Consider the following 95,068-nt stretch of genomic DNA (forward strand, 5'->3'; position numbering starts at 1 on the left):
ACCGTGAGCCCCTCAGGGCTCTATCCAGGGTGGGTCAATATTGGATGGAAACGGTGGGTCAGAATTCGGTGGAAATCAACAGAGTGCAGCACTTCATCAAAATAACGGCGGTTGAACGCACCAGTCAAGCCATCATGGAAAGCCATTTCTTGTAACGCCAGCTTCTGTTCGGCCAACTGTGCGTTGACCTTTTCCATCTCGCGCATGTTGGCCTGCTCTCGGGTGACATCGCGACCGTTCAAGAAAACCTGATCACCCGCGTGCAAGACCCGCCACTCGATCTCAAGATAGTGCCCTTGCACATGCCGGACCCTCGTCACCACGCCGCCAACTGGCATGCCTTCCGTCAACTTCTGCCTGTAATCATCAACTTTGCCCCGATCATCTGGGTGCAACACCTGACCAACAGGATGTCCCACGATCTGGTCTTGCGAGTAACCCAGCAAGGCACTCCATGCCTCGTTAACCCGCGTGTAGTGGCCTGTTTCGTCAACAATGGCAAACAAGTCTTGGTTGAGAAGGAAGAAGCGTCTGAGTGCTTCGTCCCGCTCCTCAAGCTCTTGTCTGGCCTGCGCCGCAGACTGTTTGGCGGCAAACCGTATCGACTGATTGAGCGAGAGTGAACCAGCAGCGCCAAAAGCCATGATTAAGAAGATCAGGGCAAAGTTTTGCCGCAGTTTCTCTGACGAATGAAACACTGCATCATGTTCGCGGCTGACGGCCAAGACCAAACCAGCATCCATCTTCAGTACGGGCAACCGAACGGTTCGCAGCACGGTGAATCGGAATTGCCCCGTCGCCATCGTCACGCCTTTGGCGACGGTCTCGCGGCCAGCGTTGGCGGTATGCTTCTCAAAGAGTGCACCTGGGCGGTTCAACTGCAGGCCGGACTGCCCAGCCTTGTCGGGCTCCATCATGAGTTGCACACCGTTGCCATGTGCAAACGCCACCCACATGTCGTCGGCGTAAAGAGTGGAGTTCAGAAAAGTACGCAGTGTCTGAGGCTCCAATCCAGCCACAACCACGCCCCGTAATTCACCATCCAGCCCGACCAGTGCACGCATGAGGTTGATGGCATAGCGTCCACGCAAAGTCTGGAAAGGCTCACTGACGTACAGGGTGTCAGCAGCCGGTTGCCGCTTGACCGTTTGAAAATACGGTCGCTGGGAAAAGTCACGCCCCAAGTCGGATTTGCCCTCGCCACTTGAGGCCAACACAGTGCCTTTGGAATCGAGAAACAAAAGACGGGTGAAGTCTGGGTTGCTGTCTGCGACGGCTTCCAAATAGGCAGATGCGTCTGCCCAGGTCGTTGGTGTTTTTTGCCAAGCATCCAGGCGGTTCATAAAGCCCTGCAGAGCCCTGTTGCCCGTCTCAAGCTTGCGGATGGTCTTTTGTTCGATCACCGTTGCAGCTGCCCGCAGCCTGTCAGTTTCACGTTGCTCAACGGCTTCGCGGGCGCTTGACCACATCCACCACAGCAGACCGCCGATGAACATCATGATCGCCAGATATACCAGCCATTCCGAAGCAAAACGACGTAGTAGGCGACCTTTGTCAAAGACGGTGCTATTGGGTTTTGTCACTGCCACGCTTTGTGATCCTTTGCACTCTAGTGTATCAACAAAAAATCGCAAAATGAACCATACCCTTTACAGTTGTACTTGAACAGACAACAAACTACGAGCACTCATGGATAAGTTGCTGTCTGCTTCGAAGCCAAAACCAATAGGAACCCGAAACATTTACTAAGTGAGATGTCCATTGCCCAGCCAAAAAATTGACTCGATCCTAATCTCATTGCACTTTTCAACCAATGCTCTATTTCATACATCTTGTCAATCAAGAGTTTCAGGATTCAAAAGGTGTACCTTATGCGCCAGGTTTTGCAAACCGTCTTCATGTGGATCAGAAGACTCTTGACAGATTTGTGAGCCAGGCTCACAATAGCTGATTATCTTTTGATCCTAAATGTCTCAATCCATCGCCTACTTCCGAGTCAGTACCACCGAGCAATCAATCGAATCCCAGCGCCAGGCATTGGGTGGACCGTTTGACCAGGAGTTTTCGGATGTGGGTGTGTCGGGTACGGTTCCTGCCGCCGACCGGCCTGGCTTTGCTGAACTGCTGGCCTACATCCGAAAGGGCGATGTCCTGCACGTAGCTGCGGTAGATCGGTTGGGACGTGATGCACTTGACGTTCAAGCGACCGTTCGAGCCCTGATCAACAAGGGTGTGGCTATCGAAGTCCTGGGCCTTGGAGGAATCGGTGCTGGGGCGGGTGAGTTGATCCTGGCCGTGTTGGCCCAAGTTGCCGATATGGAACGCAAGCGGATCGTAGACCGAACAACTGCAGGTCGAGAGACTGCGAAGAGGTTGTTGGCTGAGACAGGAAGTACGCAACATGGTGCCACATCACTCGGAAGACCAAAAGTTGCTGATGCGGCTGCGGTGCGTCAATGGCGTCAGGAGAACAAGGCCAGCATTGCTCAGACAGCTGAGAGGTTTGGGATCAGTACCGCGAGCGTCAAGAGGTACTGCGCCCTCTGAAAGCACAGGTCCTCTTTGTGTCGAACAGGTCACCCGCGCCATCTGTGATGCCGTGACTGGCGAGACGTATCAGCTCAACCGACTCAAGTGGATTAGACATTGCTCGCGGGCGGGTGCCGATGGCATGTACTCCCTGGAAAAACGCCCAGCACGTGTGCTTCGACGAGTGCGAGTAGGTCAGGCTGTCCATCACCGTTCAAACGGCTGTGCAGGGCATCACGAGGTACAGCGAATGCCTGCTGGACCTTTTTAGACATGTGTGTCGGCTTCGCGCGACTATGGGATTGACGTTTCGTGAAATCGCTGAAAGACTGACCATGCACGATTATAGGAAGTGATATGGCTAGATTTTTCTGGATAATTTTTTTTATCGGCGTAGCCATAACTGAGGCAAATGCACAGTTGCCAACGGTAAACGGATATGCGCACACCCCTGATAGAACGCTTCTTGGGTGGGGGAACTACTGGGACTATGAGGTTAAGCCGAATTGGGAGCCGTCAAAGTTAGTGCGACGTGAGCCAACACAAGGTGAAAGTATTGTTGTTCAACAAGCGGCGAACGTATTTCAAAGCAGTAGCGCAAAGGCAATGGCATTGGTGTCGGGGCGAGACGTAGTTTGGAGTGCATATAAGGCTCCTGCAGGGGACGGACGTTTATTGAATAGCATGAGCATCGGAAAAACAATTGCAGCTATAGCAACAGGTAGGGCTATATGCGAAGGGAAAATAACGTTAGACACATTCGTCAAGGCCTTAATCCCTGAGCTTGCAGAAACTGCTATTGGCTCTGCGAAGGTTAGACATTTGCTCACAATGAGTTCAGGGACTTGGGAAGGGAATCCGGATTCTACGATCACCGATTCTATACAGGCGTCAAAAATATTTGTGTCGGGAGAGATTTCTTGGTTGGATGTGTTAATGGATTCTCGGGTGACTCAAGCACATTCTGGGATTCTTGGAAAACGTAAGCCAGGAGAATATTTTGCGTATCGCGGAACCGACCCGTTGGTTTTGGGTGTTATGTTGACGAGGGCTACTGGGGTTGGATATGCGGAATGGGTTGAGCGGGAAATCTTAATCCCAGCTGGAATCGAGTGGCCAGCAAAAATTTCCAGAGATAGAATAAAAGGATATGGTCAATCCGATTCTGGCGTTCGCATGAGGCTCGATGATTGGATTCGATTCGCGGTGTGGGTGTTTGAGCGCTCACAGGAAGACGATTGTTTAGGTCAATTTTTGAGAGAAGGTGCAAGTCAACAGATTGAAAATCGATCAAAGAAGTTTGGAAGTTCCTTTGATGGTTATGGGTATTTAATTTGGACAAATAATCGCTATGCGCCCAAAAGTTATTGGGCGGTCGGGTATGGGGGGCAGCGCATAGGTTGGGCAAGTGGGGTGGGTAAAATTATTGTTGTTTTTTCGAATACTGAAGATTATATGTTGGACGTTTATCGAGTATTTGCCGTCTGGAGTAAGATTAGTCAACAATAATTGTAGATTGCGGTAGTCAATAGGGGCGAAGCTTAAAGACGTCGTGATGCTCTATTTCGCCGTCAGCGTTAGATAGTTCTCAGCTAGATGTCAATCAGACATCTACGCTTTTAGCAATCAGTCGATACACGCATCAACCAGATCGGATCAATTAAGTTCGAGTGCTCCACGCAGATACCCAACGCAAGTGGTCGCCGACGCTACCCTGAATTTAACCGTACTTAGATTAAATGCTCTGAGGTCGGTTGAAAAAATGCAAAAAATAGTGCAGACTTGCCACAACCCTCTCAAGAGGCGGCCAACAGAAAAGCTCTGGGGACTCTATGAATCAGCCGCTACTACGTGCAATTTTCGGCTCAATCACAGCTATCGTTTGTAACGCTGCGACGGCTGAACCACTCGACAATCTATCAAATGGTCAGACGGGACGCATTGAGTTCAATGCATCCAACCCTGAGCACCGTTGGAACCTCATTCGCGGGAAACTTGGTGAGCGACAAGTTATTTTCGGAGACCTATTTTTTCCACTTGATTCTACTTTGGAGCGATTTCCAGCAGTTGTGATGAGTCATGGGAGTGATGGTATTACAAACGGCATGCACGAGGTTTGGGCGAAACCACTACTTGCTGCTGGTTACGCAGTTTTTATGATTGATAGTTTTACACCCAGGGGAAGCGCCAAGATCGGGGGCACTAGCGGACAACTCACTTGGAACACAACCTTCAACATATCTGATGCTATCTATGCACTTCGTTTACTCACAACGCATCCAAAGATTGATGCAAAGCGGATTTATCACCTAGGTTGGTCGCGCGGAGGAAATGCTGTCACCGGAGCTATGTGGCCTAACTATCGCTATCCGATCACACAGTCGGAAGATATTAGATGGGCAGGTAGTGTGGCCGTCTATCCTGGATGCAATCTTCGATATCAAAATCCAAAATTGAAACTCACTGCACCGGTCTTGTATCTGTTGGCTGAAAAAGATGACATGACTCCTGCTCAACCTTGCGTAGAAGAAGCGGACTTGCTTGCTGCAGCAGGAAACCCCGTTCGTTATAGAGTCTACTCTGGCGCATATCATGTTTTTGATCGCCCAAATCAAAGTTGGCGGCAAAATCGCGAAGGAACATACGCAAGATGTGCTATCGATGTCGTGATGCCAGAACACGCAAAGGATTACAGTTGGGGGCCGAGTTTTCATCGTGAGAAGAAAGAGCCATTAGAAACTCCAGAAAAGTGGACGGAAGCTGTGAAGGCATGCGAAAGTTACCAATGGGTAACGTCAGAAACGCATCGTTCTGCACGTGATGAAGCCGTTAAAGAAACCCTGAGTTTTTTTGCGGCTAGTCGGGCCATGCCGTTACGCACCGATGTGCCAAATACAGCGGGAAAAATGACGGCGGAAGAAATTTTTCGACAATTGAACTGGAAGTAGTGAGCTTCACTGAGAATGGAGCGAGTTTCTGATGGTATTCAAGAAATTTGAAATGAATAATTCACTACGAAGGCAGAGGTCGAGGGAATCCGAGCCTGAGTGGTGCTGCTAAGACCCTTGTAGCCAAATGAGTCACTATCGATACTTCATCATCGAAACATACGAAAACAAGGGCGAGCCTTCAAGCAAGAAGGTTCGTGCTCGGCCACTACCAGGGCAAGGTGTATCGCCATCCCTCAATGTCGAGTGTTCTGTTGCGATGCGGGAGTCATACCCACCAGGGACGCTGTTCAAAGTCGATTGCAAGGTCACCGACCGAGAGGGCACTTCGTTTCTATATCGGCATTTCCAATGGCCGTACCAAGTGGTCACACGGAACCAAGCAGAACAATTCATCCAACACGGTTTTGCCAACCAACCCCTGCGGGATCAACGATCATGAACATCGCACGCGGGTAAATGAGTGGCAAAGTGACTGCGAGCAAGGTGCCACAGTTGGCTGCTAAGGGATCAAAGTCCAGGTGCAAGTCACAAGCAGCTCAGTGAAGCACCCTGCTACCACTCGACTCATGACGAGCAACCAGTTGCTGGTACTCAAACTCTTCGAGGGCGTCAACCACTGCGGCCATCTTCATGATGATGTCGATTGAGACCTCTGGTGGCGTCGTCGAACCGTCATGAATGGTGACCTCTACAAGGGCATCTAGAGCCGCTTCTAGAGCTTTCTCGACGTCAGGTGATGGGTCGGTCATCAGATGCTCCTGCTCGATTGAGGATGCAGGTCATCATAGGTTGGCGACACATTTAGTGGTGTTGCTAATCAAACTACTAGGGCAGCGGAATCCAAAATGTGTCTTGTAGTGTGATTGGGGTTAACCGCAAAGCAAAAAACCCAAGTGAAATCAATCACTTGGGCTCATTTTAGTCAACACTGGACCACCTACCGCACACACCGCGATGGCTGTGGTTATCAGCCGAGCTTCTTGGCTAAGGCTTCTGGGTCTGGATGGTAGTAGCGCTTTAGCATTGCAAGACTCTTATGCCCTGATACAGCGGACAACTCAATGATGTTGGGTAACTTCCCCGCCATATTGGTGATGGCCGTGTGTCTGAGATCGTGAAATCTCAGATCAGTGATTCCAGCACGCTTTACTGCTCGCTTGAAAGCAGCATCAAAGGTAAAGTACTTCACCGGAAAAACACTCTCGTTGTCCGCAGCTCTTTGTAAAGTCATCAGCAGTCGAACAGCTGCAGTTGATAGCGGAACAACACGAGCCATGCCATTTTTTGTTGTGGATAAATATGCTGTTTGACGTGTCAGATCGATTCGATCCCATGTAAGTGACAGCAGTTCACCTCTGCGCATACCCGTTTCCAAAGCCAAAGCTGCAATGGGTTTGGTCCATATGCTACGCCTCCCGGTTGGCTCTAATGCTTCAAGCAGTCGAACCTGTTCATCGGCTGAAAGAATTCGACTTCGACCAGCAGGACTTGCCGGTTTTCGGACAGCCTGAATAGGGTTCTGAATGTGTAACCCCCACTCGCGACGTGCGTGATTGATGATCGAAGACAGATAAGCTAGCTCTCGCAAAACAGTCCCTGGACGAACCTCTCCTAACCGTTGGTCGCGATATTCAGCAACACGCTCGGGAGTGAGGTTAGCTAGGCTGTATCGAGCAATGGTTCTAAGAGCCAACGCGTTTAAACGAATGGTGTCATCGCGAGCACCCTTCATCGTTGGGACAACATCGCGTATGTATCGATGAATGACCTGTTGAAGGGTCATTTTTTGGGCCCCTGTTGCGACGATAAACCGACCTTGGTCTATCTCAGCTTCTACAGACCGCGCCCACTGTTCTGCAGTCCGTTTGTCATGAAACGACTTAACCTGACTTGGGTAGCCTTCCCTGACCACCCTCGCTTGCCACTTGCCGTTTCGTTCTCGTAGAGACGCCATTTCCCGATCCTCAGTTGGACAGGATTTGGACAAAGTTTGATTTTTCAGCCCCTAAGCGTCATTTTTAGCAAGAAATTTCCTTGCTAACCGCATGCTCAGCGTTAACCCAGAAGATAAATATTCCTTCTAAATCAAGGCCGCGCGACAAAACTCCCGCTCTTGCCCCCGTGCTTCTCCAGCAATTTCACGTCGGACATGACCATGCCTCGGTCGGCCGCCTTGCACATGTCGTAGATAGTGAGCAGGGCCACCTGCAGGGCGGTGAGGGCCTCCATTTCCACGCCAGTGGGGCCCACGGTTTCGGCGGTGGCCGTGCACAACACCGCGTGCTGTTCGGCCAGCACCTCAAAGTCCACCGCCACGCGGGTGAGCGCAATCGGGTGGCACAGCGGAATGAGTTCGCTGGTGCGTTTGGCGCCCTGTATGCCGGCAATGCGGGCAATGCCCAGCACATCGCCTTTCTTGGCGGTGCCTGCAGTCACCAGCGCCAGCGTGGCCGGCAGCATGGTGATGCGGCCTTGCGCCACAGCCATGCGCCGGGTGTGTGCTTTGGCCCCCACGTCCACCATGTGGGCTTGGCCCTGGGCATCGAAGTGGGTCAGGGGTGACGAAGTCTGGCTCATGCTTTTACGAAACCTTTACGGGAACGCGGCATCATACGGCGCATGTTCAAGTCCCACGCCGGCCGGCGCCGCGCCGCCCTGATCCCTCTGGCCGCGGCACTGCTCCTGCAGCCCATCGCCCCTCTGCAAGCACAGGTGAACCGCCTGCCGCGCGACACGCCCAACCTACCCCACCTGGGCGACGGGCAAACCATGTCGCTGAGTGCCGAGCGGCGGCTGGGCGACCACATGGCGCGCGCCATCTTCCGCGACCCCGACTACCTCGACGACCCGGTGCTGGGCGACTACCTGGCTTCGCTGTGGCGCCCGCTGATCGAGGCGGCGCAACGGCGCGGCGAACTGTCACCCGAGATGGCCGAACGCTTCGCCTGGCGCCTGATGATTTCGCGCGACAACACGGTGAACGCCTTTGCCATGCCAGGCGGCAACCTGGGCGTGCACCTGGGCCTGATCGCCATGACGGCCAACGCCGACGAACTGGCCTCGGTGCTGGCGCACGAACTCACCCACGTCACACAACGCCACATCGCACGCAACATCGACAAACAATCCCAGCAAGCCCCGCTGCTTCTGGCCGGCATGCTGCTGGGCATTCTGGCGGCCAGTGCGGCCAACAACGCCGATATCGGCGGCGCGGCCATTGCCGGTGGGCAAGCGCTGGCGGTGCAAAACCAGCTCAACTTTTCGCGCGACATGGAGCGCGAAGCCGACCGCGTGGGTTTTGGTGTCATGCGCGATGCCGGTTTTGAGGGCCAGGGCTTTGTGACCATGTTTGAGCGGCTGCAGCAGTCGGCCCGGCTCAACGACGACGGCGGTTTTCCCTACCTGCACAGCCACCCGCTGACCACCGAACGCATGGCCGACATGCGCGCCCGCCTGCCCATGCACGACCACGCCGGCCACCGTGGCCAGCCCCACAGCCACAGCACCTCGCCCCACAACGCCTGGATGCACGCGCTCATGGCGGCCCGTGCGCGTGTGCTGGCCGAGGCCGGCGCCGACCGCCAGCGCGTGCGGCCCGACGAGCACCAGGCCACGGCAACAACCGGCGATGGCCCGACACGCGCTGCCCGCCACTACGCCACCGCGCTGGCCGCCCTGAAGCAGCGCAACCTGAACACCGCCATCAACGCCACCGAGGCCCTGCTCCAGCAACCTGGGCTGGACGCCAGCGCCCTGCCGGTGGCAGAAGCGCTGGCGGTGGAGGTGCTGCTGCAAGCACCGGCGGACCAGCGCATCGGCGGCCAGCCGCTGCCCGCCTGGGCCGACCGCCTGGCCACACGCGGCACCCGCACCGGTTTGCTGATGGCGGCACAGGCAGCACGCGCCGGTGGCCAACCGGCCGCCATGGCCCGCGCCAGCGAACGCCTGCTGACCTGGGTGACCGAACGCCCCACCGACGCGCTGGCCTGGCAAACCCTGGCCACGTTGTACCGCGCACAAAACCAGGCCCTGCGCGCGGTGCGCGCCGACGCCGAGGCCCAGGTGGCCATGCTCGACTACCCCGGCGCGATCGACCGCTTCAAGTCCGCTCAAAACCTGGCACGCGGCCAACCGCAGGCCGACCACTTCGAGCTGTCCATCCTGGATGCGCGCACGCGCGAGATCATGCGGCTGCAGACCGACATCGAACGCGACGCCGCCGAGCAACGCGGCGGTCGTTGACGTCGGACGTGATGCAACGCAACAAAAACCCCACGGCATCACCAGGCTTTGTGCCTGACAGCAGAGCCATGGCAGAATCGCCTCTACCCGAAAGGGGAGTAGCGAGTCTGCAGCCGCCCAACCTGGGCTGAGCCGGCAGGCGGCGTCATCCGTCAATACGTGCGTGCCCGCAAGGCGCGCTCCGGATCCGCCAGGGACACAGCCACATTGCTGCGCTGAAGCCCCCGCGAGACCTTCTGGGTGTGTCACCACACTCAACCATTGAAGGTCTTTTTATGAGCACCGTAGCACCGGTCTGGCTTTGGCTTGTTTTCGTCGCGATTGTCATCGCTTCCCTGTTCGTCGATTTTGTCGTCCTGAAAAAACAGGGCGCCCACGAGGTGGGCATGAAAGAGGCGCTGAACTGGTCGCTCCTCTGGGTGGCGCTGAGCTTCGTGTTCAACGGCCTGTTCTGGTGGGCCGTGCGCGACACCACCGGCTCGGTCGCGGTGGCCAACGAAAAGTCGCTTGAATTTCTCACCGGCTACCTGATCGAGAAGTCGCTCGCGGTGGACAACATCTTTGTCTTCCTGATGATCTTCACCTACTTCGCGGTGCCGCCGGCCTTCCAGAAGCGGGTGCTCATGATCGGCATCATCGGCGCCATCGTGTTGCGCACCATCATGATTTTGGTGGGCGGCTGGCTGTTGTCGCAGTTCCACTGGATCCTGTACGTCTTCGGTGGCTTTCTGGTGCTCACCGGCATCAAGATGTGGTGGGCCGCCGACAAGGAAGGCACGCTGGACGACAACCCCGCTCTGCGCCTCTTGCGCCGCGTGATGCCGGTGAGTAAACACTACGACGGCGAGAAGTTCTGGACGGTGGAAAACGGCAAAAAAATCGCCACCCCGCTGATGATGGTGATTGCCCTGGTGGCCCTCACCGACGTGATCTTCGCGGTCGACTCCATCCCCGCCATCTTCGCCATCACGCAAGACCCCTTCATCGTGCTGACCAGCAACGTGTTCGCCATCCTGGGTCTGCGCGCCATGTACTTCCTGCTGGCGGCCGTGGCCGGCAAGTTCCACCTGCTCAACTACGGCCTGGCCGTGATCCTGGTCTTCATCGGCAGCAAGATGATGCTGATCGACGTCTTCAAGATCCCAGTGGCTGTGTCGCTGGGTGTGGTGGTCGGCATCCTGGCCATCACCATGCTGTGGAGCGTGAAGACCGCGCCGAACGCCCGCTGAACACAGTGGCAAATAGCGGAACCCGGTGTAATATGCCACTGTCATATTACACCTACCCTCCGCCATGACCATCACAGCCAAACTCTTCATGAGCGGCCGCAGCCAAGCGGTGCGGTTGCCCGCCAAGCTGCGTCTGGCGGCGCAAGAAGTGCGCATTGAGCAGATTGGCGACGCGTTGTGGGTTCAACCCCAGGGCCATCCCGCCGCCGACATGGGTCAATGGCTGGCGCAGTTCTACGCCAACAGCGAACCTTTGCCGCCCACCTTTTTGGCAGAGCGGCACGACCCTGCCCCACAGGAGCGGGACTGGAGCTGATGGCTTGGCCGGCTGATACCCATGCGCCGCACACTGGACACCAACATTTGCAGCTACATCCTGCGCCGTCACCCTGCGGACATGATCGCCCGCTTTGCCACGCTGGACCCTCAGCAACTCTGGCTGTCGGCCATTGTGGCCGCAGAGTTGCGCTTCGGGGCAGCCAAGCTGGCCTCACCCAAATTCAGCGCCGCCGTTGAAGCCTGGTTAGCGGGCTTTGACGTCAGGCCCTGGCCTGCGCAAGCCGGGCACCACTACGCGCAATTGCGCGCCACCCTGGAACGCACAGGCCGACCCATCGGCGGCATGGACATGCTGATTGCCGCCCACGCCCTGGCCGAAGACAGCGTGGTCATCACCAACAACGCCCGAGAGTTTCACCGGGTTCCCGGCCTGGCGGTGGAGGAATGGGCGCTTTGACACCCGCCCGACGCAAAAATACCCGTTCATCGCAAGGGGCCGCCGCGCCGGGCCGCCCCAAGCAAGGCCCGCGCCCCCTTGGGGGGCAGCGACCCGCGAAGCGGCGGAGCGTGGGGGTATCATCCCTGCCCCTATGGCCGGCATCCACATCACCGACATCGAAGCAGCGATCAACTTCTGGCGCGGGCGCAAGCCCTCGCCAGACGGTGTTTCGCTGGCGCCCGAAATCCGGGCGTTGGCCGAGGTCTATGCCTTGCTGGTGTTCCACCACGAGAGCGAAGCCGATGAGGACAGCATGCCGCGCAAGGCGCATGCGGCCTGGAAAGCCTGGTACGACACCACGCCCGACACACCTTGCATCGCCATCTGCTCCACCAGCCAGGGTGACGATGTGTGCAAGGGCTGTGGCCGCAGCTTTGACGAGGTGCAGCACTGGCCGGCCATGACACCCGGCGAAAAACGCGCCACCTGGCGCCGCATCACGCTGGAAGCCAGTGCCTGGCGCTTCAACACCTACGCCGAACGCGCGGCAGAAGCCAACTCAGTCGGCGCCGACAAGTAGGGGCACACACTCCAGCGACACGCTGCGCTCGCCGTTGCCCAGGGTGAGCACGCCTTCGAGCACCGTGGCCTGCAGCTGCATGCTGCGCTCGGCCAAACCCGCTAACTCTTGCGACGACTCGGTGGGCACACGCCACACCGACAGCTTGTCGGTGCGGGTGAGTTTGGTCTGTATGCCGCGCCACCAAATGTCGGCCGACGAGGCAAAGGCGTAAACGATCACACGGTCGGCCTTGCTGCAAGCCTTGAGGACGGGCTTGTCTTCGGGCTGGCCCACCTCGATCCACACGCGGGTACGGCCGGTGAAGTCGCGCAGCCAGATGTCGGGATCGTCCGGATCGCTCAAGCCGGCGCCGAAGGCCAGCGTGCCGTCGCCGTTGCACTCCGCTTGCAAACGCCAGGCGTTGAGCGCCAGCGCCGCCAGGCGAATCATCATGCGTTCGTCGGTTTCGCTGGGGTGGCGGGCCAGGGTCAGCGCGTGGTCGGCGTAGTAGCCGTGGTCGATGTCGGCGATCTGCAGATGCGCCTTGAAGATGGTGGACTTGAGAGCCATGTGCCAAGCATACCTGTCATGGGCTGGCCTTCCAGCGGGCCAGCCAGTCGGCAGCCGGTTCGGGGCGGCCATGTAGGTAGCCCTGCAGCAACATCGGGCTGTTGCGTGACGCCAGGAAATCGGCGTGCGCCTGGGTTTCCACACCCTCCGCCACCACGCTCAGGCCCAGGTGGCCGGCCACGGCCAGCACGGTGTCCACCAGGGCCGCGTCGTCGGCGCTGTGTGGGGCGTCCTGCACAAAACTTTTGTCGATCTTGAGTTCGTGCAGGGGCAGGCGCTTGAGGTAACGCAGGGAGGAATACCCCGTGCCAAAGTCGTCCACTGAAAAATGGACCCCCAGATCGGCCAATGCGCGCATCTTGGCGGCCACCAACTCCACATCGTCCACCACCAAGCCCTCGGTGACCTCCAGCGTCAGAAGACCTGCTTGCAGGCCATGCTCTGCCAACAACTGCTGCACCCGTGGCACAAAACCGGCTTCACGGAACTGGCGTGGGCTGACGTTGACGGACAAGCGCAACGCTCGGCCCGCCCGCACGGCATCGGCCATGCACACGCAGGCCTGGCCCAGCACCCAGTCGCCCAGGGCCACAATGAGGTCGCTTTCTTCGGCCAGCGCGATGAACACCCCGGGCGGCAGCAGCCCACGCGTGGGGTGCTGCCAGCGCACCAACGCCTCGGCGGCCACCACCTCACCGGCCAGGTTGACCTGCGACTGCAGGAACAGGCGCAACTCATCCGCCACCACCGCATGCCGCAGCTCGCGCTCCAGTTGGAAACGCTGTTGCACGGCACTGCCCATCTGGGTGTCGAAAAAGGCACTCTGGCGCCCTCCCCCGGCTTTGGCCCGGCGCAGGGCGGTGTCGGCGCGGCGCAAGGCCTCCGCCGGCTCATCCTCCGGGCCTTGCGGACACAGGGTGATGCCCAGGCTGGCGGTGATGGTCACGGCATCGGCCTCGCCGGCCAACACAAAGGGCTTGGCGAAAGCACAGTGGATTTTTTCGGCCACGGTGAGGGCATGGCGGCTGGCGGTCTCGGCATCGGCCCCCAGCTCGTGAAACAGCAGCACAAACTCGTCGGCAGACAGGTGGGCGATGCCGTCCCCCGCGCGCAACAGGCTTTGCAGGCGTTGTCCAACGGCGCGCAACAGCTGGTCGCCCACCTCCTGGCCGCGGGCGTTGTTGACGTTTTGAAAGCGGTCGATGTTGAACACCATCACCGCCGCCATGCGGCCGTGGCGCAGGTTGAGCGCAAAGTCCAGTGCCAACCGCTCCAGCATCTGGCGGCGGTTGGGCATGCCGGTGAGGCTGTCGAAATGGGTCAGGTGGTGGATGCGCTGCTCCGCACTTTTCTGGGCCGACAGGTCTTGCCGCAGCGTGGCGTAGTGGCTGATGCGCCCGTCGGCCTGGCGTATCGGCATGACGATGGTGTAGGCCGGGTATTCGCTGCCGTCGGCCCGGCGCGACATCCGCTCCCCCACCCAGGTGTCGCCACGCCTGACCACCGTGTGTATCGCCTCATCGGCCAACGTGCTGTCTATGCCCAGCGCCTGCGGGTGCTGCCCCAGCAAGGCCTCGCGCCGGTAGCCGCCCATGTGTTCGTAGGCGGCGTTGACGTAGTTCAGGCGCTGTTCGGCATCGACCATGGCGATGGAGATGGGACTTTGTTCGACCGCGAGGTAGAACTTGCGCAGCTCGACCTCGCGCGCCTCCAGGTCGCGGGCCAGCTGGTGCGCCTCGCCCAAGCGCTTGAGGTAGTCGCGGCGGGACAACAAGGTGGCCGCTGTGGTGACCAGCAAAACGCCGCCCAGGTAGGTGGCGTGCAACAGCTGGTTGCCAAAATACGGATCGGGAAACCAGCCCTTGGGATGGCCCCAGACGAACACCAAAAACAGGGCGCCCGTGGCCACCGCCAGCCAGCGGGTCGCCAGCGAGCCCAGAATCCACCCCGAAAACACAATCAGCACGGGGTAGTTGAGCATGCTGGGGCCGCGCGCACCGCCGTTGCGCGCGGTGACCAGGGCCACCAAAATCCAGAACGCCCACACCATGAGGTAGGCGGCGGCCCGCTGCCTGCCCCCACGCAGCATGGCCAGTGTGGTCAACCCCACCAGACCCACCAGCACGTGCAGCCAGACGTGATCGGCTTTGGTGCCGCTCTCCAGCCCCAGTACCAGCGCGATCAGGAAACCGAGCACCACCATGACCTGCGCGGCGTGCCGAACCAGACGCGCCGTCAGGGCCTGGTCGTTCGCATCGGTGGTCGGTGGAAGTTGGGCGGCCATATGGGATGGGTTGCTGCCTGCATTGGGTTGTACCCCAAGGTCATGTATTTATCAATTCCGCATGGGGTGACAGATACAAAAAAAACCACCTGGGAAGGTGGCTTTTTTGGAACGGCATGCGGTCCGACCTCAGACCCGGCGGGCCAGCGCGGCGGCCTGGCCCACGTAACTGCCTGGCGTCATGCCCAGCAGGCGTTGTTTTTCGGCCTCTGGAATGTCGAGGCTGCGGATGAGGCCGTGCAGCGCCTCGGCGGTCACGGTCTTGCCACGCGTGACTTCCTTGAGCTTTTCGTAGGCGCCCTGCACGCCGTAGCGGCGCATCACGGTCTGGATGGGTTCGGCCAGCACTTCCCATGACGCATCGAGGTCGTCGGCCAAGGCTTCCAGGTTGATCTCCAGCTTGTTCAAACCGGTCATGAGCGACTGGTAGGCCAACGCAGCGTACCCAAGCGCCACACCCATGTTGCGCAGCACGGTGGAGTCGGTCAGGTCGCGCTGCCAGCGGCTGATAGGGAGCTTTTCGCTCAGGTGCTTGAGCACCGCGTTGGCCAGCCCCAGGTTGCCTTCGGCGTTCTCGAAGTCGATGGGGTTGACCTTGTGTGGCATGGTGCTGGAGCCAATCTCGCCGGCCTTGAGCTTTTGCTTGAAGTAGCCCAGGCTCACGTAGCCCCAGATGTCGCGCGAGAGGTCGATCAGGATGGTGTTGGCGCGCGCGGTGGCGTCGAACAGCTCGGCCATGTAGTCGTGCGGCTCGATCTGGATGCTGTAGGGCTGGAAGGTCAGGCCCAGGCCCCAGCTAGCACCGGCCGGCACATCCTGCGGCTCGGGCGTTTCCACCACATTGCGCGAGAAGGCTTCCCAGTCGAACTCGGGCCAGGCGCTCAGGTGGGCGTTGTAGTTGCCCACGGCGCCGTTCATCTTGCCCATCAGCTTCACATCCGCGATGGCGGCACGCACCTTGTTCAGCCGCACCACCACGTTGGCGAATTCCTTGCCCACGGTGGTGGGGCTGGCGGTCTGGCCGTGGGTGCGGCTGAGCATGGGTACGTCGGCAAAGGCGTGGGCCATCTCGCGCAGCTTGGCAATCACCGCGTCCAGGCCAGGCAGCAGCACCTGGTTGCGCCCGGCCTTGAGCTGCAAGGCGTGGCTGGTGTTGTTGATGTCTTCGCTGGTGCAGGCAAAGTGCACAAACTCCTGCACCGCCGCCAGCTCGGCCTTGAGGGCAGCCGGCAGCGCGGCGTCGGCAAAACGCGCCTTGATCCAGTACTCCACCGCCTTCACATCGTGGTTGGTGGTTTTTTCGATGTCCTTGATCGCCGCCGCGTCGGCCTCATCGAAGCGCTGCACCAAGCCCAGCAGGTGGGCACGCGCCTCGCTCGACAGCGGCTTGAACTCGCTGAAGCCGGCGTCAGACAACGCGATGAACCAGGCGATCTCGACCTGCACCCGGCGGTGCATGTAGCCAAACTCGCTCATGAAGGGCCGCAGGGCGGCCAGCTTGGGCGCGTAACGGCCGTCGAGCGGGGAGAGGGCGGTGAGTGCCGACAGGCCGGCGGCGGTTTGGGAAGGTACTTGCATCCCCGAATTGTAGGGAAGCCGGTGAATCGGTACACCGTCAGCATGACGCAGGCGCCGCTGGCTAAAATGCCCTTCCCGTACCGTCACCTGTCCCCTCACATGAAACTCATTGGCGCCCTCACCAGCCCCTACGTGCGCAAAGTGCGCGTCGTCATGGCGGAGAAGAAGCTGGACTACCAGCTGGTGCTGGAGGACGTGTGGGCGGCCGACACCACCATCGCCCAGGCCAACCCGCTGGGCAAAGTGCCCTGCCTGGTGATGGACGGCGCCGAGGCCATTTTCGACTCGCGTGTCATCGTTGAATACCTCGACACCCTCTCGCCCGTGGGCAAGCTCATCCCCACCACCGGTCGCGAGCGCACCGAAGTCAAAACCTGGGAAGCCCTGGCCGACGGCCTGATGGATGCAGCCATCCTGGCGCGCCTGGAAGCCACCTGGCCGCACCGCGAAGCGCAACAGCGCAGCGGCCTGTGGATCGAGCGCCAGATGCAAAAGGTGCACGGCGCGCTCAAGGCCATGGCCCACGGCCTGGGCGACAAAGCCTATTGCCACGGCATCCACCTGAGCCTGGCTGACGTCGCCGTGGGCTGCGCCCTGGGTTACCTCGACTTCCGCTTCCCCGAGCTTGGCTGGCGCGCGGCGTACCCCAACCTGGCCAAGCTCGCCGACAAGCTCGCCCAGCGCCAGAGTTTCATCGATACCCTGCCGCCGCAATAACCGCCTCGGGGTGGCCCGGCGGCAAAACGCCGTCAGCTGTTCGCGCGGCGCTTGAGCCAGCGCATCAGCCCGCCCACCACGGGCAGTTTTTCATACAGCTCCTCGGCCGCGTCCCAGTAGTCGCGGTGCTCGGCCACGCGGCCGTCGGGGGCGAAGCGCAGGTGGCTGGCGCCCCGCACGGTTTGCAACGTGGTGGTGTCGAAGCGTTTGAACCGGAACACGAAGTCCCAAGTCACAAAGGCCTGATCGCCTTGCGCCATCCCGGTGGTGATGACAAAACGGGGCTCGTGCAGCGACACAAACATGTGCTCGAAGATGGCGCGGATCTCGGGCAGGCCCTGCACCTCATTGAACGGGTCTTTGAAACGGGCGGTGGGCGCGTACACCCGCCCCAACTGGTCGAGCGCGTCGGGCGACAAGGTCTCGAAAAAATCGGCCACGCGCCGCAGGCGCGGGTCGGTGTAGGGCTGGTTCATAGTCCGGTGAACCTCGCCACGGCGGCAAAGTAGGGGCGCGAAGGCAAAAGCCGCAGCAGCCGCATCCAGAAGGTGAACCGTTTGGGAAAGTCGATTTCAAAGTGGCCGGCCGCCCAGCCACGCACAATGGCCTGTGCCGCCTGGTCGGGGGTGATGAGCCCCGGCATGTGGAAGTCGTTGTGTGCGGTCAGCGGCGTTTCAACAAACCCCGGGTTCACCACACTCACGCCCACCCCTTCGTGCCGCAGATCGAGGTACAGGGTTTCGGCCAGGTTGATGAGCGCGGCCTTGGTCGGCCCATAGGCCAACGACTTGGGCAGGCCACGGAAGCCGGCCACGCTGCTGACCACGCTGATGTGACCTCGCCCTTGGCGGCGCAGCGCCGGCAGCAGGGCGTCGAGCACGTACAACACACCTTCAAAATTCACACGCCAATGGCGCTGGATCTCGGCCAACTCAAAAGCGTCGGCGCGCATTTCGCGGTAGTGGCCGGCGCAATACATCACGAGATCGATGCCGCCCTGGCGCAGCAACGTGCGCGCGGCATCGGCCACAGCCGCCGCATCGGTCACGTCCAGCGCCACAGCGGCTGAGCCGGGATGTTGGGCCACCCACGCATCCAGGGCCCGCGCGTTGCGGGCCGACACCACCACTTGGGCGCCCTGCGCATGCAGCGCACGCGCCGTGGCCTCGCCGATGCCGGAAGACGCGCCGACCACCCACACACGCTTGCCATGCCAATCGCGCATCGGGGGGTTGATGGGACGCAGCCACATGGCGCTCATCCCGCGCGCTTGACGAAGCTCAGCGTGACCTCGCCGAGCTTGAAGCCGAACTTGCTCATCACCGCTTTGTTGAGCATGACGCGGTCGTCCATGAGGTACATCCAGTCGTCAAACTGCACCTCATACACCTTGCCGTCCACCGGCAGGTTCAGGGTGTAGCCCCAGCGGAAGGTGTTGCCCGCCACCTGGCCTTGGGCCTCGCCCTTCACGTCGTCGGCGGTGCCGGTGTAACGACCGTCGGGGAGTTTTTTCAAACGCCAGACGCGGCGTTGTTTTTCGCCGTCCGAGTAGGTGAAGTCTTCGTCCAGCACACCTTCGTTGCCGGTCCAGGTGCACACCATCACCACGGTGAAGCGGCGCACCACCTTGCCCGAACGGTCGGTGAACACGCCGTAGGCGTCGAGCGTGCCGTTGAAGTAGGTGGCCAGGTCGAGCACGGGTTTGTCAGCCGCGTAATCGCTCACCTGCGGGCCAGCGCAAGCGGCCAGTCCGCCTGCGGCGGCCAGCAACACGGCGCTGAGGGCGACACGTCGTTTCATGATCGGGGTTCCTTGTGGATGATGAAGTGCTGCAGGGCTGCGGCCGCGACCAGCTTGAGCGCACAGGGCAAGATGCAGTAGGCCCAGGTCAGGGCGGTCAACGCCTGCGCGTCGCGTTGGCCTGGCGCATAGCCCCACCAGCCCAGCAGCGGCAGCGCCAGGCCAGCCGCCAGCGCGAGGTTGAGCTTGGCGGCGAAATTCCACCAGCCAAAGTAACGGCCTTCGCCGCGCCCGCGTTCGCCCATGTCGCCCACCAAACCGGCCAGCAGGGCGCCGGGCACGGCCAGATCGGCGCCCAGCGCCAGACCTGACAGGGCACACACGCCCAGAAAGACCCAGGCATCGCCTGGCCCCAGAAAAGCCGCCCACACAAACACCAGCACGCTCAGGCCCATGCCCAAACGCCAGGCGCGCGCCAGGCCCATGTGGGCCACCACCCGCAGCCACACGGGCATGGACGCGGCGGCGCACAAAAAATAGGTGCCCAGAAAAGCCGGCTCCATTGCGGCAGGGGCCTGCAACTGGTCCTGCACAAAAAACAGCACCAGCGTGGCCGGCACCGCACTGGCGATGCCATTGACCAAAAACACGCCCAGCAACCGGGCAAACGCGGGTTGACGCAAAGGCGCCCACACCGAGGCGAGCGGTTCTGCGCGGGCGGCGGCGTCGGGCACGGGGCGCAGTGCGCTGCTCCAGGCCCAGCAACCCACCGCCAGCAGCAGCGCAAACACGGTGGCCGCAACACCCAACCCGGCCAGGCTGGGCAAAACCGCCGCCAACACCACCCCCACCAAACCCAGCGCTTCGCGCCAAGCCACCACGCGGGCGCGCTGCGCTTCGGTGCCGCCCAGCATGGCGCCCCACGACTGGTGCGCCACACTCACCACGCTGTAAGCGGTGTAGGTGAGCAGCAGCCCGGCCACCGCCCAGGCCAGCAACGCAGCGCTGGCACCCAGCGCCGCTGGCGGAAAAAACAGCGCCACAAACCCCAGTGCCAACACCGCACTGGCCAGGGCGCCCAGCCACAACACACCGACCACGGACCGCCGGAAAGTCGCGTCACACCAACGACCGATCAGCGGATCGATGAAGGCGTCGAACAGCCGCGCCCCCAGCAACACCGCACCCAAGGCCGCGAGCGACACGCCGTGTTCACGGGCAAAGTGGTTGGGCCACAACACGTACAGCGGCAAGGCGGCAAACGCCAGCGGCAATCCCAACAGGCCATACCGCACACCGTGCGTCCAGCCGCCGGGTTGGTCCAACAAGGCGGCGCCGCTGGCCGCCGCCTTGTTCATGACGTGGTGCCGGCCTGGGCCAGCAACTGCGTGCGCATCTGCGGCTCGGACGTGGCGGGCGAGAGCCAGATGCCAAAAAACAGGCGCGCGAACTCGGCGTCCGACACGTCGCCCAACGGCCGCTCGTTCAGGGTGAAGCGCGCGCCCTCGCCGGGCACATGCAAACCGGCGATGTGGTCGCCGTCTTTCACGTCGGGAAAGAGTTTGAGCATGGCGTCCAGCCAGCGCGTGGCCTGCGCGTCGCTCACGCTGCCCACGCCCCGCATTTCTTTCAGCGAACGCTCGGCGATGGCCTTGCCGTACAGCGTGCGCAGGTAGTGCAGCTCCAGCACAAAACGGTGGCGCTCAAACTGCACGGCGTCGAAACCTGGCTCGGCCCACAAGGTCGCGTCGTACACCGACAGGCCAAAAAACCGCAGCCGCGCCTGGCCCAAACGGCGGCCGCTGGGCAACAGACCGGGCGCCCCCGCATGGGTGGCCCGCGCCAGACCCACGCACACAGCAGCAGGCACAGCAATGAGGAGTTGACGGCGCAGCATCGTGCGGCTCAGTGCGGCTTGATGAGGGTGAACTGCATGACGTCGGTGCTGCCTTCGTCGAAGGCCGCCTCGCAGTAGGCCAGGTAGAACTCCCAGACCCGCAGGAAGTGCTCGTCAAAACCCAGCTCGCGCACGCGCGGCTCTTCGTGCAGGAAACGCTCGCGCCACTGGCGCAGGGTTTCGGCGTAGTCGCGGCCAAAGGCGAAGGCGTCTTCCACCACCAAACCCGCAGCTTCGGCCTGAGCGCGGAAGGCCGAAGGGCTGGGCAGGCAGCCCCCCGGAAAGATGTACTGCTGGATGAAATCGGTGCCGCGGATGTAGCGATCGAAGTGTTCGTCGGCGATGGTGATGCTCTGGATGTTGGCGCGCCCCCCCGGTTTGAGCAGGCGGGCCACGGTCTGGAAGTAAGTGGGCCAGTACTCGCGTCCCACGGCCTCTACCATCTCGATGGAGCAAATGGCGTCGAAGGGGCCGTCATCGATGTCGCGGTAATCCTGCAAGCGCAGGTCGGCGCGTGCCGCAGCGCCCAACCGCGCCATGCGTTCCTGGGCCCAGGCAAGCTGTTCCGTGGACAAGGTGACCCCCACCACCGACGCATCAAAGGTGGTGGTGGCGGCTTCAGCCAAAGCCCCCCAGCCACACCCGATTTCCAGCACCCGGTCGCCCGGTTTCACCTGCGCCAAACGCAAGGCGCGGTGCACCTTGGCCCATTGCGCGCTCACCATGTCCTGCCCGGGGTGCTCGAACAAGGCCGACGAGTAGTTCATGGTCTTGTCCAGCCACAGGCGGTAGAAGGCATTGCCCAGGTCGTAGTGGGCGTGGATGTTCTTCTTGCTGTTGGTTTTGGTGTTGCGGTGGAGCAAGTGGCGCAGGCGGTAGGCCAGGCGGCCAAGCCAGGTGCCATAGATGACGTCTTCGATCTCGTTGCGGTTGCGCAGGAACAGGCGCAAGAGATCGGCCAGCTGCGGCGTGCTCCAGTCGCCTGCGATGTAACCCTCGGCAAACCCGATGTCGCCCGACTTGAGCGCGGCGCCACACACCTTCCAGTTGTGCAGGCGCAGCGTGGCGCTGATGCCGCCGCCTTGGCCGAACTGCTGGAAGCTGCCGTCGGGCAATTGCACCGTGAGTTGGCCGTGGCGCAGGCGCTGCAGCAGACGCAAGGTGGCACGGGCGGCGGCGGGCGCGCCGACGGGCAGCGCAAACGGGGCGGTGGTGCTGTTGGGCATGGGCATGGCGGGAGGAGAAGGCAACGAGGATCAACCGGCACCGTGGCCTGGCGTGACCAAGGCCTGCGGTGGTTCGGGTTTGCGGAAAAACGGCGCGCGCTTGAGCGCCCACAGGCGCAGCGCCTGCCAGTGGATGCGGGCCACCACGCCCAGCGTCATGGCGGGGTGGCGCCACAGCGCGCGGCGGGTGGTGTGTGCGTCCAACGGCAGCAGCTCGCCGCTCACGCTGGTCTGGATCAGCGGGCCCAGGCTGGCCTGTGGCTGGTCGTTGTGGTCGATGCGCACCACCGTGTGCTCGCGGCCCTCGCGGTTGCAGCGCATGAACACAAAGCGGTATTCGCCCTGCACGCTGCAAAACGGCGACACGTGGAACACCTTGTCGGCGGTGACCGGCACGCCATACCGGGGTGCGTCCAGCAGGTAGCAGTGGCGTTCGCCAAAGGTATTGTTGACCTCGGCCAGCACGGCGCGCAGGCTGCCGTCGGCCCGGTGGGCGTACCAAAAGCTCACCGGCTTGAACGTGTGGCCGAACACACGCGGGTAGGTGTGCAGCCATACCTCGCCATCGGCGTCATCGATGCCGTGGGCGCGCAGCGTCGCGTCAAACCAAGCGAGGCAATCCGTTCCGCCATCGCCATGGTCGCGGTCATGAAAAGCCAGGGCGGCCCGGCGATTGCGCGCCAGCGCCCCGCTGCCGTTGGCCTGTAGGCTGCGCAGCGGCAGCATGAGGAAGTAGGTGGGGTAGGCGAAGGCGTTGCGGCGCGGGCGCAAGCGGGTGTGGCGCACCTGGCCGAAACCGATCAGCGCTTGGCTCACCGACGCACCCCGTTGGGGTTGTGGGTGGAGGCCATGGCACGCAGAATGCCCGCCGCCGCCTGCAAGCCGGCCTTGACGCCGTCTTCGTGGAAGCCGTAGCCACACCAAGCGCCTGCGAAATGGGTGTGCTGCACGCCTTGCAGTTCGGCGATGCGCTGCTGGGCTTGCATCGCCGCGAGGTCGAACACCGGGTGGGCGTATTCGTATTCACCCAGCACCTGCTTGGGGTCGATGTCGCGCAAGGGGTTGAGTGACACCACCACCGGTTGTTCAAACGGCAATGGCTGCAGCTTGTTGAGCAGGTAGTGCAAGCAAACGCGGGGGTGTTCGTCGCGTTGGCGGGCGGCGCGCTCGTAGTTCCAGGCGGCCCAGGCTTTGCGGCGTGTGGGCAGCACCGACGCGTCGGTGTGCAACACGGCGCGGTTGGGTTGGTAGCGGATGGCGCCCAGCAAGGCGCGCTCGTTGCGGGTGGCGCCCTCGCCGAGCAAAGCCAGCGCCTGGTCGCTGTGGCAAGCCAACACCAGGTGGTCAAAGCGCTCGGCCCGGCCGTCGGTGACCACGCGCACACCCTCGGCGTCGCGCTGCAAGGCGCGCACGGGGGTGTTCAGGCGGGCATCCGGCAGGCCGGAGATGATCTTCTTGACGTACTCCCGCGAGCCGCCACGCACCGTGAACCACTGCGGCCGGCCGCTGACTTGCAGCAGGCCGTGGTTGTGGCAGAAGCGCACCATGGTGGCCACCGGGAATTGCAGCATCTGCTCGGCCGGGCAGCTCCAGATGCAGGCCATCATGGGCAAGAAGTAGTCGTGACAGAAAGCGTCGCTGAAACGCTCGCGCTTCAGGAAGTCGGCCAGCGGCATCCACAAGCGGCCATCGGGGGCCTGGTCCTGCTGGCTGACCGCCAGGCGGGTGCACAGGCGGTTGAAGCGCAGGATGTCGGCCAACATGCGCAAAAACGCCGGCTTGAGCAGGTTGCCGCGTTGCGCAAACACCGTGTCGAGGCTGCTACCGCTCCACTCCAGCGGGGGCTGATCGCCCGAACTCGGCGCCTGCACCGAAAACGACATGTCGGACAAAGCGGTGTCCACACCCAACTCGGCAAACAGGTTCAGCAAGTTGGGGTAGGTGCGCTCGTTGAGCACCAGGAAGCCGGTGTCCACACCGTGGGTCACAGGCCCGTGAGCGGTCGGCAGGGTGATGTCCACCGTGTGCGCGTGGCCGCCGAAGGTGGCCCCGGCCTCAAACAGCGTGACCGCCGCGTGGCCCCGCAAGGTGTGCGCAGCCGCGAGGCCGGCGATGCCGGCACCCACCACCGCAACGCGGGGCTGTTTGCCGATGGGCTGTGGGGCGGGGTGGCGGGGGTCTGCGTACATGCTCAGACCCCCTGGCCAAAAGAGAGAAGTACCGCGCAGCGCCCCGAAACGAAGGAGGGAGGGATGGAGGAGGAGGAGAAGCGCCTCGGGATTGCGCCACCGTGGTGGCGACTGCGCGGTACAAAAACCGTTTCGTTGCGGTTGAGCCCGTTCGCGCCCCAGAAGTTCCTGCGATGTGTGCCCATGTGCCGCTCCAATGTGACCAACCGCCTCAAAATGAACCATTGAGGCAAAAAATTACTGACTGGTCACATTCTGACCTTTTGGTCACTTTGCTGTCGACAACATTCGCTCAATATCCCTGACAAACAAAGGGTTATGTGGCTCCACCGCGCTGGTGTAGGCCTTGACTTGCACGCCGTCGCGCGCCACCAGGTACTTGTGAAAATTCCAGCGCGGCCACTCGCCGGTGCGCTGCGCCAGTTCGCGGTACAGGGGATGCGCCGAACGCCCCACCACCGTGGTCTTGACGAACATGGGGAACTGCACGCCAAAGGTGTTTTCGCAAAAGTCGGCGATACTGGCATTGGCGCCGGGCTCTTGCTGACCAAAATCGTTGCTCGGAAAACCCAACACCACCAGGCCCCGCGCACGGTACCGGCGGTACAACGCCTCCAGGCCTTCGTACTGGCCGGTGAAGCCACAGAAGCTCGCGGTGTTGACCACCAGCACCACCTGCCCGGCGTACTGGCAGAGGTTTTGGGGCTTCTCGTCCTGCAAACGGGGCACGGTGTGCTGCCACAAAGGCGGGCAAACGCCGGCACCTTGTGCCGGTGGCGCGTTTTGCGCCTGCGCCTGCGCCTGGGCGACCCCGCCCAACAAGCCAGCCAACAGCAGCCAGGCCCGCACGGTCCGACTTCGGCGCATGGAAACAGGGGGACAAACAGTGGACATGGCGTTCTCCCACAACAAAAGGCCGATGGTGGCAGCACACATCGGCACGCGTGCAAGGCCTTCCGGCAGCACCGGGTTATTGAAGGGTTTTTGGGGTGCAGCCACTAAAATCGCAGGTTGTCCGGTGCTCGCACCGATGTGAGGTCTTCATGCTGTACCCCGAACTCTTCAAGCAACTCGAATCCGTCCGCTGGGACATGGACAAAGACATTCCCTGGGACCAATTCGACGCCAGTCAACTGAGCGACGAGCAGGCACAGACCATCAAGATGAACGCCATCACCGAGTGGGCGGCGCTGCCGGCCACCGAGATGTTTCTGCGCGACAACCGCGACGACTCCGATTTCTCGGCCTTCATGTCGATCTGGTTTTTCGAAGAGCAAAAACACTCGCTGGTGCTGATGGAGTACCTGCGCCGCTTCCGCCCGGAGCTGGTACCGACCGAAGAAGAGCTGCACGAAATCCGTTTCGACTTCGACCCCGCGCCCGCGCTGGAAACGCTGATGCTGCACTTCTGCGGCGAAATCCGCCTGAACCACTGGTACCGCCGTGCGGCCGAGTGGCACACCGAGCCGGTGATCAAGCAGATCTACACCACGCTGAGCCAGGACGAAGCCCGCCACGGCGGCGCCTACCTGCGCTACATGAAACGGGCCATTGGCAAATTCGGCAACGAGGCACGGGCCGCGTTTGCCAAGGTGGGCGTGCTCATGGCCAGCGCACGGCGCACCGCGCAAGCCCTGCACCCGACCAACCTGCATGTGAACAAAAACCTGTTCCCGCGCGACACCATCCAGAGCCGGTTGCCCAACCCGGAGTGGCTGGAACACTGGCTGGACAAGCAGATTGCCTTCGACGCCGCGTGGGAAACCAAGGTGGTGGACCGCATCCTGCACAACATGAGCCTGCTGATGGACCGCAGCTTCAAAAGCGTGCAGGAGCTCAACCGCTTCCGCAAGGAAATCAGCGCGCCCTTGGCTGGCGGATCGCCCGCCGCCTGAACACAACTCAGTGCGCGCGCTGGCGTTCCAGCACGCGCGCGCCCCAAGCCGTCAACAAACCCAAAACGGCGCCGGCCACGGTGCCCGTGAACCACGCGGCCTGCACCACCGACATGTCGTTGGCGCCGTCCCACACCACCGGCCGGCTCCAGGCCTGCTCCAGCGCCAGCTTGCCCAGCAAAAGCCCCCCCAGCAGCAAACCCCAGCGCCGCGCCTGCGCCACGTGCAGGCGCTGCAGGTACAGGTGCACCGCCACCACCGCCAGCGCCGCGTGCATCAGGCCGGCCAAACCGGTGACGTGGCCCACCTGAGGCCACCAGGCCACGGCCAGGTAGGTGATGGGCCACGCCAGAAACCAGGCCACGGCACAGGCCCGGTCGGGCCGCACCACCCATGAGAACGCTGTCAACAGCCCGAGGGCCATCTGGTTGGCAATGAGGTGGGGCGTGTTCACATGCACCCAGGCGGTGGACCAGATGGTCCACAGGCGCTGGTCCCAGTCTTCCACCCGCCAGACCAGGCCCGACACCAGCTCCGGCCCCCACCAGCCCAGCATGCTGGCCACGCCGTGCAAGCCACACAGCACCAGCCAGTCGCGGCCCGGCGTCATGGGCCGGCCAGCACGTGTTGCCACAAGGCACGGACAGCGGTCGATTCCACCGCGACGTCGGAAGGGTCCACCTGGGTGGGCGCTTCGTCCAGCCGGGCACGGTGTTGCATCTGCCGCAACACCCGATACGCAGCCGCAGCGGTCTCGCCCATGCGAGCCGGCAAGAGGCCGGCCTCTTCGGCCATCAGCAACAAGGCGATGTTGCCCCGGTTGGCCCGCAAGGCCGGGTGTGCCGCGGCATGGGCCAGCACCAGAAACTGCACCACAAACTCGACATCGACCATGCCACCCGGGCTGTGTTTGACGTCGAACATCTCACCGCGCACCGGGTGGGCGGCACGCACCTTCTCGCGCATCGCACGTATCTCGTCGGCCAAAGCAGCCACGTCGCGCGGCGCGGTGATGACCGCTTCGCGCACCGCATCGAAACGCGCCGCCAGCTCATTCACACCACCGATGCGCGCCGCCGCCGGGCCGCCCCAAGGCGGGGCAGCCTCCCCGGGGGGCAGCGAACCAAGCGCAGCGGGGAGCGTGGGGGCGACCACACATCTTGCTCGGGTGATGGCCTGGTGCTCCCAGGTCCAGGCGGTGTTGCTGCCGCGCTGCTGCTGGTAGTCGGCGTAGGCCTCAAAGCTGGTGACCAACAAACCCGAATTGCCGTTGGGGCGCAGCGCGGTGTCGATCTCGTACAAATCGCCCTCGCCGGTCTTGACGGTGAGCCAGTTGATGAGTTTGCGCACAAAGGTGGCGTACACCTCAGGCGCGCGCTCGTGTTCGTCGTCGTAGACAAACACAATGTCCAGATCGCTGCCGTAGCCCAACTCTTTGCCACCCAGTTTGCCGTAGGCAATGATGGCGAACTGCGGTGCGTCGCGGTGGCGGTTTTTCAGCCGCGCCCAGCACCAGCGCACCGTGGTGCGCAACACGGCGTCGGCTAGGGCGCTCAGGTCGTCGGCCACGTCTTCCACCGTGAGCACACCTTCCACGTCGCGCGCCAGGGTCCGAAAGACTTCGGCATGACAGGCGCGGCGCAGCAGGTTGAGCAAGGCCTCCTCGTCGTCTTCGCCTGTGCTGCGCAAGGCGTCCAGCCGCGCATCGAGTTCGGCCTCGAACTGGGCGCCGTCGAAACGGTCGCTCAGCAGTTGCCGGCTGGCCAACTCGTCGATCACGCCGGGGTGTTTTTGCAGGTAACGCGCCGGCCATTTGGCCGCGCCCAGCAGGCGCAACAGGCGCTCGTGCACAGAAGGGCGCTCCTGCAGCAAGGCCAGGTAACTCTCGCGGCGCAGCAGGGCTTCGAGCCAGTCCACCAGTCGCAAGGCGGCTTCTTCGGTCACGCGGCCCTCTTCCACCCACGCGCCGGTGCGCTGCACCAGGCGCACCAGACGCTGCCGCGTGTCTTCGCGCAGCGCGGCCACGCGCGGGTGTTCGCACCACTGGGCCACCCGTTCGGCCAGCTTGGGCGGCAGCTGGGGCAGCACCGCCTGCAGCTCCCCCGCCTCGGCCCGCGCAGCACCACAGCCTTTGCCGTTGCAGCTTTTGGTGGGGCCGCCCAACAGGGTGTCGAACTCCTGCGCCACCGCCTCGCGGTGCGCATCGAGCTGGTGCAAGAAGGCACAGGTGTTGGGAAAACCCAGCGTCTGTGCCAGCCAGGCGAGATCGTCGTCGCGCTCGGGCATCAGGTGGGTCTGCTGGTCGTCCAGGTACTGGATGCGGTGCTCGACCCGGCGCAGGAACACATAGGCCTCGGTCAGCGCCTGCGCCGTTTCGGCCGGCATGAGGCTGGCCCGTTGCAGGCGGGCGATGGCGTCCAGTGTGGGCCGGGTGCGCAGTTCGGGAAACTGGCCGCCACGCACCACTTGCAGCAACTGCACCGTGAATTCGATTTCGCGGATGCCACCGCGCGAGAGCTTGACGTCGTTGGCGCGGCCCGGGTTGCCAGCCGCGCGTTTGGCCGCGTGGTCGCGGATCTGCCGGTGCAGGGTGCGCAGGGACTCGAACACGCTGTAGTCGAGGTAGCGCCTGAACACAAACGGCAGCACCACACCACGCAAGGCGCTGGCCGAGCCGTCGCGCACGGCCGCCAGAGGCGCCACCACGCGGCTCTTGAGCCAGGCGAATCGCTCCCACTCACGGCCTTGCACCAGGAAATATTCCTCCAACGCACCCAACGACACCGCCGGCGGCCCAGAGTTGCCGTTGGGTCGCAAAGCCAGATCGACCCGGAACACGTTGCCATGCTCCGTCGTATCGCCCACCAGTTGGTAAATGCGTTTGACGGCTTTGCCAAAGTACTCGTGGTTGCTGATGCGGTTGCGCCCCTGTGCGTTACCGGCGGTTTCGCCGTCGTGGTCGTACACGTAGATGAGGTCGATGTCGCTGGACACGTTGAGCTCGCGCGCGCCGAACTTGCCCATGCCGATGACCCACAACTGGGCACGCGCAGCGGCCGTGGCCGGCGGCGCCTGGTGCATGGGCGCGCCGTAGAGGCCGTCCAGTTCAGACTCGGCCTGGGCGCAGGCGCGGTCCAGCGCAATCTCGGCGAGGTCGGTCACCGCGCGGGTGACCACCGCCAGGTCGACCGCCTCCTCGCAGTCCAGCACCACCAGCCGCTCCATCACCAGCTGGCGCAGCACACGCAAGGCAGCGCCCAGTTCCAGCCCCCGGCCCAGCAAGCGCTCCAGCGTGGCCAGCTGAGCCTCCCGGGTGGGGGCACCCGCATCCAGCAAATGCGCTTCGGCCGCATAGCGCCTGCGCAAGCGCTGCACAAAACGCGAATGATCGGCACGCGCGGGCGTGGTGAAAGCGGCGTGGGCGCCGCCGGCGTGATCTCCGACCGTCATAATTTGAATTGGTGATGAAACATGACTCGACCCCTCCTCCCCCCCGCACGCTGAAGGCCTTGAGCTGGACCGCGCGCGCCCTGTGGTGGGTGGTGCTGGCGGGCTGGGGCCTGTTTGCGCTGAGCTGGGGAGCCCTGCACGGCTGGATTGTGCCGCGAATCGGGGAATGGCGCCCTCAGCTGGAAGCCGCAGCCACACAGGCCTTGGGGACGCCGGTGCGCGTGGGCGACATCCGCGCCACCGCCAGCGGCGCCATCCCCGCCATCGAACTGGTGGACGTGCGGCTGTTCGACCGCGAGGGCCGCGAAGCCCTGCACCTGCCACGGGTGCAAACGGCGCTGTCCGTGCGCTCGCTGTGGCGCCTGGGTTTTGAGCAGTTGGTGATCGACAGCCCCAGCCTGGACGTGCGCCGCACCCGCGACGGCCAATGGCGCGTGGCTGGCCTGGACATCGCCAGCGCCGACCCCCAGGACCGCAACGCCCTGGGCGACTGGTTTTTTTCGCAAACCGAGTTCGTGCTCCGGCGTGGCCAGATCCGCTGGCAGGACGAACGCCTGGACCTGCCCCCCTTGGACCTGACCGACGTGGACTTGGTGGTGCGCAACCCGGGCCGGCGCCACCAGATGCGCGTGGACGCCACGCCCCCCGCGGCCTGGGGCGAGCGCTTCAGCCTGCGTGGCGACTTCAGCCAACCCTTCTCACTGACCCAGAGCCGCCACTGGGAGCATTGGAGCGGCACCCTTTACGCCGACTTCGAGCGGGTGGACCTGCAACGGCTGCGCGACCATGTGGTGCTGACCGAAGCGCCGCTGCTGCAAGTGCACCAGGGCACAGGCGCCCTGCGGCTGTGGGCCGATCTCCAGCGCGGCCGCTTGAGCGCGTTGACAGCCGACACCGCGCTCACCGGCGTGCGCCTGCAACTGGGCCCCCGGCTGCCCGCATTGGACCTGCCTGCCTTGGGCGGACGGGTGAGCGCCAGTTGGCAGCCCCAACAATGGGAAGTGGGCACGCGCGACCTGCAACTCATGACCCCGGCCGGCACCCCCTGGCCCGTGGGCAACGTGCGGCTGACCCATGCGCAGCCCAGCCGCGGCCGCCCGCCCGAAAGCGAATTCAACGCCGAACGCCTGGAGTTGGCCGCCATCCACCAGGTGGCACAACACCTGCCGCTGCCCCAAGCCTGGCGCAAGGAACTGGCACAGGCCCAGCCGCAGGGGCTCCTGAGCCCACTGCGCCTGCGCTGGCAAGGGCCGCTGCACAGCGACGCCGTGCCCACCGAATGGCGGGCACAAGGTCGGGTCACGGGGCTGTCGGTGGCGCCCGGCCCGCTGGCTTTCGATGCGTCCACCGAACTGGCCCGCCCCGGCGTCACAGGCGGCGAACTGGATTTCGACATCGGCCCCAAGCAGGGGCAACTGAAGGTGGCCCTCGAACAGGGCGCCCTGACCTGGCCCGGCCTGTTCGATCAGCCCAGAGTGGACCTGGCCCAACTGCAAGGCGAATTGAACTGGCGCCTCGACGGCGATCAGCTCGACCTGCGCATTCCCCAGCTGACCTTTGCGAACGCCGACGCCGCCGGCGAGATGGACCTGCACTGGCACACCGGGCGCGGCACGGCGCGTCAGCCACGGCTGCCCGGGGTGCTGGACCTGAACGCCCAGTTGAGCCGTGCCAACGGCGCGCAGGTGCACCGCTACCTGCCGCGCGGCATTTCGGCCGACGCGCGACGGTACGTGCGCGAGGCCATCCAACGCGGCGAGGCCCACGATGTGCGCTTTCGGGTCAAAGGGCCGCTGGACCGTTTTCCGTTTGCGCGTGCCAGCGAGGGCGAATTCCGCGTCAGCGCCCAACTCACCGGGGTCGATTTCGACTACGTTCCCCCGTTCGTGAGCGGGACACGCGCCCCCATCTGGCCCGGCCTGCGCGGCCTGCAAGGCCGCTTCCAGATGGAGGGCCACCGGCTGCGCCTGAGTGAGGTCAAAGGTGGCTTTGCACAGCTGCCTGGCCTGCGCCTGAACAGCGCACAGGCCGAGCTGGACGACTACACCCACCTGGGCACCGTCAGTGTGAACGGTCAGGTGGCTGGCGCGGCGGCCGACATGCTGGCCTACGTCAACCAATCGCCGGTGTCCGATGTCATGGGGCAGGCGCTGGCGCAAGCGCGCTTTGGGGGTCAGGCAGACCTGGCGCTCCAACTCGCGCTGCCCCTGAACGCCATCACCACCAGCCAGGTCTCGGGCACGCTCAACCTGCCCGGCAACGACCTGTTGTTCGCACCCGGCACCCCCCTGCTGGCACGCACCGTGGGCCGGTTGCAGTTCAGCGAAAAAGGCTTCAGCGTGCCGCAGGCGGTGGCACGCGTGTACGGCGGCGAGCTGCGTTTTGACGGCGGCATGCGCCCCGGCCCGCAAGGGCGTTCCGACATCAGCTTCCAGGGGCAAGGTGTGGCCAGCGCCGATGGCCTGCGCCAGGCGCACGAACTGGCCGACCTCGCACCGGTGCTCGCCTCGGCCAGCGGCGCCGCGCCCTACCAGGTGCAACTCGCGTTCCGCCAGGGCCGGCCCGACCTCAGCCTGAGCAGCAACCTGCAGGGCCTGGCCCTGGCCTTGCCCGCGCCACTGGACAAACCGGCCACCACCACGCTGCCCTTGCGTGTCACCAGCGCACCCATCGACGCCCCGGGCGGCGCCGCGCAAGACCGTGTGGCGCTGGAGCTGGGCGGCAGCATCACCCCCCTGCTGGCGCTGCGCGTGGAGCGCGACCTGACGGCCCCGGCCAGCCGCGTGCTGCGTGGCGCCATCCAGGTGGGCGCCACAGGCCCGGTGCCCTTGCCCACCAGCGGGGTGGTGGCACACGTGAACCTGCCGTCGCTGGATGTGGACGCGTGGGACCGCTGGCTGGAGCGCTCGGCACCCGCCGGCGCGACCAGCACCACCGCTTGGACCACCGACCAGACCCATTGGCCCAACCAGATCGTCTTGTCGGTGGACCGCCTCACCGTGGCCCAACGCAGCTTGCACACCCTGCGTGCGCAAGCCCGGCGCGAAGGCAACCTGTGGCGCACCCAGGTGGCCGCCGACGAGGTGACCGGACGCATCGACTACCGCGCCGGGCAGGGCCAGGCCGGGGGTCAGGTGTTCGCGCGGCTGTCACACCTCAAACTCGAACGCGGCACGGCCCAAAACGTCGATGAGCTGTTGCGTCAACAGCCCCAGAGCGTGCCCGCGCTGGACGTGGTGGTGGAGCGGCTGGAGCTGGGTTCGCGCGAACTGGGTCGGCTGGCGCTGGATGCGGTCAACCGCAACACCGAGGGTGGCAACGAATGGCGGCTCAACCGCATCGAGCTGGCCGTGCCAGAAGCCCGGCTCACAGGCAGCGGCAACTGGGCCACGGTGGGCGGCACGGATGCTGCGACGGCAACGGGCGCGCAGCGGCGCACCGTGCTCAACTTCAAGCTCGATGTCAACGATGCCGGCGAGCTGTTGCAACGCTTTGGCATGTCGGGTGTGGTGCGCGGCGGCAAAGGCCAGCTCGATGGCACCCTGGGCTGGCTGGGCTCCCCCTTGACGCTGGACCACCCCAGCCTGACCGGTCAGATGAAACTGGACATCGAGCGCGGCCAGTTCCTCAAGGCCGAGCCGGGTTTGGCCAAGCTGCTGGGCGTGCTCAGCCTGCAGGCGCTGCCGCGCCGGCTGCTGCTGGACTTCAAGGACGTGTTCAGCGAGGGTTTTGCCTTCGACTTCGTGCGCGGCGACGCCCGCATCGACCAGGGCGTGGCCACCACCAACAACCTGCAGATGAAAGGCATCAACGCCGCCGTGTTGCTGGAAGGGCAGGCCGACATCGCGCGCGAAACGCAGGACATCCACGCGGTGGTGGTGCCCGAGCTCAACGCCGGCACCGCATCGCTGCTGGCCACTGCCATCAACCCGGCGGTGGGACTGGGCAGTTTTCTGGCGCAGTTCCTGCTTCGCCAGCCGCTGCAGGAAGCGGCCACACAGGAGTTCCAGATCACCGGCCGCTGGGACGACCCGCAGGTGGAGCGGCTGCAACGCAAGCCACCCGCCGGACCGCCGCTTCCGTCACAATAAAACGCCCACCACGCCAGACACCACGCCATGAAAGCCGCCGCCCTTCAAATGGTCTCGGGCATCAGCCTGGACCACAACCTCGCACAGGCACACGCCCTGCTCGACCAGGCCGCCCAAGCAGGTGCCGAGCTGGCCGTGTTGCCCGAATACTTCTGTTTCATGGGCCACAGCGACCGCGACAAACTGGTGCTGGCCGAAACACCTGGCCTGGGCACGGTGCAGGCCTTTTTGCAGGACACCGCGCGTGAACTGAACCTGTGGATCGTGGGCGGCACCCTGCCCATGGCCACCGACGACCCCCAACACGCCACCAACAGCTCGCTGGCCTTCAGCCCCAAGGGCCAGTGTGTGGCGCGCTACGACAAGATCCACTTGTTCCGCTACGACAACGGGCGCGAACGCTACGACGAAGCGGCCGTGCTGCAGGCGGGCGACACCCCCACCACCTTTGATCTGGCCGACCGCAGCGGCCAACACTGGCGTGTGGGCATGAGCGTCTGCTATGACCTGCGCTTCCCCGAGCTGTACCGCCAGCTGCAAGCCGACGTCCTGCTGGTGCCCTCCGCCTTCACCCACACCACCGGCCAGGCGCACTGGGAGCTGCTGCTGCGCGCCCGCGCCATCGAGAACCAGGCCTACGTGATCGCCAGTGCCCAGGGAGGCCAGCATGAGAACGGCCGCCGCACCTGGGGACAGACCATGGTGATCGACCCTTGGGGCCAGGTGCTGGGCCAACACGCCGAAGGGCCGGGCGTGGTGGTGTGTGAGCTCGACTTTGAGCGCCTGCAGCAGGTGCGCCGGCAACTGCCCGCCCTGGAACACCGCAAGCTTTGAAACCCGGCCTGGACCCGCGTCAGCCACCGCCCGACCCGCGCCCTGGGCAGGCCCGGCGCTGGCGCCTGTGGGCCTTGTTGTGCCTGCTGGTGGCGCTGATGCTGGGCGCGCTCGTGTTCCTGGCGCGCGAATACGAGGAAGCACGCAGCCTGGAGGCGCTGGAGCAGGACGCCGCCACCCTGGGCAGCGACATCCGCACCAGCCTGATCCGCAACCTGCAGACATTGCAGTCGCTGCACGCGTCCCGCCCCACCGCCGCCGCGTGGGAGCCCATGGCCGCCGAGCTGCTGACCCAACACCGCGAACTGGTGCGCCTGGAGTGGCGCAGCAACGACCTGCGCCTGCTGGCCGCGCGCGACAGCGGTTTTCATCCCACGCTGTTTGACATCGCGCCGCGCGAGCAGTCCCTGGCCGATGTGCGGCAGGCCTGCACAGCCGCCGCGCGCAACAACACACCCTCGTACTCGCAAAGCTACTTCTGGCCCATTCCGCAGGGCCTGGGGCTGGAACTGATGGAGTTGTGTGTGCCGCTGTTCGTGGCGGCGCGGGCCGATGGCTACTTTGTGGCCACCTACGCGCTGCAAGGCATGTTGAGCGAGTTCACGAGCAAAGACACCTTGCGCGGCAAGGCGGTGGCACTGACCGAGGTGGACGGCACGCGCCTGAGCCTGTACGGCAGCGTGGCCGGACGCCGACGCACCATGCACGCCAACCACCTGCTCGACCTCCCAGGCGTGACCATGCTGGTGCGCCTGGAAAGCGCGCGCGATGTGCCGCGTCTGTTCCCCAACGTGCTCACGGCCATGGTCAGCGCCTTGTCCATGGCGCTGCTGGCGGTGCTGCTGCTGCTGGCGCGCGACATGCGCCGCCGCATGCGCGCAGAAGGCGAACTTGCCGAGGCGCTTGCGTTCCGCAACGCGATGGAAAACTCCCTGGTCACCGGCCTGCGCGCACGCGACATGGACGGGCGCATCACCTACGTCAACCCGGCTTTTTGCCAGATGGTGGGTTTGAGCGCCGAACAACTGCTGGGCACCGGTGCACCGGCCCCCTACTGGCCCCCTGAACTGGTGGACGAATACCGCCAGCGGCAGGCGGTGCGCCTGGCCGGGATGACCTTCCCGCGCGAGGGTTTTGAATCGGTGTTCATGCGCCCCGACGGCAGCCGCTTCCCGGTGCTCATCATCGAGGCCCCCCTGGTCAACGCTTTCAGCCAGCAAACCGGCTGGATGAGTGCGGTGCTGGATTTGAGCGAACAGCGCCGGGTGGAGGAGCTCTCGCGCGCCAGCCAGGAGCGGCTGCAGGCCACGGCCCGCCTGGCCATGGTGGGCGAAATGGCATCGCTGCTGAGCCACGAACTCAACCAGCCACTGGCCGCCATGTCGAGCTACGCCACGGGGGCGCTCAACCTCATGTCGGCCGAACCCACGCAGCCGCCCGATCCCCAGCTCTCGGACGACCTGCGCCAGGCGATGCAGCGCATCGTCGAACAGGCCGAACGCGCCGGCCGGGTGGTCAAAAGTGTGGCCGATCTGGTGCGCCGACGCGAACAGGTGCGCGAGCCGGTGGCGCCCCAGGCGCTGCTCGACGCCATCCTGCCACTGGCCCAGCTGCAGGCGCGCAAAACCGGCATCCGCATCAGCGAGCAGGTGGAGCCCGACTGCCCGCCGGTGTTGTGTGACCGCACCATGGTCGAGCAGGTGCTGCTCAACCTCGTGCGCAACGGCATGCAGGCCATGCCTGCCGGCAACCCGCCCACTGGCAGCGGCCTGCGCACCCTCACCCTGAGCGTGTCAGTGGTGCGCGCTTCGCTGGCCACCGCATCGGGCAAACGCTGGGTCGAGTTCAGGGTCACCGACCACGGCGAAGGCCTGTCCAGCGAGGTCGCCGCCCGCCTTTTCACCCCGTTTTTCACCACCAAGCCCGAAGGCATGGGCCTGGGCCTGAGCCTGTGCCGCACCGTGATCGAACAACACGGCGGTGCGCTGGACCACAGCCCGGCCGAACCCCGTGGCACGGTGTTCCGCTTCACGCTGCCCATCGCCACCGGCGCGGCCATGTCAGACGGTGAAGGCCGCCGTATGATCGCAACCCCATGAGCCCACCCTTGCGCGCCCGAGTCTTCATCGTCGATGACGATGCCAGCGTGCGCGACGCGCTGGCCTGGCTGCTGCGCACCCGCCGCCTGCTCAGCGAGTGCTACGCCAGCGCCGACGCCTTCTGGGCCGAAACGCAGGGCTGGCACACCGAACCCACCGACCCCGTGTGCCTGCTGCTCGACGTTCGCATGCCCGGCATGAGCGGCCTGACGCTGTTCGAGCAACTGCTGACCCAGCCCTGGCGCAGCACCCTGCCCGTGATTTTTCTCTCCGGCCACGCCGACGTGCCCACGGCGGTGGACGCGGTCAAGCGCGGCGCCTTCGATTTTTGCGAGAAGCCCTTTTCCGACAACGCCCTGGTGGACCGCATCGAGCAGGCGCTGCAAGTCTCGGCCGACGCGATCGCCGTGCGCCAGGTGCGGCGTGACCACCAGGCCCGCCTGACCAGCCTGACCGAGCGCGAGCGCGACGTGATGCAACGTGTGGTGGCCGGCCTGCCCAACAAGCTGGTGGCCGATCAGCTGGGCATCAGCGTGCGCACGGTGGAGGTGCACCGCTCACGCGTGTTCGACAAGATGGGCGTGAAATCGGCCGTCGAGTTGGCCAACATGCTGCGCGATGTGGAGAACTGACCTCAGCGCTTGGGCTCGTCCTCGTCTTCGGGCGGCAGCTCGCCATTCCTGCGGCCCGAGAACATGGTCCACCAGACGATGAACACAAAAATCAGCAAAGCCCCCAAGGCTTCGAGCAACAACAAGGTCATGACAGCGGGGCGTGCCTGGGCACAGATTCGGTGGGCGATGGTGGCGATTGTAGGAACGCTGGGCGCCTGCGCCACGCGCCTGCCACCAGAAGCCCCACGAGCGCCCAGCCCACCCATGGCCCCAGCGCCCGCGCCCAGCGCGCCGTTCGACGACGGCCCCTTGCCCGGCACCATCACCCGCGCCAAAAGCCAGTGGGTGCCGGTGCGCTGGAGCGAGCTGCCGGGCTGGGGAAGCGACGCCCTGCACGAAGCCTGGAACGCCTGGCTGCGCAGCTGCGAACGCCCCGCACCCACGGTGGGCGCGCTGTGTGCCGATGTGCGGCGCCTGTCGATTGCCACCCCCGAGGAACAGCGCGCTTTCATGGAAAGCCGGCTGCAGCCCTACCGCATCAGTGCCAGCGACGGCAACGCCAGCGGCCTGCTGACCGGCTACTACGAACCCACGCTCAAGGCCAGCCGCACGCCCAGCGCCGAATACGCGTGGCCACTGCACAAGCTGCCGGCCGGCGTGCGCAACGGCCAAGCCTGGTTCAGCCGCCAGGAGATGGACACCCAGCCCCAGGCCCAGGCCGCCCTGCGTGGGCAGGAAATCGCCTGGCTGGCCGACCCCATCGACATGATGTTGCTGCACATCCAGGGTTCGGGGCGGCTGCTGATCCAGCAGGACGGACGCACCGAGCGCACCGTGCGTGTGGCCTTTGCAGGCACCAACGGCCAGCCCTACCGCAGCATCAACACCTGGCTGCAACAGCAGGGTGCGCCCATCACACCCTGGCCCGACGCCACCAAGGCCTGGGTGCGTGCCAACCCGCAGCGCGTGAACGAGCTGCTGTGGAGCAACCCGCGCTATGTGTTCTTCCGTGAGGAAGCGCTGAGCGACCTCGATGCCCAGTTCGGCCCGCGTGGCGCACAAGGCGTGGCGCTCACCCCCGGGCGCTCCATCGCGGTGGACCCGGGTAGCGTGCCCTACGGCACGCCGGTCTGGATGAGCACGCAAGGGCCGGCAGCACGCTTCAACAAGCTGGTGCTGGCGCAAGACACCGGCAGCGCCATCGTGGGCGCGGTGCGCGCCGACTACTTCACCGGCTGGGGCGACGATGCGCTGGCGCAGGCGGCGGGTTTGAAACAGCCACTGCAGCTGTGGGCCTTGTGGCCGCGATAGGAGACACAAGATGCGCATCGGCGTGCTCACCGGCGGCGGCGACTGCCCCGGACTCAATGCGGTGATCCGGGCGGTCACCAAGTCGCTCATCCGGCAATGTGGGGCCGAAGTTGTCGGCATCGAAGACGGCTTTTCGGGTCTGATGGACGCCAACCCGCGCACCCGCGTGCTGGACTGGCGCAGCGTGAGCGGCATCGCGCACCGGGGCGGCACCATCCTGGGCACGAGCAACAAGGCCAACCCGCTGCGCAGCCCGGCCGACACCGAGCGCACGCTGGCCAACGCGCGGGCCCTGGCGCTGGAGGGGCTGGTGGTGATTGGCGGCGACGGCACCATGTCCATCGCGCACGGCCTGGCGGACCTGGGGCTGCGCAGCGTGGGTGTGCCCAAGACCATCGACAACGACATCGTGGGCTGCGAGCGCAGCTTCGGCTTCGACACCGCCGTGGCCACGGCCACCGATGGGCTCATGCGGATTGAGACCACGGCCATGAGCCACAGCCGGGTGATGATCGTGGAGACCATGGGTCGGCACGCCGGCTGGATCGCGCTCGAAGCCGGCCTGGCGGCGGCGGCCGACATCGTGCTGCTGCCCGAGATCGACTACACGGTCGAGGCCGTGGCCCGCGTCTGCCGGGAGCGCGAAGCCCACCAACGCTACACGGTGATCTGCATCGGTGAAGGCGCCAAGGCACGTGGAGCCGACCTGACGGTGCAGCACCGCGTGGAAGGCAGTTTTGACCCGGTGCGCCTGGGCGGGGTGGCCCATGTGTTGCGCGAGCAACTGCAACCCCTGCTCAAAAGCGAGGTGCGTGCCACCGTGCTGGGCCACGTGCAGCGCGGCGGCCAGCCCACCCCCTTTGACCGGGTGCTGGCCACGCGCTACGGCCACCACGCCGCGCAGCTGGTGGCCGCAGGCCGTTTTGGCGAGATGGTGACCTTGCAAGGTGGCGATCTGCGCAGCGTGCCCATGGCACGGGTGGCCAACCAGCAGCGCACCATCGCGCTGGACGATCCGCTGCTGGTCACGGCGCGGGAAATCGGGGTCTCGCTGGGCGAGCATTGACCTCCACGGAAATTCGCCTCAATCAAACCGCTTGACGCCGGTGACCATGGCGCGCACGAGGTTCACCCGCTCCATGCGGCCCATCATCACCGCCGCCGCCGCGTGCAGACCGGCCGCCAGCAGCAGGCCGTTGGCCAGCCACTCGTGCACTTCCTGCAGCCATTCTTCGCCCCAGAAAGCATCGGTGCCCTGCAGCCAACCGGTGACGCCCAGCGACAGCACCAGGGCCATCAAGGCCAGCATCATGAGTGCGCCCAGGGGGTTGTGGCCGAGGTGCTCGCCGGTTTGCCCCTGGCGCAAAGCCGCCAGGTGCCGCCGCACCCGGGTGGGCGTTGGAAAGAAGTCGGTGAAGCGCGCATGGCGCGTGCCCACAAACCCCCACAGGATGCGCGCCACCACCAGCCCGCTGGCGATGTAGCCCGCCCACTGGTGCGGTGCTTCACCCGCCTCCAGCACGAACTGGTTGAGCAGCACGCAGGCCACCAGGCTCCAGTGGAACAGGCGCACGAACGGGTCCCACACCGTCACGGCCCGGGGACGCTCCAGCGGCGTGGACATGCTCACTTCTGTTCAAGCACGGCGGCGGTGGCCGGGTCGAAGTAGATCTCGACCTTCTTGCCGGCTTTGTCGAAACCATAAATCTCGTAACACTGGCCCTTGCTGACCTTGAAGGTCTTGATCTGGTAGCCCTGCTGTTCCAGCTTGGCCTTGAAGTCACCTTCCTTCATCCACTGGGTCTGTGGCACGTTGCAAGCGGGGCCAGCCAAGGCGGCGGTGGAGGCCAAAGCGATGAAGGCGGAGGCGATCAGGGTACGTTGCATGAGAGGTCCTTTCGGTCAGTTGGCACGCCGGGTGGCTTGCTCAAAACCGATTGGACGAGGCGCGGCTTAAACGGGCCTGAAATGACGTTCAGGTCGATGGTTTCAGCTGTGCCATGGCCAGGCACAGGTCGGCCCAGGCCTTGCCCTTTTCGGCCGGGCTGCGCAGCAGGTAGGCGGGGTGGTAACTCACCACCACCGGCACCGGGCCTTGCGCGGTGGGCAGGCGGAACACCTGGCCACGCAGCTTGCCCAGGGGTTGACTGCGGGTCGCTTCGTCCACGCCGGCCAGCGCCAGCACGCTTTGCGCCGCAAAGCGCCCCACCGCCAGCACGATGCGTGGTTGCAGCAGCTCGATCTGGCGCTGCAGGAAAGGCGAACACTGCGCCACCTCCGCCGGTTCGGGGTTGCGGTTGTGCGGCGGGCGGCACTTGATGACGTTGGTGATGTAGACACGCTCGCCACGCGCCAGGCCCATGGCAAACAGCATCTTGTCGAGCAACTGGCCGGCCGCACCGACGAAGGGCTCGCCTTGGCGGTCTTCCTGTTCGCCCGGGGCTTCACCCACCACCAACCAGTCGGGGCGTTGGTGGTCGCCCACACCGGGCACCACGTTGCAGCGGCCTTGGCTCAAGGGGCAGGCGGTGCAGGCGCGCATGCTGTCTTGCAGCGCTGGCCAGTCCAGGTGCGACAGGCTGGAGGGCACCAAGGGCGCAGTGGGTTTGGGCGCCACGGGCGCCTGTGGGGGGCGAACCACTGGGGACGTGGGCGCTGCAACGGGTGCAGCAGCGGAGGGGCGCGGCGTGGGTGGCGCGATGGCGGGTACGGGGGCAGGCACGGGGGCGACGACGACCGATGCCTCAGGCTCGGGCCACCACAGGCGCACCCCCATCTCGGTCAGCATGGCACGCTGGCGTTCGTCGAGCTGGAGGCCTTGGGCCAGCACAGGCGGGGTCTCGCTCATGCGCTCACCTTGAGGTTGAGGCTCATCACGATGGCGTCTTCGCGCCGCGTGTTGTCCAGCGGGTAGTAGTCGCGGCGGCGGCCCACTTCGGCAAAGCCACGCTGCCGGTAGGCGGCCAACGCGGGGGCATTGCTGGGGCGCACCTCCAGCCACAACCACTGGGCCTGCTGGGTGCGCGCCCACAGCGCCAGGCCGTCAAGAAGCACGCGGCCCCAGCCCTGGCGCTGCAAGGCGGGCGCCACGGTGATGTTGAGCAGGTGCACCTCGTCCAGGATTTGCATGGCCACCAGGTAGCCGATCAACACACGCCCATCGGCCAGCGTGGGCAAGCCTACGTCGCCAGGCAGCGCTTCGCCCAGCAACACCTGGGTGTGATGGCCGGCGTTCATGGTGTCGCTGAAATGGCCCACGGTCCAGGGATGGCTGTAGGCGGTTTTTTCCACCTCCACCACCAAGGGCAAAACGTCGGCGCTCAGCGGCACCCAGTCGAAGCGGCGCGTCATGCGCCTCCCATGGCCTGGGCCAGCTTGATGGCCTCGCGCTCGGCCGTGGTCTGTGCCACCTTGTCGCGCACGTACAGGGGTTGGGCCTCAGCGGCGGTCACCGCCAGGCCACGGGCCAGTGCTTCGGGCGCCAGGCGCAACAAGGCCGTGGCGGTGGGCAGGGCCTGCACATGGGGCAAGGCCCGCAGCGCCGGGTCAAAACGTTCGCCGTACACCGCCGCCGCGTTGCCCGCCAGCACGGTGCCCGCCGTGGGCGGCACGGCCAGATGCAGGTCTTCGGGGCGGCACAGGCGCGGGGCATCGCACGCGGTCAGCACCTGCGCCTGCAGCCGGTAGGTGGCCACATAGACCTCGTCCATGCGGGCGTCGAGCACCGCAGCGATGGTGTGGGGCATGGCCTGCCCTGTGGCGGCCAGCGCGGCGCGGGCGGCTTCGGCCACGGCCCACAGGGTGTCCAGCGGCAACACGGGAACCCCCTCGGGGCGGGCGGCAAAGGCCAGGCCCTGGGCCACGGCGCACGCGGTGCGCACGCCAGTGAAGGCCCCCGGGCCGCGCCCGAACACGATGGCGTCCAGTTCGTCCAAGCGCCACCCCGCGTGGGCCAGCAAGGCCTGGATCTGGGGGATGAGTGTGGCCGAGGCTTGGGCCCCGCCAACACCGCTGTATTGGGCCAGTGGCGCGGCGTCAAGGCCGCCCGCGCCCACGGCCACCGACAAGCTGTCGGTGCTGGTGTCAAAAACAAGGAATCGGGAAACGCTGGCCATGGCCAATTGTGCTTCAGCCACGCGTGGCCCCGGCCAACGGCGTGGCCACCGCCCGCACGCCAAACACGATGCCCGCCGTGACCAGCAGCAGCCCCGCCAGCAGGTTCCAGTGCAGGGGCTCGCCCAGCAGCCACACGGCGCCCATGGCCGACAGCCCCGGTACCAGCGAGGTGATCATGGTGGAGCGCACCGGCCCGAAGTACCGCACCATCTGGGTGAAGGTGATACCGGAAATCACCACCGAGCCCACGCCCTGGAACAGGCCCTGGAACACCAACTCCTGCCAGGGCGCGTGCGCCAGGTGGCTGGTCACCACACCAGTGGCCGCCAACACCGCGTACGCCGGCACAAACGCCAGCAAAGCAAACACCGACACGGCCACCGTGGCCGGCACCGCCGCCAAGCCGTGGCGGCGCGCCACCACGGTGTAATTGGCCCAGCAGAACGCAGCGGCCATGAACATCAGGTCGCCCATCCACACCGTGCCGCCGCCAAAAGCCTGCAACAGGCTGGCACCACCCACCAGCAAGTCGCCACTGAGGATCAGCAACAGGCCAATGGCGCGCGTGGGCGTGATGCGGTCGCGCAGCACCCAGGCGGCCACCAGGGTGGTGAACAGCGGCAGCGTGCCGGGCATGAGCACCGAGGCGTGGGTGGCCGGCGCGAAATAGAAACCGCTGTACGCCAGGCACGAGTAGGCGATGCCGGCCAGCAGCCCGACCGTGACCGTGAGCCGCGCCGACAGCGGCGACAGTCCCAGCCACGAGGGCACGCGCCCGGCCGCCCGCCGCACCATCCACCACCCCACGGGCAGCAGCACCACGCCCGCGCCCACAAAACGCATGAAAGCGATGTCGAACGGGGTGAGGGAACGGTGGGCGCTGGCCCGGGCCACCACGATGAAGGCGGTCCACATCAGGACCGTGACCAGCGCGGCGCCCACGCCCAACACACGCGGGCTGGGCCGGCGAAAGGAAAACGTCATGGGCGGGATTATCCCGGTGGCGCTCGGATAATCGGGCCCATGGCAAGCTATTCCCCATTGTGTTGGCGACTCTCTGTGTGTGCACTGCTGGCGGGCGGTGCGCTCTTGGCCCAGGCACAACCCGTGCCCCTGGCGCCTGAAACCTTGCCGGCCACCGTCAACGCCGCTTTGGCCCAGGCCCGCGTGCCCGCCTCGGCGCTGGCCGTGCTGGTCATGGACGCCGGCGACAGCGGTCAGGTCTACGCCACCCACCGCGCGCAGGTGCCGGTCAACCCGGCCTCGGTGATGAAACTCGTCACCACCTACGCCGCGCTCGACCTGCTGGGCCCCGGCCACACCTGGACCACCCCGGTCTACACCGATGGGGTGTTGAAAGACGGCGTGCTGCAAGGCAACCTGTACCTGCAGGGCGGCGGTGACCCCAAGCTGGTGACCGAACGCCTGTGGCTGCTGATGCGGCGCATACAAGGGTTGGGCATTCGCCGCATCGCGGGCGACATCGTGCTGGACAAACGCGCCTTCCAGCTGCCCCCGGTGGACCCGGGCGCCTTCGACGGCGAACCGCTGCGCCCCTACAACGCCGCACCCGATGCGCTGCTGATCAACTTCAAGTCGGTGGTGATGACCTTCACACCCGACCCGTCCAACGGCGTGGCGCAGGTGGCGGTAGAGCCCCCGCTGGGCGGCGTGGCCCTGCCCACCAGCGTACCTTTGGCCGCGAATGGCGCGGGGTGTGGCGACTGGCGTGGCGGCCTCAAGGCCGACTTCTCAGACCCATTGCGCATCCGACTGGCCGGCGCCTACCCGGCCGCCTGCGGCGAACGCAGCTGGCCGGTGGCCTACGCCGCGCCCGAGCGTTTTGCCGAGCGCGCGGTGGCGGGCATGTGGTTGGCCGTGGGCGGCCAGCTCGATGGCCAGGTGCGCGAAGGCGCCGTGCCCGCTGGCCTGGCGCCCCGACTGAACTGGCCCTCCGTGCCGCTGCCCGAGGTGGTGCGCGACGTCAACAAGTTCAGCAACAACGTGATGGCCCAGCACCTGCTGCTGAGCCTGGCCCTCAACAACGCCAACAACGGCCCAGCCACCTTCGATGGCGCCCGCCAGCGTGTGGCCACCTGGTGGCGCGAACGTGTGGGCGCCGATGTGCCCGTGCCCGAGATCGACAACGGCGCGGGCCTCAGCCGCACGGCGCGCACCACGGCGCAGGCGCTGGGCCGTTTGCTGCGCACCGCCTATGCGACCGGGCACATGCCCGAACTGATGGCATCCCTGCCCCTGAGCGGGCACGACGGCACGCTGCGACGCAGCCAGAACGCGGTGGGCCTGGCCCACCTCAAAACCGGCAGCCTGAACGACGTGAGCGCACTGGCCGGTTATGTGCACGGCGCGCAAGGCAGGCGCCTGGTGTTTGTGGCCATCGTCAACCACCCCAACGCCCACGCGGCGCGGCCCGCGCTGCAGGCCCTGGTGGGGTGGGCGGCCGGGCAGCCCTGATCAGGTCGCCAGCAGTTTCTGCATGGTTTCGCGCAGGCCCGGCGCGAGTTCGGGGCGCAACATGGCCAGCTCCACCGTGGCCTCCAGAAAACCTTCCTTGCTGCCGCAGTCGTAGCGCTTGCCTTCGTAGCGGAAGGCGTAGACCTTCTGGCTGCGCATCAGGCCGGCAATGCCATCGGTGAGCTGGATCTCGCCGCCCACACCACGCGGCTGTTCGCGGATCTGCTGGAACACCTCGGGCGTGAGCACGTAGCGCCCGGCCACGCCCCAGCGCGACGGAGCGACTTCAGGCGCGGGTTTTTCAACGATCTCGCGCACGTCCATCAGGCGTTCGCCCAACATCTCGCCGGCCACGATGCCGTAGCGGCGGGTGTGTTCGGGCGGCACCTCCTGCACGGCCAGGATGGAGCGGCCCAATTGGCCAAACTGGCGCACCATCTGGGTCAGCACGGCGCCGTCGGCCGGTGTGCCCACCATCAGGTCGTCGGCCAGCAGCACGGCAAAGGGCTCACCGGCCACCAGCGGCTCCGCGCACAACACCGCGTGGCCCAGGCCCAGGGCCTTGGGTTGGCGGATGGCGATGCACACCATGTCGTCGGGTTTGACCGAGCGCACCTGCGCCAGCAGCGCCTCCTTGCCGGCGTCCTCCAGCTCACGCTCCAGCTCGTAGGCCATGTCGAAGTGGTCGTCGATGGCGCGCTTGTGGCGGCCCGTCACGAAGATCATCTCGCGGATGCCGGCGGCGTAGGCCTCTTCCACCGCGTACTGGATCAGCGGCTTGTCCACCACCGGCAGCATCTCTTTGGGCATGGCCTTGGTGGCAGGCAAAAAGCGGGTGCCCATGCCGGCCACAGGGAAAACAGCTTTGCGAACGGGGGTGGGGGTCATCTGGAGATTGCTTGTGAGCGAAAGGTGGAAAAGCATACAGGGAAGACACAACGGGGTCGCGGTCCGTTCGGACCACGGCCCCGTTGAGGATGTGGCTCAACGCAGCAACTGGCCCAGCAAGGCGCCCAGATCGGGACCTTGGCCCACGCCGCCCTGCGGCAATTGGCCGTCGGGTGTCATGCGGTCGATCAGACCCGGGAGCGCCTGCGCGAGCAGATCGCCGAGTTGCCCGCCATTCATGCCCAGTTGACCGCCGAGTTGCCCCAGCACATCGCTGCCCAAGGCCGATTCGAGCTGGTTGCCCGACACCGGCATGTTTTGCCCGCGCCCGATCCACGACTGCACGATGTCACCCAGACCGGCCTGGTTCAACTGCGCGACCAGACCACCCAGGCCACCGGCACCACCGCCCTTGCCGCTCAGCAGTTCCATGAGCACCGGCGCCAATGCCGCCAGTTGACCCATGTCCAGGCCGGCACCTGCCGCCGGGGTTTGAGCCGCATTGCCTTGTGCCGCAGCCGCCAGGCCGCCGAGCACCGATTTCAACAAGTCCATGGTGTTTCCCTGTGATGTTTGTAGGACATACAGCATAGCGACTCAGGCCGACGCCACGGCGGCCGGCAGCGTCAAGCGCACACGCAAACCGCCCAACGGGGCCTCATCCAGCGCCAGCGCACCACCGTATGCCGTGGCCAGCTCCTGCACGATATGCAGGCCCAGGCCGGAGCCGGGCACACTCTCGTCCAGACGCACGCCACGGGCCAGCACCGCATCGCGTCGCGCCGGCGCCACCCCGGGCCCATCGTCGTCCACCCGCAGGCACCAAGCCCCCGGCGCCGACACCACGCTAACCACCACCTCAGCGCGGGCCCATTTGCAGGCGTTTTCCAGCAGATTGCCCAACATTTCCTGCAGGTCGGGTTCGGCGCAGGCGCAACGGGCGGCGGGGTCGATGGCCTCAACGCGCACCCGCAGGCCACGATCGGCGTAGACCCGCTGCACCACCCGCAACAGCCCAGCCACCAGCGGCGCCAACGGCACCTGCTCGGCGCCGAACACCTTGTGGGCCGCGGCACGGGCGCGCGCCAGGTGCCAGTCCACCTGGCGGCGCGCGGCCTCGGTCTGCTCGCGCACCGCAGCGCCCAGCGGCGTGCCATCGCGCGACGCGGCCTGGGCCATCACCGCCAGCGGGGTCTTGACCGCATGCGCCAGGTTGCCCGCCTGCTGGCGGGCGCGTTCGACCATCTCATCGTTGCGCTCCAGCACGGCGTTGAAGCCCTGCACCAGGGGCAGCAGCTCGGTCGGTGTGTCGGCGGCAATGCGCGCGGCGCGCCCTTCGCGCAGCGCCAACACCGCTTGCTGCAAGGCGCGCAGCGGCGCCAGGCCCACCGTCACCTGCGCCCAGGCGGCCGCCACCAGCAAGGCCCACAACACAGCCAGCGACAAGCCCAGCACGTGGCCAAAACGCGTCACGGCCTGGGCCGAGGCGCTGCGGTCTGCCGCCACCAGCAGGCGCCACACCTGCTCTGGCTGTCCGGCCGGGTAGACCGCGCGCTCCAGCACGCGCAGCGCTGCGCCCTGCGGGCCGTCTATGTCGTGCCGGTGCACGCGACCATCGGGCAGCGCATCGGCGGTGTTGTCCAGGGTGGCGTCCCAGAGCGAACGCGACCGCAGCACGCCGCGCGTCTGCGCGCCGTCCACCTGCCAGTACAGGCCCGAATAGGGCCGGCGCCAGCGCGGGTCGGCCAGGACGGTGTCATCCAGCACCATCTGCCCTTGCGGGTTGAACTCCACCAGGGCGGTGAGTTGGTCGAGCTGATGGCGCAGGCCCTCGTCGAACTGGCGGTCGATCTCGGCCCGGAACAGGGCGGTGAGCGCCAGCCCCGCCAGCACCAGGGCCAGGGCCAGCGCCACGGCTGTGCCCGCCAGCAGGCGCCAGCGCAAGGACATGAGCAGCCGCCAGCGCGCCATGGCTATGCGCTTGGCGCCACCAGCCGGTAGCCCAGGCCGCGCACGGTTTCAATCAGCTCGGGCGGCAGCTTCTTGCGCAGGCGGCCCACAAACACCTCGATGGTGTTGGAGTCGCGGTCGAAATCCTGGGCGTAGATGTGTTCGGTGAGTTCGGCGCGCGACACCACCGCGCCCGGCCGGTGCATGAGGTAGGCCAGCACCTTGTACTCGTGGCTGGTGAGGTTGACCGGGTGGCCGCCCAGCGTGACGCGACCGCTGCGCGTGTCCAGCGCCAACGCACCACACACCAGCGTGGGCGAGGCCAAACCCTGCGCACGGCGGATCAGCGCACGCACACGGGCCAGCAACTCCTCGGTGTGAAAAGGTTTGGTCAGGTAATCGTCGGCACCGGCGTCGATGCCGGCCACCTTTTCGTGCCACTGGTCGCGTGCGGTGAGGATGAGCACGGGTGCGGCCATGCCTTCGCTGCGCCAGCGCTTGAGCACGCTCAGGCCGTCCATCTGCGGCAGGCCCAGGTCGAGCACCACCGCGTCAAAGGGCTGCGTGCCGCCCAGGGCCCAGGCATCGCGGCCGTTGTCCACCCAGTCCACCGCATAGCCGGCTTCACTCAGCGTTTGCTTGAGCGGCGTGGCCAGCGCGGCTTCGTCCTCGACCAGCAGCACCCGCATCAGCGCGCCTCCCGTTGCCGCGAACGCGCCTTGAGCACACGCGCATTGGCGGCGTCCACCTCCAGCTTGAGCAAGCCGCCGCTGGGCTGCAGCAGCTTGATCTCGTACGTCCAGCGACCAGCGTCGCGCTCCAGCTCCACCTCCAGCACCTGGCCGGGGTACTCAGCCGCCACGCGCTGCAGCACGGTGGTCAGGGGCAGGATTTCGCCGGCCTGCAGGGCCGCGCGGGCACGGTCGTGGTCGGCGTGGTCGCCAGCGGCGGCAGGCATCACCGCAAACAGGCAAACCCAAAGGGCAAGGGCAAACGTCGAGACAGCAAGGTGTTTCATGGCGCGTCGCGCGGGTCTACAGAGAGGAGAAGCGTGCATTGTTGCCCTGCAACGATGAACCGCACATGAACAGCGGCTTCAGGAAAGGTACAGGGAGCGGGTAGCAACATCGTGGCCATGACACATTCCATCGCTTCATTGTGCGCCGTCATCGCCGCCTGCGTGCTGGGCACCACCAGCCCGGCGCAAGCTGGCGACACCAGCCCCGCCCAGCAGCTCGAACGCTGGAGCGCCCAAGCCGGCACACCGGGCCAAGCCGCACGCGGCCAGCAGCTGTTCAACACCCGCCACGGGGGTGAGTGGTCGTGCAGCGGCTGCCACAACAGCCCACCCACCACGCGCGGCCAACACGCCAGCACCGGCAAGCCCATCGCACCTTTGGCGCCGGCCTTCAACCGCGAGGCCTTCACGGACACCGCCAAGGTGGACAAGTGGTTTCGCCGCAACTGCAAGGACGTGCTGAGCCGCGAATGCACCGCCGGCGAAAAGGCCGACGTGCTGGCCTACCTCTTGAGCCTGAAGCCATGAAACACACCCTTGCCCTTGCAGCCGCGCTGCTGGCCACCTTCAGCGCCCACGCCGACAGCGGCCGCGCCATGCCCGCCCAGGTGCCCAAGGCCTACTCCCAGGAATGTGCGGCCTGCCACGTGGCCTACCCGCCGGGCATGTTGCCCGCCGCTTCGTGGCGCCGCGTGATGACCGGTCTGGACAAGCACTACGGCACCGACGCCAGCCTGGACCCGGCCACTGTCACCCAACTGAGCACCTGGCTGCAAACCCACGCCGGCACCTACAAGCGTGTCAGCACCGAACCGCCGGAAGACCGCATCACCCGCTCCCCGTGGTTTGAACGCAAGCACCGCCAGGTGGACCCCGCCGTGTGGAAGCTGCCCAGCGTGAAAAGCCCCGCCCAGTGTGCTGCCTGCCACACGGGTGCCGAACAAGGCGACTTCGACGACGACCGGCTGCGTTTGCCCGCCGGTCTCAGCGCCCAACAACAGCGCGCCTGGCGCGACTGACCCTTTTTGCGAGCCCACACCATGCACACCACCACACACTCCGCCGCGCCCACACGCAGCACCCCCGTCGCCACACGCCGCGTGACCGACGCCCCCACCCGCATGTTCCACTGGCTGTTTGCCCTGTGCTTTGTGGGCGCCTACGCCACCGCCGACGGCGAACGCTGGCGCATGCTGCACGTGACCCTGGGCTACACCCTGGCCGGCCTGCTGGGCTTTCGGGTGCTGTACGGGCTGCTGGGGCCACAACACGCGCGGCTCTCGCTGCTGTGGCGCAAGGTGAATGGCCTGGCCAAGTGGCTGCGCTCGTTCAAGCCCGCCGCAGGCCAGGCGCCGCTGGCGGACGTCAACTGGCGGCAGGGGCACAACCTGGCCATGGCCGGCGCCGTGGTGCTGTTGATGGCCCTGGTGCTGCCACTCACCCTGAGCGGCTACGCCACCTACAACGAATGGGGCGGCGAGTGGCTGGAAGAAGTGCACGAGTTCGTGGGCGAGTTCTTCCTCTGGACCGTGCTGGCCCACCTGGCCCTGCTGCTGGGCCTGAGCCTGCTGCGCCGCAAGAACCAGGCGCTGCCCATGCTGACCGGCCGCATCGAAGGCAACGGCCCCGACTTCGCCAAACGCAACCACGTGTGGCTGGCGGGCCTGTTGTTGGTGGCGGTGCTGGGCTATTGGGCGTGGGAATGGCAACAGGCGCCCATCCGCCTCAGCGGGCCGGCCGCCAGCGGCTGGACCGACCGCCACCCTGGCCACGACGAGGACGACTGAGCCTCAGCGGATCAGTCGCGCGCCCGGCAACAGGCCACCGTTGTCATCGGACACGACCGCACAATTGACCACGACCCGCGTCATGCGCAAGCTCAGCTCACCACGCTCCACCGCGTCCAGCACCGCCTCCTCCGACGTGAGCGCGCGGCGCGTGAACCCTGGCAACCAGGCCACCTCCACCACGCGCCACAGCGGGCTGTAGGCGCGGTCGGTGCTGCCCGGCCCCACCGGTGAGGGCACCGACGGAAACACGTTGATCTGCGCACCATCGGTGAAGTGATAGACCCGCTCCAGCGCATGGCGAAACCCCGGCGGTGTGTTGTCGGCCGGCACCGTGGCAGCTAGGCGCGGTGCGTGGTTGATGCCCATGGCGCGGGCCGCCTCCGCGTCCGACGCATCGGTGCTGACGTAGCCGATCTGCCGGCCTTCAAACCACGCGAAGCGCAAAGGCAGGCTGACCTGGGGCGCGCTGGCGCAGGCCCCCAACATCAGCACAAGGCAAGCCCCCGCCAGGCGCCGGCCCCAGGACAAAAAAGAAGTGTTCATCGCCACATGCTAGGCGATGCCGGGCCGGGCTCACACGGCCAGGGCCTTTGTCCTCAAGCCGATGCGCCGCGCCCAGGCCACCAAAGGCGCGCCGTACAAGATGAGGGCCAGCGCCGCCAGCACCAGCGGCATGGCCAGGTAGACCCAGCCGGTCAGCACCTCGCCGCCCAGCGCCACGCCCACCCACAGCGCCACGGCCGGGTTGACGAAGGAGTAGCTGCCCGCCACAGCGGGTGTGGCGTTTTGCAGCAGCCACAGGTAGGCGTTGAGGGTGACCAGCGTGCCCATCACCACCAGGTACAACCACGCCGCCCACGACGCGGCGCTGACCTGGTCGAGGCTGAAGCGGGCCGTGGCCGGCTCCAGCGCCCAGGCGGCGGCCAAGCCCATCAGGCCACCCAGCAACCACTGCGCGCCCGAGGCCATGGCCGGCGCCGGCTGCGACAGCTTGCGCGAGGCATACGAGCCCAGGCTCCAGCACAAGGGCGCGCCAAAGGCACACAGCGTGCCCAGCCAGGTGGCGGAAAAATCGCCCTCCAGCGCCAGCACCGCCGCCCCGGCCACGCCCAGGGCCAGGCCCAGCCAGCTGGTCAGCGGCACACGTTCGCCCCCCAGGCGCGACCACAGCGCCAGCCACATGGGCATGGTGGTGACCACGGTGGCCATGAGCCCGGAGCCGATGCCCAGCTTTTGCGCCAGCACCACCATGGACATGGCGCCAAAGGCCATCAGCCCGCCCACCAGCGCGGTGTGCCGCCACTGGGCAGCGCTGGGCCAGGACAGGCCCTGAGCACGGGCAATGGCCAGCATCACCACGCCCGCCAACACGAAGCGCGCGCCGTTCATGAGCAAAGGCGGCATGGACGCCATGGCCACACCCAAGGCGTAGTAGGTGGTGCCCCAGACGAGGTAGACGATGAGCAGGGCCACCACCAGGGGCAGCAAGCGCCCGTTTTGGGCGGCGATCTTGAAATCGGTAGGCATTTGGCGTTCTGGACCGGATAATTTCCAGCGATCTGGCAATGGGCCGGATTTTGACCAAAATTGCGCGGCCATGCAAGCAAATTTACAGATAGACCCAACAGACGCCAGAATTCTTACGGCACTCAGCGCCGACAGCCGACGTTCTTACGCCGATGTGGCCGCCGAGGTGGGCCTGTCCACCGCCGCCGTGCACGAGCGGGTGAAGAAGATGCTGGAACGCGGTGTGATCGAGCGGTTTGCCCTGCGCGTGGACCCGGCCAAGGTGGGCCAGCACTTCACCGCCTTTGTTGCCATACGCAACGATGGCGGTGTGCACTGCCGCGACATCGCGCCGCGCCTGCGCGAGATGCCCGAGGTGCTGGAGTTGCACAGCGTGGCCGGTGAACACGACTTTTTGGCCAAGATACGCACCACCCACGCCCGCGCGCTCGAAGACGTGCTCTACCAGATCAAGGCCATCCCGGGCGTAGCGCGCACCACCAGCACGGTGGTGCTCAACACCGAGTTCGAGGACCGGCCCATCGCCTACGGTATGCAGGACGCTGCATAACTCGCAAGCCCCAGGCGCGGGGTGGGCCATCCGTGGGTAGCATCGCGGGCCTTGAGCCACCCCAACGGAGACCTGCCCCATGCCCGCCTTTGCCCGCCTCGCCCCGCTGACCCGCTTGTTCGCTGCCGCAGGCTTCGGCCTGGCGGCGCTGACCGCGCAGGCGCAATCCATCGTGGTCGCGTCCACCACCTCCACCGAACAATCCGGTCTGTTCGGCCACCTGTTGCCCGAGTTCAAGAAGGCCAGCGGCATCGACGTGAAGGTGGTGGCCCTGGGCACCGGCCAGGCCATTGACATGGCGCGCCGGGGCGACGCCGACGTGCTGTTTGTGCACGACAAGGTGGCCGAAGACAAGTTTGTGGCCGACGGATTTGCCGACCGCCGTTTTGAGGTGATGTACAACGACTTTGTGCTGATCGGCCCCAAGGCCGACCCAGCCGCCACCAAGGGCAGCGACATCGTGGCCGCCCTCAAAAAAGTGGCCACGGCCAACGCGCCGTTCATCTCGCGCGGTGACAAAAGCGGCACCCACGCGGCCGAGCTGCGCTTCTGGAAGATGACCGACACCGATGCGAACAAGGGCAGCGGCTACAAGGAATGTGGTTGTGGCATGGGCCCGGCGCTCAACATCGGCGCGTCGTCCGGCGCCTATGTGCTGGCCGACCGCGGCACCTGGCTCAACTTCAAGAACCGCGCCGACCTGGCGGTGCTCGTTGAGGGCGACAAGCGCCTGTTCAATCAGTACGGCGTGATGCTGGTGAGCGCGGCCAAACACCCGCAAGTCAAAACCGCCGACGGCAAGAAGTTTGTGGACTGGGTGGTGTCGCCCGCCGGCCAGGCCGCCATCGCCAGCTACAAGATCGGTGGCGAGCAGTTGTTTTTCCCCAACGCGGCGCGCTGAGGGGCGCCGCCCCTGAGCCGGCCGCCCGGGGGTTTCTAGAATCGGCGGCATGGTCACGCTGCCGCCCGAAACCACCCCCACCACCTGGGCCGATCTGCTCGCCCTGCAGCAACGGGCCGAGCGCCTGAGCACACCCTGCGGTGATGGCCAGCTGGTCTGGCACCGCTGGGGTGAGGGCTCCCCGGTGGTCTTGCTGCACGGCGGATCGGGCAGCTGGACTCACTGGGTGCGCAACATCGACGCCCTGGCCCAGACCGGGCACAGCGTGTGGGTGCCCGACCTGCCCGGCTTCGGTGATTCCAGCCCGCCGCCCGACGGCCACGACGCCGACGTGATGCCACCGCTGCTGGAACAGGGCCTGACCACCCTGCTGGGCGCCACCCCGGTGGACCTGATCGGCTTTTCGTTCGGCGGCATGACCGCCAGCCTGTGGGCCGCAGCCCACCCCGCGCGCGTGCGCCGCCTGCTGCTGCTGGGCGCGCCGGGGCTGGGCATCCAACGCGCGCAGCCGCTGGACCTGCGCATGTGGTCGCACCTGCCCGAGGGCGCGCCGCGCGAAGCCGTGATGCGCCACAACCTGCTGGCGCTGATGCTGCAACACCCGGCGTCCGTCACCGACCTGGTGTTGCGTATGCAGGCCCACAACCTCAAACGCGAACACCGCCGCATGAAGCGACGCATGCTCTCGCAAACCGATGTGCTGCGCCACACCCTGCCCCGCCTGGCCTGCCCGGTGTGGGGGCTGTGGGGGGCCAACGACGCGCTGTTCGTGGACCGCCACGCCGAAGTGGCCCAGGCCCTGGCGTTGGCGCCCCACTTCCGGCACCTGCACTGGGTGCCCGACGCCGGGCACTGGGTGCAGTTCGAAGCCCACGCCGCCGTCAACACCTGGCTGCGCGACTGGCTGGCCCCACCGCCGTGACGCCGTGAAGCCACGCCGGGCCCCACCTTTGCCCCACATCGACCCGGCGCGCTGCACCGGTTGTGGCTGGTGTGTGGCAGTGTGCCCGCCCCATGTGCTGAGCCTGTTGCCGCAGCCCGACCACACCAAGACCTCGGTGCTGCACGACGTGGGGGGCTGCACCGGTTGCAGCCTGTGCGAAACACGCTGTCCGTTTCAGGCCATCACGATGCGGGCGGCGACACCGCAGCCAGGCCCCGTTGTGCCCGGCCCAGGTCCATCGCTGGGTACAACTGCTTGAGCGCGCGCAGCGCCAGACCCTCCAGCAAGCCGGCCAGTTGATGTGATGCCTGCGGGTCTTGTGACGCGGCCCACAGCGCCGCCAGTTCGTCCGCACGCTGGGCGACCAGACCGCCCACCACCTGTTGCCACAGCGCGGGCGCGCCCTCATCCACAAACGCACCCCGACCCCGCCCGAAGTGCGCCACGGCCAGGTAGGTGCACAGGGCCACCTCCACCAGCTCGCGCCAAGCCTCCAGCGACAAGCGGGCTTCGGGCACGGCCACCCCACGCAGGCGGTTGGCCGCCAGCGCGGCACCGGCAAAGGTGGCGGCCCCGGCGAGCGCACCGATCAAGGCGCCCGCGCCCATGGACAAGCCACCCGCCATCAGGTCGGCCCCCAGCCCGGTGGCTGCGCCGGATGAAATGGCGCCCAGCCAACCCGCCTGTGCCTTGCTCACGGGCACCCGCACCTGCAGCAGCGACTGCGCCAGCGCCTGCCAGTGGGGGCGCCCCGCCTCGCCATGCAGGCCGTGTTGGTCGAGCAGCACACGCGTGAAGCTTTGCTGGCACCCGGCCACATGCCGAGCCAACGCCGCCTGGGCCTGGTCGGGCGCGCCACGCATCACCTCGGTGGCTCGCAGCAAGGCGGGCGCCATGGCGGCCATGGACGCCTGAAACCGCAGCAACTGCGCTTGCCACCAGCGGTCCAGCAGCCGCTGGTGGCTGGCTTGCACATGGTCGGGCAGGCAGGGCGCGAGGGCCTCGAACAGCGCCTCCTCCTGCACCCAGCATCGGCTGAAGGCGTCCAGCGGCAACACACCACGCACCACCGCGAACGTGGCCAGGTGCCGCTGCCAGCGCGCCACCTCGGCGGCCTGCTGGTCGGCATCGCCCGCCGGGCCGAGCTGGTTCAGCAACACCAGCACGGGTTTGCCCATCCAGGCCAGGATCTTCAGTTCGTGCGCGAGGTAACCAGCGTCCTGCGGCGCTTCGCTGGCGTTGACGAGGTAGAGCAACACGTCGGCGTCATCGCGTGCGCTGCGCATGGCGCGTTGGCTCAGAAAAAACGCCGGGTCGGTCCAACGGTCCCACACCTGCGACAGAAACCAGCCCAGCGGGTTGCCCGACTGGCTCAGGCGGCGGTACAGGCGCGCCGAATCGCCCAGCCCCGGCGTGTCCCACCACACCAGGCGGTCGCCGGCCTCGGTCTGCAGCAGGGTGTGGGCTTCGGCGTGTTGGGTCACGTGGGCGGCATCGCGCACCTCGCCCACGTCGGCGCCCAACAAGGTGCGGGTGAGCGTGGTCTTGCCCACGTTGGTGTGCGACACCAGGCACAGGGCCAGGGTGTGGGCCTGCGGTGAGGCTGCCGCCTCGGCTTCAATGCGCGCGTCAACGCGAATTTCAGGCAGGGTCATGTTCTGCCTCCAGCGACCAAACGCGCACGGGCACGGTGCCCAAAACCTCGCGCCACAAGGCCTCGCGCTCGGCCAGGCGGGCGGCGCGCGCGCCCGGTGCCAGGTGGGCACTGAAGGCGCTGCTGTCCAGCCACACCTCCACCGCACCGGCGGCGGCCACCTGGCGCACCAACCCAGCGTGGGTTTCCTGCTCCGGCGTGGCGGCCAGGCCGAACAGCACGATGATCTGGCGCTGCTGCCCGCGTGGTGCGGGTGGCAGGGCAGGCACGGCATCGCCATAGGCCACCGGAGGCAACAACTGGGGCGTGGCCGAGGGGCCAAAACGCTCGCGCACCGCCTTCGCCAGACCGCGCTCGCCTGAAGCCGTGAGGTGATGGCTGTAGGGCAACACCACGGCGGTGGTGGCGGGGCCGCCGTAGTCGGCCAACAGGCGCACGAAGTAGGGGTCGGACAGATCGAGGTGCAAACGCTGCAGCGCCCGGCGCGCGCGCCAGAACGACAGTCCCGCCAGCACCAGCCGGGGCGCCGCCACGCCCAGCAGCAACAGGCGGCCCCACCACACCACCCAGATGCTGCCATCGGCCTTGACAGCGCCCGCCCCACGCTCCAGGCGCACCATGTCGTCCAGCGAGACCGGTGCCGCACCCAGCCACTGGCCCACGGTGGCAAACAACAAGTGCATGTGTTCGGCGCTCAGCCACTGGCTCTGCCAGCCCACACGGAATTCGGTGAACAAACCCTTGGCCAACAAGGCCGCCACCATGCCCACCGCACACAACGCCGCCGACAGGTGCAACGTGCCCGCCAAGCGGGCGCTGGTGGCCGGGCCGGCCAGGCGCATCCAGTCACGCTGGAAACTGCGCGCCATGGCCCACACAGGGCGCGACCACGCGCGAGGCCAGGCCAGCTTGGCCAGCGCCAAGCCCCATCGGTTGGCGGGGTTGGTGTGAACAAACAGACCGCGCACCGCCCACAGCGCCAGGCCCACAAAAACCAGCAGGTTCCAGCCCACAAACAGGCTGAGCGCGGGCGAAAGCAAATCGATGGCCTGGGGCGACACCCAGAACTCGGACACCAGCCCGGCCAACAGGCCCAGCGGTGGCAGGCCCCAGCGCAGCAGCGTCATCAGCCAGGCATCGCCCTGCAGCGCGCTCAAGCGCGGCTGGCGCACCAGCGCATCGGCCAGCAGGCGCTCGGCCCGGCGGACGATGAAGGCCTCGGTCCACGCGAGGCGGCGTGCTTCGGAAGGGGGTTGTGGCGCGGCCGCCAGCGCGGCGGCGGTGGCCGCATCGCGTTGGGCCGGGCTCAGGCAGGTGTCGACTGTTGCGGCGGTTTCCACCGCCTTGACCAGCAACACCGCCCTGGCCTGTTGTTCGTTCATCTGGCGTTCCCTGGGCCCATGCTGGGCCCTTCACGCCATTATGCGGAGAAGCCTGTGCTCAACGCGCCGGCAGCACCGTGCCCCAGCACTCGCCAAACCCTACACGTGCGGCACCGGGCTGTTCGCACCAGCCGCGCAGCACCACCGCGTCGCCATCTTGCAAGAAGGTGCGGGTTTCGCCGTTGGGCAAGGCCACGGGGTTTTTGCCACCCTGGGTCAGCTCGATGAGCGCACCGGCCTGGTCCAGCGTGGGGCCGGACAAAGTGCCCGTGCCCAACAAATCGCCCGGCTGCAGGTTGCAGCCGTTGACCGTGTGGTGGGTCACCATCTGCGCCAACGTCCAGTAGGCATGGCGGTAACTGGTGCGGCTGATGGCCGCGTCTTGCTCGCCGGCTTCGCGCATGCGGGTGGTTTGTAGGCCCACCTGCAACTGGATGTCGAACGCACCACCGGCCCGGTTGGCCTCGCTGTCCAGGTAGGGCAGCGGCTGCGGGTCGTCGGCCGGGCGGGTGAAAGGCACGCGGTACGGCGCCAGCGCTTCGAGCGTCACCACCCAGGGTGAGATGGTGGAGGCGAAGTTCTTGGCCAGGAAGGGGCCGAGCGGCTGGTACTCCCACCCCTGCAGATCACGCGCCGACCAGTCGTTGAGCAGGCAGATGCCGAACACGTGGCTCTCGGCCTCGGTGATGGGCACGGCATCGCCCAAGGCGTTGCCGGTGCCAATGAACACCCCCAGCTCCAGCTCGATGTCCATGCGCTGGCTGGGCTTGAGCGTGGGCACGTCGGCATCCGGCGCCTTGACCTGACCGCGCGGACGGGCAAAGGCCTGGCCCGACACACCGATGCTCGACACCCGGCCGTGGTAGCCGATGGGCACCCATTTGTAGTTGGGCAGCAGCGGGTTGTCGGGACGGAACTGTTTGCCGATGTTGGTGGCGTGGTGCACCGAGGTGTAGAAGTCGGTGTAATCGCCGATCTGCGCGGGCACGTCGTGTTCGGCCACCGCCTGGGGCACCAGGCAGGCTTGCAGTTGGGCTTGCTGGGCAACACCTTCGCGCAACAAGCGCGACAGGGCCAGCCGCAGGGCGCTCCAGGCCGTCGGGCCCAAAGCCATCAGCGCGTTGAGTTTGGGCTGGCTGCCGGCCTGGGCGGCTTGTTGGGCGTCGCCGCCGAGCAAGGCGGTTTGCGCCAGTGCGGCCAGATCGACGATCTGGTCACCAATGGCCACACCGCCGCGAAAGGCCTCGGCGCTGCCACGGCGACGGAACACCGCAAACGGCAGGTTCTGGATGGGGAAATCGCAACCGGATGTGTTGGCCGAGGCCAGCCAGCTGCGAAGGGCCGGGTTGTGGGTTTCGTTGAGCAAGTTCATTCCCCGCCTCAGTGTGGCACCGCCAGCGATTCGTCGTGCATCCAGGCGGCGTGGGCGGGTGCCTTCTTGGTGCGGCTCCACTCCTCCAGCATCTCGCGCTTGACCTTGTCGAGCGCGCTCATCATCTCGGGCGTGCCGGTGTCGGCGGCCAGCTCCAGGCGGTGACCGTTGGGATCAAAGAAGTAGATGCTCTTGAAGATGGTGTGGTTGGTCGGGCCAATCACTTCGATGCCGGCGGCCTCCAGGCGGGCTTTGGTGGCGATCAGCGTGTCCACCGAATCCACCTTCAGTGCCAGGTGCTGCACCCAAGCAGGGGTGTTGTGGTCGCGGTCCATGGGCGGCTGGCTGGGCAGTTCGAAGAAGGCCAGGATGTTGCCGTTGCCCGCATCAAGAAACACGTGCATGTAGGGGTCGGGCGCCTTGGTGGACGGCACTTCGTTTTCGGCGATGGCCAGCACAAACTTCATGTCGAGGTGCTTTTCGTACCACTCGACGGTTTCCTTGGCGTCTTTGCAGCGGTAGGCCACGTGGTGGACTTGTTGAACCAGCATGGGGGTCTCCTTGGGTGTTGGAACAGGGCACTGACGGTTCAGCGCCGCTTGGGCGAAGCGAACTGTAACGGCATTTGGTTGCGCTTGCAACCATTTTCAAAAACGCAACTTACCACACCAGCCCCCGCTCGCGCCACACGGTCATGGCCACGTCGGGCCGGTCGGTGACCAGGCCATCCACGCCCAGATCGAGCATGCGGCGCATGTCCTCGGCGCGGTTGACGGTCCAGGCCAGCACCTGCAGGCCCAGGCTCTGGGCCTCGCGCACCTGCGGGGCGTCGAGATCACGCCAGAAGCACGACCAGTGGCTGCCACCGGCGGCAGCGATCATGCTGGGCACCGAGCCATGGGCGCGGTGCTGGAACCCGGCGGTCCAGGGCGAGTCCTGCCCGGAGCGAATCTGCAGGTTGTCCAGCCCCGGCAACTGCGCCGTGAGGTACACCGTGTCCGTGCCGGGGCGCAAGCGCTGGACCGCTTGCAACGTGCGCCAGTCGAATGACAGGATCTGGGTGCGGTCGCTCAGACCGTGGTCGGCGAGCACCTGCAAGAGTTGGGCCGCAAAGGGTTCCGGCGCGGGGGCAAGGGCGGGCTCCAGCGGGCTGGACTTGAGCTCGATGGCGAGGCGCACGCGCGCATCGCCGTGCGCGCGGACGAGGGCCAGCACGTCGCTCAAGCGGGGCAAGCGCGCACCATCGTGTGGCCGCTGTTGGGCGAACTCGGCGGCGTAGCGCGAGCCCGGCCGCAGCCGCCCCACGTCGTAGGTGTGCAATTGCGCGACCGTGAGGCTGTTCACGGCAGGACCTCGCGTCGGCAGAAATTGGCCGCTGGCGTCGCGGGTGATGTCGGGGTTGAGCTGGCGGTCGTGGCTGAGCACCAGCACCCCATCGGCGCTGGCCAGCACGTCGATCTCCAGGGTGGTCACGCCCAGGTCCAGCGCGAGTTGGAGACCTTCCAGCGTGTTCTCGGGCGCCAAGCCACGCGCGCCCCGGTGGCCTTGCAAATCCACCCGGCGCGACACCGGGACCCCGGCGCAAGACCACAGCCCCAGCAAAGGCAGAGGCAACAGGGCGCGACGGCGCAGACCGTGGGATTTCATGCAATACCTTCCAAGTGACCAGGCGGACAACCGAAATTGTGCGATGGGTCGGTCTCAAACGGGTATCGTCGCGCCCATGTCCTCTTGGCGCCATCCCGACACCACGCCGCACACGGTCTCGCGGGCCGCGCTGTTGGGCGTCTGCGCGTTCGCGGCGGTGTGCCTGGGTTTTCACGCGTTCAGCAAACAAGCTTGGGTACCGCTGCTGGACAGCTTCAACCTGGCCTTGCACGAAGCCGGCCACCCGCTGGTGGGCCTGTTCAGCGACCGGCTGATGGTCTATGGCGGCACCTTGTTCCAGATCGTGTTTCCCCTGGCATTGGCCAGGCATTTCCAACGCCGCGAGCACGCAGTGGGCCTGGCGGTGGCGTGGGTGTGGTTGGGCGAAAACCTGCTCAACGTGGCGCGTTACGTGGCAGACGCTCGGGCGCAGATGTTGCCGCTGGTGGGCGGTGGCGAGCACGACTGGACGGAAATCCTGTCGCGCTGGGGCTTGTTGGCGTCTGACCTGCGGCTGGCGGGCTTGTTGCGTGTGGTGGCCACGCTGGTGATGGTGGGGGCGTGTGTGTGGTTGTGGCGGCGGTGGCGGGCAGATGTGGACCCGGGTTGATGTGGCTCGGACCGCATGGGCGGGATCGGGGCGGCGGGGCGCTCTGCGCCGCTCGTGTCCCCCGGGCGCTGCGCGCCCTCCTCCTTTACCTCGCTATGCAGAACGCCCCACCGCCCCGATCTACAACGATGTTGGAGCGCCAACGTTGGCGTTCAGGCACGGTGGGTGCCCACGGGTGTGGGGTGCCTGGCGCAGCGACATAAAGGGGGAGCCGGCGCAGCCGGCGGAGGACAGTCGCGGAGCCAGGCACCCCACACCCGTGGGCGAGATCAAGCCCCAAACAAGTCAAATAGGCAAAGCCAAATGCTGCCGAGCCAACGCCACAAAAGCCCCCACCTGCGAATCGCGTCCCGTCTCCTGCGCCACGATGGCACCCACCTCATCGGCCAGCGAAGCCGCCAGTGCGGCATCCAGAAACAGCAGCCGCGAGCGACGCGCCAACACGTCCTCCACCGTGCGCGCGTACTCAAAGCGCACCGCAAAGCGCACCATGGCTTCGGTCAGCCCGCCGCCGAGATTGTGATCGGCACCCGGCAAGGACCACACAAAGTCGCGTTCGCCGCCGTAACCGTGTGCACCGGGCGGTGCACACACGGGCGGCTGGTTGGCCGGGGTGCCGGCGGCGCCCACCAAGGCCAGCTGATCGGTGTGGCCATCGGCCAGGCCCGGCAGCAAGCCTGCATCGCGGCACTTTTTGAGCACGTCCTCGGCCATCGCCCGGTACGTCGTCCATTTGCCGCCGGTGACGGTGACCAGGCCGCTGGCGCTCACGAGCACCGTGTGTTCGCGGCTGATGCTCTGGGTGTTTTCGCCGCTGCTGCTGTCGGGCTTGACCAGCGGGCGCAGGCCCACCCAATGGCTTTTCACATCGGCCGCCGTGGGCGCGCGCCGCAGGTAACGCGCCGATTCGTTCAGGATGAAATCGACCTCGTGTGCAAACGCGTTGGGCTCCAGCGGCAGGTCGGTGCGCGGTGTGTCGGTGGTGCCCAAGATCAGCTTGCCCAGCCAAGGCACGGCAAACAACACGCGGCCATCGGCCGTTTTGGGCACCAGCAGGGCGTGGTCGCTGGGCAGGAAGTCGCGGTCCACCACCACGTGCACGCCCTGGCTCGGCGCCACCATGGGGCGCACATTGGCCTGGCGGGCGGCGCCGTCTTGCTGGCGCAGGCCATCCACCCACACGCCGGTGGCGTTGATCACGCAGCGCGCACGCACCTCGAACACTCGGCCACTCTCGCGATCCTCGCAGTGCAGACCCGCCAGCTTGCCGTGTTCGTGCAACAAGCCCGTCACCGGGCAGTGGTTGACCAGCAGCGCGCCGTAGGTGGCCGCCGTGCGCGCCAGCGCCACGGCCAGGCGCGCATCGTCGAACTGGCCGTCCCAATAACGCACACCGCCCTTGAGGCCTTCAGTGCGCAAGGTGGGCAGGGCACGCAGCGTGGCTTCGCGGCCCAGAAAATCGGTGCTGCCCAGGCCGGCACGCCCCGCCAGCGCGTCGTACATCTTGAGGCCAATGCCATAGAACGGCGTTTCCCAAGCCTTGTACGAAGGCATCACAAACGGCAGCGGCTGCGCCAGGTGCGGGGCATTGCGCAGCACCGTGGTGCGCTCGTGCAAGGCTTCTTTTACCAAGCCCACATTGCCTTGCGCCAGATAACGCACACCGCCGTGCAGCAACTTGGTGGCGCGCGACGACGTGCCCTTGGCAAAGTCCTGCCCCTCAAGCAGCACCACGCGCAGGCCTCGCGAGGCCGCGTCCAGCGCCACACCCAGGCCGGTGGCGCCACCGCCTACCACCGCCACGTCAAAGCGGCCGCCCTCGCTCAGGCGCTGCAGCAGCGCGGCGCGGTCGGTGGGCACAGGGCGTTCGGATGGCGACATGGTGGCCTCAATAGATGTGTTTCGTTTATATTTTAATTGATTCGTTTATTTTCGTTATTCTCGGTATTCACCCGAATGTTTCCGCGTTTCGCTTCGATATAGACTGGCCTGCCGCCATGACAGCCCCATGAAAGACCGCAGCATGCGCTCCAACCCCCGCCAGATCAAGCTGCTGCACGCGGTGCGTGAGCACGGCGACCTGTCGGTGGAAACGCTGGCCGAGATGCTGGGTGTGACGTTACAAACCGTGCGCCGCGATGTGCAGGGCCTGGCCGATGCCGGGCTGCTCGTGCGCTTTCACGGCGGTGTGCGCGTGCCGACCTCCACCGTGGAAAACATCGCCCACACCCAGCGCGAAAACCTGCACGCGCCAGGCAAGGCGCGCATTGCCGCCGCCATTGCACGCGAGGTGCCCAACGGCTGCTCGCTCATCCTCAACATCGGCACCACCACCGAGGCCGTGGCCAAGGCGCTCTTGCAGCACCAGGGTCTGCGCGTCATCACCAACAACCTCAACGTGGCGGCCATCCTGAGCGGCAACAGCTCGTGCGAGGTCATCGTCACCGGCGGTGTGGTGCGCCCGCGCGACCGGGGCATCGTGGGCGAGGCCACGGTGGATTTCATCCGCCAGTTCAAGGTTGACCTGGCCGTCATCGGCATCTCCGGCATCGAGGCCGACGGCACGCTGCGGGACTACGACTACCGCGAGGTCAAGGTGGCACAGGCCATCATTGACCACGCGCGCGAGGTCTGGCTCGCGGCGGACCACAGCAAATTTGGCCGCCCCGCCATGGTGGAGCTGGCCCGCCTGTCGCAGATCAACCGCCTCTTCACCGACGCCCCGCCGGCCCCGCCTTTTGACAGCCTGCTGGAAGCGGCAGGCATCCGCTGCACCATCGCCCAAGACACCCCATGACCTACCTGCTTGCCCTCGATCAAGGCACCTCCAGTTCGCGCAGCATCGTGTTTGACGCCGATGGCCGCGTGGTGGCCGTGGCCCAGCGCGAACTCACCCAGCACTTCCCCCAACCCGGTTGGGTCGAACACGACCCGCTGGAAATTTGGGAGACCCAGCTGGCCACCGCACGCGAAGCACTCCAAAAAGCCCGCATCACCGCGCGCGACATCCGCGCCGTGGGCATCACCAACCAGCGCGAAACCACCGTGCTGTGGCACCGCCGCACCGGCCAGCCCCTGGCACGCGCCATCGTGTGGCAGGACCGACGCACCGAGCCCCTGTGTGCAGCGCTGCGCGAACGTGGCCTGGCCGAAGCCGTGCAGGCCAAAACCGGCCTCGTGATCGACGCGTATTTTTCGGGCACCAAACTGCGCTGGCTGCTCGACACCGTGCCCGGCGGGCGCGCCCTGGCCGAAGCTGGCGAGCTGGCCTTTGGCACCATCGACAGCTGGCTGATCTGGCAGCTCACACGCGGCGCCACACACGCCACCGATGTCAGCAACGCGTCGCGCACCCTGCTGTTCAATGTGCACACCAACCAGTGGGACGACGAACTGCTGGCCGCACTCCACATCCCGCCCGGGGTGTTGCCGCAGGTCCAAGCTTCCAGTGCCGACTACGGCGCGGTGCATGCCGACTGGCTGGGCCACGCCATCCCGATTGGGGGTGTGGCGGGCGACCAGCAAAGCGCCCTGTTCGGCCAAGCCTGCTTCAGCGAGGGCCTGGCCAAAAACACCTACGGCACCGGCTGCTTCTTGCTGATGCACACCGGTGAACGCTTTCAGCGTTCGGCCAACGGCCTGCTCACCACCAGCGCCGCGCAGACCAACACCACACCGGCCTACGCGCTCGAAGGCAGTGTGTTTGTGGGCGGCGCGGTGGTGCAGTGGCTGCGCGACGGCCTGCAGGCCATCGACAGCAGCGGCGCCGTGCAGGGCCTGGCCGAGAGCGTGCCCGACAGCGACGGTGTGGTGGTGGTGCCCGCCTTCACCGGCCTGGGCGCCCCCTACTGGAAGCCCCATGCGCGCGGCGCCATCACCGGGCTCACGCGGGGCAGCACGCTGGCGCACATTGCGCGTGCATCGCTGGAAAGCATCGCGTTCCAGAGCGCCGCGCTGCTGCAAGCCATGGACCGTGACGCCCAGGCCGCCGGCGCCCAGCCGCTGCGCGAGCTGCGGGTGGACGGCGGCGCCAGCGTCAACAACCTGCTGATGCAGTTCCAGGCAGATGTGTTGGGCATCCCGGTGCTGCGCCCCAAAGTGGTGGAGACCACCGCCCTGGGTGCGGCCTACCTGGCCGGACTGCACGCGGGGGTGTACCAAGGTACGGACGAACTGGCCCAACGCTGGCAGGTGGAACGCCGCTTCGAACCCCAACGCGACCGCGCCTGGGCCGCCGAACGCATGTCCGCTTGGGAACACGCGGTTCGGCAAGCCGCGCTGCCTGCCTGAGATTCAGCCCGGGTAGCGCGCCTGGCAGGTGGCGCTGTGCTGCAACACCTCCATCGCTGCGGCCACGCCGCTGCCCTGCAGCCTCACGCCCGCCAACTTCAGGCCCATCTCACAGCCGCTGAGCGCGGCCAGCAGGCTCAGGTCGTTGCACTCGCCCAGGTGGCCGATGCGGAACATGCGGCCCTTGAGCTTGCTCAAGCCCGTGCCCAGCGAGAGGTTGAAACGCTCGTAGATCAACTGGCGCACCGCATCGGCATCCACGCCCTGCGGCACCACCACGCCCGTCAGCACCGGCGAGTACACCGCCGGGTCCGCGCACTGCACGTCCAGCCCCCAGGCCAGCACCGCCGCCCGGCAGGCAGCCCCCAGCCGTTGGTGGCGGGCGAACACCGCCGACAGGCCCTCGGTCTCCAGCATGTCCACCGCCTCGACCAGGGCGTACAGCAGGTTGGTGTTGGGCGTGTAAGGCCAATAGCCGGTCTTGTTGATCTCAATGATCTCGTCCCACGCCCAGAACGCCTTGGGCAAGCGCGCGCTGCGCGCGGCTTCCAGCGCCTTGGGCGACACCGCGTTGAAGCTGATGCCGGGCGGCAGCATCAAGCCCTTTTGTGACCCGCTGACGGTCACATCCACACCCCATTCGTCGTGCCGGTAATCGGCCGAGGCGAGGCCGGAAATGGTGTCCACCAACAGCAGCGCTGGGTGGCCCGCGGCGTCGATGGCACGGCGCACCGCCGCGATGTCGGAGGTGACGCCGGTCGAGGTTTCGTTGTGAACCACACACACCGCCTTGATCTGGTGGCCGCCGTCTTCTCTCAGGCGGCGCTCGATCAGGTCGGGCTGCACGCCTCGGCGCCAGCTGTTGGGCAGGCCGGTCTGCGGGCAGATGCCCGGCAAAGCCACCACCTCAGGCGCCAGGCCCAGGCGTTCGGCCATTTTGCGCCACAGGCTCGCGAAATGGCCGGTTTCGTACATCAGCACGGCGTCACCCGGACTCAGGACATTGGTGAGTGCGGCTTCCCAGGCGCCGGTGCCCGAGGCTGGGTAGACCACCACCGGGTGGCGTGTCTGGAAGATGCGCTGCAAACCCGCCAGCACCCGGTGGCCCAGCACGCCGAACTCGGGCCCGCGGTGGTCGATGGTGGGGTAGCTCATGGCACGCAGCAAGCGGTCGGGCACGGGGCTGGGGCCGGGAATGCCCAGGACATGGCGGCCGGCGGGGTGGAAGTTCAGTGAGGTCATGTCGTCTCCATTTGGTCTACATAATACAAAATACAATTTGACGATAGCACAAGACCTGAACCACAGCAAGCGACAAACGCACCGAGGTGCATGAGGTTGAACCGAGGCATGTCGCCACTGCATACATAATTCAGCATGCCCAACACCCCGTCCTCCCCCTCCACCACCGTGGTGCGCGACACCTTGCACACCCAGGTCGTCGGCTTGTTGCGGCAACGGCTGATGGACGGCTCGCTGGCGCCAGGCAGCAAGCTCAACGAGCGGGTGCTGTGCGCGGAAATCGGGGTGTCGCGCACGCCGCTGCGCGAGGCCATCAAACAGCTGGCCACCGAGGGTCTGGTGACGCTGGAGGCGGGGCGCGGCGCCTTCGCGGCGGCACCCAGTCGCGACGACATCGAACAGACGTTTGATGTCATTGCGGTGCTGGAGGGATTGGCCGCCGAACGCGCAGCCCAGCGCATGACCGAGGGCGCCCTGGCCGAGTTGCAGGCGCTGCAGTACGACATGCAGGCCGCTTTCGAGCGGCGCGACCTGCAGGCCTACTACGCGGCCAACGCGCGGGTGCACGACCTGATGAGCGAAAGCGCCGGCAACGCCGTGCTGCGCCAGACCTGGCAGCAACTCAACCAGCGCCTGCACGCGCTGCGCTACCGTTCCAACCAGGACGAAACCAAGTGGCGCCGCGCGCTGGCCGAACACGCCGAGATGCTGTTGGCCCTGCGCCAACGCGACGGCGCTGCACTGCGCCGCTTGCTGGAAGAACACCTGCGGCGCAAGCGCGACGCGGTGCTGGAGCAGTTCAGTCCCTGAACACCGCCTCGAGATCGACCTCGCCCGCATTGCTGTCGAGTGACAGACTGCGCTCGATGTGATCGAGGTGCGCCAACATCAGCTTCTCAGCGCGTGCGGCGTCGCGCTTGGCAATGGCCTCAATCACCTCGGAGTGCTCGTCGGCGCGGCAGCTCATGGCCGTGGGCGCGTCGTACAGCAGGATGATCAAACACGTGAGCGACGCCAGTTCGCGCAGGCTGCGCGAGAGCGCGCTGTTGCCCGCCAGCTCGGCCAGCAACACGTGGAACTCGCCCGAGAGCCGCACGACCGCACGGCGATCATCGCGCCGGCGCGCATCCAGCTCCAGCTCCTGATGCTGGCGCAGCCGAGCCACCTTGTCGGGTGTGAGGTGGGTAACCAGGCGCTTGAGAATGGCCGGCTCGATGAGGCGCCGCGCCTCGAACACGTCCATGGCCTGCTGCGGCGTGGGCTTGGCCACAAAGGCGCCGCGCTGCGGGTACAGCTCCACGATCTGCTCGTGCGCCAGGCGGCTGAGCACCTCGCGGACGCGCGCCCGGCTGACGTCAAAAATCTTCGCCAGCCGGTCCTCGCCCAGCTTGGTGCCGGGGTGCAGGCGGTGTTCCAGGATGGCGATGTAGATGCGCTCGTAAATCTCGTCGTTGGCGTTTTCGCGCGCCAGGCGTTCGGCGGATTCGGGTGGGACGGTGCGGGGCATCTGGACCTTGGGGCGAAGCGTGGGGGACGCTGGCAGCAACAGGCCGGCCAGCCGTTTCATTCTATCGACGGGTTCGTGGGCGTCGGCGCCGCAGCAGGCGTCGGCGTGTTCACTGCCAGGCATACAGGCTCCCCCAACCCTGCACGGCGGCGGGCGATGCGCCGGCCGCACGCAACATGCCCCAGACCGTGGTGCTGACCGTGTCCAGCAGCGTCAGGCCCAGCTCGGCCTCCACCGCCGGCGCCAGCTGGGCCGCGTGCAGATTGGTGCAGTAGGTGGCAATGGCCTGCGGCCGGGCCTGGGCCACCTCGCGCATCAGGCCATGCAAGGTGTCGGGCGGCACCAGGGCGAAGTCGTGGTTGACGCAGATGCCCAGGTGGCGCTCTGCCACCACCTCGACGCCGATGTTGCGGTAGTTGTCGACAATTTTCTGCTGCACATCGCCGGTGTAAGGCGTCACCAGCGCGAGCTGCCGGATGTTGCGCAGGGCCAGCAACTCGTTCAAGGCCAGCACCGCCGTGGTTGCGCGGATGCCGGTGCGCTCCTCGATGCGTTCGCACAGCCGCAGGTCGGCGTCAAAACCCAGCCAGCCGGCGGCGGTGCCGCTCCAGCCGATGACGTCCACCTTCGCATCGGCCAGCAGCTCGGCGGCCGCCAGGATTTTGCTGTCATCAAACTGCCCCAGCGCCTGAGGCTGCAGGGAAATCTCGGTCACACGAAAGCGTGAAAAGTGAGCACTGCAGCCGGGCAGACCCGCCACGATGGCCGAGGTCAGCGGCTCCAGCGCGGTGTTGGACGAAGGGGTGAGCACCCCGAGACGCAGAGAGAGGGACATGGGTTCTCCTGAAAAAAAAGCACGGCCGTGACGACCCGGCACCACACACAGCACCGACCGTGCCAATGGATTGGATGATGCCCGAAGCACATATTGTCGACATAAGTGTAAACACTAGTGCCAACATAACAAAAAGCGCAGACCATACGCACCATGCCACATCAGCCCGGTCACACCGTCCGACTTGGCACACAAGTTGCACCACCCTCCGCAGGAAACTTGAAAATGATCGTCGAACATCTTGTCAACAACAATGTCAGCACTTGTTTGGTGCAAATGACGCCAACTGGTGCGGGAGTGCCCCATGTCTGAGCCGCTGGATCTGGTGGTGCGCAACGCCCGCGTGGCCACGGCGAGCGACGTGTTCGACGCCGACATCGGCATCCAGGGCGGTCGCATCGTGAGCCTGGGCCGGGGCCTGCCGGCCGGCCGGCGCGAGATCGACGCCGCCGGCCGGGTGGTCACCCCAGGCGGTGTGGACGCCCACTGCCACCTCGACCAACCCATGGCCCCGCCGGTGCGCATGGCCGACGATTTCGACACCGGCACCCGCAGCGCGGCCTGCGGGGGCACCACCACGGTGATTCCCTTTGCCGCGCAGGAAAAAGGCCAGTCGCTGCGCGCCGCCGTGGACGACTACCACCGCCGCGCCGAAGGCAAGGCCCACGTGGACTACGCCTTCCACCTGATCGTGAGCGACCCCACACCCCAGGTGCTGAACGAAGAGCTGCCGGCCCTGATCGCCGAGGGCTACACCTCGTTCAAGGTCTACATGACCTACGACGACCTGAAGCTGGACGACGGCCAGATCTTGGACGTGCTGGCGGTGGCGCGCCAGCACGGCGCCATGGCCATGATCCACGCCGAAAACGCCGATGCGATCGAGTGGCTGAGCAAACGCCTGGAAGCCGCCGGCCGCACCGCACCGCGTTTCCACGCCCACGCCCGGCCCATGCTGGTGGAGCGCGAGGCCACCCACCGCGCCATTTCGCTGGCGGAGTTGGTGGACGTGCCCATCCTCATCGTGCATGTATCGGGCCGCGAGGCGGTGGAGCAGATTCGCTGGGCGCGCGCGCACGGCCTCAAGGTGTTCGCCGAAACCTGCCCGCAGTACCTGTTCCTGACCGCCGCCGATCTCGGCATCGACGACAGTTACCAGGGTGCGCGTTGCGTTTGCAGCCCGCCGCCACGCGACGCCTCCAACCAGCGCGTGATCTGGGACGGCCTGAACGACGGCCTGTTCACGGTGTTCAGCTCCGACCATGCGCCCTTCAACTACGAAGGCGATGCAGGCAAGAAGCCGGGCGGTGAAGAAGTCACCTTTCGCCACATTCCCAACGGCATCCCCGGCATCGAAACCCGCCTGCCCCTGCTCTACAGCGCCGGCGTGCTGGGCGGCCGGCTGACGCTGGAGCGTTTTGTGGAGCTGACCGCCACCAACCCGGCCAAGGCCTACGGCCTGCACCCGCGCAAGGGCACGATCGCCATCGGCAGCGACGCCGACCTGGTGATCTGGGACGAGCGCGAGTTTGTGCTCAACAACAGCCACCTGCACCACGCCGTGGACCACACGCCCTACGCCGGCCAGACGCTGCGTGCCTGGCCCGCCGTCACCCTGATTGGCGGCGAAGTGGTGTGGGACGGCGCCTTCCACGCGCGCCCCGGGCGTGGCCGTTTCCTCACCTGTGGCGCACCATCGCTGGTGCCCCAACGCCGAGGAAACCCATCATGAAGCTGCTGCTCATCAACCCCAACATCTCCGACAGCGTGTCCGAGCTAATCCGTGCCGAAGCGGTGCGCAGCGCCTCGCCCGGCACCGAGATCGAGGTGCTGACCGCCCCCTTGGGCGTCGCCTACATCGAGACCCGCTTCGAGGCCATGATCGGTGCCTACGCCACCGCCCAGCTGGCCGCCGAACACCACGCGGCCCATGACGCCGTGGTGGTGGCCGCCTTCGGCGACCCAGGCCTGAACGCCCTGCGCGAGGTGCTGCCCTGCCCCGTGACCGGCCTGACCGAAGCTGCCCTGGCCAGTGCCTGTCTGCTGGGCCAGCGGTTTTCCATCGTCGCCATCTCGCAGCGCATCCGCGCCTGGTACCGCGAGACGGTCAGCGCCTACGGGCTGGACAGCCGCCTGGCCAGCATCCGCGGCCTGGACGAACCGCTGGCCGACATCGGAAACGTGCAAGGCAACCAGGGCGAACGCTTGGTGGCGCTGGCCGAACGTTGCGTGGACGAAGACGGTGCCGACGTCATCGTGCTGGCCGGGGCACCGCTGGCCGGGCTGGCGCGTTCGCTGCGTGGGCGCCTGCCGGTGCCGGCGGTGGACGGTGTTTCCAGCGCCGTGCGCCACGCCGAAACGCTGGTGGCCCTGCAGCCGGGCCGCGCCCAACGCGGCAGTTTTGCCCCACCTCCCCAGAAACCCAACGCGGGCCTGAGCCCCGCCGTGCAGGCGCTGCTGCGGCAGGCGCGCTGATCCCCATCCCCGCACCACCCGAACGGAGAACCTCCTCATGCAACGCCGTCATTTCCTCATGAACGCGGGCGCCGCCAGCCTGGCTGGCTTGGGTCTGCCCCACGTCATGGCACAGGCCCTGCCCAGTGGCCCCATCAAACTGGTGGTCGGCTTCCCGCCCGGAGGTGGGGCCGACGCGCTGGCGCGGGTGGTGGCCCAAAAGCTGGGCACACTGTGGGGCCAGCAGGTCATCGTGGACAACCGGCCGGGCGCGTCAAGCACGCTGGCCGCCGATTTTGTGGCCCAACAGCCGGGCGACGGCACGGTGCTGTTTTTGAGCACCATCAACAGCCACGCGCTGGCACCCGCCGTGATGCCCAAACTGCGCTACCACGCCGAGCGCGATTTTGCGCCCGTGGCCTTGCTGGGCCTCACGCCCAACCTGTTGATCACCAGCGCCAGCAGCCCCGTGAAAAGCGTGAAGGAGGTGGTTGCGTTGTGCAAGGCGCAACCTGGCAAAGTGAGCTTTGGCTCGGCCGGTCCGGGCACCATCCAGCACTTCGCGATCGAGAAGTTCAAGCTGCTGGCCGGGGTGGATGCGCTGCACGTGCCCTACAAAGGCAGCGGCCCGCTGTTGACCGACCTCATCGGCGGCCAGATCCAGTTCACCTTCGAGACCATGACGGCGGCCACGCCCCACCTCAAAAACGGGCGGGTGGTTGCGCTGGCGCAATCGCGCGCCAAACGCTCGCCCGCCTACCCCAACGTGCCCACCATGCAGGAGCAAGGTTTCCCCGAGTTCGAGACCATGAACTGGTACGGCATCTCCGGGCCGGCCAAGCTGCCGCCCGCGCTGGCGCGCCGCATCAACCAGGACGTCAACACCGTGCTCGCCATGGCCGACGTGCAGGAAAAATTCCAGGGTTTTGGCGTCGAAGACGGTGGCGGCTCGGTCGAGCGCTACGGCGACTTCGTGCGCACCGAACTCGCCAAGTGGGCCCGCGTGGCCCGCGACGCCAAAGTCACCATCGACAGCTGATTTCCCTCCCGCCTTCCCATCCACCCCCCCAAGGAAAGCCCCCATGAAACCCTTCACCCGCACCCTGGCCGCGATGGCCCTTGCCGTTGGCCTGGCCTCCGGCGCCCAGGCCCAGGACCGCCTGAGCTTCAAGGCCATTGGCCAACCGCTGGCCACCGGCCTGATCCAGAAGAACAAGGAGCAGCCCTTCTTCGAGCAGTTCGCTGCCAAGACCGGCCTGCCCATCGACGTCGACTACAAACCCATCGACACGCTGGGCATCAAGGACACCGAACAGCTGCGCGTGATGAAAGCGGGCCTGTTCGACTTTGTCTCGCTGCGTGTGTCGCAGAACTCCCGCGACGAACCCATGTTGCTCGGCCTGGACCTGGTGGGCGCCAGCCCCGACTACGCCACCGGCGCCAAGGTCTCCAAGGCCTGGTTCGACACCGTGGACCAGCGCCTGCAGCAGCAATTCCAGGTCAAGCTGCTGGCGGTGTGGCCGTTTGGCCCGCAGATCCTGTTCTGCAAAAAGCCCATCAGCAAGCTGGCCGACATCAAAGGCATGAAGGTGCGCGTGTACGACCAGAACCTGGCCAAGTTCATCGAGCTGGTGGGCGGCACGCCCGTGCCGGTGGCCTTTGCAGACACCCACCAGTCGCTGTCGCTGGGCGTGGTGGACTGCGCCGTCACCGGCCCCAGCTCGGCCAACTCGGCCGGCTGGCCCGAGGTCACCACCCACCAGTTGCCGCTGGGCTTCCAGATGGCCCTCAACGGCTACGCCATCACGCTCAAGGCCTGGAACCGCCTCAAGCCCGACCAGCAGGCCAAGATGAGCGCGGCCTTCGACACCCTGAGCAAGGACATTTGGGCCTATTCCGAAGAGCTGTTCCAGGACGCGCTCAACTGCAACGCCGGCAAGGACCCCTGCACCACCGGCAAGAAGTTCAAGCTGACCCAGGTCGCCGTGTCGCCGGCCGACCTGGAACTGGTGCGGGGCGCCGTGAGCAAAACCAGCCTGCCGGTGTGGGCCGAGGTCTGTGACAAGAGCAACCCCGGCTGCTCGCAGAAATGGACCGCCGCCGTGGGCCCGGTGCTGGGGCTGAAATGAGCACGGGCGCCGGCACCACCGCGTTCGGCGCCTCCACGATGAACCCGGTGGCTGCCACGGCGGCCACCTCATCCAAGAAGGCCTCGACGATGAAACAACGCATCGAAAACCTGCTGGCCACCGTCTTCGGTGCCATCTTCCTGCTGCTCTCGGCGGTGGTCACCGTCGAGACTTTGAGCCGCAAGCTATTCAACATCTCGCTGCAAGGTGCGGACGAGCTCGGCGGCTACGCACTCGCGGTGGGCTCCACCATCGCCTTCAGCCTGGCACTGATGGGACGCAACCACATCCGCGTGGATGTGTTCCACGAACGCTTCCCCAAGCGGATGCAGGCCGCGTTGAACTGGCTGGCCATCGTCTCGCTGGCCCTGTTCGGCGCCTTCATCGCCTGGATCGCCTTCAAGGTGATCGGCGATACCCTGCAGTACGGCAGCACGGCACAGACGCCCTGGGCAACGCCGCTGATCTGGCCGCAATCGGTCTGGTACGCCGGGCTGGTGGTGTTCGCTCTGGTGGCCGTGGGCTACGCGGTGCATGCCACCCGACTGCTGCTGGGCGGGCACCTCGACAGACTCAACCACGAGTTCCAACCCAAGAGCGCCAAGGACGAGCTCAAGGAAGAACTGGACGACCTGGCCCAGCGCCGAGCGGTCGAAACTCAAGGAGCACGGACATGAGCGTTGGAATTTTTGGCCTGGCCTTTCTGGCCATGCTGGGCCTCATGCTGGCCGGCATGCCCATTGCTGTCTCAATGGCCCTGGTGGGTGTCATCGGAGGCATCTCGGCCTATGGCGTGCCCTTCATGGACTCGATCGCACCGGTGGTTTGGGGCGTGCAGAACGAAAACCTGCTGACCTCCATCCCGCTGTTCGTGCTGCTGGGCGAGCTGCTGCTGCGTTCGGGCATCGCCGACCGCATGTACATCGCGCTATCGGCGTGGCTGGGCCGCATGCCCGGCGGCCTGCTGCACACCAACATCGGCGCGTGCGCGCTGTTCGCGGCCACCTCGGGCTCATCTGTGGCCACTGCCGCCACGGTGGGGACGGTGGCACTGCCGTCGCTGCAACGACGCGGCTACTCCATGCGCGCCTCGCTGGGTTCGCTGGCGGCCGGTGGCACCCTGGGCATCCTGATCCCGCCCAGCGTGAACATGATCGTCTACGGATCGCTGACCAACACCTCCATCGGCAAGCTGTTCATCGCCGGCATCATCCCCGGCCTGCTGCTGACCAGCTGCTTCATGCTGTGGATCTGGATCTCCAGCGTGCTCAGCGGTACCGTCAAACGCGAAGACAAGGTGCCTCTGGCGGAGCGCCTGCGCACGCTGCAGTTCCTGGTGCCACCGGTGGTGGTGTTCGGCATCGTCATGGGCAGCCTGTACTTCGGCATCGCCACCACCACCGAAAGTGCGGCGCTGGGCGTGGTGGCGGCACTCAGCTTTGTCGCGCAATCGGGCAAGCTCAACTGGGAGCTGCTGCGCAACTGCTTCGTCAGCACCGCACGCGTGAGCGGCATGATCCTGCTGATCATCGTCGCCGCCTTCATCCTCAACCTCACGGTGAGCCTGACCGGTGTGGCCGAGGCCATGACCAAGTGGGTGGCGGGCCTGGGCCTGACGGCCACCGGCTTCATCCTGGCACTGATCGTGTTCTACCTGATCCTGGGCATGTTCATGGACGTGTTGTCCATGCAGGTCGCCACCATCCCCATCACCTTCCCCATCGCCGTGGCGCTGGGGGTGGACCCGGTGTGGTTTGGCATCTTCATCGTCCTGATGTGCGAGCTGGGCCTGATTACGCCACCGGTGGGCATGAACCTGTTCGTGGTGCACGGCATCCGACCCGATAAGGGTGGTCTGCAAGACGTGATCTGGGGCGCCCTGCCCTATGCACTGATCATGATTGGCTTCACCCTGCTGCTGCTGATGGTGCCCGGGCTGGCCACCTGGTTGCCGGGCCACATGTGAGGACGGTGTGATGAGTGAACTCCTGTGGCAACTGCCCGCCACCGAACTGACCCGCCGCTACCGCGATCGCAGCCTGACGCCATTGGACGTGACCCGGGCCTGCCTGGACCGGTTGGAAGCAGTGAACCCCAGGCTCAATGCGGTGGTGTTGCGCCGCGACGCGCAAGCTCTGCTTGAAGCCGAGGCGGCCACGCGCCGCTTCGATGCCGGACACCCGCTGTCGGCGCTGGACGGCATACCGCTGACGGTGAAGGACAGCCTCTACACCGCCGACATGCCCACCAGTTGGGGCTGCCGCGCGCTGGCCCAGCGCGGCACTGGCGAAGACGAGCATGCCGTGGCCCGGGCTCGAACCGCCGGCGCGGTGATCCTGGGCAAGACGAACGTGCCCGAGTTCGCGCTGGAGGGCTACACCGACAACCCCGTCTACGGCCCGACCGGCAACCCCTGGAACACGGAGCTCACACCCGGCGGTTCCAGCGGCGGCGCGGTGGCGGCGGTGGCGGCGGGCATAGGTCCGCTGGCCATCGCACAAGACGGCGGCGGCTCCATCCGCCGCCCGGTGTCGCATACCGGGCTGGTGGGGCTCAAGCCCTCGCTGAGTTCGGTGCCGCGCCAGCACGTCTTGCCCACGCTGCTGCTGGACTTTGAAATCATCGGTCCCATCGCCCGCACCGTGGCCGACACACGCCTGCTGTTCGGCGTGATGCGCGGCCCGGCGGTGGTGGACCGGCTCTCGCTGGCCGCTGCGCACGCGGCCACGCTGCCACGCCGCAACGGCCCCTTGCGCGTGCTGTATGTGGAACGCCTGGGCGACGCCCCGCTGGACCCCCAGATCGCCGCCAGCGTGGGCGCGGGCGTGGCCCAGCTCGCTGCGCTGGGTCACCACGTCGAGACCGGTGCACTGCCGCTGGACCTGGACTTCTTTGCCACCGCCTGGCCCCGCATTGGCCAGATGGGCCTGGCCAGCATGTTCGACCAGCACCCGGAATGGGAGGCCCAGGCCTCGCAGAAGTACCGTGACATGGCGGCACTGGGCAGCGCCCTGCCGGCCTCGCAACTGTGGCAGACACTGGAGCACGTGTGGCAGTTGCGGCGCGAAAGCGCGGCGCTGTTCGAGCGTTTTGATGTGGTGGTGATGCCTTCGGCCGCCGCCCTGCCCTGGCCCAAACGCGAGGCCTTCCCGCCGCGCATCGATGGACAGGACGTGGGTCCGCGTGGCCACGCCGTCTACACCGGCTGGGTCAACGCCGCCGGCCTGCCCGCGCTGGCCGTGCCCACCGCACCCTCGTCCGAAGGCTTGCCCATCGGCATGCAGATGGTGGGCGCCTACGGCAGCGATGACCAACTGCTTGACCTTGGCGCGTCCTTTGAAGCCACCTCACCCTGGGCCCACCGCTGGCCCACATTGACATGAAACAACCCCCACGCTCATCGCTTCGCGTATCGCTGCCCCCCAAGGGGGTGCGTCAGTGCCTTCGGGCAGCCGGGCGACACTGACCATGACCGACGACCTCATCGCACAAACCCTGATCGAAGCCCGCCGCAGCGGCCAGGTGGCCGACGCCACCAGCGTCGCCATCGCGGACGCCGCCCAGGCCTACCGTGTGCAGGCCCTGGTGGCGCAGGCCATGGGCTGGGACAGCGGCCCGCCCGCCCGCCACTGGAAATCGGGCGGACCGGGCCGCGACGCCACCCTGACCCACGCCCCGCTGCCTGCGGCCGGCGTGTGGGCCAGCCCGGCCGACGCGCGCGCGTGGTCTTTCCATTGGCGTGGCATCGAGGCCGAGATTGCCCTGCGCCTGGGGCAAGACGTGGACGCGGCGCTGGCGCAAAGCCTGACACCCGAGGCTGCTCCCGCGCTTGTCGATGCCATGGCGGTGAGCATCGAACTGGTCGATTCACGCTGGGCCCAGGCGCTGCAGGCCCCGGCCCTGCACAAGCTGGCCGACCTGCAATCACACGGAGCCCTCGTGCTGGGTGCGTGGCAGCCCTTTCGGGCCGTGGACTGGATGAAACAGCGCTGCGAGCTGCAAATCGGCGCGCAGCGGCAGGTTTTCACCGGCACCCACTCACTGGGCGACCCCACATGGCTGCTGCCCCCCTGGCTTCAGCACGCCACGCGCGGCGGCGCAGTGCTGCCAGCCGGCACGGTGGTCACCACCGGCACCTGGTGTGGCCTGCCGCTGGCCCAGGCGGGCGATGCCGTGCGCGTGCGCTTTGAAGGCATTGGCGAGGCAACGGTGCAGCTCTGAGGGCGCTGAACCGCCTGCGCACGCTCACATCAGACCGCGCCCGCCCGCGCCAACATCACCTGCAGCAGCACATCGGCCCCGGCGGTGATATGGGCCGGCTGGGCATCCTCGATTTCGTTGTGGCTGATGCCGTCCTTGCAAGGGATGAAGATCATGCCGGTGGGCGCCAGCCGCGCGGCGTACACCGCGTCATGGCCCGCACCAGAGACGGCAGGCATGTGCGAGTAACCCAGCCGCTGCGCGGCCTCGCCAATGGCCGCCACACAGCCAGCATCGAACACCTGGGCCGGGTAGCTGGACACCGGTTGGATGGTGATGGGCAAGCCCGTCGATGCGCTCAGCCGCGAAGCAAACGCCTTGACCTCGTCGGCCTGCTGGTCCACCAGCGCATCGGTGGCGTTGCGCAGGTCGATGCTGAACGTGACCTGCCCGGGGATGACGTTGCGGCTGTTGGGAAACACGCGCACCATGCCCACGGTGCCGCGCCCGTGTGGGCCGTGGCGCAGGGCTGAAGCCACCACCTCCTGCATGAGTTGCGCGGCCACCTGCATGGCGTCCTTGCGCAAAGCCATGGGCGTGGGGCCGGCGTGCGCCTCCATGCCGGTCACGGTGCAATCGAACCAGCGGATGCCCAGCACGCCTCCCACCACGCCGATGGTCACACCGGCGTCTTCCAGCACCGGCCCCTGTTCGATGTGGGCCTCGAAGTAGGCGCCGATCGGGTGTTGCCCCGGCACCTCGTCGCCGATGTAGCCGATGCGGGCCAACTCCTCACGCACCGTCTTGCCCTCGCTGTCGGTGGCGGCGTAGGCATGTTCCAGACTGAACGCGCCCGCGAACACGCCCGAGCCCATCATCACCGGCACAAAACGCGAGCCTTCCTCGTTGGTCCAGAAGACCACCTCGATGGGCGCTTCGGTTTCGATGCCGTGGTCGTTGAGGGTGCGCACCACCTCCAGCCCGGCCAACACGCCGTAGTTGCCGTCGAACTTGCCGCCGGTGGGCTGGGTGTCGATATGGCTGCCGGTCATGACAGGCGGCAAGGCGATGTTGCGCCCGGGGCGGCGCATGAACACGTTGCCAATCTGGTCCACGGTGACGGACATGCCGGCGGCGCGCGCCCAGCCCACCACCAGGTCGCGGCCCTGGCGGTCGAGGTCGGTGAGCGCGAGGCGGCACACGCCGCCCTTGTCGGTGCCGCCGATGCGGGCCAAGTCCATCAGCGATTGCCACAGGCGTTCGCCGTTGACGCGCAGGGCATGGGTATCGGAAACGGTGGCGGTGGTGTGTGACATGGCTGAACCTTCAACTGAACAGGCGCGCTGGCATGGAGAATGCAAGCCATGACAGCGCAGGAATAAAACGATGTTGCCGCTTGACCCTCAAACCCTGACACCCGAGGCCTTTGCGCCCTACGGCTTTGTGATCTCGGGCGCGCACGGCGCCCGCCGCCCCATCAACCACGGCAGCAGCCAGCGGGTGGACGTGCCCGGCACGCTGGACTTGCGAGCCCAGGATGGGAACCCGGTGCTCGCGGTGTTCCGCGCACGGGCGCAGGCACCTCAGGGCCCGTGGCACGAGCTGGAGCGCCACCGCCTGGGCTCGCAAAGCTTCGTGCCCCTGCAGGGCGCGCGGTGCATCGTGCTGGTGGCTGTGGGTGAGCATGCGCCCGACCCGGCCTCGCTGGCCGCCTTTGTGGTGGCCGGCCACCAAGGTTTCACCTTGAACGCCGGCACCTGGCACCACCCGCTGATCGCGCTGGACGACGGCGACTTTGTGGTGCTCGAACGCCAAGGCGACGCGGTGGACTGCGAGGTGCAACATCTGGCGGATCCGGTGACGCTGCGCTGCGACGGACTCACGCTGCGGTGATGCGCTCGGCCAGGCGCACCAGGCTGCGATCGCTGCCGGCGGGCCCCAACAAGGAGAGGCCCAGCGGCGCACCGCTGCGGCCGGCCAGCGGCAGCGACAGCTGCGGAAAACCCGACAAGCCAGTCACACACAACAGGCGGATGGCGCGGTTGCGGTAGTCCTCCAACGCGGCTTCGGGCTCGTTCACCAAGGGCGCGATGTCGGGCATGGTGGGCAACACCAGCACGCCGTCGCGGCCCAGCAGCTGCGCCAAGTGGGCGCGGAAGCGGTCGCGGAAGGCGCGGGCCTGCGCCACTTGCTGGTCGCTCACCTCACGCGCCCAGGCAAAACGTTGCGACACGCCCAGCCCCAGCGGGGGCGCGAAGCGGCGGATGAAAGCACCGTCCACCTTCCACGACTCGAAGCCCTGGATGTAGCGGAAGCTCCAGTACATGGCGTCCAGGTCATCCAGCACCACCTTGGCCGCACGCGCCTTGCCCAAAGCCGCGTCCACCTGCGCACGTGCGGGCTTGTAGGCTTTGAGCGCTGCAGGCGTGGGCAAGGCCCACAGGTCGGCGGGGGCCAGCAGCCGCACCACATCCGGCAGGGGCGTGGCGTCTTCGCCCAGCAGCACATCGGCCACGCGTGCGAAGGTGGGCACGTCGCGGGTGAACCAGCCGCAGGTGTCCTGGCTGGGCGCCAAGTCGAGCGCCCCCTCCAGGCTCACACGGCCATGGGTGGGGCGCAGGCCCACCAAGCCACAATGGCTGGCCGGCGCGCGCACCGAGCCACCGGTGTCGGTGCCCAGCGCAAAGTCGCACAACCCATTCGACACGGCCGAGGCCGACCCGCAGGACGACCCGCCGGCGATGCGGTCGGGCGCGGCGCCGTTGATGGGCGAGCCAAAGTGCGCGTTCTGGCCATTCATGGAGAAGGCCAGTTCGTCGGTGAGTGTCTTGCCGGCAAAACGCGCGCCTGCATCGAGCAGGCGTTGCACCGTGGGCGCTGTGCGCGTCTGGGTACCGGAGAGCGCCAACAGCAAGGGTTGCCCACCGCTGGTGGGGTAACCCGCTACGTGGAAAAGGTCCTTGACGCCAAAGCTCAGCCCCGCCAAAGGCCCAGTGCCGGCGTGGGGCACCGGTGCCTTGGGGTAAGGCATGAAGGCGTGGGCGGGGTCGTGCAAGACGTCGGTGTGGGCTTCGAACATGGCGGGGGTGTCTTTCAAACCGGGGACGGGACCAGGGTGTCGGCCACGCGCAGGCAGCGCACGCTGTGGCCAGCTTCAAGCCAGGTGACGTCGGGGCGGCTGGCCTCGCAGGCGGGCTGCGCCATCTTGCAGCGCGCCGCGAAGGCGCAACCCGTGGGCAAGGCGGTGAGGTCGGGTGGCGAGCCTGAGATGGTTTCCAGGCGTGTGCCTTTGGCCAGGGCACCATCGGCGCGGCTCTTGAGCAACGCCAGCGTGTAGGGGTGGCGGGGCGCGCGCAGCAGGGTGGCGGCCGGGCCCTCTTCCACGATGCGCCCGGCGTACATCACGGCAATGCGGTCGGCCACCTCCACGGCGGCACCGATGTCGTGGGTGACGAAGATGACCGACAGGCCCAGCTCGCGCTGCAGCTCGCGCAACAACAGCAGGATCTGGATTTGCACGGTGGCGTCGAGCGCGGTGGTGGGCTCGTCGGCCAACAACAGCTGGGGCCGGTTGGCCAGGGCCAGCGCGATCATGGCGCGCTGGCGCATGCCGCCCGACATCTCATGTGGGTAGGCTTGCAAGCGCCGCTCCGGGCTGGGAATGCGCACGCGCTCAAACAGTTGCAGCGCACGCTGGTGCGCTTCGGCCGCGCTCACGTTGCCGTGCCGGCGGATGGACTCCACGATCTGCGCGCCCACCGAATACACCGGGTCGAGTGCGAGCAAGGGCTCCTGAAAAATCATGGAGGCGACCTTGCCCCGGTAGTTGACCAGCTCACGGGTGCCGAGCTGGAGCACGTCCTGCTCGCCCACGCGCATCTCGCCTTCGATGCGGGTGCGTGCGGCCGGGTGCAGGCGCAGCAGGCTGCGCAGCGTGACGCTTTTGCCCGAGCCGGACTCGCCGATCAGCGCCACCACTTCGCCGCGCTTGACCTTCAGGTCCACACCGTTGACAGCCTCGACCGGCTTCTTGCCGCCGGTGAAGGTGATGCGCAGGTTGCGCACGTCCACAAAAGGGCGTTCCTGGGGCGTGTTCATGCGGCCTCCTTCAGCGCTTCGCCAACGGGTGCGGCGGTGTGGCCGCTGCCCGCCACGTGTTTCCAGCACGACACGATCTGGCCGTGGGCGGCTGGGGCCAGGCTGGGCATGCGCTGTGAGCACATCGGTTCGGCGCTGGCACAGCGGGTGTGGAAGCGGCAGCCCGAGGGCGGGTTGATGGGGTTGGGCGGGTCACCGGCCAGCGGCGGGGTTTCGGTGCGGTGGTCCGGGTCCATGGACGGGATGGACGACAACAGCGCCTGCGTGTAGGGGTGGGCCGGGTGGTCGAACAGGGTTTCGCTGTCGCCAATCTCGGCCACCTGGCCCAGGTACATCACCATCACGCGGTCGCTCATGTAGCGCACCACGTTGAGGTCGTGGCTGATGAAAACGTAGGTCAGGCCAAACTCGTCCTTGAGGTCGAGCAGCAGGTTGAGCACCTGGGCTTCCACCGACTTGTCGAGCGCGGACACCGCTTCGTCCAGGATGATGAGGCGCGACTGCAAGGCCAGCGCGCGGGCGATGTTGACGCGCTGGCGCTGGCCGCCGGACAACTCGTGGGGATAACGCTCGGCAAAGCGGTGTGGCTCCAGGCCCACGCGGGCCAGCAGGTCGCGCGCTCGCTCCACCGCCTCGCGGCGCGACACCCCGTGCACCTGCGGGGCAAAGGCGATGGAGTCTTCCATGGTCAGGCGTGGGTTGAGCGAGGCGTAGCTGTCTTGGAACACCATCTGCGTCTGGCGCCGGAACTGCTTGAGCGGCAGGGCCGCGCCACCCACGGTCTGGCCATCGAACACGATCTCGCCCCGGTCGGGCGCGATGAGTTGCATGAGCAGGCGTGCGGTGGTGGACTTGCCACAACCCGACTCGCCCACCACACCCAGGGTCTCGCCCTTGAGCACATCGAAGTCAATCCCATCCACGGCGCGCACCACACCGCCGCCGCGGCCCAGCACGTCCTTTTTGAGCGGGAAATGTTTGGTCAGCCCGCGCACGCTGAGCAAGGGCTGTTTGGGCCCGCCCACATCCACGTTGGTCAAAGGCATGGTGGTGGCCCTCACTGTTTGATTTCCATGGCCGCACGCAAACCGTCGGCCAGGAGGTTGAAGGTGATCGAGGTGATGAAGATCATCGCGCCCGGCAGCGCCGCGATCCAGGGCTGAACGTAAATAGCGGTGCGCAGCGTGTTGAGCATCAGCCCCCATTCGGGCTCGGGCGGCTTGACGCCCAGGCCCAGAAAGCTCAGGCCCGAGGCCAGGATCATGCTGACCGCAATCAGGCTGGTGGCGTACACGAAGATGGGCCCCAGCACGTTGCCCAGCACGTGCACCCGCACGATGGTGAAGGCGTTGGCGCCCGAGGCGCGCGCAGCGTCCACGAAATCGCGCCCACGGATTTGTGTGGTCACACTTTCGGCCACCCGCGCAATCGGCGGGATGAACACGATGGTCAACGAGATCAGCGAGTTGGTGATGCCCGCGCCCAGCGCGCCCGACAGCGCAATGGCCAGCAGCACCGAGGGAAAGGCGTAGAACACGTCGATGGTGCGCATCATGACGCTGTTGAGGCGGCCACCCGCGTAGCCGGCGGTGATGCCGATGAGCGAGCCCAGCACAAAGGCGCAGATGACGGGTGTGATGCCCATGAACAGCGACAGGCGCGCGCCCACCATCAGGCGCGAGAGCATGTCGCGCCCGAGTTCGTCGGTGCCCAGCGGATGGCCTTCAAAGCCAATGGGCTTGAGGCGCTTGAGCATGGACGAGGCGTAGGGGTCGCTGGGCGTGAGCAGCGAGCCGAACACCGCCAGCAACAGCAGCAACAACACGACCACGGCAGCGCCCACGGCCACCTTGTCTTTGAGGAAACGCCGGCCCACGGTCTGCCAGTAGCCGGGCGAACGCTCGAACGTGACGGCCGGCACCTTGCTGGCATCGACGGCAATTTGCATCATGTCTGTCTTTCCAGATGAGGGATCAGGCGCGAGCGATGCGCGGGTCGAGCAGGGTCTGGATCACGTCCACCACCAGGTTGAGCACCACGAAGAACATGGCCAGTACCAGGATGGTTCCCTGCAGCAGCGGCAGGTCGCGCTGGAAGATGGCGGCGTTGAGCAGGAAACCGGTGCCCGGCCAGGAGAACACGGTCTCGATCAGGATGGAGCCGCCCAGCAGGTAGCCCAGCTGCAGGCCCATCACCGCGAGCGCGGTGGGTGCGGCGTTCTTCACCACATGTTTGAACACGCCCAGGTCGGTGAGCCCCTTGGCGCGCAGGCCCACGATGAACTCTTGTGCCAGGATGTCGGCCACCAGGGCCCGCACGGTGCGCGCGATGATGCCCATAGGGATCACGCTCATGGTCACCGCCGGCAGGATCATGTGTTTGAAATGTTCCCAGTCCCACACCCAGTCGCCCGAGCCACCGGGGCCAGCACCGCCCGGGGGCAACCACATGAGGATGGACGAGAACACGATGACCAGCACCATGCCCAGCCAGTAGTGCGGCACGCTCACGCCGAGCACCGAGGTGAGGGACGCGGCTTTGTCGAGCCAGGAGTTCTGAAAATAGCCGGCCACAAAACCGAACAGACACCCCATCACAAAACCGATGAGTGTGGCCAGCACCGCCAGGCGCAGCGTGTTGCCCACGGCGCGCAGCACCTCCTCCGCCACCGCACGGCCGGACGCGATGGAGGTGCCCAGGTCCCCCTGCAAGGCACGCCACACCCAGCTTGCAAACTGCTCGGGGTAGGAGCGGTTGAAACCGTAGAGCTCGATGAGCTGCTCCTGCAGCTCCTGCGACGCATCGGGCGGCAGGATGGACACCAGTGGATCGCCAGGCGAGAGGTGCACCAGGGCAAAACACACCAAGGCCACACCCAGCATGATGGGCAGGGTGTAGACCAGACGGCGCAACAGAAATCCAATCATGGACCGGCTCCAGATTCAGACAAAAAAACCAGGCCGGCGGCGCCCCGTTGCCGAGGCACCGCACACAAGCCAGTTCGAGGCCAGGGTCAGTCGACGGAGACCGGCGCGAGGTCGATGAACCAGCTGCGCGGCTGCACCACGCCCTTGACCTTGGCGCTCATGGCGCGCGGCCCCACGTCGTGCGCGATCCACACAAACGGCGCCTCTTCCACGATGCGGGCGTGCAGCTTGGCCAGCGCCTCATCACGCGCCTTGTCGTCGAAGTTGTTGCGCGCGTCGGCGATCAGCTTGTCGAACTCGGCGTTGCCGAAATGGCCCCAGTTGTTGGACACCGGCGGGAAGGTCTTGGTGCTGGTGAAGCGCACCAGCCCAAAGAAGGGGTCCATGGCCGCGTAGCTCACGTTGATGGCGTGCGCACCGTTGGCGGTCGGGTCCTTGGCGCCACGGCGCCAGTTGGTGAACAGGGTGTTCCACTCGATGACGTCGAACTCGACATCGAAGAAACACTGCTTGAGCGACTGCTGCACAAACTCGTTCATGGGCAACGGCTGCATCTGGCCCGAGCCGGACGCCGAGATCTGCACCTTGACCTTGAGCGGCTTGGCCGCGCTGTGGCCGGCCTGCGTCATGAGGGCCTGCGCGGCCTTCACGTCGTATTTGATGTCGAACTTGGGGTTGCCCCACCACGGGTGGCCCGGCGGCACGGTGCCCTTGGGCACGGCCATCATGCCGCCCAACATGGTTTTCATGCCCTCGCGGTCCACACACAGGTTGGCGGCGTGGCGCACACGTTTGTCCAGCCAGGGCGAGCCCTCGGCAAACGACAGCTGCCAGGGCCACACGTGTGGCTGCGCGTTGCTGTAGATCTTGAAGCCGCGGCTGGTGATCTGCGGCATGGCATCGGGCGCGGGCGCCTCGATCCAGTCCACCTGGCCCGACAGCAGTGCGGCCGTGCGGGCATTGGCCTCAGGCATGGGCACCAGCACCACGCGGTCGAGCTTGGTGGTGCGTTTGGGGTCCCAGTAGGTTTTGTTGGCCACCAGCTCCAGGCGCTCGCGCGGCACAAAACGCGCCATCTTGAACGGGCCGGTGCCGGACGCATCGGCGGCAAAGGCGGTCCAGGCGTTCTTGGCCTTGTCGGCCGGGGTGGCGCCGGCTGCGGCCTCGAACTTCTTCTGCCAGTGTGCCGGCGAGGCCATGAACAGGTTGGTCAGATTCAGCGGCAGGAAGGCATCGGGCTCGCTCGTGGTCAGCTCCACCGTGAGGTTGTCGATCTTGCGGGCGGTGCGCAGCGTGGGCATGCGCGAGGCGGTCACACCCACCTGGCTGGCGTCGAAATGCACCGCGTCTTTGTCCAACACCTTTTGCACGTTCCACACCACGGCATCCGCGTTGAAGTCGGACCCGTCATGGAACTTGACCCCCGGGCGCAGCTTGAACACCCACTTGGTCTTGTCCTTGGCGTCCACCGCCCACGAGGTGGCCAGGCCCTGGATCAGCACGCTGGGCGCATCGGCCTTGGACAGGTCGAAGTGGGTCAACGCATCAAACATGGGGATACCGGTGAAACGGTTGCCCTCGAAACCCTGGTCAGGCTGACCCAGGGTGCGCGGGATGTCGGCCGCCGTCATGGCGATGCGCAGCACCTTTTCCTGCGCCAGAGCGCCTTGGGCGGTGGCCAGCGACAACACGCCAGCGGCCAGCGCGAGCTGCAAGGCCTTGGGGGCAAAACGGGGCAACGGGGACAACTTGCTCATGAACAGACTCCATTGAAGTGGAAAGGGCAGAACGCTTGCATGTGTGCAGGCAACGGGTCACGGAACACACTCGGCACCAACCCGTAAGCAGACAGCGTGCCAACTTTCAACGGGTCTATTTATTGCATTTATACATATAAATAGGATTAAACTTTTCAGTGCAAACCCTAGCTTGGTGCAGGCGCCACGCCGTTGCGGTGCGGAGCGCACCAAGGCGGTGAAGCGCTGACAATGGCGGCACAGGAACCAAGAAAGTCGAGGCGTACATGGCAAGGACCATGCCCGAACAGCGGGGCATCAAACAACTCAAGCGGTCCGATCTGGTGGCCGAGGAAATCAAACGCCTGATCACCGAGCGCAACCTCAACCCGGGCGACAAGCTGCCGCGCGAAATCGAGTTGCAGCAGCAGTTCGAGGTGAGCAAGGGCACCATCCGCGAGGCGCTGAAATCGCTGGAGGTGCAAGGGCTGGTGAAGATTTCCACCGGCCCCAGTGGCGGCGGCACCATCGCCGAGGTGCCACTCAACCGCACCCTGCAGTTCATGCAGAACTACCTGTTCTTCCAGGACGTGACCATCGACCACATCTACACCGTGCGCCAGATGCTGGAGCCGGAGCTGGCCGCCAGCGCCGTGCCCCACCTGACCGAAGAACACTTCCACGCGCTGGAGCACAGCATCAGCTGCTGCGACCCCACACAAAGCGCGGAAGACCTGCTCAGCCAGCGGCGCGAGGACGTGCATTTCCACGACATCCTGGCCGCCGCCAGCCCCAACCCCTTTCTGCGCTTCACCTGCGAGATCATCAACGAGATGATTCGCGAGCTGATCGTCTACGGCAACCGCACGCCCTTGTCGGAGCACCGGCGCTTTGGCGAAGTCAACGCCGACTTCCACCGCGACATCCTGAACGCGGCCCGCGCACGCGACGCCGACGAGGTGCGCCGCCTGATGAGCGAGCACATGCGCGATGCGGCGGCCAGCGTCAAGCGCATGAAAGGCCGCATCCAGGGCCGACTGATCCTGGACACCGAGGGCACCCGCCGGCCCGCCGCCGCCAAAACGAGCGCTGGCACGGCACGTGCAACCCCGGCTGCCGCCACCACCACCCGCAAAAAAGCCCCCACATGAAACTGCTGCTGATCAACCCCAACACCACACAAGCGATGACCGACGCCATCGCGGTGGCCGCACGGGCGGTGGCCACGCCCGGTACCGAAATCGTGGCGGTGCAGCCCAGCTTTGGTCCGGTGTCCATCGAGTCGCATTACGACGAGGCCTTTGCCGCGGCCGGCGTGGCGGAACAGGTGCGGCTGGCGGCAGCGTGGCGGCCCGACGCGGTCGTGATCGCCTGTTTTGGCGATCCTGGCCTGGAAGCCGCACGCGAAGCCACGGAAGCGCCCGTGTTGGGCATCGCGGAAGCGGCCTTTCACGCGGCCGGCATGTTGGCCACCGGCTTTTCGGTGGTCACCACCCTGACGCGCACCTGCATCATGGCCGAGCGCCTGTTGCAGCGTTACGGCGCCGACCAGCACTGCCGGGGCGTGCACGGCACCGACATCCCGGTGCTGGACCTGGAGGGCTGTGGCGTTGAGACGCTGCAGCAGATCGAAGAAGCCGCGCGCGACGCCCTTGCGCGCGACCGCAGCGGCGCCATCGTGCTGGGCTGCGCCGGCATGGCGCCGCTGTGCGCCACCTTGAGCCACCGCCTGGGCGTGCCGGTGATCGACGGGGTGGCGGTGGCGGTGAAATTTGCCGAGGCGCTGGTGGGCCTGGGCCTGCGCACCAGCAAACACGGCGACTACGCACCACCGCTGCCCAAGCCTTTTGTGGGCTGGGCCAGCGGCCTGCGCTGGTGAAGCAAGGGCTTCAACGGTGGGCTTGCAACAAGGCCTGTCGAAAGGTGTCGGCCACCCGCAAAGGCGCAGGCGCCCGCCGGCAGATGCTGGCAAAGCTGCAGCGGTAAAACAAGGTGCGTGGTGCCACCGCGCGCATGCGGCCGGCGGCCACAAAGGCCTGCGCGTAATGGTCGGGCAAGAAGCCCACGTAAGCACCTGACAACACCAACGTGGCCACGGCCTCCTGGTCGCTGGCGGTGGCGGCGCGCTCCAGCCGGCGCTCGTGCGTGAGCGCCATGTTGGGCGAGTGGTAACCCAGCGCGGCAAGGTCCTGGCGGCGCAGATCGGCCCAGCCGTGGCGGCCAGTGGCGTCACCAAACCACGGGTGCCCTTGGCCGGCGTACAGGTACATGGTCTCGTCAAACAACGGGTCGTAGCTCAGGCTGTCCGAGCGTCGGTGTTCGGGGATGATGCCCAGGTGGTACTGGCCGTCGATGACTCCGCGCTCGATCATGGCGATGGTGCCCACGTGCATGTGCAGCGTGACCTGCGGCGCCTGCTGGCGAAACGCCGCCACCGCCTGCGCGATGTGGGCCTGCGGGTTGCTGACGGTTTTTTCGAACACCGCCACGTGCAGGTCACCGCCCAGCCGCCGGTGCACGTCGTGCAGGCTGCTGCGGAAAGCGTCTGTCGCGGCCAACAACTGCTCGGTGGCGGCGTAGATCTGCTCGCCCTCGGGCGTGAGCGCAAACCCGGCGCGGCCACGCCGACACAAGACCAGGCCCAGGCGCGTTTCCAGGTCCTTCACATGTCGGCTGATGGTCGACATGGCCAGGTTCAGCTCCAGCTCGGCCGACGCCATGCCGCCGCAGTCCACCACGGCCTTGAAGACGCGCAGCAAGCGCAGGTCGGCATCGCTGAGTTGCCCCAACTTGTGCGCGTTGGGCGCCACGGTTTTCACTTGCATAAAACTTCAACCAAGCTGAGATAAGTTGTCATTTTCAAGACTAACACGGGTGCCCAGAATCGCACCATCCCCCAACCGGAGCCTTCCATGGACATGACCGACAGCCAGCGCCTGAACCCCGCCGTGCGCACCGATGCCGAGTGGCTCGCCACGCACTGGATGCCCTACACCGGCAACCGCCAGTTCAAGGCCGATCCGCGCCTCATCGTGGCCGCCCAAGGCGCCTACTTCACCAGCCACGACGGCCGCCAGATCTTCGACGGCCTGTCGGGCCTGTGGTGCAGTGGCCTGGGTCACGGCCGCAAAGAAATCACCGAAGCGGTGAGCCGGCAGGTGGCCACGCTGGACTATTGCCCCGCCTTCCAGTTCGGCCACCCGCTGTCCTTCGAGCTGGCCAACAAAATTGTGGAGCGCATGCCGGCTGGCCTCAACCGCGTGTTCTTCACCGGCTCGGGTTCGGAGTCGGCCGACACCTCGCTCAAGATGGCCCGCGCCTACTGGCGCGCCAAGGGTCAGGCCAGCAAAACCCGCCTGATCGGCCGCGTCAAGGGCTACCACGGCGTCAACTTCGGCGGCATCTCGGTGGGTGGCATCGTGGCCAACCGCAAGTTGTTTGGCCAAGGCGTGGAGGCCGACCACCTGCCCCACACCCAGCCCGCCAACGGCAGCTTTTACAAGGGCATGCCGCCCACCGGCCAAGAACTGGCCGACCACCTGCTGGACCTGATCGCCCTGCACGACGCCTCCAACATCGCGGCCGTCATCGTCGAGCCCTTCTCGGGTTCGGCCGGTGTGGTCATCCCACCCGTGGGCTACCTGCAGCGCCTGCGCGAGATTTGCACCGCGAACAACATCCTGCTGATTTTTGACGAGGTCATCAGCGGCTTCGGGCGCTCGGGCGCCTGGACCGGCGCCGAGGCCTTTGGCGTCACGCCCGACCTGCTCAACTTCGCCAAACAGGTCACCAACGGCGCACAGCCGCTGGGCGGCGTGGTGGCCAAGCAGGAGGTCTACGACACCTTCATGGCGCAGGGTGGCCCGGACTACATGCTGGAGTTCCCGCACGGCTACACCTACTCCGCCCACCCGGTGGCGTGTGCGGCCGGCGTGGCGTCCATGGACCTGCTGGCCAGCGACAACGCGGTGCAGCGCGTGCGCGAACTCGCGCCCTATTTCGAGAACGCGGTGCACGGCCTGCGCGGCGCCCAACACGTGGCCGACATCCGCAACTACGGCCTGGCCGCCGGCATCACCATCAGCCCGCTGCCGGGCGAGCCGGCCAAGCGCCCCTATGAGATCGCCATGGCCATGTACGCCAAAGGTTTCTACGTGCGCTACGGCGGCGACACCATCCAACTGGCGCCCCCCTTCATCAGCACGCAGGCCGAGATCGACCGCCTGGTGAGCGCCTTGGGCGACACCTTGAACACCACCGCCTGACCCCCCTGAACATGAGCCACCCCATTCCCCATTTGATCAACGGCCGCCGCACCGATGGCGGCACCCGCACACAGCCCGTCTACAACCCCGCCACCGGCGCCGTCAGCGGCCAGGTGCAGTTGGCCGACGCGCTCACCGTCGATGCGGCCATCGCCTCGGCACAGGCGGCCTTCCCGGCCTGGCGCAACACGCCACCGCTCAAGCGTGCACGCGTGATGAGCCAGTTCAAGGTGCTGCTGGAGCAACACGCCGAAGCCATCTGCGCGCTCATCACCGCCGAACACGGCAAGGTGCTGGCCGACAGCTTGGGCGAACTGCAGCGTGGCATCGAAAACGTGGAGTACGCCAGCTACGTGACCGAACTGCTCAAGGGCGAACACAGCCGCAACGTCGGCCCTGGCATCGACTCGTGGAGCGAACACCAGGCCCTGGGCGTCACCGCCGGCATCACGCCCTTCAACTTCCCGGCCATGGTGCCGCTGTGGATGTGGCCCATGGCCGTGGCCTGTGGCAACACCTTTGTGCTCAAGCCCAGCGAGCGCGACCCCAGCAGCGCGCTCTACATCGCCGAACTGGCGCTGCAGGCCGGCCTGCCGCCGGGCGTGCTCAACGTGGTGAACGGCGACAAGGAAGCGGTGGATGTGCTGCTGACCGACCCGCGCGTGAAGGCCGTGAGTTTTGTCGGCAGCACACCGATTGCCGAGTACATCTACGCCACCGGTTGCCAACACGGCAAACGTGTGCAGGCCCTGGGTGGCGCCAAAAACCACGCGGTGGTGATGCCCGATGCCGACATCGGTAACGCGGTGAGCGCGCTGATGGGCGCTGCCTACGGCTCGTGTGGCGAACGTTGTATGGCCATCCCGCTGGTGGTGGCGGTGGGTGACACCACGGCCGACGCGGTGATCGCCGGCCTGAGCGCCGAGATCGCCAAGATGAAGGTGGGGCCCGGCACCGAAGCCAGCTGCGACATGGGCCCGCTGGTGACCCAAGCGCATTTTGAAAAGGTGCGCGGCTACGTGGACCAAGGCGTGAATGAGGGCGCCACGCTGGTGGTGGATGGCCGCAGCCTCAAGGTGCCCGGCCATGAAGCCGGTTACTTCCTCGGCCCCTGCCTGTTTGACCACGTCAAGCCCGGCATGCGCATATACCAGGAAGAAATTTTTGGCCCCGTGCTGGGCGTGGTGCGCGTGCAGACGCTGCAGGAAGCGATGGACCTGATCGACGCGCACGAGTACGGCAACGGCACCTGCATCTTCACCCGCGACGGCGAGGCCGCGCGTTTCTTCACCGACCACATCCAGGTGGGCATGGTGGGCGTCAACGTGCCGCTGCCGGTGCCCGTGGCCTACCACTCGTTTGGCGGCTGGAAACGCAGCCTGTTTGGCGACCTGCACGCCTACGGCCCCGACGCCGTGCGCTTCTACACCAAGCGCAAAACCATCACGCAGCGTTGGCCCTCGGCCGGTGTGCGCGAAGGTGCGGTGTTCAGCTTCCCGTCAAGCCGCTGAGGCCGTCACCGCCGCAAGCCCAGGGCGGCGTGTTGGGGATTGAGCGCGGGCAAGGCGGAAGCGGTCAAAGTATTGAACAATGACCGCATGAGCCCAAGCACCCCCTACACCCCACCCCGCGTCTGGACGCCGCCTGCCGCCAGCGGCGGCCAGTTTGCCAACATCAACCGCCCCACCGCAGGCGCCACGTTTGAGAAAGACCTGCCGGTGGGCAAACACCCGCTGCAGCTCTACTCGCTGGGCACGCCCAACGGCGTGAAGGTGACGGTGATGCTGGAGGAATTGCTGGCGGCCGGCCACCAGGGCGCGGAGTACGACGCCTGGCTGATCCGCATCCGCGATGGCGAACAGTTTGGCAGCGGCTTTGTGGCCGCCAACCCCAACTCCAAGATCCCGGCGCTGGTGGACCGCAGCGGCCCCACACCCCAGCGGGTGTTCGAGTCGGGTGCCATCCTGATGTACCTGGCCGAGAAGTTCGGGGCCTTCATCCCGTCCGACGGCCCGGCGCGCGCAGCCTGCCTGTCGTGGCTGTTCTGGCAGATGGGCAGTGCGCCCTTCCTGGGCGGTGGCTTTGGCCACTTCTACGCCTACGCACCGACCAAAATCGAATACGCCATCGACCGCTACGCCATGGAGGTCAAGCGCCAGATGGACGTGCTCGACCGCCACCTGACCGAACACCGCTACCTGGCCGGTGACGACTACAGCATCGCCGACATGGCGACCTGGCCCTGGTACGGCCTGCTGGCCAAAGGCCAGCTGTACGAAGCGGGCGAGTTTTTGCAGGTGCACGAACACACCCATGTGCTGCGCTGGGCCAACGAGATCGCACAACGTCCCGCCGCCAAGCGCGGTCGCATGGTCAACCGCGTGACCGGACCGTTGAACACGCAGCTGCACGAGCGCCACGATGCCAGCGACTTCGACACCCGCACCCAAGACAAACTGCAGGCGCCCACATGATCACCTTCTACGACTGCGCCACCGCCCCCAGCCCGCGCCGCACGCGCCTCCTGCTGGCCGAAAAAAAGGTGCCACACGACACGGTGATGATCGACCTGCGGCAAGGCGAGCAAATGAGCGAGGCCTACCGCGCCATCAACCCGCAGTGCACCGTGCCCGCGCTGCGCACCGACGAAGGTGTGGTGCTGACCGACAACGCGGGCATTGCCGCTTACCTGGAAGCGCGTTTCCCCGAGCCCCCGCTGATGGGCACCACGCCGCTGGAAAAGGCCGAGATCGCCAGTTGGCACTGGCGGGCCGAATTTGAAGGGCTGATGGCCATTGCCGAGGCCTTGCGCAACAGCTCGCCCGCCATGGCCGGCCGTGCCCTGCCCGGGCCGGTGAACTACCCCCAGATTCCCGAGTTGGCGCAGCGTGGCCTGGCCCGCGTGGCCCAGTTTCTGGTGGTGCTCAACGACCGCCTGGCCCAGCGCGAGTACGTGGCCACCGAGCGCTTCAGCATCGCCGACATCACCGCCGCGGTGGCGGTGGACTTCGCGCGCGTGGTGAAGATCAAACCCGACGAACGCCACCCACACGTGCAACGCTGGCGCGCCCTGCTGGCGCAGCGCCCAGCCTTCGCCGCCTGAACCCATGAGCCGGCTGCAAAGCGAAATCGAACGCCTGTACGGCACGCCGCCCGGTGAAGGCGACACCGCCGTGCGCGCGGTGGTGCTGGAACTGGCCCGCCCCGCTGACTGGCCGCGCCTGGCGCAGGTGTGGCAGGGCGTCCAGGCCGACCTGGGCTGGCCCGCACCGGCCATCGCGGTCAACGGGGTGGACGGCTACCAGCTGTGGTTCTCGCTGGCCCAGCCGCTGCCGCCGGCCGAGGCGCACAGCCTGCTGGGCCGCCTGTGCCAACGTTACCTGGGCGACATCGCCCCCGAGCGCCTGCGGCGGATCGCCGGCCACCCGCCCCCCACGCCCCGGCAGGTGGCGGCCGATGCGTGGTCGGCCTTCGTGACCTCCGATCTCGCGGCGGTGTTCGCCGACACGCCCTGGCTGGACCTGCCGCCCGGTGAAGACGCGCAGGCGGAGCTGCTGGGGCGGCTCTCGCCCATCCCTGCCCAAGACCTGCGCGCTTTGAGGGCAGAGCCCGTGGTACACGCAGCAACTGTGGCTGCCACCGCCCCGGCACCGCGCGCCTCGGACGATGAAGTGCGCCAGTTCCTGCTCGGCGTGATGCGCGATCCGGCCGTTGCGCTGGCACTGCGCATCGACGCGGCCAAGGCCTTGTTGCGCTAGGGCCTGTTCACACTATTTTTCCGAGATGCGTTGCGAGTCAAAAAGGCCATGCGCAAGGCGCGAAACGCCGCCGGGGTA

Annotated in this window: 93 protein-coding genes; 44 read left to right on the forward strand and 49 right to left on the reverse strand. The window is 66.2% G+C overall.

Translation table 11 applies throughout. The annotated features are described in order from the left end of the window. Positions 1 to 20 precede the first annotated feature (20 nt). A complete protein-coding gene (locus tag ACFQU0_RS10485; protein WP_382200488.1) occupies positions 21 to 1,589 on the reverse strand; it encodes a cache domain-containing protein in 1,569 nt (522 codons plus the stop codon). A gap of 379 nt (positions 1,590 to 1,968) precedes the next feature. Here ACFQU0_RS10485 and ACFQU0_RS10490 point away from each other — a divergent pair, with 379 nt between their 5' ends. The 3 genes from ACFQU0_RS10490 (at position 1,969) to ACFQU0_RS10500 (ending at position 5,477) form a co-directional block, all read left to right on the forward strand. After that, a complete protein-coding gene (locus tag ACFQU0_RS10490) occupies positions 1,969 to 2,547 on the forward strand; it encodes a recombinase family protein (protein ID WP_382200490.1) in 579 nt (192 codons plus the stop codon). Between the two features lie 339 nt (positions 2,548 to 2,886). Continuing rightward, on the forward strand, positions 2,887 to 4,038 hold the full coding sequence (locus ACFQU0_RS10495) for a serine hydrolase domain-containing protein (RefSeq protein WP_382200492.1): 1,152 nt from the start codon (positions 2,887 to 2,889) through the stop codon (positions 4,036 to 4,038). A gap of 323 nt (positions 4,039 to 4,361) precedes the next feature. Next, positions 4,362 to 5,477, forward strand: coding sequence for a dienelactone hydrolase family protein (locus ACFQU0_RS10500; RefSeq protein ID WP_382200494.1), 1,116 nt, complete (start codon positions 4,362 to 4,364; stop codon positions 5,475 to 5,477). A 539-nt stretch (positions 5,478 to 6,016) separates the two neighbouring features. Here the strand turns inward: ACFQU0_RS10500 and ACFQU0_RS10505 are convergent. From ACFQU0_RS10505 to moaC, 3 genes are all read right to left on the reverse strand, one after another. Next, complete coding sequence (locus ACFQU0_RS10505; RefSeq protein WP_382200496.1) at positions 6,017 to 6,229, reverse strand: hypothetical protein; 213 nt, start codon at positions 6,227 to 6,229, stop codon at positions 6,017 to 6,019. Positions 6,230 to 6,447: 218 nt separating this feature from the next. Next, positions 6,448 to 7,434: a tyrosine-type recombinase/integrase gene (locus ACFQU0_RS10510; protein WP_382200498.1), complete on the reverse strand. Its 987-nt coding sequence runs from the start codon at positions 7,432 to 7,434 to the stop codon at positions 6,448 to 6,450. 131 nt (positions 7,435 to 7,565) lie between these two features. Next, complete coding sequence (gene moaC, locus ACFQU0_RS10515) at positions 7,566 to 8,057, reverse strand: cyclic pyranopterin monophosphate synthase MoaC (protein WP_382200500.1); 492 nt, start codon at positions 8,055 to 8,057, stop codon at positions 7,566 to 7,568. Positions 8,058 to 8,099: 42 nt separating this feature from the next. On the opposite strand from moaC, the gene ACFQU0_RS10520 reads away from it, so the two are divergent. The 5 genes from ACFQU0_RS10520 to ACFQU0_RS10540 all read left to right on the forward strand — a co-directional run bounded on the left by ACFQU0_RS10520 (position 8,100) and on the right by ACFQU0_RS10540 (position 12,249). Then, the gene (locus ACFQU0_RS10520; RefSeq protein ID WP_382200502.1) at positions 8,100 to 9,722 is read left to right on the forward strand and encodes a M48 family metalloprotease; all 1,623 of its coding nucleotides are present in this window, start codon (positions 8,100 to 8,102) and stop codon (positions 9,720 to 9,722) included. 275 nt (positions 9,723 to 9,997) lie between these two features. Further along, complete coding sequence (locus tag ACFQU0_RS10525; protein WP_382200503.1) at positions 9,998 to 10,951, forward strand: TerC family protein; 954 nt, start codon at positions 9,998 to 10,000, stop codon at positions 10,949 to 10,951. 64 nt (positions 10,952 to 11,015) lie between these two features. Beyond that, positions 11,016 to 11,267 carry an antitoxin gene (locus ACFQU0_RS10530; RefSeq protein ID WP_382200505.1) on the forward strand — a complete coding sequence of 84 codons (252 nt, stop codon included), beginning with the start codon at positions 11,016 to 11,018 and terminating at the stop codon, positions 11,265 to 11,267. A gap of 21 nt (positions 11,268 to 11,288) precedes the next feature. Next, positions 11,289 to 11,687 carry a PIN domain-containing protein gene (locus ACFQU0_RS10535; protein ID WP_382200507.1) on the forward strand — a complete coding sequence of 133 codons (399 nt, stop codon included), beginning with the start codon at positions 11,289 to 11,291 and terminating at the stop codon, positions 11,685 to 11,687. Between the two features lie 133 nt (positions 11,688 to 11,820). Next, on the forward strand, positions 11,821 to 12,249 hold the full coding sequence (locus tag ACFQU0_RS10540; protein ID WP_382200509.1) for a DUF3717 domain-containing protein: 429 nt from the start codon (positions 11,821 to 11,823) through the stop codon (positions 12,247 to 12,249). Here ACFQU0_RS10540 and ACFQU0_RS10545 read toward each other — a convergent pair. The 3 genes from ACFQU0_RS10545 to purB all read right to left on the reverse strand — a co-directional run bounded on the left by ACFQU0_RS10545 (position 12,229) and on the right by purB (position 16,663). Then, entirely contained in the window at positions 12,229 to 12,801 is a 573-nt protein-coding gene (locus ACFQU0_RS10545) for a YaeQ family protein (RefSeq protein ID WP_382200511.1), read from the reverse strand. The two genes, ACFQU0_RS10540 and ACFQU0_RS10545, sit on opposite strands and share 21 nt — an antisense overlap. Positions 12,802 to 12,817: 16 nt before the next feature. Further along, positions 12,818 to 15,085 carry a putative bifunctional diguanylate cyclase/phosphodiesterase gene (locus ACFQU0_RS10550; RefSeq protein ID WP_382200513.1) on the reverse strand — a complete coding sequence of 756 codons (2,268 nt, stop codon included), beginning with the start codon at positions 15,083 to 15,085 and terminating at the stop codon, positions 12,818 to 12,820. A gap of 129 nt (positions 15,086 to 15,214) precedes the next feature. Further along, positions 15,215 to 16,663 (reverse strand): adenylosuccinate lyase, encoded by a 1,449-nt coding sequence (gene purB, locus ACFQU0_RS10555; protein WP_382200515.1) that lies wholly within the window; start codon positions 16,661 to 16,663, stop codon positions 15,215 to 15,217. Between the two features lie 99 nt (positions 16,664 to 16,762). On the opposite strand from purB, the gene ACFQU0_RS10560 reads away from it, so the two are divergent. Then, positions 16,763 to 17,380, forward strand: a complete 618-nt coding sequence (locus tag ACFQU0_RS10560; RefSeq protein WP_382200517.1) for a glutathione S-transferase N-terminal domain-containing protein — start codon at positions 16,763 to 16,765, stop codon at positions 17,378 to 17,380. 32 nt (positions 17,381 to 17,412) lie between these two features. Here the strand turns inward: ACFQU0_RS10560 and ACFQU0_RS10565 are convergent, their stop codons facing one another. From ACFQU0_RS10565 to ACFQU0_RS10605, 9 genes are all read right to left on the reverse strand, one after another. After that, positions 17,413 to 17,856, reverse strand: coding sequence for a nuclear transport factor 2 family protein (locus ACFQU0_RS10565; RefSeq protein WP_382200519.1), 444 nt, complete (start codon positions 17,854 to 17,856; stop codon positions 17,413 to 17,415). Next, positions 17,853 to 18,632 carry an SDR family NAD(P)-dependent oxidoreductase gene (locus tag ACFQU0_RS10570; protein WP_382200521.1) on the reverse strand — a complete coding sequence of 260 codons (780 nt, stop codon included), beginning with the start codon at positions 18,630 to 18,632 and terminating at the stop codon, positions 17,853 to 17,855. The genes ACFQU0_RS10565 and ACFQU0_RS10570 overlap by 4 nt, the downstream gene beginning before the upstream one ends. A 5-nt stretch (positions 18,633 to 18,637) precedes the next feature. After that, a complete protein-coding gene (locus ACFQU0_RS10575; RefSeq protein WP_382200523.1) occupies positions 18,638 to 19,180 on the reverse strand; it encodes a DUF3833 domain-containing protein in 543 nt (180 codons plus the stop codon). Further along, positions 19,177 to 20,478 (reverse strand): MFS transporter, encoded by a 1,302-nt coding sequence (locus ACFQU0_RS10580; RefSeq protein ID WP_382200525.1) that lies wholly within the window; start codon positions 20,476 to 20,478, stop codon positions 19,177 to 19,179. Before ACFQU0_RS10580 ends, ACFQU0_RS10575 begins: the two co-directional genes overlap by 4 nt. Beyond that, a complete protein-coding gene (locus ACFQU0_RS10585) occupies positions 20,475 to 21,017 on the reverse strand; it encodes a chalcone isomerase family protein (RefSeq protein ID WP_382200527.1) in 543 nt (180 codons plus the stop codon). The genes ACFQU0_RS10580 and ACFQU0_RS10585 overlap by 4 nt, the downstream gene beginning before the upstream one ends. Positions 21,018 to 21,025: 8 nt before the next feature. Further along, complete coding sequence (locus ACFQU0_RS10590) at positions 21,026 to 22,243, reverse strand: class I SAM-dependent methyltransferase (protein WP_382200775.1); 1,218 nt, start codon at positions 22,241 to 22,243, stop codon at positions 21,026 to 21,028. 30 nt (positions 22,244 to 22,273) lie between these two features. After that, complete coding sequence (locus ACFQU0_RS10595; RefSeq protein ID WP_382200529.1) at positions 22,274 to 23,059, reverse strand: DUF1365 domain-containing protein; 786 nt, start codon at positions 23,057 to 23,059, stop codon at positions 22,274 to 22,276. Then, the gene (locus ACFQU0_RS10600) at positions 23,056 to 24,432 is read right to left on the reverse strand and encodes an NAD(P)/FAD-dependent oxidoreductase (protein ID WP_382200531.1); all 1,377 of its coding nucleotides are present in this window, start codon (positions 24,430 to 24,432) and stop codon (positions 23,056 to 23,058) included. Before ACFQU0_RS10600 ends, ACFQU0_RS10595 begins: the two co-directional genes overlap by 4 nt. 267 nt (positions 24,433 to 24,699) lie before the next feature. Further along, positions 24,700 to 25,299 (reverse strand): glutathione peroxidase, encoded by a 600-nt coding sequence (locus tag ACFQU0_RS10605; protein WP_382200533.1) that lies wholly within the window; start codon positions 25,297 to 25,299, stop codon positions 24,700 to 24,702. Between the two features lie 176 nt (positions 25,300 to 25,475). Between ACFQU0_RS10605 and ACFQU0_RS10610 the strand changes: the two genes are divergently transcribed. Further along, positions 25,476 to 26,327 carry a ferritin family protein gene (locus ACFQU0_RS10610; protein ID WP_382200535.1) on the forward strand — a complete coding sequence of 284 codons (852 nt, stop codon included), beginning with the start codon at positions 25,476 to 25,478 and terminating at the stop codon, positions 26,325 to 26,327. A 7-nt stretch (positions 26,328 to 26,334) separates the two neighbouring features. Here ACFQU0_RS10610 and ACFQU0_RS10615 read toward each other — a convergent pair whose 3' ends face one another. Continuing rightward, positions 26,335 to 26,937 (reverse strand): hypothetical protein, encoded by a 603-nt coding sequence (locus tag ACFQU0_RS10615; protein ID WP_382200537.1) that lies wholly within the window; start codon positions 26,935 to 26,937, stop codon positions 26,335 to 26,337. Beyond that, a complete protein-coding gene (gene glnE / locus ACFQU0_RS10620; protein WP_382200539.1) occupies positions 26,934 to 29,777 on the reverse strand; it encodes a bifunctional [glutamate--ammonia ligase]-adenylyl-L-tyrosine phosphorylase/[glutamate--ammonia-ligase] adenylyltransferase in 2,844 nt (947 codons plus the stop codon). Before glnE ends, ACFQU0_RS10615 begins: the two co-directional genes overlap by 4 nt. 14 nt (positions 29,778 to 29,791) lie before the next feature. Between glnE and ACFQU0_RS10625 the strand changes: the two genes are divergently transcribed. From ACFQU0_RS10625 to ACFQU0_RS10640, 4 genes are read left to right on the forward strand one after another with little or no spacing between them, the layout of a single operon-like run. Beyond that, positions 29,792 to 33,868 (forward strand): YhdP family protein, encoded by a 4,077-nt coding sequence (locus ACFQU0_RS10625; RefSeq protein WP_382200541.1) that lies wholly within the window; start codon positions 29,792 to 29,794, stop codon positions 33,866 to 33,868. A 27-nt stretch (positions 33,869 to 33,895) separates the two neighbouring features. Then, positions 33,896 to 34,702, forward strand: a complete 807-nt coding sequence (locus tag ACFQU0_RS10630) for a carbon-nitrogen hydrolase family protein (RefSeq protein WP_382200543.1) — start codon at positions 33,896 to 33,898, stop codon at positions 34,700 to 34,702. Next, positions 34,699 to 36,801 carry a two-component system sensor histidine kinase NtrB gene (locus tag ACFQU0_RS10635; protein WP_382200544.1) on the forward strand — a complete coding sequence of 701 codons (2,103 nt, stop codon included), beginning with the start codon at positions 34,699 to 34,701 and terminating at the stop codon, positions 36,799 to 36,801. Before ACFQU0_RS10630 ends, ACFQU0_RS10635 begins: the two co-directional genes overlap by 4 nt. Further along, positions 36,798 to 37,433 (forward strand): response regulator transcription factor, encoded by a 636-nt coding sequence (locus ACFQU0_RS10640; RefSeq protein WP_382200545.1) that lies wholly within the window; start codon positions 36,798 to 36,800, stop codon positions 37,431 to 37,433. The genes ACFQU0_RS10635 and ACFQU0_RS10640 overlap by 4 nt, the downstream gene beginning before the upstream one ends. Before the next feature lie 2 nt (positions 37,434 to 37,435). On the opposite strand, the gene ACFQU0_RS10645 is transcribed toward ACFQU0_RS10640, so the two are convergent. Next, the gene (locus tag ACFQU0_RS10645; protein ID WP_382200547.1) at positions 37,436 to 37,564 is read right to left on the reverse strand and encodes a hypothetical protein; all 129 of its coding nucleotides are present in this window, start codon (positions 37,562 to 37,564) and stop codon (positions 37,436 to 37,438) included. On the opposite strand from ACFQU0_RS10645, the gene mltA reads away from it, so the two are divergent. Both mltA and ACFQU0_RS10655 read left to right on the forward strand, forming a co-directional pair. Next, complete coding sequence (gene mltA, locus ACFQU0_RS10650) at positions 37,512 to 38,726, forward strand: murein transglycosylase A (protein WP_382200549.1); 1,215 nt, start codon at positions 37,512 to 37,514, stop codon at positions 38,724 to 38,726. The two genes, ACFQU0_RS10645 and mltA, sit on opposite strands and share 53 nt — an antisense overlap. A 10-nt stretch (positions 38,727 to 38,736) precedes the next feature. Continuing rightward, positions 38,737 to 39,792 (forward strand): 6-phosphofructokinase, encoded by a 1,056-nt coding sequence (locus ACFQU0_RS10655; RefSeq protein WP_382200551.1) that lies wholly within the window; start codon positions 38,737 to 38,739, stop codon positions 39,790 to 39,792. An 18-nt stretch (positions 39,793 to 39,810) separates the two neighbouring features. Here ACFQU0_RS10655 and ACFQU0_RS10660 read toward each other — a convergent pair whose 3' ends face one another. The 6 genes from ACFQU0_RS10660 to ACFQU0_RS10685 all read right to left on the reverse strand — a co-directional run bounded on the left by ACFQU0_RS10660 (position 39,811) and on the right by ACFQU0_RS10685 (position 43,826). Continuing rightward, positions 39,811 to 40,350 (reverse strand): cytochrome b/b6 domain-containing protein, encoded by a 540-nt coding sequence (locus ACFQU0_RS10660; protein WP_382200553.1) that lies wholly within the window; start codon positions 40,348 to 40,350, stop codon positions 39,811 to 39,813. Between the two features lie 2 nt (positions 40,351 to 40,352). Then, a complete protein-coding gene (locus ACFQU0_RS10665; protein ID WP_382200555.1) occupies positions 40,353 to 40,613 on the reverse strand; it encodes a PepSY domain-containing protein in 261 nt (86 codons plus the stop codon). Positions 40,614 to 40,701: 88 nt separating this feature from the next. Next, positions 40,702 to 41,574, reverse strand: a complete 873-nt coding sequence (locus ACFQU0_RS10670; protein WP_382200557.1) for a uracil-DNA glycosylase — start codon at positions 41,572 to 41,574, stop codon at positions 40,702 to 40,704. Beyond that, entirely contained in the window at positions 41,571 to 42,077 is a 507-nt protein-coding gene (gene rimI / locus ACFQU0_RS10675) for a ribosomal protein S18-alanine N-acetyltransferase (protein ID WP_382200559.1), read from the reverse strand. The genes ACFQU0_RS10670 and rimI overlap by 4 nt, the downstream gene beginning before the upstream one ends. After that, positions 42,074 to 42,841, reverse strand: a complete 768-nt coding sequence (gene tsaB / locus ACFQU0_RS10680; protein ID WP_382200561.1) for a tRNA (adenosine(37)-N6)-threonylcarbamoyltransferase complex dimerization subunit type 1 TsaB — start codon at positions 42,839 to 42,841, stop codon at positions 42,074 to 42,076. The genes rimI and tsaB overlap by 4 nt, the downstream gene beginning before the upstream one ends. A gap of 13 nt (positions 42,842 to 42,854) precedes the next feature. Further along, a complete protein-coding gene (locus ACFQU0_RS10685; protein ID WP_382200563.1) occupies positions 42,855 to 43,826 on the reverse strand; it encodes a DMT family transporter in 972 nt (323 codons plus the stop codon). A gap of 39 nt (positions 43,827 to 43,865) precedes the next feature. Between ACFQU0_RS10685 and dacB the strand changes: the two genes are divergently transcribed. Then, positions 43,866 to 45,317 carry a D-alanyl-D-alanine carboxypeptidase/D-alanyl-D-alanine endopeptidase gene (gene dacB, locus ACFQU0_RS10690; protein WP_382200565.1) on the forward strand — a complete coding sequence of 484 codons (1,452 nt, stop codon included), beginning with the start codon at positions 43,866 to 43,868 and terminating at the stop codon, positions 45,315 to 45,317. Here the strand turns inward: dacB and galU are convergent, their stop codons facing one another. From galU to ACFQU0_RS10715, 5 genes are all read right to left on the reverse strand, one after another. After that, positions 45,318 to 46,205: a UTP--glucose-1-phosphate uridylyltransferase GalU gene (gene galU, locus ACFQU0_RS10695; RefSeq protein WP_382200567.1), complete on the reverse strand. Its 888-nt coding sequence runs from the start codon at positions 46,203 to 46,205 to the stop codon at positions 45,318 to 45,320. 96 nt (positions 46,206 to 46,301) lie between these two features. Next, the gene (locus ACFQU0_RS10700) at positions 46,302 to 46,760 is read right to left on the reverse strand and encodes a YidB family protein (protein WP_382200569.1); all 459 of its coding nucleotides are present in this window, start codon (positions 46,758 to 46,760) and stop codon (positions 46,302 to 46,304) included. A gap of 42 nt (positions 46,761 to 46,802) precedes the next feature. After that, positions 46,803 to 48,155: a sensor histidine kinase gene (locus tag ACFQU0_RS10705; protein ID WP_382200571.1), complete on the reverse strand. Its 1,353-nt coding sequence runs from the start codon at positions 48,153 to 48,155 to the stop codon at positions 46,803 to 46,805. Between the two features lie 23 nt (positions 48,156 to 48,178). After that, complete coding sequence (locus tag ACFQU0_RS10710; RefSeq protein ID WP_382200573.1) at positions 48,179 to 48,844, reverse strand: response regulator transcription factor; 666 nt, start codon at positions 48,842 to 48,844, stop codon at positions 48,179 to 48,181. Further along, positions 48,844 to 49,173 carry a PepSY domain-containing protein gene (locus tag ACFQU0_RS10715; RefSeq protein WP_382200575.1) on the reverse strand — a complete coding sequence of 110 codons (330 nt, stop codon included), beginning with the start codon at positions 49,171 to 49,173 and terminating at the stop codon, positions 48,844 to 48,846. The genes ACFQU0_RS10710 and ACFQU0_RS10715 overlap by 1 nt, the downstream gene beginning before the upstream one ends. 117 nt (positions 49,174 to 49,290) lie before the next feature. On the opposite strand from ACFQU0_RS10715, the gene ACFQU0_RS10720 reads away from it, so the two are divergent. Genes ACFQU0_RS10720 through ACFQU0_RS10730 form a run of 3 tightly spaced genes read left to right on the forward strand, consistent with a single transcriptional unit; the run spans position 49,291 to position 50,960 of the window. Continuing rightward, entirely contained in the window at positions 49,291 to 49,701 is a 411-nt protein-coding gene (locus ACFQU0_RS10720; RefSeq protein WP_382200577.1) for a DUF1924 domain-containing protein, read from the forward strand. Then, complete coding sequence (locus tag ACFQU0_RS10725; protein WP_382200578.1) at positions 49,698 to 50,192, forward strand: diheme cytochrome c; 495 nt, start codon at positions 49,698 to 49,700, stop codon at positions 50,190 to 50,192. Before ACFQU0_RS10720 ends, ACFQU0_RS10725 begins: the two co-directional genes overlap by 4 nt. Before the next feature lie 21 nt (positions 50,193 to 50,213). After that, positions 50,214 to 50,960 (forward strand): cytochrome b/b6 domain-containing protein, encoded by a 747-nt coding sequence (locus ACFQU0_RS10730; protein WP_382200580.1) that lies wholly within the window; start codon positions 50,214 to 50,216, stop codon positions 50,958 to 50,960. 3 nt (positions 50,961 to 50,963) lie between these two features. Here the strand turns inward: ACFQU0_RS10730 and ACFQU0_RS10735 are convergent, their stop codons facing one another. Both ACFQU0_RS10735 and ACFQU0_RS10740 read right to left on the reverse strand, forming a co-directional pair. Further along, positions 50,964 to 51,506 carry a DUF7482 domain-containing protein gene (locus ACFQU0_RS10735; RefSeq protein ID WP_382200581.1) on the reverse strand — a complete coding sequence of 181 codons (543 nt, stop codon included), beginning with the start codon at positions 51,504 to 51,506 and terminating at the stop codon, positions 50,964 to 50,966. A 30-nt stretch (positions 51,507 to 51,536) separates the two neighbouring features. After that, on the reverse strand, positions 51,537 to 52,490 hold the full coding sequence (locus ACFQU0_RS10740) for an EamA family transporter (RefSeq protein WP_382200583.1): 954 nt from the start codon (positions 52,488 to 52,490) through the stop codon (positions 51,537 to 51,539). Positions 52,491 to 52,560: 70 nt separating this feature from the next. On the opposite strand from ACFQU0_RS10740, the gene ACFQU0_RS10745 reads away from it, so the two are divergent. The 4 genes from ACFQU0_RS10745 (at position 52,561) to ACFQU0_RS10760 (ending at position 55,143) form a co-directional block, all read left to right on the forward strand. Next, positions 52,561 to 53,040: an Lrp/AsnC family transcriptional regulator gene (locus ACFQU0_RS10745; RefSeq protein WP_382200585.1), complete on the forward strand. Its 480-nt coding sequence runs from the start codon at positions 52,561 to 52,563 to the stop codon at positions 53,038 to 53,040. Positions 53,041 to 53,119: 79 nt separating this feature from the next. Continuing rightward, positions 53,120 to 53,941 carry an ABC transporter substrate-binding protein gene (locus ACFQU0_RS10750; protein WP_382200587.1) on the forward strand — a complete coding sequence of 274 codons (822 nt, stop codon included), beginning with the start codon at positions 53,120 to 53,122 and terminating at the stop codon, positions 53,939 to 53,941. Positions 53,942 to 53,990: 49 nt separating this feature from the next. Then, positions 53,991 to 54,863 carry an alpha/beta fold hydrolase gene (locus tag ACFQU0_RS10755; RefSeq protein WP_382200589.1) on the forward strand — a complete coding sequence of 291 codons (873 nt, stop codon included), beginning with the start codon at positions 53,991 to 53,993 and terminating at the stop codon, positions 54,861 to 54,863. A gap of 4 nt (positions 54,864 to 54,867) precedes the next feature. Further along, positions 54,868 to 55,143 carry a 4Fe-4S binding protein gene (locus ACFQU0_RS10760; RefSeq protein ID WP_382200591.1) on the forward strand — a complete coding sequence of 92 codons (276 nt, stop codon included), beginning with the start codon at positions 54,868 to 54,870 and terminating at the stop codon, positions 55,141 to 55,143. Here ACFQU0_RS10760 and ACFQU0_RS10765 read toward each other — a convergent pair. From ACFQU0_RS10765 to ACFQU0_RS10785, 5 genes are all read right to left on the reverse strand, one after another. Next, the gene (locus tag ACFQU0_RS10765; RefSeq protein WP_382200593.1) at positions 55,067 to 56,539 is read right to left on the reverse strand and encodes a GTPase domain-containing protein; all 1,473 of its coding nucleotides are present in this window, start codon (positions 56,537 to 56,539) and stop codon (positions 55,067 to 55,069) included. The two genes, ACFQU0_RS10760 and ACFQU0_RS10765, sit on opposite strands and share 77 nt — an antisense overlap. Further along, positions 56,526 to 57,920: a DUF2868 domain-containing protein gene (locus ACFQU0_RS10770; protein ID WP_382200595.1), complete on the reverse strand. Its 1,395-nt coding sequence runs from the start codon at positions 57,918 to 57,920 to the stop codon at positions 56,526 to 56,528. Before ACFQU0_RS10770 ends, ACFQU0_RS10765 begins: the two co-directional genes overlap by 14 nt. A 58-nt stretch (positions 57,921 to 57,978) precedes the next feature. Continuing rightward, positions 57,979 to 59,292: a fumarylacetoacetase gene (gene fahA, locus ACFQU0_RS10775; protein WP_382200596.1), complete on the reverse strand. Its 1,314-nt coding sequence runs from the start codon at positions 59,290 to 59,292 to the stop codon at positions 57,979 to 57,981. Between the two features lie 8 nt (positions 59,293 to 59,300). Further along, complete coding sequence (locus ACFQU0_RS10780) at positions 59,301 to 59,843, reverse strand: VOC family protein (RefSeq protein WP_382200598.1); 543 nt, start codon at positions 59,841 to 59,843, stop codon at positions 59,301 to 59,303. 109 nt (positions 59,844 to 59,952) lie between these two features. Continuing rightward, on the reverse strand, positions 59,953 to 60,939 hold the full coding sequence (locus ACFQU0_RS10785) for a glycerophosphodiester phosphodiesterase (protein WP_382200600.1): 987 nt from the start codon (positions 60,937 to 60,939) through the stop codon (positions 59,953 to 59,955). 76 nt (positions 60,940 to 61,015) lie between these two features. Here ACFQU0_RS10785 and ACFQU0_RS10790 point away from each other — a divergent pair, with 76 nt between their 5' ends. Then, positions 61,016 to 61,549: a hypothetical protein gene (locus ACFQU0_RS10790; protein WP_382200602.1), complete on the forward strand. Its 534-nt coding sequence runs from the start codon at positions 61,016 to 61,018 to the stop codon at positions 61,547 to 61,549. Between the two features lie 285 nt (positions 61,550 to 61,834). Here ACFQU0_RS10790 and ACFQU0_RS10795 read toward each other — a convergent pair whose 3' ends face one another. Beyond that, positions 61,835 to 63,430, reverse strand: a complete 1,596-nt coding sequence (locus ACFQU0_RS10795; protein ID WP_382200604.1) for a glycerol-3-phosphate dehydrogenase/oxidase — start codon at positions 63,428 to 63,430, stop codon at positions 61,835 to 61,837. Positions 63,431 to 63,572: 142 nt separating this feature from the next. Here ACFQU0_RS10795 and ACFQU0_RS10800 point away from each other — a divergent pair, with 142 nt between their 5' ends. Next, positions 63,573 to 64,346 (forward strand): DeoR/GlpR family DNA-binding transcription regulator, encoded by a 774-nt coding sequence (locus tag ACFQU0_RS10800; protein WP_382200777.1) that lies wholly within the window; start codon positions 63,573 to 63,575, stop codon positions 64,344 to 64,346. Then, positions 64,343 to 65,839, forward strand: a complete 1,497-nt coding sequence (glpK, locus tag ACFQU0_RS10805) for a glycerol kinase GlpK (protein ID WP_382200606.1) — start codon at positions 64,343 to 64,345, stop codon at positions 65,837 to 65,839. The genes ACFQU0_RS10800 and glpK overlap by 4 nt, the downstream gene beginning before the upstream one ends. 3 nt (positions 65,840 to 65,842) lie before the next feature. Here glpK and ACFQU0_RS10810 read toward each other — a convergent pair whose 3' ends face one another. After that, entirely contained in the window at positions 65,843 to 67,081 is a 1,239-nt protein-coding gene (locus ACFQU0_RS10810) for a pyridoxal-phosphate-dependent aminotransferase family protein (protein WP_382200608.1), read from the reverse strand. Between the two features lie 135 nt (positions 67,082 to 67,216). On the opposite strand from ACFQU0_RS10810, the gene ACFQU0_RS10815 reads away from it, so the two are divergent. Continuing rightward, positions 67,217 to 67,891 (forward strand): GntR family transcriptional regulator, encoded by a 675-nt coding sequence (locus ACFQU0_RS10815; RefSeq protein WP_382200610.1) that lies wholly within the window; start codon positions 67,217 to 67,219, stop codon positions 67,889 to 67,891. On the opposite strand, the gene ACFQU0_RS10820 is transcribed toward ACFQU0_RS10815, so the two are convergent. After that, positions 67,881 to 68,588: a GntR family transcriptional regulator gene (locus ACFQU0_RS10820; protein ID WP_382200778.1), complete on the reverse strand. Its 708-nt coding sequence runs from the start codon at positions 68,586 to 68,588 to the stop codon at positions 67,881 to 67,883. The two genes, ACFQU0_RS10815 and ACFQU0_RS10820, sit on opposite strands and share 11 nt — an antisense overlap. A 109-nt stretch (positions 68,589 to 68,697) precedes the next feature. Then, positions 68,698 to 69,423 (reverse strand): maleate cis-trans isomerase family protein, encoded by a 726-nt coding sequence (locus ACFQU0_RS10825; protein WP_382200612.1) that lies wholly within the window; start codon positions 69,421 to 69,423, stop codon positions 68,698 to 68,700. A gap of 304 nt (positions 69,424 to 69,727) precedes the next feature. On the opposite strand from ACFQU0_RS10825, the gene hydA reads away from it, so the two are divergent. From hydA to ACFQU0_RS10865, 8 genes are all read left to right on the forward strand, one after another. Then, complete coding sequence (hydA, locus tag ACFQU0_RS10830) at positions 69,728 to 71,155, forward strand: dihydropyrimidinase (protein ID WP_382200614.1); 1,428 nt, start codon at positions 69,728 to 69,730, stop codon at positions 71,153 to 71,155. After that, entirely contained in the window at positions 71,152 to 71,898 is a 747-nt protein-coding gene (locus ACFQU0_RS10835; RefSeq protein ID WP_382200616.1) for an aspartate/glutamate racemase family protein, read from the forward strand. Before hydA ends, ACFQU0_RS10835 begins: the two co-directional genes overlap by 4 nt. Before the next feature lie 37 nt (positions 71,899 to 71,935). Beyond that, positions 71,936 to 72,916 carry a Bug family tripartite tricarboxylate transporter substrate binding protein gene (locus ACFQU0_RS10840; protein ID WP_382200618.1) on the forward strand — a complete coding sequence of 327 codons (981 nt, stop codon included), beginning with the start codon at positions 71,936 to 71,938 and terminating at the stop codon, positions 72,914 to 72,916. 43 nt (positions 72,917 to 72,959) lie between these two features. Further along, positions 72,960 to 74,006 (forward strand): TRAP transporter substrate-binding protein, encoded by a 1,047-nt coding sequence (locus tag ACFQU0_RS10845; RefSeq protein WP_382200620.1) that lies wholly within the window; start codon positions 72,960 to 72,962, stop codon positions 74,004 to 74,006. Then, the gene (locus ACFQU0_RS10850; protein WP_382200622.1) at positions 74,003 to 74,683 is read left to right on the forward strand and encodes a TRAP transporter small permease subunit; all 681 of its coding nucleotides are present in this window, start codon (positions 74,003 to 74,005) and stop codon (positions 74,681 to 74,683) included. Before ACFQU0_RS10845 ends, ACFQU0_RS10850 begins: the two co-directional genes overlap by 4 nt. Beyond that, on the forward strand, positions 74,680 to 75,972 hold the full coding sequence (locus tag ACFQU0_RS10855; protein ID WP_382200624.1) for a TRAP transporter large permease: 1,293 nt from the start codon (positions 74,680 to 74,682) through the stop codon (positions 75,970 to 75,972). Before ACFQU0_RS10850 ends, ACFQU0_RS10855 begins: the two co-directional genes overlap by 4 nt. Before the next feature lie 10 nt (positions 75,973 to 75,982). Further along, a complete protein-coding gene (locus tag ACFQU0_RS10860) occupies positions 75,983 to 77,389 on the forward strand; it encodes an amidase (protein ID WP_382200626.1) in 1,407 nt (468 codons plus the stop codon). Positions 77,390 to 77,474: 85 nt separating this feature from the next. After that, positions 77,475 to 78,227 carry a fumarylacetoacetate hydrolase family protein gene (locus ACFQU0_RS10865; protein WP_382200628.1) on the forward strand — a complete coding sequence of 251 codons (753 nt, stop codon included), beginning with the start codon at positions 77,475 to 77,477 and terminating at the stop codon, positions 78,225 to 78,227. Positions 78,228 to 78,256: 29 nt separating this feature from the next. Here ACFQU0_RS10865 and ACFQU0_RS10870 read toward each other — a convergent pair whose 3' ends face one another. Then, positions 78,257 to 79,522, reverse strand: coding sequence for a Zn-dependent hydrolase (locus tag ACFQU0_RS10870; RefSeq protein WP_382200630.1), 1,266 nt, complete (start codon positions 79,520 to 79,522; stop codon positions 78,257 to 78,259). A 70-nt stretch (positions 79,523 to 79,592) separates the two neighbouring features. On the opposite strand from ACFQU0_RS10870, the gene ACFQU0_RS10875 reads away from it, so the two are divergent. After that, positions 79,593 to 80,099 (forward strand): ureidoglycolate lyase, encoded by a 507-nt coding sequence (locus ACFQU0_RS10875; RefSeq protein WP_382200632.1) that lies wholly within the window; start codon positions 79,593 to 79,595, stop codon positions 80,097 to 80,099. Here the strand turns inward: ACFQU0_RS10875 and ACFQU0_RS10880 are convergent. The 6 genes from ACFQU0_RS10880 to ACFQU0_RS10905 form a co-directional block, all read right to left on the reverse strand. Continuing rightward, entirely contained in the window at positions 80,086 to 81,285 is a 1,200-nt protein-coding gene (locus ACFQU0_RS10880; RefSeq protein ID WP_382200634.1) for an amidase, read from the reverse strand. The genes ACFQU0_RS10875 and ACFQU0_RS10880 overlap by 14 nt on opposite strands. Before the next feature lie 14 nt (positions 81,286 to 81,299). After that, positions 81,300 to 82,304, reverse strand: coding sequence for an ABC transporter ATP-binding protein (locus ACFQU0_RS10885; RefSeq protein ID WP_382200635.1), 1,005 nt, complete (start codon positions 82,302 to 82,304; stop codon positions 81,300 to 81,302). Then, the gene (locus tag ACFQU0_RS10890; RefSeq protein WP_382200637.1) at positions 82,301 to 83,350 is read right to left on the reverse strand and encodes an ABC transporter ATP-binding protein; all 1,050 of its coding nucleotides are present in this window, start codon (positions 83,348 to 83,350) and stop codon (positions 82,301 to 82,303) included. The genes ACFQU0_RS10885 and ACFQU0_RS10890 overlap by 4 nt, the downstream gene beginning before the upstream one ends. Positions 83,351 to 83,361: 11 nt before the next feature. After that, positions 83,362 to 84,252, reverse strand: coding sequence for an ABC transporter permease (locus tag ACFQU0_RS10895; protein WP_382200779.1), 891 nt, complete (start codon positions 84,250 to 84,252; stop codon positions 83,362 to 83,364). A gap of 25 nt (positions 84,253 to 84,277) precedes the next feature. Further along, positions 84,278 to 85,231 carry an ABC transporter permease gene (locus ACFQU0_RS10900; RefSeq protein ID WP_382200638.1) on the reverse strand — a complete coding sequence of 318 codons (954 nt, stop codon included), beginning with the start codon at positions 85,229 to 85,231 and terminating at the stop codon, positions 84,278 to 84,280. An 86-nt stretch (positions 85,232 to 85,317) separates the two neighbouring features. Continuing rightward, positions 85,318 to 86,988, reverse strand: coding sequence for an ABC transporter substrate-binding protein (locus tag ACFQU0_RS10905; protein ID WP_382200640.1), 1,671 nt, complete (start codon positions 86,986 to 86,988; stop codon positions 85,318 to 85,320). Between the two features lie 278 nt (positions 86,989 to 87,266). On the opposite strand from ACFQU0_RS10905, the gene ACFQU0_RS10910 reads away from it, so the two are divergent. Further along, positions 87,267 to 88,118, forward strand: a complete 852-nt coding sequence (locus ACFQU0_RS10910) for a FadR/GntR family transcriptional regulator (protein WP_382200642.1) — start codon at positions 87,267 to 87,269, stop codon at positions 88,116 to 88,118. Further along, positions 88,115 to 88,846: an aspartate/glutamate racemase family protein gene (locus tag ACFQU0_RS10915; RefSeq protein ID WP_382200644.1), complete on the forward strand. Its 732-nt coding sequence runs from the start codon at positions 88,115 to 88,117 to the stop codon at positions 88,844 to 88,846. The genes ACFQU0_RS10910 and ACFQU0_RS10915 overlap by 4 nt, the downstream gene beginning before the upstream one ends. Positions 88,847 to 88,856: 10 nt before the next feature. Here the strand turns inward: ACFQU0_RS10915 and ACFQU0_RS10920 are convergent, their stop codons facing one another. Further along, positions 88,857 to 89,792, reverse strand: coding sequence for a LysR family transcriptional regulator (locus ACFQU0_RS10920; RefSeq protein WP_382200646.1), 936 nt, complete (start codon positions 89,790 to 89,792; stop codon positions 88,857 to 88,859). Positions 89,793 to 89,879: 87 nt separating this feature from the next. Here ACFQU0_RS10920 and aptA point away from each other — a divergent pair, with 87 nt between their 5' ends. From aptA to ACFQU0_RS10945, 5 genes are all read left to right on the forward strand, one after another. After that, positions 89,880 to 91,232, forward strand: a complete 1,353-nt coding sequence (gene aptA, locus ACFQU0_RS10925; protein WP_382200648.1) for an omega-aminotransferase AptA — start codon at positions 89,880 to 89,882, stop codon at positions 91,230 to 91,232. A gap of 11 nt (positions 91,233 to 91,243) precedes the next feature. After that, the gene (locus ACFQU0_RS10930; protein WP_382200650.1) at positions 91,244 to 92,743 is read left to right on the forward strand and encodes a CoA-acylating methylmalonate-semialdehyde dehydrogenase; all 1,500 of its coding nucleotides are present in this window, start codon (positions 91,244 to 91,246) and stop codon (positions 92,741 to 92,743) included. Positions 92,744 to 92,830: 87 nt separating this feature from the next. Further along, positions 92,831 to 93,706, forward strand: a complete 876-nt coding sequence (gene yghU, locus ACFQU0_RS10935; protein ID WP_382200652.1) for a glutathione-dependent disulfide-bond oxidoreductase — start codon at positions 92,831 to 92,833, stop codon at positions 93,704 to 93,706. Beyond that, positions 93,703 to 94,335, forward strand: coding sequence for a glutathione S-transferase family protein (locus ACFQU0_RS10940; RefSeq protein WP_382200654.1), 633 nt, complete (start codon positions 93,703 to 93,705; stop codon positions 94,333 to 94,335). Before yghU ends, ACFQU0_RS10940 begins: the two co-directional genes overlap by 4 nt. A 4-nt stretch (positions 94,336 to 94,339) precedes the next feature. Next, entirely contained in the window at positions 94,340 to 94,990 is a 651-nt protein-coding gene (locus ACFQU0_RS10945) for a hypothetical protein (RefSeq protein ID WP_382200656.1), read from the forward strand. Positions 94,991 to 95,068: the final 78 nt, after the last annotated feature.

The organism is Hydrogenophaga defluvii, from assembly GCF_042665235.1.
Lineage (GTDB): Bacteria > Pseudomonadota > Gammaproteobacteria > Burkholderiales > Burkholderiaceae_C > Hydrogenophaga > Hydrogenophaga defluvii_A.

Bases quoted from the DNA above. Each gene is read 5' to 3' on its own strand.
- purB (WP_382200515.1), bottom strand. From the start codon at position 16,663: ATGCAAGTACCTTCCCAAACCGCCGCCGGCCTGTCGGCACTCACCGCC.
- ACFQU0_RS10765 (WP_382200593.1), bottom strand. From the start codon at position 56,539: ATGACCCTGCCTGAAATTCGCGTTGACGCGCGCATTGAAGCCGAGGCG.
- dacB (WP_382200565.1), top strand. From the start codon at position 43,866: ATGGCAAGCTATTCCCCATTGTGTTGGCGACTCTCTGTGTGTGCACTG.
- ACFQU0_RS10820 (WP_382200778.1), bottom strand. From the start codon at position 68,588: ATGCCCCGCACCGTCCCACCCGAATCCGCCGAACGCCTGGCGCGCGAA.
- ACFQU0_RS10530 (WP_382200505.1), top strand. From the start codon at position 11,016: ATGACCATCACAGCCAAACTCTTCATGAGCGGCCGCAGCCAAGCGGTG.
- ACFQU0_RS10600 (WP_382200531.1), bottom strand. From the start codon at position 24,432: ATGTACGCAGACCCCCGCCACCCCGCCCCACAGCCCATCGGCAAACAG.
- ACFQU0_RS10915 (WP_382200644.1), top strand. From the start codon at position 88,115: ATGAAACTGCTGCTGATCAACCCCAACACCACACAAGCGATGACCGAC.
- ACFQU0_RS10920 (WP_382200646.1), bottom strand. From the start codon at position 89,792: ATGCAAGTGAAAACCGTGGCGCCCAACGCGCACAAGTTGGGGCAACTC.
- ACFQU0_RS10550 (WP_382200513.1), bottom strand. From the start codon at position 15,085: ATGGCCGCCCAACTTCCACCGACCACCGATGCGAACGACCAGGCCCTG.
- ACFQU0_RS10800 (WP_382200777.1), top strand. From the start codon at position 63,573: ATGCGCTCCAACCCCCGCCAGATCAAGCTGCTGCACGCGGTGCGTGAG.
- ACFQU0_RS10780 (WP_382200598.1), bottom strand. From the start codon at position 59,843: ATGCTGGTTCAACAAGTCCACCACGTGGCCTACCGCTGCAAAGACGCC.
- ACFQU0_RS10645 (WP_382200547.1), bottom strand. From the start codon at position 37,564: ATGACCTTGTTGTTGCTCGAAGCCTTGGGGGCTTTGCTGATTTTTGTG.
- ACFQU0_RS10855 (WP_382200624.1), top strand. From the start codon at position 74,680: ATGAGCGTTGGAATTTTTGGCCTGGCCTTTCTGGCCATGCTGGGCCTC.
- galU (WP_382200567.1), bottom strand. From the start codon at position 46,205: ATGACCCCCACCCCCGTTCGCAAAGCTGTTTTCCCTGTGGCCGGCATG.
- ACFQU0_RS10810 (WP_382200608.1), bottom strand. From the start codon at position 67,081: ATGACCTCACTGAACTTCCACCCCGCCGGCCGCCATGTCCTGGGCATT.
- ACFQU0_RS10895 (WP_382200779.1), bottom strand. From the start codon at position 84,252: ATGCAAATTGCCGTCGATGCCAGCAAGGTGCCGGCCGTCACGTTCGAG.
- ACFQU0_RS10495 (WP_382200492.1), top strand. From the start codon at position 2,887: ATGGCTAGATTTTTCTGGATAATTTTTTTTATCGGCGTAGCCATAACT.
- ACFQU0_RS10535 (WP_382200507.1), top strand. From the start codon at position 11,289: ATGCGCCGCACACTGGACACCAACATTTGCAGCTACATCCTGCGCCGT.
- ACFQU0_RS10490 (WP_382200490.1), top strand. From the start codon at position 1,969: ATGTCTCAATCCATCGCCTACTTCCGAGTCAGTACCACCGAGCAATCA.
- ACFQU0_RS10665 (WP_382200555.1), bottom strand. From the start codon at position 40,613: ATGCAACGTACCCTGATCGCCTCCGCCTTCATCGCTTTGGCCTCCACC.
- ACFQU0_RS10875 (WP_382200632.1), top strand. From the start codon at position 79,593: ATGTTGCCGCTTGACCCTCAAACCCTGACACCCGAGGCCTTTGCGCCC.
- ACFQU0_RS10945 (WP_382200656.1), top strand. From the start codon at position 94,340: ATGAGCCGGCTGCAAAGCGAAATCGAACGCCTGTACGGCACGCCGCCC.
- ACFQU0_RS10745 (WP_382200585.1), top strand. From the start codon at position 52,561: ATGCAAGCAAATTTACAGATAGACCCAACAGACGCCAGAATTCTTACG.
- ACFQU0_RS10785 (WP_382200600.1), bottom strand. From the start codon at position 60,939: ATGAAATCCCACGGTCTGCGCCGTCGCGCCCTGTTGCCTCTGCCTTTG.
- ACFQU0_RS10580 (WP_382200525.1), bottom strand. From the start codon at position 20,478: ATGAACAAGGCGGCGGCCAGCGGCGCCGCCTTGTTGGACCAACCCGGC.
- ACFQU0_RS10795 (WP_382200604.1), bottom strand. From the start codon at position 63,430: ATGTCGCCATCCGAACGCCCTGTGCCCACCGACCGCGCCGCGCTGCTG.
- ACFQU0_RS10605 (WP_382200533.1), bottom strand. From the start codon at position 25,299: ATGCGCCGAAGTCGGACCGTGCGGGCCTGGCTGCTGTTGGCTGGCTTG.
- ACFQU0_RS10755 (WP_382200589.1), top strand. From the start codon at position 53,991: ATGGTCACGCTGCCGCCCGAAACCACCCCCACCACCTGGGCCGATCTG.
- ACFQU0_RS10825 (WP_382200612.1), bottom strand. From the start codon at position 69,423: ATGTCCCTCTCTCTGCGTCTCGGGGTGCTCACCCCTTCGTCCAACACC.
- ACFQU0_RS10670 (WP_382200557.1), bottom strand. From the start codon at position 41,574: ATGAGCGAGACCCCGCCTGTGCTGGCCCAAGGCCTCCAGCTCGACGAA.
- ACFQU0_RS10865 (WP_382200628.1), top strand. From the start codon at position 77,475: ATGACCGACGACCTCATCGCACAAACCCTGATCGAAGCCCGCCGCAGC.
- ACFQU0_RS10565 (WP_382200519.1), bottom strand. From the start codon at position 17,856: ATGAACCAGCCCTACACCGACCCGCGCCTGCGGCGCGTGGCCGATTTT.
- ACFQU0_RS10630 (WP_382200543.1), top strand. From the start codon at position 33,896: ATGAAAGCCGCCGCCCTTCAAATGGTCTCGGGCATCAGCCTGGACCAC.
- ACFQU0_RS10700 (WP_382200569.1), bottom strand. From the start codon at position 46,760: ATGGACTTGTTGAAATCGGTGCTCGGCGGCCTGGCGGCTGCGGCACAA.
- ACFQU0_RS10615 (WP_382200537.1), bottom strand. From the start codon at position 26,937: ATGACGCCGGGCCGCGACTGGCTGGTGCTGTGTGGCTTGCACGGCGTG.
- ACFQU0_RS10500 (WP_382200494.1), top strand. From the start codon at position 4,362: ATGAATCAGCCGCTACTACGTGCAATTTTCGGCTCAATCACAGCTATC.
- ACFQU0_RS10880 (WP_382200634.1), bottom strand. From the start codon at position 81,285: ATGTTCGAAGCCCACACCGACGTCTTGCACGACCCCGCCCACGCCTTC.
- ACFQU0_RS10770 (WP_382200595.1), bottom strand. From the start codon at position 57,920: ATGAACGAACAACAGGCCAGGGCGGTGTTGCTGGTCAAGGCGGTGGAA.
- ACFQU0_RS10870 (WP_382200630.1), bottom strand. From the start codon at position 79,522: ATGTCACACACCACCGCCACCGTTTCCGATACCCATGCCCTGCGCGTC.
- ACFQU0_RS10735 (WP_382200581.1), bottom strand. From the start codon at position 51,506: ATGAACACTTCTTTTTTGTCCTGGGGCCGGCGCCTGGCGGGGGCTTGC.
- ACFQU0_RS10575 (WP_382200523.1), bottom strand. From the start codon at position 19,180: ATGAAACGACGTGTCGCCCTCAGCGCCGTGTTGCTGGCCGCCGCAGGC.
- ACFQU0_RS10840 (WP_382200618.1), top strand. From the start codon at position 71,936: ATGCAACGCCGTCATTTCCTCATGAACGCGGGCGCCGCCAGCCTGGCT.
- ACFQU0_RS10655 (WP_382200551.1), top strand. From the start codon at position 38,737: ATGCGCATCGGCGTGCTCACCGGCGGCGGCGACTGCCCCGGACTCAAT.
- ACFQU0_RS10815 (WP_382200610.1), top strand. From the start codon at position 67,217: ATGCCCAACACCCCGTCCTCCCCCTCCACCACCGTGGTGCGCGACACC.
- ACFQU0_RS10730 (WP_382200580.1), top strand. From the start codon at position 50,214: ATGCACACCACCACACACTCCGCCGCGCCCACACGCAGCACCCCCGTC.
- ACFQU0_RS10660 (WP_382200553.1), bottom strand. From the start codon at position 40,350: ATGTCCACGCCGCTGGAGCGTCCCCGGGCCGTGACGGTGTGGGACCCG.
- ACFQU0_RS10610 (WP_382200535.1), top strand. From the start codon at position 25,476: ATGCTGTACCCCGAACTCTTCAAGCAACTCGAATCCGTCCGCTGGGAC.
- ACFQU0_RS10590 (WP_382200775.1), bottom strand. From the start codon at position 22,243: ATGCCCAACAGCACCACCGCCCCGTTTGCGCTGCCCGTCGGCGCGCCC.
- ACFQU0_RS10930 (WP_382200650.1), top strand. From the start codon at position 91,244: ATGAGCCACCCCATTCCCCATTTGATCAACGGCCGCCGCACCGATGGC.
- hydA (WP_382200614.1), top strand. From the start codon at position 69,728: ATGTCTGAGCCGCTGGATCTGGTGGTGCGCAACGCCCGCGTGGCCACG.
- glnE (WP_382200539.1), bottom strand. From the start codon at position 29,777: ATGACGGTCGGAGATCACGCCGGCGGCGCCCACGCCGCTTTCACCACG.
- aptA (WP_382200648.1), top strand. From the start codon at position 89,880: ATGGACATGACCGACAGCCAGCGCCTGAACCCCGCCGTGCGCACCGAT.
- ACFQU0_RS10890 (WP_382200637.1), bottom strand. From the start codon at position 83,350: ATGCCTTTGACCAACGTGGATGTGGGCGGGCCCAAACAGCCCTTGCTC.
- ACFQU0_RS10885 (WP_382200635.1), bottom strand. From the start codon at position 82,304: ATGAACACGCCCCAGGAACGCCCTTTTGTGGACGTGCGCAACCTGCGC.
- ACFQU0_RS10640 (WP_382200545.1), top strand. From the start codon at position 36,798: ATGAGCCCACCCTTGCGCGCCCGAGTCTTCATCGTCGATGACGATGCC.
- ACFQU0_RS10525 (WP_382200503.1), top strand. From the start codon at position 9,998: ATGAGCACCGTAGCACCGGTCTGGCTTTGGCTTGTTTTCGTCGCGATT.
- ACFQU0_RS10585 (WP_382200527.1), bottom strand. From the start codon at position 21,017: ATGCTGCGCCGTCAACTCCTCATTGCTGTGCCTGCTGCTGTGTGCGTG.
- ACFQU0_RS10510 (WP_382200498.1), bottom strand. From the start codon at position 7,434: ATGGCGTCTCTACGAGAACGAAACGGCAAGTGGCAAGCGAGGGTGGTC.
- ACFQU0_RS10900 (WP_382200638.1), bottom strand. From the start codon at position 85,231: ATGATTGGATTTCTGTTGCGCCGTCTGGTCTACACCCTGCCCATCATG.
- ACFQU0_RS10910 (WP_382200642.1), top strand. From the start codon at position 87,267: ATGCCCGAACAGCGGGGCATCAAACAACTCAAGCGGTCCGATCTGGTG.
- mltA (WP_382200549.1), top strand. From the start codon at position 37,512: ATGAACACAAAAATCAGCAAAGCCCCCAAGGCTTCGAGCAACAACAAG.
- yghU (WP_382200652.1), top strand. From the start codon at position 92,831: ATGAGCCCAAGCACCCCCTACACCCCACCCCGCGTCTGGACGCCGCCT.
- ACFQU0_RS10720 (WP_382200577.1), top strand. From the start codon at position 49,291: ATGACACATTCCATCGCTTCATTGTGCGCCGTCATCGCCGCCTGCGTG.
- ACFQU0_RS10710 (WP_382200573.1), bottom strand. From the start codon at position 48,844: ATGCGGGTGCTGCTGGTCGAGGACGAAGCCGCGCTGGCCACGCCGCTC.
- ACFQU0_RS10940 (WP_382200654.1), top strand. From the start codon at position 93,703: ATGATCACCTTCTACGACTGCGCCACCGCCCCCAGCCCGCGCCGCACG.
- rimI (WP_382200559.1), bottom strand. From the start codon at position 42,077: ATGACGCGCCGCTTCGACTGGGTGCCGCTGAGCGCCGACGTTTTGCCC.
- ACFQU0_RS10625 (WP_382200541.1), top strand. From the start codon at position 29,792: ATGAAACATGACTCGACCCCTCCTCCCCCCCGCACGCTGAAGGCCTTG.
- ACFQU0_RS10725 (WP_382200578.1), top strand. From the start codon at position 49,698: ATGAAACACACCCTTGCCCTTGCAGCCGCGCTGCTGGCCACCTTCAGC.
- ACFQU0_RS10790 (WP_382200602.1), top strand. From the start codon at position 61,016: ATGTCCTCTTGGCGCCATCCCGACACCACGCCGCACACGGTCTCGCGG.
- glpK (WP_382200606.1), top strand. From the start codon at position 64,343: ATGACCTACCTGCTTGCCCTCGATCAAGGCACCTCCAGTTCGCGCAGC.
- ACFQU0_RS10560 (WP_382200517.1), top strand. From the start codon at position 16,763: ATGAAACTCATTGGCGCCCTCACCAGCCCCTACGTGCGCAAAGTGCGC.
- ACFQU0_RS10740 (WP_382200583.1), bottom strand. From the start codon at position 52,490: ATGCCTACCGATTTCAAGATCGCCGCCCAAAACGGGCGCTTGCTGCCC.
- ACFQU0_RS10835 (WP_382200616.1), top strand. From the start codon at position 71,152: ATGAAGCTGCTGCTCATCAACCCCAACATCTCCGACAGCGTGTCCGAG.
- ACFQU0_RS10850 (WP_382200622.1), top strand. From the start codon at position 74,003: ATGAGCACGGGCGCCGGCACCACCGCGTTCGGCGCCTCCACGATGAAC.
- ACFQU0_RS10705 (WP_382200571.1), bottom strand. From the start codon at position 48,155: ATGTCCTTGCGCTGGCGCCTGCTGGCGGGCACAGCCGTGGCGCTGGCC.
- ACFQU0_RS10685 (WP_382200563.1), bottom strand. From the start codon at position 43,826: ATGACGTTTTCCTTTCGCCGGCCCAGCCCGCGTGTGTTGGGCGTGGGC.
- ACFQU0_RS10860 (WP_382200626.1), top strand. From the start codon at position 75,983: ATGAGTGAACTCCTGTGGCAACTGCCCGCCACCGAACTGACCCGCCGC.
- moaC (WP_382200500.1), bottom strand. From the start codon at position 8,057: ATGAGCCAGACTTCGTCACCCCTGACCCACTTCGATGCCCAGGGCCAA.
- ACFQU0_RS10540 (WP_382200509.1), top strand. From the start codon at position 11,821: ATGGCCGGCATCCACATCACCGACATCGAAGCAGCGATCAACTTCTGG.
- ACFQU0_RS10715 (WP_382200575.1), bottom strand. From the start codon at position 49,173: ATGAAACACCTTGCTGTCTCGACGTTTGCCCTTGCCCTTTGGGTTTGC.
- ACFQU0_RS10845 (WP_382200620.1), top strand. From the start codon at position 72,960: ATGAAACCCTTCACCCGCACCCTGGCCGCGATGGCCCTTGCCGTTGGC.
- ACFQU0_RS10505 (WP_382200496.1), bottom strand. From the start codon at position 6,229: ATGACCGACCCATCACCTGACGTCGAGAAAGCTCTAGAAGCGGCTCTA.
- tsaB (WP_382200561.1), bottom strand. From the start codon at position 42,841: ATGGCCAGCGTTTCCCGATTCCTTGTTTTTGACACCAGCACCGACAGC.
- ACFQU0_RS10520 (WP_382200502.1), top strand. From the start codon at position 8,100: ATGTTCAAGTCCCACGCCGGCCGGCGCCGCGCCGCCCTGATCCCTCTG.
- ACFQU0_RS10750 (WP_382200587.1), top strand. From the start codon at position 53,120: ATGCCCGCCTTTGCCCGCCTCGCCCCGCTGACCCGCTTGTTCGCTGCC.
- fahA (WP_382200596.1), bottom strand. From the start codon at position 59,292: ATGAACTTGCTCAACGAAACCCACAACCCGGCCCTTCGCAGCTGGCTG.
- ACFQU0_RS10905 (WP_382200640.1), bottom strand. From the start codon at position 86,988: ATGAGCAAGTTGTCCCCGTTGCCCCGTTTTGCCCCCAAGGCCTTGCAG.
- ACFQU0_RS10545 (WP_382200511.1), bottom strand. From the start codon at position 12,801: ATGGCTCTCAAGTCCACCATCTTCAAGGCGCATCTGCAGATCGCCGAC.
- ACFQU0_RS10570 (WP_382200521.1), bottom strand. From the start codon at position 18,632: ATGTGGCTGCGTCCCATCAACCCCCCGATGCGCGATTGGCATGGCAAG.